We start from the raw sequence: 115,343 nt of genomic DNA, 5'->3' as shown, positions 1-115,343 counted from the left end.
GACCGCCCCGATCACGAGCGTGAACAACAATTCGCCGATTATAAAGACATTGGCGAACTTCAGCCCGCCCCGGATCCGCTTGTCCTTGTAATCGCCGATGCTTTCCTGCATATCCGCTCTGAAATGCTCCCGTTTTGCCGATCCCAGCCTGAGTTCCTTATAGCCTCCGGTAAGATCGTTGATATATCGGAAGAAGGTATTCTGAATGTTTCTCGTTTGCTCCCACAGCTTATTGGCCGACCTTCCTGCCACATAATATAAGCCTGCCGCAACGAGCATGACGGCAATGGAAATCAGCAGTCCGTAGACATTCAGAATTCCCAGATAGACCAGGCAGCACAGCAGCGTTATCGAATCCGTCAGTCCGGTAATGAGAGTAGCCGCGTGGTTGCTGATGGCTTCTGTATCATTATTTAACGTGGTTTGAATCTTTTCGCTCTCGAGCCGCTCGATTTTCTCATAGGGGGTATTCAAAATTTTGTCCAGCAGCTCGATCCTTTTATCAGCGATCAAATTATTCGTAAGCGTGATGAGCCTGGTCCGCACGAACTTCTGTCCCATCACGTAAATGACAATACCCAGTGCAAAATATAAAAACAGTCCGCTTCCGGATTGCCCCGTCCGGTTTAACGCTTCATTGACGATGAAGATGATCATCGCATTGCCGAAGCCGCTTGCGATGCTCAACAGGATGAGGGGGAAAAAATTCCTGTCCCTGCGTTCCGGAAAAACGGATACCAGCGTCAGGTATACGCAGAAAAGGATGATGGCGGACATGACCGCGCCAATCGCAATAATCAGACTCGCAGGCGCCCACACCTTGACGAAATCCCAGGAAAGCCCGGAAAATAATACGTCGGGAATTTGATATAGACAATACCCCGATACCAGGATAAATGCGAGCGAAGCCAGCGGAATCCCTATACGCCTGGCTGCATGCTTCTCCAGCCTTCTTTTTTTCTTGTAAATCCGGGCTGCGGACAGAACAATAAAATACAGTGTAACAACTATCAGCGGGAGCATCAGCAGGATGACGAAAAAAGCAAAGACGTCGAGGCTTTTATACATATCCTGCGCGTTGTCCGCCGGTTTCTTTCCTTGAAGGATGTCCATGATGCCTTGACCCATGACGCTTGTATAAGACGAGTTCAAGTTAGCCAGTACGGCAACGCCCAGACCCTCATGGGGACGAAATACAAGGAAGGAGGAAAAGTTCGGATTGCTTCCGTCATGGGAGATTTCACCTTCCCCGCTCTGGTATACCTCCCATCCCCCCGCATAGGACGAACCGTCCGAAGAGGGCGCAACAGAGCGGTTCGGCTCATGCGTTCTTAGAACCGTGTCCTGGTCGGCCTGTTCCAGCGTGGAGGTGCCCATCTGGATCCTCAGCCACTTTTCCATATCCTCCGCATTGGAGATGAAATATCCGGCCGGTGTATTGCCGCGGTACATCGGAGCATCATACTGGACAGGTCTCAAGAATCCCAGCTTGTAGCCCTCTGCCATGCCTTGCTGGGCGGCCTCCTGCCTGAACAGATACGTATGATCAAGCCCAAAAGGCTTCAGGATATGGCTGTCCGCATATTGTTCAAACGATTGGTCCGTCACTTCCTGAATGATCAGGCCCAAAATATCATAATTAATCGTCGCGTATTCAAACTGTTCCCCCGGATAGGACGCAAGAGGGCGATTCAGCAGCGTTCTCACCGTTTGTTCAAGCGCATCTTCATCGTCCGTCACGGGAATGTCCTTAATCGTCTCGAACGGGATTCCGCTGCTGTGGTGCAGCAGCTGTTCCAACGTGATATCGACCGCACTGTCGATGAGCTGCCCATCGTGCTCGCCCTTATACTTCATTTGGAACCAGGGCAAATATGTGCTGACCGGTTCATTCAAATCGATGACGCCTTCTCCGGCAAGCTGATAGGCAGCCAGAGCCGTAAACGCCTTGCTGTTTGATCCAATTTCGAACAAGGTTTGTTCGGTTACGGACTGCTTCGTCTCCCGATTGGAATAGCCGAAGCTTTTTTTATAAACAGGCTGATCGTCCTTGACGACGACGACCGACAAGCCGGGAATTTTCCCCTCTTTTTTTTGCTTCTGAATCCATGAGTCCAGCTGGCGTTCATAGCCGTCCGGCAATTCCGCTGCCGCGCTTTCATTCGCCGCGGCAGCGGCGGCGGGTCCGGCTATGGTTGGAACCAGCAGGAATACGACAAGGATCATCCATATGGATCTTGTTTGCATTTTCGGCATGGTCCTCTCCACTTCGAGAATCGGTTCGGCATGATTTCAATCGTTAAAAAGATGTTCGAGCTCGTCGCTCGAGAGGTCTGTCGTTTCAAAATCGGCAGGCGTAAATTCGCTGTGGTCCCTGCCGCTGCAATGATCGATGACCTCTCTCAACCGATCCATATAGGAGCGGGCAAATCGCTCTGCCGTCTCCGGTCTAAACTTGCTGCGGCTGTAGGTTATCGAAAGCTTCAGCCTGTTATTCACCGAATAAGCGACGATATCCAGCAGACAAGACATTTCATTGCGGCCGCTGCATTCTCTGCCGGCAGGCTCCTCCGCATATTCGAATATTCCGCTCGTAAATGAAGCGTTAAAATCGCCCAAATAATTAAACCGCACATTTTTCCCCGGACCGCCATCCAATTCGCCGGTTATATATTTCAAGACACCATGACAAAGTCCATTGTTCGGGATTCCCCGCATTTGATCCTTCAACAGCTTGATTTGCGATGACAGACCCGTATGCGGGACTGCCAGTCTGACCGGATATAAACTCGTAAACCAGCCTACCGTTCTCGATATGTCGATATGGTCCGCGATCTCCTCGCGGCCATGCCTCTCGATTTCAACCAACACGTCGCCGGTTTTCGTATAATCCCTCATCACCAGCGCCAACGCGATGAGCATCAATTCATCGCCTTTTGTCCTGTAGGCGTCATTTGCCTTGAACAGCAGCCGTTGTGTTTCATCCTCCGTCAACCGGTATTCTACCGTTTCGCAGCATTCCATGGCATCCGCACCCAGGTCAAAATCGCTCCACGTTTCCGTGCCGGTTTCATAAACCTGCTGATTCCAGAAAGGCAGGCTTCTTCTCGCAGGACCCCGGCCAAACTGCTCCAATTGCGTTGCCCAGTTCTGAACCGAACATGTTTTTGGCGGAAGTGCGGCAATCTTGTTATGCAGCAATTGTTCGTACACATGGCTCATATCCTCGAAGATAATTCTCCAGGATATCCCGTCGACAGCCAGATGATGAGCGCTCATGAGCAGCCTGGTATCCTGACCGCCAAGATGGAAAATGCAAGCCTTGATCAAAACTCCATTTTCAATGTCAAAGCTTGCTTTCAGCTTCTCCCCGATCCCCGAGATTTGAGCAGGCTGTTCGGAAACCGGACATTCCGACAAATCGATTATCCGGATTTCGCATTGTCCCAAGAGAAGGGAATCGTTATAGCTCAGCTCCCCCGTCCGGGAATCATAGTTGATTCTGAAGGCATCGTGATGGCGGATGATCGTATTCAGCGCCGTTTCCAGTTTATCGGGATACAGCTCGCCTTTAAACTTTAGCAGCACCGATTGTGTGTAATGGTTCATGTCCGGCAACCGCTGCGAGAAAAGCCATGATGTCGAAGGAAGCGGCTTGATCACGCCTTCGCAAGGGCTGTCTTCTCCGGCCGCCCCTCGCCCAATGTTTTCCACATATAATGCCATATCTGAGATTACGGGGTGAGCCAATATATCCTTTACTTTGATTCTGTACCCCCCGCTCCCCAGCCTCGAGGCGATCTGGATCGCTTTGATGGAATCCCCGCCCAAATAATAGAAATTATCCTTCAGGCTCGCATCTTCTGCATTCAGAACATGTCCGATGGTATCGACCAGCAACCGTTCCATCCCGTTTGCTGCTTCGCGGGCGGCCGGCTCGTTCCTTGCTGGTGCCGGCTCAGGTAAAGCAGCTTTATCGACCTTCCCGTTGATCGTCAAAGGGATGGCGTCTAACGCCATAAAATAGGCGGGAATCATATATTCCGGCAAATATTCTTTCAGGAAATTCGCCAGCCCCGGTGCGGGAATCTCTTCTTGCCCGGTGTAATAGGCGCAGAGATACCGGCCGCCGTTCCGGTCCTCGCGGTCCATGGCAACGGCTTCTTTTACGCCTGGATGATGGGTCATACCATGTTCGATCTCGCCCGGTTCGATGCGGTGTCCGCGTATTTTCACTTGACTGTCCGTTCTTCCCGCGTATTCGATCCTGCCTCCGTCCATAAATCTGGCCAAGTCGCCTGTTTTATACATCCGCTTTCCCTGAACGAAAGGATTATCGATAAATCTCTCTTTCGTCAGCTCCGGCCTGTTCAGGTAACCCCGTGCAACTCCGTCTCCGGAAATGTACAGCTCTCCGGTTTCACCGTCCGGCACCGGATTGAGCTCCGGATCCAATATATATATTTTCATATTTTGGGCCGGGATGCCGATCGGAACCGAGATTCCTTGATCCTTCCCGGCATCGAACCGGTGGATCATACATCCCACGACCGTCTCCGTCGGACCGTATTCGTTGTAGATCATGATATGACTGCCGAAACGGTCGAGAATGCTGCTTGCGAGGCTTGTCTTTAAATCTTCGCCTCCGACGATAAAGGTTCGGATCGAACCCGTCCCGGAGACGGTATCCTTTAATAGGGAGAGATGGGAGGGTGTCAGTTTTACAATGGTTGCTATAGCTTCCCGGACTATTTTATAGAGCACATACTCATTGTCATCGGCGGGATAAATGGCAATCTGGCCGCCTCCGATGAGCGGCGTGAATATCGAGGTGACCGTCAGATCGAAAGTCAAGGAAGAATAGAGTGCGAACACGTCAGTCTCTCCCGAAACCGCATATACCCGCTTTGCCCAACAGATATAATTCACCAGTCCCCGATGCTCGATCATCGCGCCTTTCGGCAATCCGGTGGAACCTGATGTGTATATGATATAGACCAGATCGGACGGCTCGCTAAGGTCCCCAAGATCGGAGGCCTCCCCTGTATACAGGCTTGCCGAATTCAGCTGAATGACTTCCCCTTCGAAACGGGAAAGGTTCGATGTATGAAGCATCTCATCATCGGTCAACAGGATGGAAGTCCCCGAATCCTGCAGCATATAATGAATCCGGTCTGGCGGCAAATCGGGATCGACAGGCAAATAAGCGCCTCCCGCTTTGAGAATTGCGAGAATTCCGATGATCGTTTCCATCGAGTGTTTCGTTGACAGCCCGACGATGACACCTCTTTTTACGCCTCTTCCCAGAAGAAATCTTGCCAATTGATTCGATTTTTCATTTAATCCCCGATAGGTTAAGGTTTGATTATTCAGACGGAGCGCGATCCGATCCGGCGTCTTTGCCGCCTGTTCCGCGAACAGCCGGTGAATCGTCTTCTCTTTCGGATAATCGAATTCGGTAGCGTTGAATTCGTATATCCGTCTATTCCAATCATCTTCAGCTACAAGGTTGAACCCGCTTAGCTTTCGGTCGGGAAACTGTACGACTTGATCGGCCAGATGGAGCAGACTATGGTATGTCTGCCGGATCCTTTCTTCCGTATAATCCTGCAGCTTATAGTCCATATCCAGCTGGAGTTCCCCCGAGCCGGACCATTCCCGGATGATCAGCTGGAACGAATACAGCTGTTCCCCGCTGTAAAATTCTTCATTTTCGATTGGAATGCCGTCAAGGTCGTTCATCAGTCGGGTGTTATAATAATTGACAGAGGAATGGAATAAAGGGCCGTAGCCCTTCTTGTTCAATTCCAAATCCTGCACCAGGAGATCGAACGGATACCTCTGGTGATAATAGCATTGCGTCAACTCGCGGTTCATGTCCCCGATTAATTGACTTGCCGGCACTTCCGCATCCATACGAAAGCGAAACGGCATCGTGCTCGTAAACATTCCCACGATGCTCTTCTCTTTTTTACCCGCCCGATTCAGCAGCGGCAGCCCAACAACGATGTCATCCTGCCGGGACAGCTTATGAAGATAGATGAGATACAAGGCGACGAAGAAGGTGTACAGCGAAATATTATGATCGGCGGCGAATTGTTTGATACGTTCGGTTTGCCCGCTTCGCAGCGAAAATGTTTTGCGGTTTCCTGCGCCCCATTCCAAACCGGCATTTTCTGCCGGCTCCGGCAGCGCCGAGAATTTGTCGTTCCAGAATTTCCTGTTTTTCAGCAGCCGCGCGCTCGCCAAATACGTTTGCTCCTGTTCGATGTAAGAGAGATAGGAATTTCCGTTTCGGCTGGCTGCCTCCTCGCCTTTTAAGAGCCTTGAATAAGTGCCGCAAATCTGTTCGGTCAGAAGATTCATCGACCACCCGTCCGCAACCAGATGATGCGCCTTGACGAAATAACCGTTGTCGCGATCTCCCAATTTCAATAAAGCGAAATAAAACAAGGCGTTATCGTAGATCGGCATGTGCGCCGACGCTTCCTGACGAACCCAGGCGGTAAATGGTTCTTCCGGATTCGGGTGTGCACTGAAATCGAAATAGTCGATAGGAAAACTTGAATCATCGCTTATATATTGCCGGACATCACCCTCCGACTCCGTAAGACGAAGCCGGATGCCCTCATTCGTTTTTACAAACGTGCGGATCGCTTCCTCCAGTAACGCGAAATCCGCCTTTCCTTTTATTCTTACTGTGCCGCCGATATTATGCATCGATTGGCCAGGGTTGATATTTTCCATGTACCATATTCTTTTTTGAGGATGTGTAAGATTAAAATATTCCGTACGATGCAAGATGTCTTTGCTTGTCAACTGCCGCACCTCCGAATCCTACAGGAATTTCACCTGCCGGCAGTAATCTACCATACGGCCGGCAAGCTGCTCGTTCATCTCTTTCCATACAAAACCCGTTCTTTCTAACAGCGCGGCCGTCTTGTCGCTCCTGACATGGAATAAAGTGTGATCGGCCGGACTGTCAAGCTCTCCCCAATCATCTCCAATGCTGTGCAACTGGATGTTATAGATAGGGGATGAATGCCCGCGGACCTGATTTTCATCATAGACGTAGTCCAGAAACCGTTCGATCGACGCCTGTTCCACGCCGAGTGCCAAACCTGGCATCGTCAGCAGCTCCGACATGCTGACAGGGCTCGGATTGTAAATATGATGGGTCTCATTCTTCAGCTCCATTCGGTCGAACAAGCTCACGATTGCCCGGCTTACGTCATCCACGCATGAAAAATCCGTATCCCTCTCCATTTCCGGAATCAACCCGATCGTGACATAGGATTGGATTAAGGAATATAAAGCGTTTTGTGCGATGTTTTCCTGGAACTTGCCGGACCTGGAGTCGAATACGATGTTGCCGACACGGAAAATAGTAACGTCGACTCCTTTTTGTCTTGCTTCCATCAATCTTTTCTCTGCTATGAGCTTCGTTTTCGAGTATGGACTCGTCATGGCTTGTCCGACATCGCAATCGAATTCGGTAAACAGGATGTCTTTCTGATGTTCAACCCTGCCGGAAGCGACGGCCATCGTCGAGATATGGTTAAAATCCTTGATCCGTCCCGTGAGCGAAAACTCGATTAAGTTATCCGTAGCCACAATGTTGGCCTCATATGATTCGTCGTATTTGCCGTAATGGCTGACATTGGCCGCGGAATGAATAATGCATGGAATGAGTCCGCAAAGATCCCGGTACCCGCTGTCATCCATTCCCAGATTCTTCTTCGTTAAATCACCGTTATATACGAAAATTCTCCGGTTCCATTCCTCATAAAAGTCCGGTCCGAAATAAAAGCCGAGCTTTTCTTTGATCCGTTTCTCGGCTTCCTCCCGGCTCCCGCTTCTTATGATAAGATGCATATTGCTGTTCGAGTGCCTTAATAATTCATAGAGCAAATAGATTCCCAGGTATCCCGTGCTTCCCGTCAACAAAATATCCTTGTATTCCACCCTGAGGGTAAGGCTCGTTTCGTTATATCCCCTGCTTCTCTCCTCGTATAGACGGCGTTTTGCTTCCCATTCATTGCCCGCATCCGCGGGCGAAAGATATCTTTCTCTCCGCGCCAGCAAGTACCGCTTCAATTCGTCCTTCGATAGGAAAGGGTCTTCTGTCTTGAGCTCGATATGCTGTGCCAGATCGGACGCCCGCGGATATTCAAACAGTTGACGGATGGATATCCGAAGGTCCTTCTGCAGTCTGGATACAACGTTGACGGCAGACAGCGAGCTGCCTCCCAGCTCGAAGAAATCGTCATAAAGGGTTATATTCTTTACGCCTGTAACTTCCTTATAGGCTTCAATAATGAGCTGTTCCTTATCTGTCATTGGCGTCCCGTCTTTTGCTGCCAGCTGCCCGTTACTGCCCCTGACCGCATCCCCGCCGACCCGGCCCGTCGTATCCCGATTGTCGGCTCCGCTTCCGGCTTGGCCGGCGCGAATGCTGTAATACTGGCGATCAAACGCATACGTGGGCAGCGGGACGCGGAATCTTCTCTCTCTTGCGTAATAGCTCTGCCAATCGATGTGAGCGCCATGAATATGCAGCCTACCGATTCCGCGAAGCAAGAATTCGTCGTCCGGCACATTATCATTGGAAGACTTTACCGTGTTCACGATCATATTCCGTGCTGCCGATTCTTCGTCAAGTTGCTGTCTGACGAATGCGCTTAATGTCTTGCCAGGCCCAACCTCGACAAAGATACTGTCCGCATCCGCCAATAATTGTCCCACACCCTCGGAAAATCGGATGGTGCCGCGCAAATGCTTCACCCAATACCGGGGGTCCGCCGCTTCCTGGGCGGTTATCCACTTTCCCGTGACATTTGAAATATAAGGAATCTGCGGCTCGCCAAAGACGGCTTCCCTGGCTTTCTCTTCAAAGGCGCTTAGAACCGGGTCCATCATTGATGAATGAAAGGCATGGGAAGTCTGCAGCCTCTTATGACGGAGACCCTCCCGGTCCAGTTCTGCTTCCAGATCATTCAATTCTTCATATGAACCCGAAACGACACACTGTGACGGACCGTTTAAAACGGCAATGGACAGACCGGGGCCAAGCAGCGGCAGCAGCCTGTCTGACGTCGCCATCACGCTCAACATGCCGCCCGCCGGCAGCCGCTGCATAAGGTCGGCGCGTGCCGAAACCAGTGCCAGGGCATGCTCGAGCGACAGCACTCCGGATAAACAAGCGGCCACATATTCGCCCAGACTATGTCCGATCATGCCGTCCGGGCGGATCCCCCAATTCATCAGCATCCTGGCCAGCGCATATTCAAAAATAAATATTGCAGGTTGAGTATAGGATGTTTGATGAATCCTCTCGTTAGTTCCCTCCCCGATAAGTGCCGGATACAAGATTTCCTTCATATCATATCCCCTTATCCTGGCCAGGATATGACAGCATTGGTCTACCTCTTCGCGAAATCCTTGTTCTTCTCTATACAGCTCCAATCCCATATTGATATATTGGGAGCCTTGTCCTGGGAACATGAAGATGACCGGCTTGACGGAGCCGGACACCTTCGCCGTCTGTACTTTGGCAGAATGCGCTGAAGACAGCTCCCGCTTGGCCTCGACTGCATCCGCCGCCGCCAGCACCCTGCGGTACTTCAGCTGTTTTCTGCCGATCAGAAGCGTATAGGCCGCATCGGCCAAATCAATGTCTTCGTTCTGGTCCAAATAATCGGCCAGCCTGCGGGTCTGTTCATCAAGGGACTTCATGGTTTGCGCGGAGAGGGACAGAAGCTGGACCCTTCTGCCGCTGTCCGGGCTGCCTCTGTCCGGAGCTTCTTCGAGCACCAGATGGGCATTGGTTCCGCCGATTCCGAACGAACTAACCCCGGCTCTTAAAGGAAAATCCGAATGCTTCCATTCAGCCGGATGGGTGTTGACATAGAACGGGCTTCGTTCAAAATCGATTTTGTCGTTCGGCTGTCCGAAATTAATGCTCGGCGGAATCAGCCGGTGCTTCAGGGAAAGCGCTGTCTTGATGAAACCGGCCACGCCCGCAGCATTATCGAGATGTCCGATGTTCGCTTTAACTGATCCGATGCCGCAGTAGCCCCGCTTGCCGGTATTAAATGCCAGCTTCAGGCCTTCGATTTCAATCGGATCGCCGAGTACGGTCCCGGTCCCGTGCGCCTCCACATAGGAGATGCTTTCCGGTTCGACTTCCGCCATGAGCAGAGCGGACCTGATCGCATCGGCCTGTCCCTCTATGCTCGGCGCGGTAAAGCTGACTTTATCGCGTCCGTCATTGTTGACCGCCGACCCCTTTACGACCGCGTAAATATAGTCTCCGCTCTCTATGGCATCCTGCAGCCTTTTCAGGACCACCATGCCCGCTCCGCTGCCATTCACCGTTCCTTTGGCATTGGCGTCGAACGGTCTGCAGTGTCCGTCGGGTGACAGAATCATGCCCTCCTGATACCAATAGCCTCGTTTCTCCGGCAGTGTGATGGATACGCCTCCGGCCAGAGCGATATCGCATTCGCCGCCCAGAAGACCCTGACAGGCTAGATGAATGGCAACCAATGAAGATGAACATGCCGTTTGAACCGTATAGCTTGGGCCCTTCAAATTCAGCTGATGCGATAATCTCGTGCTGAAAAATTGCGATCCGTTCAATAAGTTAGCTTCTCTCATAAAGTCGGGCGCTTGTTGAAACACATCGTTCATCCAATATAAGTTTGTTGACCCTCCGATATAGACGCCCGTTAATCCGTTCCCATGCTCCCCGCAGCAGCCGGCTTTCTCAAGCGCTTCCCAGGCACATTCATGCAGCACTTTAAGCTGGGGGTCCATCACTTCCGATTCCCGGGGGGAGTAGTGGAACAAGTGGGTGTCAAACCATTCCGAATCACGGATCACGCCCCCGGCTTTGACATAGCCGGGACTACGGAGCGTCTCCGGGTCGACGCCCGCTTCCTGCAGCTCCTCATTCGTGAAGAAAGAGATCGCTTCCGTTCCGTTCTTGATCGTATCCCAGAAGCTGCGGATATCGTTTCCGCCCGGAACCCGGCATGCCATTCCGACAACCGCGATCTCAAGCCCGTTTGTCGTATGGTTGTTCATAATTTCCCACCCTCTTTTTTTCTCTGCATTCTTTGCTTTAACCGGTTCTTCGATTCCTCCCTGACTTGATCCCGATCCGGGCCGCTTCCTTCCCGCACGCCTTCGTCTGCTGTCGTCCCCAAGCGCCTTGCTAATGCATGGATAGAGGAATAACGGAACAGTTCAACTACCGGCAGGTCGACGTTCAGCCGTTCCTTCAGGAGGACATGCGCCTCGATAATATTCAGGGAATTTCCGCCAAGCTCGAAGAAATGGTCGTGGACTCCAACCCGGTCCGTTCCGAGCACCTGCTTCCATATCTCCGCTATCGCCTGCTCAAGACCGCTTGAAGGCTCCGCATAAGCGGTTCCCGAAAGCATATAGGTTTCATCTTCTCTTTCCTGCAGGGCCTTGATATCGATTTTACCGCTGGTCGTTGCAGGCAGCTGCGCAAGCTGCACGAATCGCTCGGGAATCATATACCCGGACAAATGCAATCCCAGGTATTCCCTTAATTCCGTTGTGGTTACAGCGTCTTCCGCGACCACATACGCGCACAGGTAGGCTTCGCCGGACAGATTCATTTTTGCCGCGACAACCGCATCCTTAACGCTGCCATGATTCAGGAGATGATGGTTGATTTCGCCCGGCTCAATCCGGATTCCCTTGATTTTGACCTGATGGTCAAGTCTTCCCATATATTCGATGCCGCCGTCCGGAAGCCATCTGACCAAATCTCCCGTCTTGTACATGCTCGCGCCATCCAGGAACGGGTCGGGGACAAACCGTTCGCGGGTCAGGTCCGGTCTGTTCAAATACCCTCTTCCCACTCCAGCACCGGAGATGTACAGCTCTCCCGCCACCCCCAGCGGCACCGGGCGAAGGTCGCGGTCCAGAATATACGTTCTGTAATTATCTAAAGGCCGGCCGATCGGCAGGCTCGCACCTGCCTCGCTGCCGTCGCAGATATGGTAAGTCGTATAGATTGTTGCTTCGGTCGGCCCGTACAGATTCACGATCTGATCGGCATGGACGGCGCTTCGCACTTCGTCATACAGATTTCTGCTGAACACTTCACCCGCCAGCATGACGTAACGGAACCGGTGATTAACGATATCGCGTCTGTTGTTCAGAAGAACTTTCATATGGGCGGGTACGGCGCACAGAACGTTAATTTGATGCTTCGCCATGTAGCTCCAGAGACGTCCGGGCTCAGCAGCCGTTTCTTCGCCGGGGATATACAGCTGTCCGCCGGAAAGAAGCGGCAGCAGCATCTGCTGCACCGACACATCGAAGGTGAACTTGGCCAGAAACAGATGACGGCATTCCCGGTCGAACTTCAGCCGGCCGGTGAATCCCGCAAGCTGATTCGTCACGTTCTGGTGCTCGATCATGACGCCCTTCGGCTTCCCTGTCGTGCCGGATGTATAGATCACATAAGCCAGATCGCCGGGAAGATTGACGTTCTCCGGGCAGGATGCTTCTACCTGGCTTAAAGATTCGTCATCCAGCGCGATCTGATCAAGCTTCAAAAGCTCCTGAAGAGGGCGCTGCGTCACGATCAATGAACAACGGCTGTCCTCCAGCATATAGCGGATCCTGTTCACCGGGAAACCGGGATCAATCGGCAGATAAGCGCCCCCGGACTTCAGTACCCCCAGTACGCTTATGACCATTTCGGCAGATGGCTCCGCAATGATTCCGACAATGTCGTTTCGTTTCACTCCCTTGTTTCTTAGAACGCGGGCAAGCCGGTTAGCCTGCTCATCCAGTTCGGCATATGTCAGCTGCCTGTCCTTATACACGATAGCCGTCTCCGTTGGAGTGTCCCGCACCTGCCGCTCGATTAATTCATGTACCGTCTTTTCGTACGGGAATTCAGTCTGCGTATTGTTGAAGCCTTCAAGCAGGAGCCGCTCATCCTGGTCGGACAGGATGCGGATATCCTGCAATCGGACATCGCGGTTTTGAGCGATTTCCTCAAGCAAACGGATGAAATGGCCGGCTATCCTTGCAATTGTTTCTTCCGCAAACAGATCCGTGCGGTATTTAAATCTGAAATCAAGGGTGCTCCTCTTCTCAAGGGCCCGAATGGAAAGATCGATCTGGGCCGAACGCTCCTCAACCGGATATTCCCGGAAGGACAATCCGGCAGTATCCATGGCCGCGCGATCATCGCTTTCCTGCGCAAAAATCACATCGTATAAAGGATTTCTTCCCGTGTTCCTTGGAACTCCCAGTTTATCCACCAGCACTTCAAAGGGATATTGTTCATTCTCGAAGGCCTTCAGCGTATTCTCCTTGACTTCGCCCAGAAGAGCGTTGAACGTCTTTTTCCCGCATGGAAAGTTTCTCATGACAACCGTGTTCACGAACATGCCAACGATCCGTTCCAGACCCGGATGGGACCTCCCTGCCGTCGGCGAGCCGATTATAATGTCCTCTTGCCCGGTGTATTTGAACAACAGCGCGTTAACGGCAGACAACAGCAGCATATATAAGGTTGCCCCGCTCTCTGCGGCCACCGCTCTTAAGCTCGCGGTCAATTCTGCGTTAGCGAGGACGCTTACGCTGCCGCCCTCGAACCGCATGACAGGCTGCCGCGGATAATCCGTATTCAGTTGAAGCTCGGGAGCACCATCCTTGAACAGATTCAGCCAATACGCCTCTTGCCTTCTCCTGTCATCGGCCGCATTCTGCTCAGCCTGCCATACCGAATAGTCTTTGTATTGCAGCTCGAGCTCGCTCTGGCTCATCCCTGAGTACAGTTCGGAGAATTCCTGCATCAAGATATCCATCGACGCGCCGTCGAAGACAATGTGATGGATATCGGTCAGCAGCAGGTGCCTGTTGTCTCCAACCTTCATGAGCTTGACTCTGAACAACGGCTCCTTTTCCAGATCGAAGGGCTTCACAAAATCATTGACTGCACGCTGAAGCCCAATTTCTTCCGCTTCTTCGAAATCCAGCGTGAAGGTAATGTCGGGTCGGATCGTCTGCACAAGCTCGCCGTCCTTGAATATGAAGGAGGTTCGCAGCGATTCATGCCGGCGGATAAGACGTCCGAGCGTATCCTCCAGCTTCCGCCGGTTGAGATCGCCCTCGATCATATTCACAGAGGTCATATTATAGGCGAGCGAACTCCGATCCAGCTGCCACAAGATGAACAGACGCTTCTGCTGCGAAGGAACGGGATAAGTCCCGGTTGTTTCCACAGGCCGAATGGCCGGATATTGCCCCCCTTGCAAGCTCTCCGCGTGTTTGGTAAACGCTCTTATGTTGGGATGACGGAACAAGCCGCTTATTTGCAAGCTGGTTTCCAGCTCCCTGTTGATCTTCAGCACGATGGCAGCAGCTTTTAGCGAATGGCCTCCCAGTTCAAAGAAATCATCATGGATCCCAACTCTCGCCACACCCAGAACCTCTTCCCATATGCCTGCAAACAATCGTTCCATATTGCTTTCCGGTGCGGCATAAGGGGAGCTTGCGGCTGTATCCGGATCCGGTGCGGGCAGGGCTTTCCGATCGATTTTCCCATTGTTGTTGAGAGGCATTTTGCCGAGCTGCGTGAAATATGCGGGTATCATGAAATCGGGGAGCTTCTGGGCAACATAGCTTCTTAATTCTGCAACCGGCAGCTTCAGGCGGGAAACGAAATAGGCGCACAGCACATCCATGCCTGCAGAATCTTTCATAGACACTGCTATGGCCTCTTCCACGCCGGGATGCTGCAGAAGGCAATGTTCGACTTCGCCAAGCTCGACACGGAAGCCTCTGATCTTGGTCTGAAAGTCTTTGCGGCCGAGAAATTCAAGCGTGCCGTCCTGCATCCATCTTGCGAGGTCTCCGGTTTTATAAATCTTTTTACCCGGATAGAACGGACATTCCACGAACTTCTCGTTCGTCAGATTCGGCGCGTTATAATAGCCGAGGGACAGACCGTCTCCGCTGATGCACAACTCGCCGGCAACACCAATCGGCTGCAGGTTCGTATCCTCATCCACGATGTATATTTCGGTATTGGGCAGCGGTTTGCCGAGCGGAACAATTTCCAATTGCTCCATATTCAGGCGGTTAAACTTGAAGGAGGCCGCGATATCCGTACACTCGGTAGGACCATAGGTGTTGATGACATCGGAGCGGCATTCGGGTGATTGGAGCCATGGCTTCAGCTTCTTCAGATTAATAGGCTCGCCGCCCACGATCACATGCTTCAAAGGGCTTAATTTGCGGTATTCGTTGTTCTCGTTGTAATCGATCAAAGGGTAAAGGGCACTCGGCGAACAATTGATAACCGTAATCCGTTCACGGGCGATCACATCCGACATCTCGTTATAGTCGTACATCCCTGCGGTGAACAGGTGCAGCCGCCCGCCCACCAATAAAGGAGCGAACAAATTTTTATGCGCCGTATCGAAGCTGAGCGGTGCGATCAGCATCAGGTCGTCAGCATCGCTAAGCTTCAGTTCGCATATATACCAATTCAGCAAATTAACGAATGAACGCCGTTTCACCATTACCCCTTTGGGCACGCCTGTGGTTCCCGACGTGAACAGAACGTACATCATGCCCTCCGGGTCATACGTCAATCCCGGATTATCCATAGCCTCCGGCACGCTGCTCGCCAAGGCGCTCCCGATATCGACGATTTTCATCTCCGGATCAGAAATATTTACTTCAAGATTGCCGTTTACCAGAATAATGCCGGCCTGCGAATTGTTCAGCAGAGACCTGATCCGTTCCTCCGGCAAGCCCGGGTCAATCGGCAAATACGCTCCCCCGGTTTTTAAAATCCCCATCATTCCTACGGGCATCTCAAGCGATCGATCCACCATGATCCCGACAACGCTGCCTTCCCCGATCCCATGTCCAATCAATAGATGGGCGATTTGATTCGCTTTGGCGTTGAGTTCCCTGTAGGTCAGCTTTCGGTTCTGATAAACGACTGCTGTTTGATGCGGGCTTCTCTCCACCTGCTCTTCAAACCAGTCAACTACGGTTTTGTCCTTTGGATAAGGGGCAGCCGTTTCGTTAAACTCGTATAATAGACGGCTCCTCTCTTCATCCGGAATTCCGATCTCGGACAATAGGATGTCAGGGTTATCCAGAACGGTTCTGAAGAAGTGAGTGAAATGATTCGCAATACCGCGAATGGTCTCCTGCGTAATGCCGCCTGTCTTAAACGATACACGGCAATGAATGTGCTCTCCCGCCAAGTTGAACTGAAACGTCGTATCGGCGGCGGATTGACCGGCGGAAGCATTATTTTGAATATTTTCCAGTAAGACGACCGTTCGCGGCTTCGGCAGATCTCCGGCAGGCGTTTCCAGATGCAGAAGCTTTGCCAGCTTGGGGTAGGAAATTTTCTGGTGCTTGCCCGCATCCGAGATGGTTTGTTTTACCTCGAACAGAAGATCCTTGAACGTCATGCGGCTATCCATCACATTTCGTATAATCAAATGGTTATCCTGAAAAGCCGGCCCGGACTTCGTCCTGAACACCGGAATCCCGACAACAATATCTTTATTTCCCGAATGTATGGATAGCAAATATTGAATTCCGCACAGCAAAATGATGAAAACACCGTATTCCGACCCCTTGCTCACGGCCGTAATTCTCCGGGAAATTTCATCTGGAAGTTTAAACGTAAAGATCTCTGTATTCTGAATTTCCGCACGCACCATCTTGTGATCAACCGCAAAACTGCTCATGCTCAAATCGGGTGACAATTTGCCGAGCCAATAGATTTCTTCTTCCGTTAATCGATCTGTATCGTTATTATGTCTGCTGTCTGCGGGAATGTTTGGGGTATGCATTATAAACCTCCTGATCAGTACAATAGTTGTATTGATGGTTGGCTTGCACTCAATGCTCCGCTAATGTTTCGTTAATCAGATGCAGAATATCGAAATCGTTATCGTTAATGAAAAAATGTCCTCCGGGATAGCCGTAAAGGCCAAACTGCTCCTTCGTAAAATCCTTCCAGTGCATCATATCCTCATAAACGATATCGTCCCCCTTCCCGTATAATGCGGTTATATTGGCGTTTAGCCTGGACTTGTCCGGCATAAACGCATATTCTTCAATCAGCCTGAAGTCGGATCTTAATATCGGCAGAAAAATCTCCATTAGCTGTCGATTATGAAGAACCTCTTTGGGCGTGCCGTTTAATTCATCCAATTTTTTCTTGAATTCTTCCTCGGGCAGCTGGTGAAGATTATGGCTTCGTATTTTGTTTGGCGCTCTGACGCCGGAAACAAATACATGCCTGGGAGGATGAATCCCTTCACCCACCAGCTTCCTGCAGAGCTCATAAGCGATTAGTCCGCCCATGCTATGTCCAAAAAAGGAATACTTCGTTCCGCTGATATTTTTTTTTACATATTCAAACAGATCGCATAAGGCATCATCCATGTCTTTATAGCAAGTGTCCCGAAATCTTGTTCCTCTGCCGGCGTAGGGGATTGGCAGCAGCTCAATACCGGGAAGCAAATACTTGCGCCACGGATAGTAGATAGATTCAGACCCGCCCGCATAGGGGAAACAAAATAGAAGCATGTTATTCATGAGTGAATCCTTCCGGCAATATTTCTCTGTGGAACTATTAAATTTCAAATATTCTGAATCTTTTATATGCGATTTTCCATATGAATTCGTTTCCAACTGATAGAATTTCGGGTTTGCTTCTCAATACACTGCGGGCGCATATTGATTTTTGAAAATCATTTTATCATCCGCCCATTCAATTTTCAAATATGCACATTATTCCCTTTATTTCCTCCAAAACGTTAAATATCAGGGTCAATGTTCCCTATATTTTCTCAAATATGTTGAAATATAGGGATTAATCATGATAATTGACCTATTTCAATTCCAATAACTGATGTAATACAATTTATAATATACTAGTAATAATTGAAAGTGCAACATATTTTACTTATTCATGCCAATTATTACTGCTTGTTTTTTCTCCTATAACCTCTCTGTTTTACAAACACTTACAAGACTTTTCGTAACGTTTTTGCAAGACTCAAGTTATTAAGGAGGGCAACAATAATGAACGACGCAGCAAGCCGTTTGGAAGGAACAGAGCATCATGAATTGGAAAAGTATCGTTTTTCGCCTGAAATACGCAGCCATATACGCGAGCTGCAGCAGCAGAATAATTGGTACAATTACTTCGCCATAGGACTGGACTGGCTGATCATCTCGGCGGTTATCGCCCTATTTTATTTAAAACCGACGATTTGGATGTATCTCATCAGCATCACAATCATAGGAAGCCGTATGCGTGGTCTGGATATTATGATGCATGAATCCAGTCACAATATGCTGTTTAAAAACCACAAATTAAACAAATGGATCGCATGCTTATTTGCAGCTTATCCCATCATGATTTCCTATCGAGCCTACATTAAGGGTCATATGACCCATCACAAATACTTGTGGAGCGATATTGACCCCGATAAAATCCGGTATAAATTGGTTGGATTGGATAATCCTCCGAAGAGCAGGATGGAATTTTTTCTCCGTCATTGTCTGAGACCCTTGACCTTGGTTCATGTTCCCCGCTATTTAAGCGGCATGATCAAAGTAACGATGTATTCCAAAGAGGAAACGCGTTTCGACAACATTGTGCGGGCTGTATATTGGGCATTGATCATATTCTGCTCCATCTTTTTCGGGTTTTGGCTGGAGCTTATACTTTTTTGGGTCATTCCTTTTATGACGACGCTGCAAATTCTGAAATATTGGGCTGAGATGGCCGAACACGCTGGCCTGGAAAACGATAAGGAAATGTTTGCGACAAGGAACTCCTTTGGAAATTGGTTTGAACGGGCGCTTCTTCATCCTCACCGCAATTCATATCATTTAGTTCATCATCTTTTCCCTGCCATACCCCATTACAATATCAAGAAGGCGCATCTTGTTCTGATGGAAGATTCCGAATACCAGAAGGCACATCATTGCACCGGTTTTTTCCTGTCGCTTGCCCCGGGCTTTTCTTCCGTTATTGACGATATTCAAGGCCGCATTCCCTTTTGGAATAAGTTAAAAGGCAGATAATGGGGAAGCGTAACCCACCATACTGTATTTGGATTCTTATTCCTTCCAATTCGTACAACAAGGCTGCCGGGTTTCGCTGGCAGCCTTGTTGTACGACAGCAGAGGACTCAATTCAATCAAGGTACCTGGCTGCAGCTATGCTATAGTATTTGTAATGCTGCACCCAAACTGCTCGATACTGGAGAGATCTCTGATGGAATTGAAACCCGGAAAACCCGTTGGACTATTACACGTAAATAAGGAAAATCCCAAATTTTCAGCTTCCCGGTACTCCCCCTCCACCGATCTCATTCCTTTCATTGAGCATTACTGGATTGTCCGCTGGGATCTTCGGGGGCAGGAACCGCATCTTCAAGAAACCCTGCCTCATCCTTCCGTTCATCTTGTGTTTGAAAGAGACAATTCGCGAATTGTGGGCGTTTTTAAAGGGAGATTTTCAGTGCTTCTCCAAGAGCAAGGAGCGGTCTTCGGCGTCAAATTCCTGCCTGGAGCTTATTATCCCTTTCTGAACAATTCCGTTTCAACCCTGACGGACCGCATGGTGCCTTTCCAGGAAATCTATGGAATGAGCAGCCAGGCGCTGGAGCAGCGGCTTTTTTCCCAGGAGACCGCAGAGCAGATGATTCCTCTTGCAGAATCATTTATTCGGGAACGGCTCCCTGAACGGGACACCAATGTCGATCTCATTAATACCATCGTTCAAACGATCATCTCCGATAGAAGCATCATCAAAGTAGATGATATTGTGCGCCGGTTTCCTGTTAGCAAAAGGCAGTTTCAGCTCTTATTCCGTCAGTATGTGGGGGTCAGCCCCAAATGGATCATTCAACGCTACCGGCTTCACGAAGCGGTCGAGAAAATGGACGATGGCAAGATTCCCGACTGGTCAAGGCTTGCTTTGGAGCTCGGCTACTACGATCAGGCTCATTTCATTCATGATTTCAAATCTATCGTAGGAACATCCCCGGAAATCTACACGAGATGGTTAAATGAACCAAAGCCGGACTAAGACTGTTAAAGCGGGTGTTTATAGAGTTCGATCACATTGCCTTCCGGATCGCGTAAATGGGCAACCCTTGCATTCCATGCCTGCCGGTCATGAGGTTCATTAAGGAGCTCCACCCCTTTTTCTTTCAAACGGGCGCACACCTCGTCCACATCATCCACGGCAAATGCGAGTAAAAATTTCGACTGTGATTCTGTGCCGGTTGGAAGATGGTTTTCATCGAGCACGTCAACGATATTTTGACGGGAAAAGATTTCGATTTTGGTTTCGCCGGTATTAAACGATGCGAACTGCATCTCCTCTGCGGAAAAACCCATTGGAATCTCCATGACATCTTTGTAAAAGGCTACATTTTCGTGAAAATCGTTTACCAGCAGTCTGACTTGGGATAATTTCATTGTTCCACTACCTTTCTGTATATATTTTGGCTAACCCGGGAGTAAATAGGTTTCCTATGCCCAATTTAACAAAATCAAGGAACACGGTATTGTAAAAACGCGATAAAAATATTGTAAGGGAGCAGAGTAAGGGAACATGATGGGGATGCAGGCTTGCTGATAGACTATGATCAGCCGTATATACAAAGAAGAAATGAGTGTGGGTAGGCGAGCAGAAACTAAAGTGTTCCATGCACTGAATTATTTTGGAAATAATGAATGAATCGTATCTTCAACTTCCTGTAACAACCCTTTATATCCATCCCCATCGAGGTTTCCTATGCTGCCAAAAAATAAATGTCCCACAGGTTCAATACCAACGAAGTCCAAGATGCCAATATCAGACGTAATTTTCAATCCGGCGGTCATCCCAATCGTATCGTAAATTTCCAGGGGAGTAGCATGTGTGTTGATAATAAATCCCTTCTTGCCTGTCAGCATCTTAACGATACCTTGTTCACCAACACTATAGGCAAAGCCGTAAGAGAACACGCGGTCAATATAACCTTTAAGGATCGCGGGAAGTCCCGTCCACCAAATAGGATAAATAAATGTAATAACTTCCGCTTGCGTGATAAATTCTTGTTCCGTTTTAATATCCTGCGGTGTTTGCCCGGCTCTCATCGCAATTGAATCTTCTGATTTTAGCACAGGCTGGAAATGGAGTGCATACAGATCACGCACAATAACCTCATGGCCGTTTTTTATTAATGCAGCGGCTGCGGTTTCCAATATCGCGTGGTTAAAGCTTTCAGTTTTTGGATGGGCAAAGACTAAAAGATGCTTCATTTTAAGGTCTCCTTGTCATTTTGAAATGTTTTCGACGAGACAGTCTACGATTTTGCCGCAGGTCAAGTTGGCGATGGCGCCAGTAATGGCGCTGCCCGAACCGGCACTATAAGGACTGCCGCATTCGCTGCTTATTTGAGTCATGGCATGTTCATTCCTCCTTTGATCCGAAAGCTTGCTGCTGGGAACGTTTAGGAGGCCATTCTGATTCAATTATATCGTATGGCGTATGAAGCCGTTTCTTATCGATTGCTATTATGACTAAAAAATCAAACAACTGTGATCTCAAACCACCCTTTTGATGCCGGGGATCCTGCGGATGAGCGATGCTGCCGTGTAGGAGAGAATGACGGCGGCACAGCCGACCAATACAAATTTTACGATCGGATGCCAATCCAAGGAACGAAGTGCAAAGGACACATAGGTCACAAACAGCGCATGAATGATATAAACGAGAAAAGCGTTGGAGGAAAGCCATCCGGTAGACATAGCTGCCTCGCTGTTCCATCGTTTGCGGAACCATACCAGCAGCACATAGGAGATCCCCAAACCAAGCAGCGGATCGATTATTGCATAAAAGGCCGCTTGCCAGCTCATTCCCCCCATGAATTGGGATATGTCGCCCTCCAATGCCCCTCCGAACGCCATCCCTGCAGGAAACAAGACGATCAGCAAAATGACGATCCCCCTCCACTTCCGGGCGGCGTCTTCGGTTAGCTGCTGCAGCCAATTCCCGCGACTGGCCGCAATGCCCGCCATGAACAAGCCGATATAGGCCGGAAAATATGCCAATTGCAAATGCATTACCTCGGTTCCAACGGGGTATGCCAAGCGCACGATAAAATTTGCAGCCATGACGATTACAAGATAACCTGCTATAAGCCGCGGTGTCAGTGAGGGAGGTTTACGGAGAGGCTTGCCTGCGGTTATCTTACGAAAACCGGAATAGATGACGAAGAACAGCAGCAGCGCAACCAAATACCACAGCGGCCCTACTTCAAATTCAATCAAACCTCGAAGCGGATGAGGGGTGATCTCCTCTTTCATATATATGCCCAATGAACCTTTATGCCCGTTCGCAACATATCCGAGGAGCGGAGCAATAACCAGCATATAGAACATCAGCGGAATTCCGAACCGGAACAGGCGTGCCTTAAGGAATCTGCCTCCCCCTTGGCGGTCATAGGAAGCGGGGGTCACAAAACCGGAAATAAAAAAGAACAGCCCCATAAAAAACGATTGGTTGACAGCCGTAAATATCGTAAGCAGTGTATTCACCACAACATTGTCCTGATGCTCGTAATAAAACCAGCCTCCCGAACCGCCATAAGTAATTGCCGTATGGTGGAGTACGACCAGCACCGTCAAAAAAACTTTCAAGCGGTCCAGATAAATCAACCTCTTCTCCATTTTTGCATCCCCTTTCGTTCTCATGCACCAACAATAACACGGGAGTCATAGTAAGCTCACCGAAAGAAAGAGGAGAAACCGCGCAAATCGAGCTTCGGTACCGGGAGGCATTGCTTTCGGTCTCATTGCGGACGATTGCGGTGCCGCGGAGCTGCCGGTATAGTATAATAAAATCATTCATTCACTAGGAAAGTAGTTTGGGGGGATCGATTGTGACCCATATTTTGTTGGTTGACGACCACCGGACCTTCTTGGCTGGAACTGCCATCATTCTCGAAAAAAACGGCTTTCGCGTGACGACCGCATCAAGCGGTGCATTTGCGGTGGATCTCATGGAACAATCTGTTTTTGATCTGTTCGTATTTGACCTGAAGCTGCCGGAGATGAACGGTTTCGAATTAACCGAAGCAGCTCTGCAGCGCCATCCGGAAGCGATAATCGTCATATTGACCGGTGAAGACATCTCGGAGCATTACGACAGGCTGATCGAGATTGGGGTAACCGGCATTCTGGAGAAATCTCTTGGCGAGAGGGAATTTATCGCCAGTCTTCAATTAGCTATCCAGCAATTAACGGTTCTGCCTGTCCATCTCGCCAGGCAGCTGAGAACCAAAGAAAGACGCCTCTCCGACCCAGGCGTGGATTCCGGGGGAGCGAACCGGACATTATCGGACAAAGAATTGGCCGTCTTGAAGCTGATTGCACAGGGACATAAAAATAAAGACATTGCGGACCGGCTTTTCATGAGCCAGCGAAATGTCGAATATCTGATCTCGCATCTGTTCGGAAAATTGGGTGTGACCTCCCGGCAGGAGGCCGTCATGAAGGGCATCAAGCTGAAATGGCTGAACATGGACTTGTAGCCTGTTTGCCGCTGCCAATAACGGTTCACCGCATCAGACCGGCACAGAACAATGGACCTTGACCCCTTGACCGGGCTCAGACTGCACCGACACTTCCCCTCCTACCATATGGATCCGCTCCGCAATGCCCCTTAATCCAAACCGGTTCATGGAAGAAAAATCGATGCCGGTCTCCATGCCTTTGCCGTCATCCTCATACCGTATATATACATCGCTTTCCTCCTGCCCGATCTCCATTATGACTCTGGACGCTTCCGAATGCTTGACCGCATTGTTAATCAGTTCCTGCACGACTCTGTAGACCGCCGTGGTTTGCTCGTCGCTGAGAGAAGCGGTTAACGGCAATGCATGGAATTCCAGATGAAAATCAACCCGCAGCCGGGTTTTCTCCACCAGCCTGGAAACCGCGTGCAGCACGCCATGATCGGACAAAAACGACGGCATTAGTTCCCGGCATGTTTCACGGATCATGAACTCGGCATTATCGAGACCCAGACGTATCTGCTCATTGTCCTCGTTCAGCCATTGTCCGGCGGGCATTCGATCAAAGGTACGGCGGATATGAAGCAATTCCTGCAGCACTTCGTCATGAAGGTCGGAGGCCAGACGCTTCCGCTCCTTCTCCGCTATTTGCATAAACAGCTTGGATAACCATGGCGACCGATCCGCTTGCCGCTGCTCCATTTCCCTTAGCCGGCTCTCAAGCAATTGAAAATATTCATAAAAGATCGATACGTATTTGGACATGAGCAATAAAGCGAACCTATCCCGTTCATCTACCAGGATCGGACCGCCATCTGACGAGCAAACGGCCAAATAAAGCCTTATCCCGTCAGTTCCGCCCGCCGATCCCAAAACCATCGCAGGAGTGACAATCGCTTCGCCAGCGGACATCCGGTTCCCTGTTGACCTCAGCATCCCGCCAATATCCTCTTCCCAGGAGGAAGGAGCAGCCTTTCCCTCGAATTGGACAAAATCTTTCGCTTCATCGTACTTCACCAGCATAAACGCATGCGGCTGGAAATATCGCTGCCCTTCCCGGATGACGCTTTGCTCCAAATCGGCGATCCGGTAAGTCCGAAGCAGTACAGACAACAGTTGATCCAGCCGCTGCCGGGTATCAACTTCCTGCTCCAGGGAGGTGTTTTTCGCTCGGAGCTCGCCGGCGATGGCTCTATTATCCTTAAGCGTCTGGATGAACCGGCGGAAAAACAGTATCCCAAACACGGTCAACAGCGCCAGCAGAGCCCAAGGGAATGTATCCTCCAGGCATTGCTCCCAATACACCAGGCGGTATCCGAGATTGCGCCCGGCAATATCCTCCAGCAAATCTTTTCCCGGATCAGGCAGCAGGACCAGCGCAAACAAGACGAATCCGGATGCAATTAACCTTAGCTCCGCCTGATTCGCCTTGCTTCGCAGAAGGGTCAAAAATTGTGAAATGCAAAGGGCCATGTTCAGGAAAACAAAACCCAGGAACAGCCGGTTCAGGACAATGTGCATAGAATCGCCGACAGGCAGCAGCGAGGCTGCCGCAATGACGGCCCAAAGAAGTCCTCCCGCCCAGAGCAGCAGGCGGACGACGGGTCTATTTGAGGTTCCCAGCAGATAAGAGACAAAAGCGAAGGACAAGAACGCAACTCCGCTTTTGATGGCCAGCGAGTTGTATGGAATTTCCGGGAAAGGCCCGAACAACAACACTTTATCATCCCATTCCGCAAACAGCTGAAGCGACGTCAAGAACGAGATGAGCCCAAGATAAAGATAGCCGCGCTCCTGATTGAGAACGGCGAACATCGCCCAGAAGATGAACGCTACGAAAACAAACAACAGGACGAATATGGCATCGTCCAGATGGTGGCGAAACTCGTTGAACACCTTCGCCCCGCCGTCGAGCGGCTTCAACAGTGTATAGTTGATCAGACCGTTCATCCCGAAGAGGAGGAGCGCCGCTCCTGATATCTTAGCCATCGTTTTCAGCATCGTCGCGTCTGTTCTCCTTATGCCGATCCATATTCTCTATCCGTTTACTGCCCATAATCGTCTGCTGTGAATCCGGAGCCTGCTAGTTTGTTCCAGATTATTCCTGCATATAAACCCTTCAGACGATGGATATGGAGAAAAGTTGCGGGTTATTCCAAAATCCCGAACGCAGCGGCAGCACAACGCCACTTCCAGTTGGCCCGTACAATCCCCCCTGCTCACTTCTGCATTGCGTTTTTAACGGCATGCCGAATTGCTTCTTGGCTTTCCCAGCCGTTCCGGATTTAAGATGAATGCATGTTGTTATCTCATTTCATTAAATCAAAAAAGCCGCGGTATCCGCGGCTCGTTTTTGCAGTCCTATTATTGTCTTCCTCTGTTGCCAGGCATCGCCATGAATGTTGTCTTTCGTACCATCCGACTTTCGTTTCATGCACCTATTGGTTTTATGCTTGATCGATCAGTGCGAACAAGTCGTTGAAGATCTCGGCCATGCCAGGATGCGTGTAGATCCGGTCCCTCAAATACGTATAAGGTTGATTGCTGTCCATCGCCAAGGCAACCAGGTTGATCAATTCTCCCGCTTCCACACAGAACAGCGTGCATCCCAAAATTTGGCCGTTGGCCGCATTGACAACGGCTTTGACCATGCCGTCCGTGTTTTTCAATATTCTGGCCCGAGTCGAAGCCCCTGCCGCAAGTTTGGCCACCTTGATCTGGTAGCCTGCTTTCCGCGCTTCTTCTTCCGATAATCCTACCTGCGCGAATACCGGTGTAATAAAGACGGATTGCGGGATGTTCTTGCGATCCTGCCGCGAGCGGGATCCGTCGCCGAATAATTGATTCCTGATGATGCGGTAATCATCGAGCGAAATGTAAGTGAACTGCGGTCCGCCATTGACGTCCCCAATCGCCCAAATATGAGGCACATTGGTACGAAGCGTATCGTCGACTGCGATAAACCCTTTGTCCGTAACAGCCACGCCGGCGCGATCAAGCGCAAGCGTATCCGTATTCGGTTTTCGGCCGGTAGCAATTAGCACGGCGTCGACCTCTGCTTGTTCGATCTGTCCCTCGCCGTTGATCAGCGTAATGACCGTCGCACCGTCGTTGTCCTTTATGTTCTTTACGCGGGTCGAGAGGCGGAAACGAATGCCTTTTGCTTCCAGGACATGTTTGATCTCTTCGCGAACATCAGGGTCTGCCCGCTTCAAGAACTCCGCTCCTCTCTCGAAAACCGTGACCTCGGCACCGAAATTGGCGTACATAGAGGCGAACTCCAGGCCAATATATCCGCTGCCGATAATGGCCAACCTCCGCGGGAACTTATTAAGGCCAAGCAAGGTTGTGCTGTTATAAACGCGCTTGCTGGCGTCCGCTCCTTCGATTGCCGGCATGAACGGTTGCGCGCCGGTATTGACGAAAATATGCTTCGCCGTGATCGTGACGGGTTCCATTCCTTGGATTTCAACCAATACCTCGTGTGGCGAAAGGAATGATGCATGTCCGGTAATCAATTGGATACGAGGGTGATTCTCGATATTTTCCTGATTTTTGCTGCGCAGGAACGCAACCATTTCTTCTTTGGTCCGCCATGCTTCCTCAAAAGCGCTCTGTTGCCCGGCGAAATCGGCGTAACCGCGAGCGGCGGCATTTTCCGCAGAATGAACCAGCGATTTGGTCGGAATACAGCCGATATTAATGCAGGTTCCCCCATACATAGCCGCGGATTGCTCGACCACCGTTACGCTCCAGCCTTGCTTTGCCAGAAAAGGCGCCAGCGTCTTGCCGCCCTTCCCAAACCCGATGATTAACGCGTCTGTTTGTTGATCTATTATAACGAACACCTCCAGATTTGCTACGTGTATACTATACAAAAGAAAGTTCTAAAAAACAACTAAGTTCTTATATGAAACTTAATCGGGCTATGTTATACTTTCTGATATCAAGGAAGGCGGGATCAACCGGATGAAAAAAGTCTATGATTTAGAGTGCAATATTGCCGAAACGCTGAATATGATCGGCGACCGTTGGACGCTGCTGATTATCCATGAAATCATGATCGGAACGCGTACATTCAATGACATGAAGCATGCCCTTAATGGGCTTTCCACAAGTATTCTTTCGGAGCGGCTCCGCATGCTGGAAGAAGATGGACTTATTATTTCCCGCCTTTACTCTGCGCATCCCCCGCGCTACGAATATGGTTTGACGCCAAGCGGACAAGCGCTGGACAACGTCATGAACGCCATCATCCTGTGGGGTAAAGATCATTTGGAAACCTGCTATAAGCGGATTATTCACCGCTCCTGCGGCGAGGAGATCAACATTTCCTATTACTGCCCGCATTGTGAACGCAATGTAACGGACATAGAAGTCACACCCGTCGAACACATGCCAGTCAGCAGCGTAAGCGACGATAATTTGCCAAGCGATCTTGGACATTAGACAAGAAGAAACAGCGGTCGCCTTCCCCGGGGCGGCCATTTTTCATTGAAATTTTAGAAAGAAGTGTAAAATTTGGCCTCACCTTTTCTGATATTTTTGAGGAAGAAATCAACTTTGCCGCCAGAGGACGGTGACAGCCGTGCCGTTCCTTCCTATGATTCGATATTCTCGCGCCTTGTGTTCACTCAGGCAACAGCTTGTGATAACCGCAAGCCTTGGACCCGGAAGAGACGTTCTGTCCGTGCGCGGCTGCGGCTGCATCATCAATAAACGCATCATTTTACCATAAAAGGTCATCCTCCTACCCTACTTTTTCCTCCTGCCAGCTTCTACAATGAGAATAAGTCCGTACATGATTCATTGAATTGAATAAGAAGTGGAGGAATGCGAGGATGGAATTATCGTTGAGTATGTGGAGTGTCCACCGGACGGTGAGAGAACAAGGCTGGACCGTGATGGACTTCTTATCCTTCTGTTCCGGGGAAGGTATCAGGCGCGTGGAGCTGTTAAATGTGTTTTGGCAGGACATAGAGCAGGAGCTCCCGCAGGTATTGGACTATATCCGGGACAATGGAATTACGGTGGTGAGCTACGCCGTAGCCAACGACTTCGTGAATGAATCACCTGTGGAACGTTCAGCCGCATTAAAACAAATAACGGAGGCTTTTCCAACGGCCCAAGCACTTGGCACCTCGATGATTCGAGTATTCTCCGGCAATCTCAGCGGAAACATCAATTATGAGACGGCGCTGGATTGGATTGTGGATGGGTTGTCTGAGGCCGCCGGGCAGGCAGAGCTTGCAGGGATGGTGCTTGGTCTCGAAAATCACGGCAAGCTGGCCGGCAGCGGTGAGCAGGTTCAGAACATCATCGATCGTATCGGATCCCCCGCTCTTCGTTCCACCTTCGATACCGGCAATTTCCTTCTGGTCGGCGAGCATCCTTCGCAAGCGCTTGAAGTGCTTCTGCCTCTAATTGCCCATGTTCATATAAAGGATTTCTACCCGGATACAAACGGGCGGTACACGTCTCTTGGCGGCCAAGCCTACGAAGGAATTGCGCTGGGTAAAGGCGAGGTTGAGGTCGAGAAAATTGTGAACCGCATGCGCGAGCATGGGTATCAGGGGGCCTTTGTCCTTGAATATGAAGGCTTGGGCAGTGAAGTGCAAGGAATCCTTGATAGCTTCGCATATTTCAACTCTATCAAATAATCATAAGGGAGAATGGCAAAATGAAACGCGAATTCCATGCCGACATCATCATTATCGGAGGGGGAACCGGAGGCACCGCGGCTGCGCTGGCTGCGGCAAAATCGGGGAAAACCGTTATCATGACGGAAGAAACCTTGTGGATCGGCGGTCAATTGACGAGTCAGGCCGTGCCTCCCGACGAGCACCGGTGGATTGAATCATTTGGCTGTACGCGAAGTTATCGGCAGTTCCGTGACGGTATCCGTCAATATTACCGGCAGTTCTTCCCCCTCACAGCCGAGGCTAGAGCGATCTCCCATCTGAATCCTGGCAGCGGCATCGTCAGCCGCATTTCCCATGAACCGCGGGCGGCCGTTGCTGTCCTGCATGGCATGCTGGCCCCGTATATCCACAGCGGTCAGCTGCAGATTCTGTATCGTCATGTGCTTGTGGAAGCAGAGACAACGGAAGACCAGATCCGTTCGGTTACCGTGAAGTGCCTGGATACCGGCGATCAGCTGGTTTTGCTCGCTCCCATCTATGCGGATGCGACGGAATGCGGAGATTTGCTGCCCCTGGCCGGAATAGAGTATGTGACCGGAGCGGAATCCGTTGCGCAGACCGGTGAGCCCCATGCGGTGGAAGGGCCGCCGCAACCCATGAATATGCAGGGCTTCACCAGCTGTTTTGCGGTGGATTACCGGGATGGCGAAGATTATACCATTGCCAAGCCTGAGCTTTATGAGTTTTGGCGGGATTACAAGCCCGATTTCTGGCCGGATCGGCTGCTGAGTCTGAGCGGAATAAAACCTTCCACTCTGGAGCCCATCCAATACGGGCTATTTGCGGATACCGATAAATTTCCCCTGTTTCTATACCGTCAAATAGCGGATCACCGGCATTTTCGTGCAGGAACGTATCCAGGCTCGATATCGCTGGTGAACTGGCCGCAAAACGACTATTGGTTGGGGCCGATAATTGATGTCAGCGAAGAAGAGCGGGCCCGGCATTTGTATCAAGCCAAGCAGCTCAGCCTCTCTCTGCTCTATTGGCTGCAGACGGCTGCACCGCGGCCGGACGGCAAAGCGGGATATCCCGGACTTCGGCTGCGGCCTGATGTGGTCGGTACGGCAGATGGCTTGGCGATGTATCCCTATATTCGTGAATCCCGGCGAATACAGGCTCAATTCACCGTTCTTGAGCAGCATGTGGCCGCTGCATGCCGCCCGGGTGGCCAGGCCGAAAAGTTCCACGATTCAATCGGCATCGGCAGCTACCGCATTGATCTGCATCCGAGTACAGGCGGTCAGTCCTATATTGATATATCCTCTCTCCCCTTCCAGATTCCGCTTGGCAGCCTGATACCCAAACGGGTGAGCAATGTCTTGGCGGCAGGTAAAAACATTGGCGTAACCCATATTACCAATGGCTGCTACCGGCTGCATCCGGTGGAGTGGAATATCGGAGAAGCGGCAGGATATTGCGCCAGTTACTGCCTGGATCATAATGTCAATCCAACTGACATACGCAGCAGCGGGAAAGAGCTTGCGAGCTTTCAAAACAGGCTGATTCAGGAAGGCATCGAGCTGGAATGGCCATCCATCCACGCGGTCTGACTACTATAAGAATGAGGTGCTGATGATGAGCAATCCTATAAAAATTGGCGTGATAGGTGCCGGGACCATCTCGGAGATGCATTTGCGCTCCTATCATAATCACGCCGAAGCTGCACTCCATGCCATCTGCGACCTGCAGATCGGGCGCGCCCAGGCCAAAGCCGGGAAGTACAATATCCCCAACGTTTATTCCGACTATAAGGAACTACTGGCTAATCCCGAGATTGATGCCGTCAACATCTGCACCTGGAATAACTCCCACGCGGAGATCAGCATCGCCGCCCTGCAGGCAGGCAAGCATGTATTGGTGGAGAAGCCGCTCTGCAGGAACGTGCGGGAAGCCCTTGCCGTTCAGCAAGCGGTTCACGCTTCCGGCAAGATTCTTCAGGTCGGATTCGTCCGCAGATACGCGTCTAATACACGTATCGTCAAAGCCTTCATGGATGGCGGCGACATCGGACCCATCTATTACGCCAAAGCATCCTGTATCCGGAAATTGGGCAACCCCGGAGGGTGGTTCTCCGACCTGGAACGTTCCGGAGGCGGTCCTTTGATCGACGTTGGCGTTCATGTGATCGATTTATGCTGGTACCTCATGGGCCGGCCCAAGGTGCGGTCAATCAGCGGCAATACGTACAAGAAGCTGGGCAACCGCTCGAATGTCCAGAATCTGAAATCCTACAAAGCCGCGGATTACGACGCGGAGCACAATTCGGTGGAGGATATGGCCAATGCGCTTATCCGCTTTGATAACGGGGCATCTCTCCTGGTTGATGTCAGCTTCACGCTTCATGCCAAGGAGGATGAGCTGACGGTCAAGCTTTACGGGGAACAGGGCGGCGTAGAGCTTGAGCCGGAGCTCACGTTCATTACAGAGAAGCATGATACGATTTTGAACAGCACCCCTCAGATCGATAGCTTGTCCTTTGACTTCGCAGCGGGCTTTCAGGATGAGATGAATTATTTCATTGAGGTCTGCCAAGGCAAAAAACCGACCTTAAGCCCCGTAGAGGACGGTGTGGAGATGATGAAGATCTTATGCGGCATTTATGAATCAAGCGAGTTGGGCCAAGAAATTTATTTCTCCTAGAACTTATGGATCGTATAAGGCCATAGAAAGAAGCATAAATAAGAAGAAGCGGCGTCCTTAAGCGGCGCGGCAAGTTTCTTCACTCAAAAATATCAGAAAAGTATCGGCCAAATTTTTATACTTTCTGTTATTTTTAAAAAAAAAGATGACTTCTGAATCATTCATCAGAAGTCATCTTTTTTCTCATCTTATCGTTATCTAACGGTTGATATACCCTGCGTGCTGGAGCATTCTCATCAGTACAACAGCGGCTTCGGCCCTTGTTGCTGAACCCTTGGGCACGAAGCCCGCAGCAGAGCGTCCTTCCATAATTCCCATATCGGTAACAGCAGCAACCGCCGATTCAGACCACGCTGCGATGGCTTCTCGATCCTGGTAGCGCTGCAGGGTCTCGAGCAGATTTCCTGATTCTTGTTCCACTCCTGTCATTTGCAAAGCCCGCAGCAGCAGGACGCTTAATTGTTCGCGTGTTATCGGCTCATTGGGCCGGAACTCTTTGTCGTTGATGCCCTCTACAAGTCCCCTTGCGGCAGCGGTCCCTACTGCTCCTGCGTACCAGGCATCCCGGTTTACATCGCCGAATGTCATTTGCTCCTCCCCATCTCTCCAGCCTAACGCGCGGACCAATAGTGTGGTGAATTGGGCACGCGTGATCGGCTCATTCGGCGTAAAATGAAGATCATCTGTCCCCTCGATGATTCGTTTGGAAGCCAGCAGACTTACCTGCTTGCTTGCCCAGTGGCCGCTCATATCATCAAATGTCTTCTCTGAGCTAGCCACAGAGAACAGACCCAGCTCGGATAATATCAACCGCACATCGGAATTCCCATCCTCTTCCTGCTCGACCAAAGCAGGAATGAATAGGCTTTTCCCTTCTGCCGGGTCATGCGATAACGCTGACGTAAGATAAGGATCGGCTTGCCCGGATAAATGAAAGGTAAATCCGGCTTTGGCGCCATCCAGGCTGGTGACATGCTGCTCTACGCCGCCTTGCTCCCATACCAGGCCGATATCAATGCTGTAGCCAAGCTTAGATGCCCCCTCCAGCCTGAGCCGGCGGTTGATTTTCTCCTCCTGATCATCGGGCAGCTTGCCGATTCTTATTTGGAGCATCTCTGCAGGTTTGGCTGCATCCAGACCTGCCTGCAGTCCAGCCAGCGGCACTTCGAAGCGGCCGAGCGGAGAGCTGATGACCATTCTGCCTTTTGGCAGAGCCGCCAATGCTTTATCTAATCCGCTTACCGGAAGATTAATCAAGAGCACATCCTCCACCTCTTGAATGGAGTAATCCAATATCTGGTCGGAGGCGTTCAACTGCTGCAGCTGTTCGATTTCCTTCAGCAAAAGCTCCAGATTGACATCCACATTCGTCAGGAATTGCCCGTTTGATGCCGCTTCATATGTTGCCGACAAGCGTTCAGCCGAGGCTGCAGCCTTATCGGGTACGACTGGCGTGTCTGGTGTATCTGGTGTATTTGGCGTTTCCGGTATCTCTGGCGTTTCCGGTGTTTCTGGAGTCTCTGGTGTTTCCGGTGTTTCTGGTGTTTCCGGCACTGAACCATCGCCGCCCGGTGGCGAGTCCGTTCGAATGATCTCCAAGGTTTTGGTATTGGTTTTCAGCTCATCCACGTACACATCGATCGTTATCCCGTTGATCCCTACTGACAGCGGAATAGTGGCTGTGAAGGCACCGTTCTCCTCTACCGATGCGGATTGCCCGTTTAGTTTAACTGACGCTTCACCCGGACCCAGCACATCGACATGACCTTCAATTTCCAATTGGCTGCTGCCGGTTTCCCGCCCTTCATCATCCTGCAATCCGCTCAGAACGGCGGCCCGCACCCGATCCCCTTCATCATAGGCATTAGCCACGAGTTGCCTGTTTGTTCGAATACCTGACGGGTCGAGTGTCGTAATGACGAATCCGCCAGACGGGATCACACTATTATTCATCTCCGGAACTCCCCAGCTCCAATTGATCGCCTGGTTCCGGTTAACCACCCGGGTTACCTCCCCGGAGTCGTTAACCACGACCTCAACACCGAATTGGTTCGTTCCCGTGGAGTATCCGAATGCTTCTGTCAGCACATTGATATTTCCTTCGATCCGGTTGACATCATAATAATTGCCTTCCAGGAACGATTCAGGGCTGTCAGGCAGACTCATCCCCAATTGATAATCCTTGACATATTCTTCATCCCTGAGCGCAGCCGAAACCATCGGCCAGTTAACCTGAGAGGCGTCGAATAGCATTAATCCATTCGTATTCTTAAGTCCCGCCTGGAATACCTCCCGCTGCATAGCCGGAATTTGCACATTAGTCAAAGCGATTCCTGCATACAGCGGAATTTCACCGTTAGTCGCTATATTGCCCAATGTAATGTATTTCTCGATTTCCTGACTTGTCGTTTGATAGGCGCCGATCATCAGGAAATCCAGGTACTCGATATAGGCCGTTTGATAATATTCCGGTGTATAAAGCGATTCATTGCCAATCCCCAGCCTGGGATCAAACCTAAAGTTGGTGCTGCCCCAGTTGACGCCGTTCAGATAATAGGTTTCGTACCAGGATCCCACATAGGAGGAGACCTGAATGGTTCTCCCTGTTGAGCTTTCATAGGATTCTGTCAGGTCCTTCACTTCCTTGAAGAAGCTCTTGATTGTGCCGGAGCGAAACTCCCACCAATCCTGAATCAACGGTCCGTCCACCCGAACGTTTCCTGCAAATCCATAGACATCTGTTGGCCAATTCGCAAGCTGCTTGCCTCTGCTCTGCAGGAAGCTCTCGAATTTCGCCCGGGTCTCTTCGCTGAAGTCAGCTCCTTCATTATCATACCGGCTGCGGTCATGGACGACGCCGTCCACCTGATAATTTTTTATAATTTCTTCAAAGGTTTTGAGCTCGTATTCCCTTACCTCATCGTTGGCAGGATTGACAAAAGCCACCAACCCCTGCTTGGCACTCTCGCGGAGCCGCTTGATCTCTCCATTGTTCTCGGCGTAGTGAACCCGTTCCTCCCAACCCAGATGCTCATCCAGAACGGCGAATTCGTTATGGGCAATAGATCCTTCGGCGAATACATTCACGGCAGCATGGATTTTTAATCCCAGCTCGTGTCCATAGGTGATGAACTCCTGCAGCAAATCCAGATCCGGATTGGAGCCGGCTTTCTCCGGAGCTGTGATTTCACTGACGTATGGGCGTCCTGTCAAGTCATTTTTCTTATATGAGGCATAACCCTCAACGCCCTTAACATCAAAGACAACGGAGGTGGTGCCATTATCCTTCGCTTTTTTCAGAAATTCATAAACCTGCTCACTGGATTGCAGCTTTCTCGCGTTCGAAGCCTGATCCACCCACAGGATAACCTCTTTCTCCGATGTGAAATCCGGTCTGCTGAAGACAACCAGGTGGCGTAAATCCTGCTCGATCCCGTTCTTTTCTACTTTCACATCAATATAGTTCGTGCCTGGAGTCAGAATATGAGTATAAGAGAAGCTTCCGTCCATCTCGAAGGGGACTTGTGTTTCATTAACCGATAATACAGTAGCCTCTGGATCGTCAATGTTAAGTATTTCTCCCGATATTATCGTTTGATTGTCGACTACCGTATACATCGGGTTGTTAGTCAGTGTCAGGCGGGCGATCAAGCCATTGCCGTTCATCACATCTCTGACAGGCACCACCTCGCCGTTCTTGCGCAGTTTGATGATATCTCCCACCTTGAAGTTAGTGGCCAAATAACGCTTGATATCATTACTGGTATAACTGTTATCCTGCGCCATCAGCACATAGCCGTCTTCCGGGATGAGCAATTCAGTCGGACCTGTCCACACAGGCGCGCCGCCGTTGACGGATGGGTTGACCACCTGCAGCACCCTGCTGCCCGCATCCACCTGAACCGCAACATTGTATTGAGGCACAGTAATGGCTTCGCCATAATCCCGAGTGAATAACGATATGACATTGCTGATTCCTGTTACATCGGTATCGATATAATCGAGCTTCTTGCGCGGACCTTCGATGGAGATGGTGATATCGGCCGGCGCCGCCTCCACCTCGATATAATCGCCGCTCTGCTGCGAATTATCGTAGGTAACAGCCAGCGAGATCAGGGCAAGCTCCGCTTCCGCTACCATTAGCTTGATTGCCAATGTATTGGCACCTGGGGCAAGGAACACGTTTAAACGAAAGCTGCCGCCTGCTGTAACCACCGTTTCCCTATCATTAATGGTCAGCTTCATATCCAGCTCCTCCGTATAATTGGACACATACCCGCTAACCTCGAAAACGGGTGCCGTCACAGTCGTACCTGATGGCGTCGTTAGATGGAGTTCAGGTTCCAACCCCGGATCCGTGCCCGGATCGGGCTCTTGCCCCGGATCCGCGTCAGGATCGGGCTCTTGCCCGGGGTCCGTGCCCAGGTCAGGCTCCTGCCCGGGGTCCGCATCCGGATCGGGCTCTTGCCCCGGATCCGCGTCAGGATCGGGCTCTTGCCCGGGGTCCGTGCCCGGATCGGGCTCTTGCCCGGGGTCCGTGCCCGGATCAGGCTCTTGCCCCGGATTCGTGCCCGGATCAGGCTCCTGCCCGGGCTCCGTATCCGGATCGGGCTCCTGCCCGGGATCTGTATCAGGATCAGGCTCCTGCCCGGGGTCCGTATCCGGATCAGGCTCTTGCCCCGGATCCGCGTCAGGATCGGGCTCTTGCCCGGGGTCCGTGCCCGGATCAGGCACTTGCCCCGGATCCGCGTCAGGATCAGGCTCCTGCCCGGGGTCCGTATCCGGATCAGGCTCTTGCCCCGGATCCGCGTCAGGATCGGGCTCTTGCCCGGGATCCGCGTCCGGATCAGGCACTTGCCCTGGATCCGCATCCTGCACCGGAACTTCCCCGGATTCCGAGTCCTGCACAGGCGCTTGCCCCGGATCCTGCTCCAGGCCAGGCTCTTGCTCCTGGTCTGTCATCTCTTGAACCGACTCAACAGTTGGCTCTTCGGCTGCTGATGCAGGTACAACAACAGGTGCCAAGAAGGTAGCAAATATAGAGAGAATAAGGACAATCGGCAATCTTCTCAAGATCCTCATGTTCAAATGGTTTTCCACCCTTCTCATCAATCTTGCTCTGGCGATCCTTTCAGAAAAAAGCAGCTGCGCTTTTTGCAACTGCTTGATTCCAAAATCGTATTATTTCGTCGACTGGTACCATTCATTGGCGCTACTAACCATATCAGCGCCTCCCTCAGCGCGCCACTGAGCCAGGAATTGATCATAGCTGTCCAGAGGCTCCGAGCCGGCAATAAATTTCAGTACATTATCGTCCAGCAGCTTGTTCAGCTTCAGTGTGTTTTTGGATATCGCTTCGATAGGCGGAGCCAGGGACATAGGATCGACAACGACAATTCCTTCCGAGTTCTTCTGAAAATCTTCATAGTAGGCCTGGAGCACGGGGTCTTTGCGTACACGCGCCTGCCAATAAACAGGATAATTCTCTTCATCTACCCCGGTCATGAATGCGCTGGCATTGTTCAGATCATCGTTGAATTTAGGCAATATTGGATAATATTTTCCATCCTTGACCTCGTGATGGACGCCTTCGATACCGATCGCCATTCCCTTGAAGGTTTCCGGCTCAAGCTTGGCGTTCAACAGCTCCATAGCATCCTCTTTATGTTTGGAGGCTTTGGGAATGGCAATGAACCAGGTGGTATTGGCGACCGCTCCTATAGACGCTTTTCCCTCCTTGTTCTTTAAGTACGGGATGACGGATACAGTCGCATCAGGGAAATTCTTGCTGAGCGCATTAATCGTATTGCCTGCATTCCACCAGGCCAGTTTGTAGACGGCGGCCTGACCGCCGGAAAATTTCTCAATGGCTTTCGCCGCTGTATTAAGAGGCATTTCTGTATCCACTAAACCCTCACTGTACAATTTGTTCATATAAGCGAGAAATTCCTTCATCTCCGGCTGCTCGGCTTTGTGGACAATTTTATCGTCCACTACCTTCCAGTCCGTGAGCACGCCGAAGGCTGCGGCGATATCCCCATAGATCGAATCTTTGCTGCCTGTAAGCGGAATGATCTTTTTCTTCTCCTTGATCGTCTTGAGTACCGTGTACAGTTCATCCGTATTGGAAGGGATTTCGAGGCCAAGCTCATCGAGCCAATCCTGCCTGATAACCAGCTCCTCCCCGATACTGACGCCTGCTCCCGCCTCCGGCAGCGCATAGATCTTGCCGTCAATCGTTGCGCTCCCCCATGATTCGGGCTTGATGGCCTGATTAATATAATTACCATGTTCTTTAAGCAGCTCGTCAATCGGTTCAAGAGCTCCGGCTGTAGCCAGATTATAGAACTGGGCAGCATTCAGCTTCATGAGGTCGAAGCTTTCATTGCCGGCCACCAGCAGATTCAGCTTCTCATCCGCATTCTCAGCAGGCAGCATTTCATATTCAATGTCATATCCCGTTTTTTCCTTGATGTATTGGCCGGTGTACTCTTTGTTTGGATCGAATAAGCTGTACTGCATAATCATGCGAAGACCCGGTTTCGTTCCTTCCTGCTGACTATTAGTGTCCCCTTCGTTATTCCCTGCGGCGGGAGTTGCAGCGGGGTCTGAATTCGGAGAACCGCTGCAGCCGGCGACTGCTAAACTTAATCCGAGAATAAGGGCAAGGCGTGCTGATTTCTTCATCATGCTTGAACCTCCTTGAATGATAGACTCTTAAGTAATTAACGAATAACTTCTTCAATATCGTCATCCCTGACTTCAACAGGCAAGCCAAGCTGCAATAGGAGCGGCATCACCATCCTTAAGCTAATCAGAATCAACCCTTGACTGAGCCTACCAGAACGCCTTTTACAAAATATTTTTGCAGGAAGGGGTAGACGAGCAGGATCGGAATCGTGGCCAACAGGATCGAAGACGCCTGGATGGATTGGGGAGTGGTATTCAATGCCGCATCCACATTATCCTTAAGGAATTCTCCTCCCGAGGACACGAACAGCTCCTTCAAATACAGCTGCAGCGGCTTCAACGCAGGATTTGAGATGTAGATCATAGAGGTGAAATAATCGTTCCAGAAGGCGACGGCAAAGAATAAGGCAATCGTGGCAAGCACCGGCATCGACAGGGGAAGGATAATGGACGTTAATATCCGGATGTTTCCCGCTCCGTCCAGCTTGGCCGATTCCTCCAGCGATTCGGGCAGTCCTTCGAAATAGTTTTTGATAATCAGCATGTTGAAGACATTCACCATTGCGGGCAGGAACAATACCGGGAACGTATTGACCAGATTCAGATTATTCATAAGCAGATAAGTGGGAATCAGCCCGCCGCTGAAGAGCATCGTGAAAATGAACATCAGCAGCAGCCATTTTCTGCCCCTTAGCCGGAGCTTGGATAACGGATACGCTGTGATTGTCGTCAAAAGCAAGCTGAGTATCGTTCCCGTTACCGTCAAGAGGACCGAAATCTTCAAGGAATTAAGAAACATCTCATCCTGCAGGACATAGCCGTAAGTGCCATACTGAAAGCCTACCGGCAGCAAGCCTACCCTCCCCGAAATCACAGCCTCTTCGCTGCTGAAGGATTTGGCGATCAGATTGACGAAGGGAAGCAGCGTCGTGATTCCCATCAGGACAAAAAAGATATAATTGAAGATGGCATAAGCCTTTTCCGCTAAAGAGCTTTTAATCTCCCCGTTTTGGGCCGCTGCTCTTCCTTGTTTGACTGCCGAACGGCTGTTCATGCGCTTTCCTCCTCTTGTTTACCAGATTCCACGCTGCAGATATTTTCTGCTTAAGGCATTGCCCGTGATGACGAGCGTAAATGAAATCACAGCTTCGAACATGCCGACCGCCGTTGTGAAGCTGTAATCCTGATTGCCCAGACCCATCCGGTACACATAAGAGCCGATAACATCCGAAACCTTGTACACAACTGGATTGTACATAACCAGAATCTGCTCGGTGCCTGCCTCCAGAATATTGCCAAGGCGTAAAATAAACATCAGGATGATAATGGGCGCGATCCCCGGCAGGGTGATATGCCACAGCTGCTTCAGCCGCCCTGCTCCATCGATTTTGGAAGCCTCGTAGAGCATGGGATCAATGTTGGAAAAAGCCGCCAGGTAGACAATAGTGCTCCATCCCGTCTCCTTCCACCCCGCTGAAGCGACCAGTACGCTGCGGAAATAGCTGTTGTCGAGAAAGAAAGAGATGGGCTCCAGATTCATGGCGGCCAAAAGCTTGTTTACAATTCCTCCGTTCGTCGACAAGAGGTCGATGAACAGTCCGCCGACAATAACCCATGACAAGAAGTGAGGCAGATAGATGACGGTCTGTACCGTTCGTTTGAAGAGGACATGACGCATCTCATTGAGCATCAGTGCGACAATGATGGGAAGAGGAAACAAAATGCCGATTTTCAGCAGGCTGATGATCACTGTATTTTTGAATACAAGGGCAAAATCAGGCGAGGTAAACAATTTCTCAAAATGCTTGGCTCCTACCCAGGGACTGTCAGCAAAGCCGGTGAAAATATTGAAATCCTTGAAGGCAATAATAATCCCGTACATTGGCGTATACTTGAACAGCAGAATAAACAAAATGCCAGGGACCAGCAATAAGTACAGATCCCATTCCCGCCATATATCCGACCACAGCCGCATCCAATAGCTCCGGCGGGGATGGGTTGGCGTCAGCTTATCTGTCGCAGGCTTCATATTAATCCCCCTTTTAAGTGGTGTTGTACTTCAAATTGTAGACTCCGATCACCACAATGAGTAGGCGAGTGTCATTACTATTTCTGGTAATCTGATGTTTAGTTTCTCGAAATTTTCGGGCTGGCGCCGGCATCGAAAAAAAACCTGAACCCCTCTGTCGAAGAGGATTCAGGTTTGTGTCCGGGGTTTAAGGTTTACATTCGCCGGGGTTTACGCCCCAGTATTTGCGGAACACTTTGGTAAAATAACTGACGTCGCGATAGCCAACCAGGCGGGCCGCGTCATATACCTTTAATCCTTCCAGCAAAATGGCCTTGGCCCGCTCCATCTTGCGCTCCAGCACATAGGCGGAGAAGGCAACCCCCATCTCCTGCTTGAACAGCCGGCTTAGATAAGATGAATTGACATACAGCCGATCTGCAACGGTATGCAGCGTTATTTCCTGGTCGATTTCCTGATCCAGTATCGTCAGAATCTCTCTTACCATTTGATTGCTGGTCGTCCTCCGTTGATTATGCCTGAATGTGGTGATATGCCTCACAATGCGCGCTAACCATGACCAGGTCTGCACTTGTGTTTGAAGCAGCTTCAGATTTTGAAAATAGATGAAGTCATCCCCGACCACATTTCTGACCATCCAGCCTTGCTTCTGAATGATCCGGACAAACAAGCTGCTCAGATACAGCACCGCTTCATGTACTTCATCTGCCGATTCGAATTGTTTAGCCCCTTCCTCCCACAAACCGGCCAATGCTTCCATCGCTTTGTGCTCATCAGCGGTTTCCAGGGCGATTTCCAATGTCTTCTCCAGGCTTTGATGAGCCAACTGAGTATGCGGGCTGCGCTCAGGCACCTCCCGATACGGGATCGCAATATCAGGTCCGTACACCATCCGCTCCTGGAGTGCTCTGCATGCTTGCGCATACAGCAGCTCCATCTCCTCCAGGCTTCCTGCGGAGGAGCAGATGCCGGCGCTTGCTGTAAGCTTGAGCACAGCCTTCGTCTGGGATAACAGCTTGACGACCGCCGAATTAAAGAAAAGCATCGCTTCATTGGGAGACTGAGCGGCTTTCGCGATGAACACGAGCAGCAGATGATGATCGCCGTCCGTACTGACCCAGCAGGATGGATGGGATAATAACTCGTTTGCCATGCATTGCATCGTAAATTGCAGCAGCGGCCTGTCTTGAGGAGTGAACCGCGGGTTGCCATCGTCGGGGATCGGATCAAGATCGACAACGGCTACGGCGATCCGGTCGTCTTCCTTCAGTTCAATGTAGAAATCTTTGCTTTGCTTTAATGCTTCCAGGGGGGTAAGCTTTCCATTGACCCAGTTTTGAAAAAAGTTATTTTGCAGGATAGGCAGATGATCCTTCCACTTCTGCTCCAGCGCCGCCTTGCTCTGCCACTGCTCCCACTCTTCCTGGAGCTGCTTCCTGGCTTCGAGAACTGCCTCCAATATCTCGTCTTCGCCTGCCGGCTTCAGCAAATACCGGGAAACCCCATGCTCCATCGCATCCTGTGCGAAGGCGAAATTATCATGTCCGCTCAATATAATCATCTTCATAAAGGACTTCGTTTCCTGCTGCTCCTGCAGCCTGCGGACCAGGGTCAATCCATCCATCTCAGGCATCTGCACATCGATAATCATGATATCCGGTTTATTGCGCTTCACCAGCTGCAGCGCCTCCAGCCCGTTCGATGCCAGTCCTATCAGGTCAATCCCATGTTCCTCCCATCGTATATTATGGGCCAGCGCATTGCGCAAGCGCGGTTCATCCTCCACAATCATCAAATTCATATGGGTTCTTCTCCTTCCGTTTATTTGTGGCAGCAGTGTCTAAGCAAGAAGTTCTACCTGCAGCGGTCCAGGGGGATCGAGAGGGTGACAGTTGTCCCTTCTCCCTGAATACTTTGGATCGTCATTGCCGACTGCTTGCCATAATAGAGCTGCATTCTGGTATACACATTACGCAGGCCGAACAGATCCTTCACGTTTCCCTCATCCTGAGACAAGGAGGGAAAGCTGCGCAGCCCCATCCTCTTCAATTCGTTCTGAATGTAGTGAAGCCGCTTGCCCTCTATGCCGGAACCATTATCTTGGATGCTGATGTTTAAGAACGGTTTGTCATCCACCCAGCTGCTGATGCTGAGCAGCCCTCCGCCGGATCTTCCCTCCATGCCGTGCAGTATGGCGTTCTCCACCAGCGGCTGAAGCATCAGCTTCAGAATCAGTGCGGCTTTGCACTCTTCCGCAATATGGTACTCCACCGTGAAATTGTCCAGAAAACGCAGCTGCTGGATCCGGATGTAATAATGGAGATGGACCAGGCTTTCCTCGATAGTGAACACTTCTTTGCCCTTATTCAAGCTCAGACGGAAGAACCTGGACAGGTTCATGACCATCTCGCTTATTTCCTCCGCATCGTAATTTTTGGCCATCCAATAGATGGAATCCAGCGTGTTATATAAAAAATGCGGGTTGATCTGAGATTGCAGAAATTTGAGCTCTGTGGTGGTTAACCGTAGCTGCTGCTCGTAATGATCTTCGATGAGATGCTTCTGGTAAATCGTCATCTGATTAAACGAATCGATCAGAAATCCGAATTCATCCTTCCGTTTGTTCTCCAGACTGATATCCAGCTTGCCGTTGCCGAGCTGCTTCATTCCGCGTGCCAGCCTGTGTACGGGGGAGGCGATGCCGCTGTACACTACCCACGATATACCAACAGCCAGAAGGATACTGATTACTATAATCGTATAGGTAAACATACGCAGCTGGTCGGTCTCCTCATACAATTCTTTCTTGGGCTGGACCAGGGTAAGCTGCCAGAGTGAATACTCAGAATCAATCGTAACGGCCATTTCGTTGTCCAAAATATGCTGTTCCTTCATGTTCTCTGAACTGCTGGTACCCGCTACCACCTCGCCCCTCTCATTCTGCAAATCAATCCGGGTGCTTGCCGTCGGGAGCAGCGTCTTGATGGCGCTCAGCAGCTTGTTCTTGTTAAAGGTCACAATCAAGAGATTGGATTTGCGGTCCGAATTATACAAGTCCATGGAACGGACAAGAAATAGACTATCGGCATTCAACAAGCTGCCAAGCGTCATCCCCTCCGCAACATGCGCATCTGCCAGCATATAGCGCAGTCCCGTCCCGTTGCTCCGGGAAGCCTCCACCAGCCATTCCTGCTGAGGCTCCGATAATATCCGGCGGCCTCCGAAATTAGTAGAGATGAGCATATGGGAAGCCTGATGATAGATCGAAATTTCTGAGACAAATCGATTGACGGAAATCAAATTGGATAGCTGCTTGAGAATAAGCGAGAAGTCGAGGATCGATTCCGGCGACAGATTGGAGTCATTCTTGTTCAACAGTTCAATTAGGCTGGGATCGGCAGCAATAACGCTGGATATCTCCTCTACATTTTGCAAGGCGAGATCAATATAATCCATCGTGGAGGACAATGCGACCTGCGTTCGCTCAACCGCTTGTTCGTAGAGAATCTCCCGAGATTTCTCGATGGCAAACAAACTGACTACAACCAGCGGAAGCAGGATAAGAAGAAAATAGCCGGTAAGACGGGTCTGTATATTTCTGGAGTAACGTTCTGCGATCCAGCGCAGCATTTTATTCATCCCATTCCCTGCCCCTTTCGCCATCCCTTTGTTTCCTGTACCATTCATTCACCTCTTTGGTTATCTCGTCCCCTCCCTGCTGCTTCCACTGCTCCACAAATGAGTCAAACGCTTCCAGGGGCTGAATCCCCATAATGATTTTGATTAATCCCTCCTGCAGATCGCCCAGCTGTTTGTTATATTGGCTCATGGCCGGTGTGGGGATGCCGTAAAATTCATTTTTTATGAGATTCTGTTCAATCGTCTGCAGATTGTCATACAGATGAAAATCGCCAAGCGAGTCCAGCCTTTCCTTGAATAATTCAGGATCCGGCACGTCCACTAATGATTGATAGATCCCTCTGTACAGATGCTTGTCATGCATGGCAAAATCCGTTACCATCCGCCCGTTCTCCATCGTCCAGATCTGATTCTCAAATCCCAGCTTCAGGTTCTTGTAGTCGCCTGCTATAAAATCAAGCATCCTGATAACCAGCTCCGGATGTTTCGTCCCCACAGGAATGACGTTGTAACCGCGTATATTATCCTGATTTTTTATTCCCTTCTCTCCATGGATACCTGTAGGATAATCCAGGGCAATCCACTCCGCATCCGGATCTTTTTTCATATTGGCGGCAATCGGACCGCGGGTGTCGTACCAGGTCGCCGAGAACAGCCCAACCTTGCCATTCTCTACCTTCTCATACAAGTTGTTATGCAGATTTAAGGGAAATTCGCGATCAAGCAGCCCCTCTTGGTACAAACGGGCGAGAAAGGCAAGCGCTTTCCGGGTCTCCGGCATAATGCTGCCATTCACGAGCTGGCCATCCCTCTCGAACCAGGAGTCCAGCTGCGTGCCGAATGCCCCGAAGAAAGGGGCAGACCGGCTCATGTCGGTCATCAGGGTCAGTCCCACTGTATCTGCTTTGCCGTTGCCATCGGGATCATCCCTGGTGAAAGCTCTAATAACGTTGTAATATTCCTCCAGTGTGACAGGCGGCTTCATCCCCACCCGATCGAGCCAATCCTTGCGGGCGTACATAATCTCATTGCCAATGACCTCGTTCAAGCTGGGGATGGCATAGATTTTCCCGTTGTATCGCACTCTGTCCCATACCTCATCCTTAATTTTCTTCTTGAGATTGGGTCCGTATTGATCAATCAGCCCATCGAGGGGGATAAAGCTTCCTTGCTTGGCATAATGATTAAACCAGACAGGATCGTAGGTATGGAGCAAATCCGGCAAATTGCCTGACGACATAATGACATCCAGCTTCTCCTCATAGACTTCCGGAGGAGGTGTGGTTACCTTGATATCCAAATCATTCTTGGTCTCGATATAGCTCAAATATGGATTGTCGTTCTCATCCATTCCATCGGGAAAGGTCATGCCGAGGCTGCTAATGACAATGGATATAGCAGATTCGTCTTGAGCAGCAGGCTTATTCTTTCCTGTCTGGCCAGATAATTCACAGCCGGTGCACATATAACACACAGCGGCTGCGAGCATTGAAGACAATAAGATTTTCCACTGGACGGTCCTGATCCCGCATCTCCTTAACTTTGTTGCAGAGGCACTTGCTCGAGTCTTATCTTCCAGCATCGTTCTTCACTCCTTCCAATTAATAGGATACAGACAGTGGTTCTGAATTAGGGTCAACGGCAGCATCTTTCCAAACGATAATTCGACGAAAGGAAAATATCCCCTTCTTTCGTTCATAAATGCCTGTCCTTCTTGTCTTTTCATGGCAGATATACTGACACAAGAGTGGCCCATGTTACAGCTTTGAAGCTGCCGTTATCCATCCGGTCCCTGATAACCAAAACAAAAAAACTCAAGCGGTATTCCGCTTGAGTTCACATTCATTTATAGCGTGCTGTTATTACTTATATACCAGATATCTCATAAAAAAGAAGCTGCAGGCTGAAGACAGAAGCATGGACAATCCCTTCGATGTATTGTCGATAATCCACAAGGGAATAGCATAATGCCCCAGCATTCGGGCAGATATCACAAATACGAGATTGCTGATGACCAGGCTTACAGCAGCCTGGGCGAAAAATTTTATTTTTTCCTTCGTTGAGTATGAGGCTTCATTCTTGAAGGTTATTCGTGAATTCCAGTAATAACTGTTCAGAACGGCCAGTCCATAAGCAAAGGTATTGATGAGCGTGAGCTCCAGCACCGTGTGTCCATGCCATATCCACAGCAGCAGATTTAATGCAAGCAAGTCGAGTGCCCCGTTGCAAACCCCGATAATACCAAACCTGGTAAATTGATTGACGGCCTCCTGCGCCTTGGAAAGTGTCATTTGAAACTTCCTTACATCTCGAATTTTCAGCATCTTTTATAAACAAGCCGAATAATGGATGGGAAGCGCCTTATCCCGTCTCTAGGCGGAGGGCTCCCTATCCTTATCCTATACGAGATCCCGGCTATGTGTAAAGGCGAATCACGCTCTTCACTCTGCCCCGCCTTCCTCCCGCTTGATTGGAATCGCCTGTATTGCTATTGGTTAATCAATTACTGTTATGCAAGGGATGATTGCTCTCCTGCAAGGCCATTATTGTCGTGGTCAACCCTTCCTGGAACGGTGTCGCGGTGATAGGCCCGATTAACCGTTTGAATTTGTCTCCGCTCAGCGTCAGCGGCTCTTCGGTTAAATAAAGCATCTCCACGACTTCTTTCATGACGGGCACGCCAATTCCCAGCAGCGATAAACCTAATTTTTTCAGAGGAATGACCGGTTTAACACGGCCGCTTGCCGCCTGCGCAATCCGTACGATCTCTCGTCCCGATATGAGCCCGGCTCCCGGTATATTCCAGTTCTGCCCGTAAGCAAAATCTTTGTCTGCCAGCTCGGCAACCATGGCGGCCGCATCCGGCAAGTAGATGAATTCGCGTGGAACACACATGTTGCCGACGAAAAAAGCCATTTTACCGGCAGCGATGGCATCCAGGGTTGAACCCAGATACGAGGCTTCGTTAGCTGTTGGTCCATAATAATCAGGCAGGCGGACAATCATGACCTTGGACCTGCTCCACCGCTTGCTGAACAGCATCCGTTCATAGTCCAGGCGGGCTTTTCCTTTTTTCGTATGCGGCTGCTTGGGATGCTCTTCTGTCACAAGATCCATCTTTTTTCTCCCATAAGGATAGATTCCGTCAATCGCGACCACTTTAATCGCAAGCCTCTCTGCCGCCTCCATCACCGATTCGCCCAGCGGAATCAGCTTGCTTGCCATCTCGTGATAAGGAACGTTCGCGCAATGGAACAATACGCCCGCGCCGTCTGCTTGAGCTGCAATATCGTCAGGGCGCATTGCGTCCCCTACGGCAAGCGTCAAATGCGCGGGCTTGCCAAGCATATTGGCAAACCGTTCCAATTTCTCGCGTGAACGCCCAAAGGCAATCGTTCGTATCCCCCGTTTGACCAGCTCCTCCGTTATCGCTGCTCCCGTCCCGCCCGTTGCGCCAATTACTATTGCTTTTTCCATTATAATTTCCTCTTTTCTATGGTTTAGTTATTGGTCAATCACTAACTTGAATTCATCATATCATTCAGTTATTGATTGGTCAATCACTAAAATAGAGTTTTTTTTTGCTAAAGATTTCGTCCATTAGAATCGTTGATGTGAATACTTTCTTTACCCCTATCTCATCCGTTTTATTGTATAATAGCAGTGATATTGATTATCATTATTATTCATCCTCCATCCCCTCTTCAGGAGTTGATAGGCTATTATGATTTTGGAAGACCATCTTTTACTTTGGAACCATGCAGCGTTGAAAATAATGGAGGTGAAGCGTGCCGAGCTGCCGATTGGCGGGCAGCTGTACGCATCTCGGCTCCCGGTGAGCACTTTGTTTTACACGATACAAGGCCGTGCCCGGCTGCTGCTGAACGGGGAGGAGCAGCTTGTGGAGAATGGATATGTTTGCCACGCCGGCAAAGACACAGTTCTGGCTGTTACGGATATCGCCGAACATTTGGAATATTATATGATTCAGTATAAAGCCGCTCTTCCGCTGCCATGCAGTCAGGATCTGCTTCAGCTGCTGGACCGCACGGAACCGTTTGATATCCAATATGGTTTTGCGGCCATTCATGCGGCCCCTCTGCTCGCTGCCTTGTCCCGCATGGAGCAGGAATGGAACCAGCCTGGAGCGATGGCGAAGCTGCGGGTGAAATCGTTATTTTATCAGTTCGTTTGCGAGCTGTTGGAGCAATTGCAGCAGCATGATGGACTGGAGCAGGCTTCACCCGATTTGGTGCTGCAGGCAGCAAGATACATGGATAATAACTATGCCCAGCCGATCACAGCAGACACACTTGCGGCGCTCTTGAATTGCAGCTCCCGGACGATCCAGCGGCTGTTCAAAAAGCGGCTGGCGCTTGGGCCGATCGACTATCTGCTGCAGGTGCGCATGGACAAGGCCAAGGAACTGCTCCTGGATACGAATGCAGGGCTCAAGGATATCGCCGAAGCAGTCGGTTATGTGGACAGCTACTATTTCAGCCGGTTATTTAAACGTTCTACGGGCGTTTCACCTAGCACGTATCGGGATTGGATGCTGCAGTCCAGAGAAGATGAACCGGATAAAAATGCAGTGATCAAGCTTCAGCCGGCGGCAGACCGCAATGAAAAGAAGGCATGGACAGATGCGCTGGATACTGCGATCCGCCGCTCATTGCGTACGGTCATTCATCTTAAAGGCGAGCTTGCGCTTCAGCGACAGCCTGAGAAAATTGCCGTGCTGGATCCCCAGTTTATGGACCATATGCTGGCATTGGGAGAACATCCGGCCGGAAGTGTCATGGTGAGCGGGGATTCAAGCAGCTTTCCCGAGTATCTGATCGGCAAGCAGCACGCGCTCCGGACCTTGGGGACGAAGGATGAACCCGATATGGAAGCACTTCGTGCTTTGGCCCCCGATCTGATCATTTGCACCGAGTTCCAGAGGAATATTTATGCAAGCCTTGCGCAAATAGCGCCGACCATCATGTTTGAGCGGAACCGCGACTGGAGAGAAACCTTGCGAATCATCGGGCGTATTACGGGCAAGGAACTGGAGGCGGAGCAGGTTCTGGAGCAGTACAAACATAAAGTCGGCAGGCTGAAATCGGTTCTGGCAGCGAAGCTGCATGGACAGTCGGTAACCGTAATTCGTCCGCGGGATAACAATATAAGGCTGCATACAAGCGCTCACCGTACGGCGGCGATTTTATACAGCGATCTGGGGCTGCATCCGCCGAAGCAAGCCGTACAGCGCAAACGGACCAGCTCAATGATTTCGTTGGAGGGGCTGCCGGAGCTGGACGCCGACCATTATTTTGTGTTGACCGACAACAAATTTCAAACATGGGCGGATGAGATTCAGAATACGACTACCTGGAAAAGTCTGCGGGCCGTGCAGCAGCATCACGTTTATCACGCCAAAGTGAGCATGTGGATTGCCTATTACGGCCCTATTGCGATGAATCGGGTGGTGGACCAGGTGGCGGAAGTGTTCCTCAATGCAAAACAGCCTGTTTTGTCGTAAAGCGCAAGCTATAACAGGCGATACGTCAATTCGCTTCTTATACAAACACTGTTGAATCCGGATCCGCCGATCCTCAACAGTGTTTTTTTGTAATAGAAGAAAGGTTAACTCTTCCTCATACTTTGTTAATATTTCACGGGTCTAAGGAACTTGCCGCGCTGTCGGAGTACGGCGACAACCGCAACTTCTCATGTCGCCATAATCCATTGCGGTTGTCGCAAGCATCCATTGCTGAGGACAGCCTGAGTCGTTATAGTGTTGTAAGTGATGTTGAATATCATTATCAATTAGAAATCGGAGGGGCTTGTTGTATGTATCGAAAAATCAATTTTGTATGGACCATTAGCTTGTTAGCAGCTTTGGTTATGTTGCTGGGGGCGTGCTCGAGCAGTACCAATCAAGGCGGCAATAATACTGGAGAAGCAGCGGCGAATCAAACGCAGGCCAATACTGACGGGGCTGGAAACACCAACGCCCCAGCGGAGCCCGCGCCGGAAGCGCCGGTGACCATTCAGGGTCTGCGGGGCGAGATCACACTCGATAAGGTACCGGAGAAAATCGTCGTGCTGGACGTCCAGTATGCGGATCAAATGCTGGCACTGGGCAAGCAGCCGCTTGGCAGTGTAGTGGCCGAAACCGACAATGCGCTCCCTGAATATTTGGGCGAAAAGATGAACAATGTCACGTTAGTCGGAACATATGTGGAACCCAATCTGGAAGCAATCATCGGACTTCAGCCGGATCTCATTATCGCCACGGAGTTCCATGACAAGATCTATGACGATTTGCAGAAAGTCGCACCGACGCTTGTGCTGGAGCGCAATGAGGATTGGCGGACCGTACTGTTGAAATTCGGGCAAATTTTGCATCAGCCGGAAGAGGCGCAGAAGCTGGTTGATGATTACAAACAGAAAGTGAGCGACCTGAAGACCGTATTGGCCGACAAATTGAAAGACCAAACGGTCGCTCTGATCCGGCCCAGGGATAAAATGATTCGTCTCCATACGACATCGCATCGAACCGCACAAATTTTATACGATGACCTGGGTCTGACTCCTCCCAAAATGGCAGTCAACAGCACAGATACAAGCACGATGATTTCGATTGAAGTCCTGCCGGAGCTTGCTGCCGATCACATGTTTCTGCTTCAGGACGACACGAACACGGAACTGACGGCTGAATTTCAAAACACCTCAATCTGGAAAAGTCTGAGCGCAGTGACGGCAAGCCGCGTCTATGTGGAGAATACGGCACAGTGGATCGGTTATTATGGCCCTATTGCCATCAACCTGGTTGTCGATCAGATTGCTGATGCGCTTAACTAAGTCCGTTTGAGCCTGGAATCCAAAGGGGGGAATGAACATGCAGTCCCGGCTCATGCAGGAGGAATGGAAATACTTGAGCGGACATTTTGGCATGTGTGAGCATGCCTCGACCCGTCATAGGAATTCGGTGAGAGTGTTGGACCTGCTCGATGAAGCGAGATGCTCCGATTATCTGGATCAATTGACCGTGCAGCTGCAGTCTCCCTCGCGGATGATTACAGCTTCTCAGTTTATGAAAAGATATGCCTTCTTAACCGCCGCTCCGCTGCTGTACGCCATGTCCGCGTACAACAGGGGGCTGGATGTATCGGCCGGGAACTGCTTGCTCGAATCGACCCCTGGCCTCTCCTGGCTGGAGCTTGTCAGTCTTGCCGACGTCAATGCGGCGATGCCCGAAGCAAGCGAACGGCATGCTTGGCGCGATACGGTAATTCAAAGTTATTTCGCCGGTAATCTGGGCAAACTCATTCAGATCATGTCTGGCGTGGCCAAGGTGCCCAAACCGATTTTATGGGAGAATGCCGCGGTTCGTGTGTTTTCGCTCTACGAGAAACGAATCCGCGCAAGCGGGGATCAGCAGGAGCAAGCCCGCGGCCGGGCAGACTTTCAATACCTGATTCATCAGGCTCCTGGCGCCCTGTTCGGGGAGAAACAAAATCCGCTGAGCCTCTTTTATGGCAACCCGGTTTCCTCGACTGTCACTGATACGCCTATGCGTGTCCGCAAAACCTGCTGCTTTTACTATGAGGTCTCCAGTGTCGAGGAATACTGCTCTAACTGTCCGAAGGTGAAAAACTAACGGATGCAAGTAGTTGTTCATCGCTTAACAGCATATGCATTATAAAATCAGCGCCGCCCGGTTCACCGGGCGGCGCTTTGCTTGTCGGTCAGCCGTGCTTCCCTGCTATAACTGCGGAGTTGGTCTGATTGCATCTGGCCTCCCCCTCCCCATTCCTCTTGGCAATAGTCCCCCGGTTATTTTCCAACATTTACAAACCCTTCTTCTGGCGATTACCAACAGTTAATAAAAGTATTTTATAGTAGACAAGTGTAAGAAAAAAGTAAATATCTGGAGGGTTTGAATTGAGAAAAATGCATGTTCTTGCTTTTCCGTTGCTGCTGTCCGCGTTATTGCTTAGCGCCTGCGGCGCCAACAACGGTACCGCCGGCAATAATGGCGGCGACTCCGCAGTGCCTGCGGCGACGAGCGAAGAGACTTCTGCCCCTGCCGATACGACTGAAGCAAGCAAGTCAGCCGAAGGCTATGTTCCCGAAACGCTGACCGTTCAATTCGTTCCTTCGCAGAACGCCGATACGCTGGAGGCGAAGGCGAAACCGCTGGAGAAGCTGCTGGGCGACAAATTGGGCATCCCGGTAAAAGTGAGTGTTTCCACCAACTACAACACGATTATTGAGGCCATGGCTTCCAAGCAGGTAGACGTGGGATTCCTCCCCCCTACCGCTTACGTCATCGCCAAAGACAAAGGGGCGGCCAATATTATTTTGCAGGCGCAGCGTTTCGGCGTTGACGACAACACCGGCGCTCCGACGGCTGAACTGGTTGATTTCTACAAATCGATGATTATCGTCAAGGCGGATTCTGATATCAAAGAAGTAAAGGATCTGAAGGGCAAACGTATCGCCTATCAGGATGTCACTTCGTCGGCCGGTTATGTGTGGCCGGCAGGCAAGCTGATGGATAACGGCATCGATCCGCTGAGCGACGTAACGCCGGTTACGGTGAAAGGCCATGACCAGGGCGTAATTGCTTTGCTGAACGGGGATGTCGACGCTGCCGCTATTTTTCAGGATGCGCGCAATACCGTGTTGAAGGACTATCCGGATGTATTCAAGGATACCCGCGTCCTGGCTTTCACCGAGCCGATACCGAACGACACCGTAACGGTCCGCTCCGATATGAACGCGGACTGGACGGCGAAAATTCAGCAGGCGTTCATCGATATCGGCACCGATCCGGAAGGCCACAACATTATTAAGGAGATCTATACACACGAAGGCTATGTCAAATCCGACGACAGCGTATTCGAGATTGTCCGCCAATATGGTGAAAAAGTGAAAACCGAGTAAGCTCTCGCGCCTCTTTCGGCAAGCCGGTTCTGCACCCGGCTGGACAAGCCAGTACGTTCGCTTACAGCGCGCGTGCTGGCTTGTCCCATTGTTACGACTCTCTAACGAAAAGGAAGGAACTTAAGCATGATAGAGCTGCGCAACGTGTACAAGACATATCCGAACGCAACAAAGGGACTAAACGGCATCAATCTGACCTTCGGCAAAGGCGAGTTCGTCGCGGTTGTCGGGCTGTCCGGGGCAGGCAAATCCACCCTTCTCCGCTCGATCAACCGGCTGCACGATATTTCCGGAGGCGACATCCTGATCGACGGCAGTTCGATCACGCAGTCGAGCGGCAAGCAGCTGCGGATGATCCGCCGCGATATCGGCATGATATTCCAGAGCTTTAATCTGGTCAAGCGCTCGACCGTACTCCGCAACGTGCTGGCCGGCCGGGTTGGCTACCATTCCACGCTGCGGACCATTCTTGGCCGCTTCCCGGAGCATGACGTCAACCTGGCCTTCAAGGCGCTGGAGAGAGTCAATATTGTGGAGAAGGCCTATTCCCGGGCGGACGAGCTGTCAGGGGGACAGCAGCAGCGCGTTGCAATTGCCCGTGTCCTTGCGCAGGAAGCGAAAATTATTTTGGCCGATGAGCCTGTTGCCTCCCTCGACCCGCTGACGACGAAGCAGGTCATGGACGATTTGAAAAAAATCAATCAGGAGCTTGGCATTACGACGATCGTCAACCTTCACTTTATCGATCTGGCCCGGGAATACGCGACGCGGATTGTCGGGCTCCGGGCAGGCGAAGTCGTCTTCGACGGACCCGTATCGGAAGCGACGGATGAAAGGTTCGCCGCAATTTACGGCAGGCCGGTTATGACGGACGAGCTGATCGGGGAGCTTGTCGTATGAGCCTGCAGGCGAATGTGAAGGCAAGCGCACAACCCCGCGCAGAGCGTCCGAAGCCGCCCCGAAGATACAAGCATTACTTGACGGCGGCAGTCGTGCTGGCGGCGTTGTGGGGAAGCGCCGCGAGGACAGAAGCGACGATTGGCGAGCTTGTCAAAGGCCTGCCGAATATGCTGGATCTGCTTCGCGAAATGTTTCCGCCGAGATGGTCGTATTTCGATAATATTGTGGCTGCCATGCTGGAGACGATACGCATGGCGGTTATCGGCACGACGATCGGCGCCATTCTGGCCGTTCCTGTCGCCCTGCTGTGCGCAAGCAATATCGCCGGAACCGGGTGGCTCTTCTATCCGATCCGCTTCCTGCATAATCTGGTCCGCACCATCCCGGACTTGCTGCTTGCGGCGATCTTCGTTGCCATTTTCGGCATCGGTCCCGCGCCGGGCATCCTGGCTCTCGCCGTTTTCTCGCTGGGCCTGATCGCCAAGCTGACCTATGAGGCGCTCGAAGGAATCGACCGCGGACCGCTGGAAGCGATGACCGCCGTTGGCGCTAACCGCTCGCAGCGTATCATGTACAGCGTCGTACCGCAGATTCAGGCGCATTTTGTCTCGTTTACGCTGTATACCTTCGAGATTAACGTTCGGGCTGCTGCGGTACTTGGGCTCGTCGGTGCCGGAGGGATCGGCCATTTCTACGATGTAACGCTCGGCTTCCTGGAATATGACAAGACTTGCGTTATTATTCTTTTCACATTGGCTGTCGTGCTGCTGATCGATTATGCGAGCACCAAGCTGAGGGAGAAGCTGCTATGACGACGAAAACAGAAGCACAACGACTACGCAAACCGCGACGCAGCCGATATCGCTGGCTTATCTATGCGGCGCTTGCGGCCGTCTATATATGGGCTTTCGCCGATATTCCGTTCACGGGAATCAAGGAGACGGCCTGGCAGATTACGAAGTCGATCACGACCGGCATATTCTCGCCGGACTGGGACTTCGTCTATTTGCCCGATGGCGAGGATCTGCTGCGCGGTCTGCTGGATACGCTCGCGATATCCGTCCTGGGCACTTTTATCTCCACCGTGATCTGCATCCCGTTCGCATTCTGGGCGGCTGCCAATATGAGCCAATACAAGACAGTGTCCGGCACGGGGAAAATCATTCTCAGCTTCATCCGGACCTTTCCCGAGATTGTCATGGCGATCCTGTTCATCAAGGCGGTCGGGCCCGGCTCCTTCGCAGGCGCTCTGGCGCTTGGCTTGCATTCGGTCGGGATGCTGGGCAAGCTGTTCGCCGACGAGATCGAGAGTATCGACCGCGGTCCGGTGGAAGCACTGATTGCTACGGGCGCAAATCGGCTCCAATTATTATGGTTCGCGGTCATTCCGCAGGTACTTCCGGGCTTCCTGTCCTATACGCTGTACCGGTTCGAGATCAATTTGCGCTCCGCCACGATACTGGGGGTCATTGGTGCCGGCGGCATCGGCACGCCGCTTATCTTTGCACTCAGTACGCGCAACTGGGACCGCGTCGGCATCATTCTGCTTGGTATCGTAATCATGATCACGATCATCGATTATCTCTCGGGGGCAATCCGGAAGAGACTAGTTTAAGAGAAGAAACCGTTCGTTCCGCCTGCTGCGAAACGGACGGTTTCTTTAGCTCGGCGTCTAATGGGATGCTCTTTGATGTACCTCGTGGCGTGCTCCCACTGCGCCGCTCAGGCATCTCATCTTACTCGCCTTTAAGGAGGCAGTATTTCCGCGCGCTGCGCGCTACCTTACTACGACGGTAATCGCCTCGCTTGTTGTCTCGCCTGCGGCGTTGACAAGCTCGCTGCGGTACGTATACGTTCCCGCCTTACGCCCGTCAATCGCTGTCACGGCATGCTGTGCGTTCGGCGTGTGCTCCTCCAGCTGCTGCGAATCGACAAGTCTGTCATTTTCATACAGCCGGTACCCGGTCGCATTCGTTCCCCACCACAGATTCATCGTTACGTTATAATTGCCGTCGCCGTCCCAATTGTCTTGCGACAGCACCGGCTTGCCGGGGGACGCATCCGCCACGGTCACGACCAGCGTATCGCTCATCGTCGTTCCGTAGGCATTGCCAAGCTCCGCTGTATAACGGTAAGTCCCGTTCGCCTTGCCGGCAATATCGGTATTCACGGTTTGCGCTGCTGGTGTCCTGTCCGTCAGATTCTGCGTGCTGATCAGCTCGCCGTTCTCGTACAGCTTGAATGAGGTGCCGTTATTCCCCCACCATACATTCATCGTTACCGTATAGCTGCCATCCCGGAGGCCCGTATCATAACCGTTGTTGCTCGACAGCACCGGCTTGCCTGGAACGCCTATCGCCAAAGGCTTGCCTGTAATCTGGAAGGGATGGCTGGCAGCCGAGACGTTTCCTGCGGCATCCACAACGCTGTAGCTTACCGAGTGAGTGCCCACTCCCAGCTCCGATGCCTGTACCGTCTCCCCGCTCGCAATCTCTGCGCCATCCAGCAGCAGCTGCTCTGAGATTATTCCGGAGAGCCCGTCGGATGAAACCAATTCAAAGGTCAAAACAGCTGTTTCAAGCACATCACCTACAGCCTGCCCCGACTGGGTCAGTTCAGCGGCAGGAAGCGTCTTATCCACGTTCACCTGTATGAATTTCGCCTCTTCCGCGTTGCCGGCCGCATCCGTAGAGAAATAGCCGATCGTATGCCGCGCTTCCTCTGTGATGGTGAACGGCCCCGCATAGGCGGTGTATGCACCGCCGTCAATGGCATATTGCGTCGTTATGGTTCCGGCCGTGTCATCTGCAGCGGTTAACGCAACTTCCACATCCTGATTCACCCATCCTTCGGCGTTAGGAGCCGTGGAAAGCGCAGCCGACGTTGTCGGCGCCTCCGTATCCGACTGCACCGCTGAGAAGTCGCCGAGTCCTCTTGGCTTCAACTGGTAGAGCCCTCTGAAAATAGCCGAGACGCCGGTTACATTCACCACAGCTCCTTCCTGATACGGAAAATCGGCAAGCGCAACTCCCGTCCGCACATCGATGCGCACATGATTGCTGACTCCGCCGTTCACCGCGTCGAATTCAAAAGAACCCGCAGGCGTTGCGCTGATGATATTGCGGATCGTCACATCCTGCAGCTGAAGCAGCTGCCCTTGATTGGCATCGCTCACCGCTTCCGCCATGACCGGGCCAGGCAGCGGTGCCGTACCCGTCTTCTCGATTGCAATCAAATCCGCAAGCTCAAGCTCGGTATTATAAACGGCAAGAGGCGCCGTAATCTTCACAACATCGCCCAAATGATAGCCGCTGGCGCTTTGGAACACATAGATGCCGCCGGTCTCATCCTGAAGATAGAAGGCTTGTCCGCCAAAAGCACCCGGCTCGGTCGTGATCACTCCCTCCACCGTAACGGTCGATCCTTCCGCCTTCGTACGGGCTTCTGCTATGGTGACCGCTGCCGGAATCGGTCCTTCCTCCTCCGGCAGCGGCTCCGCAGGCACATTTGCCAGTGTCACGGTCTGCGTGAGCAGGTTCGTGCCGTTCTGTCTGAGGCGGAGGTTCGCCGTTCCGTTCGTACCCGGCTTGATCCGGACCGTCAGGTCCTTGAAAGCATGCCCCCTGCTGTCAGAGGTTAAGCTGAAAGCGGCGCTGTAGCCATAAGCTGCCGGCCATGTGCCGTCTTCATTCCGGACGAGAGCTACCTGCGCTCCGCCGGTCAAATAAATGCCCGCGCCGAAGCCCGATACCGTGGTATTGGCAGGCAGATTATCTGCGGCTACGCGAATTTGAAAATCGGCCGCGTTCGGCAGCTGCGCCTGGTGGACGAAGCTGTACGCGGCATTCGCGCTGCTAGCAGGTCCGCCGTAGGAACCCGGCTTGAAGGTCGAACGGTCATGCCATTTATACCCGGCCGCCGGGGCGGACCAAGGCTCCGGCTGCGGCTCCGTAGATGCTGCGGGAGACTCGGTTGGCAGCAGCGCCGTTGGCTGGTCTAGCTGCAGGCCGCTTACTTGCTCCAGGCTCGTATAGCTCTCCTTCTCGGACAGCCAATTGATCAAATTCACAAGCAGCAGGCCGTCATCCTGCTCCTTGAAGCCGTCGTATGTCGTTTTCCTTGCGCCCGTCTCCTCGCGCAGATATTTCGGAGTGGCGTCCTCGACCGGCGACGAATCGCCGATAAATGCAGCTTTGCCGGCACCGGCCTTGGAGACGGCAACATAAGGCCCTTCTTCAATCCCTCCGCCGTTATAGACCCCTTGGTCGACTGCGCTTCCCCAGGACTCGTTCGTTTCGGGAACGTAGACGATCCCTTTGGCTTTGGACGGATCAATGATGGCGAGTGTCGAGCCGGCATGCATGGCCACGCCCGACACGCCTTCCGTAATGCCGAATGCCTGCCCGGACTGGACGATCTGACTCGCCGTTATATCGCCAAGCGCATTGTATCGGAACCGGACGCCGAAATTGTCCGCCAGCCAATCGGAGCTGGCGATATTTTGCATGGCGGCCGAGCTTCTTTCTTCCGCGGTCATCCCCTTGGCCGGATCTTCCCAGGCACCGCGCCGGTATCCGTTTATTGCCTCCGAGCCGTCCCAGCGGTTCTTGTTGCGGTCCGCGTTATAATGGTCACCGATAAAGAAGATGCTTCCGCCTTCCTGGATATACTGCTCCATGGCGTCCTGCTCGCTCGTCTTGAACGGAATGTTCGGCTCCGCGATAACGAACACGTCGTAATCCTTCAATTCATTATAAGTAAAAGCGGCAGACTTGCGCAGTTCCTTTACATAGTAGCCGTCGTTTGCCAGCGCTTGGCCAAAATCCGAAAAGCCCCCGTCAATCACCCAGTCCGCCGCTCCCGCCGTTTGGGCGTGCGTGTTGTCGAAAAGAACCTTTTTGCCTGCATTCTCGTTGACGATCTTCGCTTCAATGAAAGGCGCCGGGTCGCCCGGACCCTCGGCATAGGCCGGCTGGAGCCCGCCTGTGAATCCCGCAAACAACGGCAGTACCAGAGCCGTCAGCAAGGCGGCCTTTACCCATCTTCCATTTCTCCACGCAAGATTTCCCATTAAAGTCCCTCCTCATATGAAATCTAGTATTTCGCCCATATTCTACCATATACATAAGAACGCCGGTGATAGGGTTTTGTAAATATCTTGAGCGTCTTTCAGAAAATGAAAGGGACAGCGGACACGTACTGGAAAGGGAATCCGGCATACAAATGAAGCCAGCCGGCATGAAATATGGAGCCAAAAAATAAAAAAAACCGCGATTTACGCGGATCCATAACAAAAACAGATTATTGTCCCCCGACATCAGAAGCTAATGTGGGAACGATTGATTTTCATAGATGACATCCTATGTAAAATCACCGGCAGACACATGCCGCCAAGGAGGCTGAAATAAGCCTCCTCAAGCGAAAGGTCCCGGGACTGACAGGCTTTAATAACGGGATCGGCCTGGAATTCTTGCCCATGACATCCTGGGAACGGCCAACCTGCTCAAGGGTAAATGCCAATGATACGGCGAACCGGATAATGAGAAGCTCCAAAGAAATCGGAAAAGACATGTTTCTCTCTTCAGAGCGGCCAGTCAGACTCAAATAGCATTCACACCATTGGCAATATCGTTCTGTACGCTGTCCTGGAAATCAGGGTCGTTCGTATTCGTGGCACTGAGCGCATTGTTCGAGTTGGCAAGGCTGCCTGTTAAAAATGAACCGGCTCCGGCATATGTTTTTGACGTGCTGGATGGAGACGATTGGATACAATCGCCGAACTGGACGATGGAACTCGATCCGACGCTGACAATTTTGGCAAAACCGACAATAGCGGGCATTACAAGATCACTCCTTCTTCAACTGTGTTTTTACATCGTATGCGGCATTTGCCTATAGGTTCCGGCCCTCTGTGCAAAGGTATATATCCGGCAAGCCGCCATACCAGCCGGTTTATAGCCAGCATAAAAAGCAAGCTCCCATTCATAAACTTACTCCGAGGAGCTTGAATGCAAGGAGGTCTCCCTTTTACATGCCCGAAAAGATAAATCTGCAAAAATTCGTAGATGAGCTGCCCGTTCCCTATACGTTATCCCCCAGGAAGCAAAGCAGCAATCATTCCTATTACGAAGTGATTATGAAGGAGTTTTCCCAGAAGCTGCACAGGGATCTTCCGCCAACCCGTCTATGGGGGTACGAAGGAACATTTCCTGGTCCTACGTTCGATGTGATGAAGAATGAGACTGTATTGGTCAAATGGATCAATGACCTGCCGGGCAAGCACTTTCTTCCCGTTGATACCACGATTCACGGTTCCGAATCAACGCTTCCGGAAGGAAGAAGCGTTGTACATTTACATGGAGGAAGAACGCCAGCCCATAGCGATGGTTACCCCGAGGCATGGTTCACGAGAAATTTCGAACAAACGGGACCTCTATTTGAGCGGGAGGTGTATATCTATCCAAATATTGAGCGGGCCACAGCTTTATGGTATCACGACCACACAATAGGAATTACAAGATTGAATGTCTATGCGGGACTCGTGGGTTATTATCTCATTCGCGACAAGCACGAGCAATCGCTTAATCTTCCTCAAGGAAAATATGAAATTCCACTTATCATTGTGGACCGATCGTTCAATCCCGACGGATCGCTTTACTATCCCGCCAGGCCGGATCAGGATGATGCAGGTCTCCCATCTCCTTCTCTAGTCCCTCCATTTGATGCGGATACGATACTGGTAAACGGAAAAGTCTACCCCTATTTGAACGTTGAGCCTCGAAAATACCGGTTTCGGATTTTGAACGCATCCAATAGTCGAATCCTTACATTAAAATTGGACAGCGACCAGCCTTTTTTTCAACTTGGCACGGATAGCGGCCTGCTTGAGACAATGATCGTCATCCATGAATTTATCCTTTTGAGCGCCGAGCGTATGGACGTGATCATCGATTTTTCCCATTGCTGCGGCCAATCCATCATTCTCAAAAATGTTACCAGCAATGCCTCAGCCGAAACCACGGAGGTTATGCAATTCAGAGTCACCCAACCGTTAACTAGCGCAGATACCAGTTCTCTTCCATTCTACATGGGAGAATTTATAAGACTATCAAGAAGTATGGCCAAGAGAACAAGAGATTTGGTGCTTATCCGAATTCAGGACCAGTATGGAAGATCCTTGAATTTATTGGACGGTAAAATGTGGATAGATCGCATATCCGAAAAAATTGAAGTGAATACTGTCGAAATATGGAGGTTCATTAATATCATTAATGATGATCCTCACCCGATCCATCTTCATTTGGTTGACTTTCAAATCCTTGACCGTCAGCCTTTTGATGTCGCTCATTTTGAAGAAACAGGAAACCTGATATTCCCGGGACCTCCGGATCCTCCTGAACCTTATGAAACAGGATTGAAAGATACCGTTCGAGCTCCTTATGGCTATATTACTTCCATAATAGCCCGTTTTGGACCTTTTACCGGGCGTTATGTGTGGCATTGCCATATGCTGGAGCATGAGGATTATGAAATGATGCGGCCCATGGAGATTATTGAAACACTGGACTAAAGACAAAAACAGGAGACTCATTTCCATTACATCCATTCGTCATCCTGCATCGCCACCCGGATGACAAGGACATCTATCCATTGCGGGAGTCTTCTCCACTGCTCTTCTGTGCGCATACTCCAATCAAAAACAACCTTCGCCGTCCTGAGGACAGCGAAGGTTGTTTGAATTGCTGACTTATTAAATAAAATGTAAATATTGCAGCATCCGCTTCAGTATGACGGCGCTCTGCGCCCGGGTTGCTTCCGCCTGAGGATCGAATGCCGCACCGGTCGTCCCTTGGACAATCCCTGTCCCGGAGAGCTGTGCAATCGCATCCGCCGCCCAGTCCGAAATGTCTGCGGCGTCGGCAAACGGCTCCAGTGCGCCGGCATTCGTCTGCGGCGTTTGCCCGGCGAACGCCAACGCTCTTGCGATCATCACGGACATCTGCTCACGGGTGATACTGGCGTTGGGCCGGAAAGTCCCGTCCTCAAAGCCGTCGATCAAGCCGGCTTGCAGCGCAGTTTCTGCTGCTCCGGCATACCAGTCCTCCGCCTTCACGTCCGTGAACGGGTCTTCTCCACTGGCCTCGGGCAGCCCGAGTGCACGCGCGAGCAGCGCTGCGAATTCGGCGCGGGACACCTTGGCGTTCGGAGCGAATCCGCCGTCCGGCTGTCCTTCGACGATCCGCTTGTTCGCCAGCAGCTCGATCTCCTCCTGCGCCCAATGCCCCTGCACATCAGGGAACGATTCGTCCGACTGAATGACCGTATACAAGCCGTCCACAGGGGAATGAATGATTACCGTCGGCGGTTCGCCCCTCGAGAATACGGAAGGCGCAAAATGCAGACCGCCCTTCGCATCGATCCGTACCGCTGTCGTCTTATCCGGATCGGCTGTCGCGGGCAGCCTGATCGTCCGCTCGGCATAGATGCCGCTCCAGCCAGTAATGGCCTGGCCGTCCGCTTCCAGCCCATAAGAAATCGGATGCACAAGCAGCGAAGTCGCGCCTGCCTTGTCGATCACTTGCTTCATGGCAGCGCTCGACGCATCGGACACTTCTGCTAACGCAGCTGTCAGGATCGCCCCTTCGGGCAGTTCGCCAATAGCGCTTAGCGGAATACGCAGACTGTTCCCGTTCACGGTTATCAGCAGCTGCGCTTCCGGTTGGCTGTTTAGCACGCTTAGAAGCAGCGCTGCCGGCAAGCTTATCTTGACCGCCGGACCGAGCCCGTCGGCCTTAAGCTCTGTTTCCGCTTGATCGGCGAAGGCTCCGGCCAATTGCTCAGCTGTCGGGAAGAGCCGGATCACGGTCTGGCCGTCGGCGGATGCCTCCTTCGTGAATCGCACCGCCGTACTTACGCCGTCCAGCATAATGGTTGCCGTCGGTTCGGTTGCGGGACCCGATGGGCCGGTATAAACCGGTCCGCCGGGTGTATCGTCCCCATCATCTTCATCCGGATCGGGTGACGATGTATCGATGGCGGTGACGGCAATTTCGCTCACCGCTTCATTGCCTGCCTTGTCCCTGGCATAGACGGTATAAGTGCCGTTCGCCGAGACGATGAACTGCTGCGCGGCCAGAATATCGGTACCGGCTTCAGCTGCAAAATCGGCGCTGCTATGGCTTCCCGGCATCCAGTTCAGCTCTGTCAGCGTGTTGCCCGCCGACACTCCATATACGCTCGCCGTCACCGTTACACCTGCCGATGAACTGCCGCCTTCTCCAGCGGCCAGGGCAATAACAGGCGGAACGGACACGATATGCAGCCCCTTCATATCCGGTGCCTGATACGCCAGCGAAGCTGCCCCGCCGCCATTGGCACGCGTTATGCTTGCGCCGTTCGGAAGCTCCATCTGCGGGGAAATGGCAATGCCATCCTCATCCGCATATCCTCCGGGAACGTCATATTCGAAGGTCAGCTCGGTCAATGGCGTGCCGCGTTCCCCTGTATAAAAGGCATAAACCGTCTCGGTACCGCTGCCGCTACCGATTGCGAGCGGAATGGCTGGCGAACCCGTCACGGTCACTTCATACCCAAAGACCACCGTAAAGCGCAGGATGTCATGGGTGCCATACAGACCGTCCGCTGGCGCTGTCAGCACAAGTCCCACCCAAGCGGCTTCAAAATGCGCCAGGGCGTTATTCAACGCGGCGGCTGCCGCATCCAGCTGATCCTGGGTTTGATTCCCGGCATCGTCAGCGATACCCTGCGCCACCACGTTGATTGCGTCTTGCAGCGCGGCGCGGGCTGCGCTGGACGCTTCACCGACATCCGTGCCTTCCGGATGCTCGGTCAACGCCTGATCCGCTGCCGCTATGACCGCCTCCAATGCTGCGGCATCGCCAGCCAGGATAATGGCATCCCCGAATGCATCGATCGCCGCATTCAACGCGGCGGCTGCCGCATCCAGCTGATCCTGGGTTTGATTCCCGGCATCGTCAGCGATACCCTGCGCCACGTTGATTGCGTCTTGCAGCGCGGCGCGGGCTGCGCTGGACACTTCACCGACGTCCGTGCCTTCGGGATGATCGGTCAACGCCTGATCCGCTAACGCGATTGCCGCTTCCAATGCTGTGGCATCGGCCGGAGGCGGAATGATCGCGTCGGTGAACACATCGATCGCCGCATTCAACAAGGCTGCGGGAGGTTCCAAATCGGTGGATACGGTTGTGCCCGTGATCCCGTCGACGAAAAGTCTGGCATCAGCGAGCGCATCCTTCAAGCCGTCATGAATGAGCGTTGGCACCTGCCCTTCATTTGTGCCTGGCATATGGTCTGATAACAGCTGTTTCGCCGCGTCCATCGCTGCAAACAACACGGTCCCGTCCACAAATGTATACCCCTTGCTCCTTGCATAATTTTGCACAGCGGATCTCGCGGAACCAAAAATTTTCAGATCTGCCGCAATGGTCTGATTGTTGTTGAACGCGAGGTTATCGATAACTGTTGATTCATTCAGCAGCGTTACGCTGGTCAGAAGATTATAACGGAAAGCATAACCTCCTATACTCGTCACGCCGTCCGGAATAACCACGCTTGTAAGCTGGTTGCCTCTAAATGCAAAATCGCTGATGCTCGTTAAGCTGTCCGGGATATTCACGCGGGTAATGAGATTGTTCGAGAAAACCTCCTGGCCAACACTCGTCACACTGTCCGGAATGTCGACGCTTGTCAGCAGATTATCCTTGAAGGCTCTTTCGCCGATACTCGTCACGCCGTCCGGGATGTCAATGCTGGTAAGGAAATTAAAGCCGAATGCATCATTGCCAATGATCTTCAGACTGTCCGGAAAGACGACGCTCGTAAGATCGATGATATAAAATGCAGTGTCCCCAATCGCGGTGACCGGTACTCCTCCTAAGGTATCGGGAATTATGATATCCACAGCAGCTCCTCTCGGGAAATCAGTAATCGTTGCGCCATCGCCGTCAATGGTGTACGAATAATCGCTCTCCTCGGCCGCATTTGCATAGTGCACCTGCGATAATGAGGCCCAGAACATAACCAAAGCGAGCAGCATGCTTAAAGCTGATTTCCTCATTTTTTGCCTCCTTTCCTTCCATGGATAATTGATGTACGAATTGTCTGGCACGATCAGGAGATGGAGCTCCCGAAGCTGCGCGCGGCAGCTTGTGTTCCATGTTCCAAACACAGGTGAATGGTTGCCGACGCGGAAGCCAGACGACCGCCATTTGTAATTGTAGCAAAGGCCAATAAAAGAATAATGAAAGATCATCTCCCAAACTGCCGCGCAACATCAAGAATCCGCAGGTTTGCAAGGAGCTTAAAAAAATTTTTGGAATAAAACGAAGGCAGCTCCAGGCTTATTTGCCCGGAGCTGTCTTTAATACGAATGGCTCAACATATGGTCGTCAAACCGTTTCCTTCACTGCAAGGTCAGGGCCGGCTTCTTCGTATCCGGATATCGCTTTGGTTTCAAGATACTCTTCCAGCCCATATACGCCAAATTCCCTGCCGATTCCGGATTGTTTGAAACCGCCGAATGGTGCATTCATGTCACCCATGACCCCGTTAATCATGACCATTCCAGACTCGATTTGAGAGGCGATTTGACTAGCTTTTTTCAGATTGGTCGAACTGATATAGGCTGCCAGTCCATATATAGTGTCATTGGCAATCTCTACAGCCTCTTCCTCCGTTTTATAGGTAAGAATGGATAAGACCGGACCGAATATCTCTTCCTTCGCAATGGTCATATTACGGGTAACCTTGGCAAAGATGGTTGGTTTGACAAAATATCCATGCTCCAGTCCTTCAGGATGTCCTTCTCCTCCGGCCACTAATTCGGCGCCTTCCTCAATGCCGAGTCTGATATAGCGTTGAACATTGTCATATTGCTTTTGGGTGACTACCGGGCCGATAGCCGTATCCGCCTCCCGGGGATCGCCTACCTTGAATGAATGGAGAGCAGCCTTGGCCATCGCTTTAACTTCTTCAAGACGATGCTCGGGTACAATGAGCCGTGTCCCGGCCATGCAGGTTTGACCATTGTTCCCAAAACAGAGCATGAGCGCCAGCGGGACGGCATGGTTCAAATCGGCATCATCAAGCATAATATTCGGTGATTTTCCACCCAATTCCAGCGTGACTCTTTTCATTGTATCTACGGCACCCCTGGCAATAATTTTACCGACTTGAGTAGATCCTGTGAAGGAAATCATTGCAATATCGGGATGCCGGGTAATTTCAGCTCCGACCACCGCTCCGGTCCCGGTTACGATATTGATTACTCCTGCCGGAATATTGGCTTCATGCAAGCATTCGGTTATCAGCTGCGTCTGGATCGCGCTTAGCTCGCTGGGCTTGATTACTGCCGTACAACCTGCTGCGATAGCAGCTGCCAGCTTGGAGGTAATATAGGTGTAATTGGCATTCCAGGGCGTAATCATGCCGACCACGCCAAGCGGTTCGAGGACAACTTTCGCTTTTCCGATTTGTTTGGTGAATTCAAATTCCTCCAGCGTTTCCTTGGTGCGAAGAAAATTTTTCGCCGAGATATCGGTAAAGGAAGGGGCTCCCATGGCAGTACTTCCGTATTCTTCAATAAAGGCCTGATTCAATTCCTCTGTTCTGGCCAGTACGGCATCATGCAGTCTTTGCAGCATTTGGGCGCGTTCTTCCACCGGTGTATTTTTGAAGGTTTTAAACGCTTTTTTGGCAGCGGCAATGGCATCCCGGGTATCCTGCTCATTAGCAAGCGTTACCTTGCCTATGACTTCTTTGGTCGAAGGATTAATAAGGTCCTGTATTTCGGTTCCATGCGGCTTCACGAACTGTCCATTGATATATAGTTGATCGATTATTTTCATTTTGAATGCCTCCATATTTTTATTTTTGTGACAAGGGTTATCTGACTGAGCTGCTCTGCCATATAGGAGAGGCATCACCTCCCTTCCTATATTTATATAATAATCAAACGTTCAGTTATATTTCAATAAAATAAATCCTTCGTCAAGCTCTGACAGCATCCCAGCTCATCCGGATAATTTGTTGAAGACCTTTGGCCAGCGCTGTAACAGGAAAGTAACAGTAAGACAAAATAAAAGCTATTTGTAATGGTTTCAAATCTTCTTTGCTTTGCCCTTCCTCAACATATCGAAACAAAGGAATAAACATCGACGAAGTGTCCTCCAGATCTAATTTATCCAACAATGGCGAGGTCAAGAACTGCTCCAGGAACATAAAATACTCTCTGTTATCTAACCTGTTTCATTCAGAAATTCAATCGCGGCCTGAAAGATTGCATCGTTTTTAATATCGTCCTTGTGTCTCATAGCTGTATAATAAACGAACGTTCGAGTATTGTCAATCTAAAAACGTATGGTCGAACGTTCCCCTGGCAGCTGTCTATTACTAGAAATAATTATTGCCATCAACGGGAATAACTAAAGAATAGTAAAGGAGGCTAAACAGCAATGGAATACACTGGGGGAGGGCTTTCACCACAGCAGAATGATGTTAAGGAACAGTTCATCAGCATCTCCGAAAATCTATCCCAATTAATTGCCTCATTGAATCAAGAGGACATTGACATTCTGAATGATCTTAGACATCTTTCTAAAAGATTCTCGGATTCGGGAAAGATGGCATCCGCGTATTACTTAAGCTGCCTGCTGGCTCCTTATACAAATAAGTTTAACGAAATTTTCGAAGCCGTCCGCAAGCTCAGCTCCAAACGGCAAGGGGCTCTTATTGTCATCCAAAGGGAAGATCCGCTTGACGAATGGATTACCCCGGGAGTGCCTATCCATGCCGAATTTTCAGGTTCGCTTCTGGATTCCATTTTCCCGGTGGGCAGCCCCCTGCATGATGGAGCTGTATTGATCCGTTACGATATTATTGTATCGGCTGCCAACATCCTCCCGCTCACCAAAAAAACATATAAAAAAAAGTTAGGGACACGCCATCGCGCTGCAATCGGATTGTCAGAGCGGACGGACGCATTAATCGTCGTGGTATCCGAGGAAACGGGAAGAGAATCATTTTCCTATAAAGGTGCTCTTTACCCCTTTCAGCTCCCGGAATCAAAATAAGCTTAAATCCCTGTCAGGCGGAGGGTTTTACATATGGATATTGCCAATAGCGACTTTTCTCTTCTGCGGACTGAATTAATAAAAAAGCTGACCCGGATTGAGGAAATACTGAAAAATGTTATTTTCACCTTTGAGCAGGATCGTGTTCAACTTCTAAGCGATATTGATGATATCTCCAAAAGATTTTCCGAATCGGTATCGGTTGCGTCCACCTATTTTTTGAACAGCATTCTGTCTGAATACACAAATCACTATAAGGAAATATCCTTTGCCATGCATCATTTGAGTTCCAAACGGCAAGGAGCGCTTATCGTCATTCAAAGAGAAGACCTTATTGCTCCTCTAATAAGTCAAGGCACACCCATATTCGCAAAGATCTCCACTCCGCTGCTGGAGTCCATTTTCCTTCCGGAGAGCCCTTTGCATGCTGGTGCGGTGTTGATTCAGGGCGATATGATTATATCCGCTGCCAATGTTCTTCCCCTTACGGATCAAATTTTCTGGGATCGGTCATTCAATGCCCGTGAGCTTGCCGCGATCGGACTATCGGAACGCTCCGATGCGTTAATTTTGCTCGTTTTCGACAACGGGTTAACGTCCTTTTGTTTAGATGGACATCTATACCCATTCTCGACGACATAGTAACTTGTTCACCATACAGAAACAGGCTATTCTTCATTTGGGGATATTTGTGCGGTCCGGCGCGAATAATAGGGGATGGCATCTAAACCTTGAGAAGATGAAGATACAACGAATATGGTCTGGAAGGGGCAAATAAAAGGTATGGCACATGTACATCTGGCGGTTGTCTACTACAGCTCTACGGGTACGAACTATCAACTCGCGCAGTGGGCTGCAGAAGGAGGGAAGCTTGCGGGGGCAGACGTCAAGCTTTTCAAGGTACCGGAATTTGCGCCCCAATCAGAGATTGACGCTAACCCGGATTGGAAAGCGCATGTCGAAGCGACCAAGGATGTCCCCACTGTATCTCCGGATGATATCGTGGCAGCAGATGCCATAATTTTCAGCACCCCCACACGTTTCGGAAATATTGCGGCACAGATGAAACAATTTTTGGACTCCACAGGCGGCATTTGGTTTCAAGGAAAAATAGTCAACAAGGTAGTAAGCGCGATGACCTCCGCACAAAACCCGCATGGCGGTCAGGAAGCTACCATACTCGCTCTGTATACGACAATGTATCATTGGGGAGCCATCGTCGTAGCGCCTGGTTATACGAATCAATCCCTGTTTGATGCAGGAGGTAATCCCTATGGTACAAGTGTGACGGTCGACCAGCAAGGAAAAATTGTCGAAGATGCCAAAGCCGCTGTCATTCATCAAGCCAAACGGGTCGTGACGATCGCTTCGGCGCTAAAGAAAGGATTCCAGGCCTAACATCCCATAACCGTTTGTTATCCGATGTGTATAAATAGGTTTAAACTAATTTCTTCCAATTATGCATGAAGGTCAGAAGAGTGCCATCGGATTCATTCGTTTGAACAAAAAAAATGACCAGCTCCTATAATCGGAACTGGTCATCATTGTGAAGAAGCGCTTGATCCTCAAGGACTTTCTTGCAGCCTGATTTGGTTCTGCATATGTGAGCAAATGACCAGGAACATTACCCTTGCTTCTGTTTATGCTTTGGATTTTCACAAATGACCATAACCTCGCCATCGCGGCGAATAACTCTGCATTTTTCACAAATAGGCTTAACCGAGGGTCTGACTTTCATTGTAGTTACCTCCCAACTTCAACCATTCGCAATTGTCCGGGAGAACCCGGCATCCTCATGCTTTCCAATCGGCATTGCGTTTTATGCACCTGCGAGATAATGGTTCAGTTTTCCCCGTAATTCCTCGAGAGCAATAAGAGCTGCCGCATCGTGCAGAATGTCATCCGGTCTGTTTCCCTTACCAAGCAGATGACCCGCAAACGTTATGCCGGCAAAATCAAAAATATATTGGAATTGCTGGATTAACGGCAGTCCTTTCAAATGAGGTTCATCGTCCCCAATTGCGATAACAAAGGCCTTTTTGGTGGATAAAGCAGATCTGAAACCCGCTCTGTTCTCCAGCAGCGATTGGGACCAGCGGTCAACAAATGTTTTCATGACTCCTGACATTCCATACCAGTAGACAGGAGTCGCAAACACAATAATGTCCTGTTTCAAAACCTGTTCCATTAACATAAGGTAATCATCGTCCGGAAACGATTCCCTCTCGGAATGACGATAATCGTTAATCGGTTGGATGTTATAGTCGGACAAATATAATTTAACCGCATCCAAACCTTCTACCAGCTGACTTGCCAATCTGTCGGTATTTCCGCTTTTGCGAGAGCTTCCGAGAAGAACAGCAATTCCCATTGATCGTTATCCTCCTGCATCTAAAATAGCCTTACTAGGCCTTATGGCATTGGCGAACATCCTCTTGTTCTGTCATTTTATCACCCTTTCTTCTCGATTTACAAATGATTCGATCTGTTCTTTATGTTGATCGTCGTGTAAAACAAATTCCTGAATAAGGAATGCAAGAGAATAGTTCAAGTGCGCATGATATAAATCATCGGGCATCTCCAATAGCTGGGCGACAAGATGTTCTCTGGTTCGAATGACTTCATCGATCAAGGCCGATTGTGTGATTCCCGATTTGGCATACTGGGATGCTTTTTGATTATAGGTCTCAATATCTGGAAATGTGATGTTTGTCCCTTTTCTCACGGCGGGAAGAATCTGCGAGATTATATGGTAATCCCAATTCAGAATATGCGAAACAATTTCGCTAACCGACCATTTTCCTTCCGAAATCGGTTTTGTCCATAAATCGTCATCCAATTTGTTTAATCCAGCAATCCAGGAAGTAAAAGCTTTAAAGCTTAATATATCATGATGTTCAGGAATAAAAACCGCCCCCATTCTTGTTTCACATAGCTTTGCATCTCAAAGGCGACCGATTAAGATGGCTGCGCGGTCGGTCTGATGACAATTTCATTCACTCCGGTATCGGCCGGTTCATTAATCGCAAAGGCAATCGCTCTTGCTATACTGTCGGGAGAAATCGCAATGTCGCTCATTTGGCTCACCATGGCTTTAATTTCTGGGCTGCTGATCGCATGGGTCAGCTCCGTATCCGTAAAACCGGGAGAGACAATCGTGGTGCGGATATTGGATGCCGGCGATTCTTCCTGGCGCAGCCCTTCCGTAATGGCTCTGACCGCAAATTTTGTGCTGCTGTACACAGCAGAGGTTGGGGATACATGATAACCGGCAACGGATGAAATGTTGATGATATGGCCTGATTTTTGTTCCCTCATAGCTGGCAGAACGGCGGCAATCCCGTATAAAACGCCTTTGATATTGACATCGATCATTTGGTCCCATTCGTGGACCTTTAATTCATTCAACTGAGAAAGAGGCATAATTCCGGCATTATTGACAAGCACATCGATGCGTCCATATTGCTTTAATGCAAATCGGGCCAGTTCCTGCATGTCTTCCGAAGAAGCCACATTGGTTGCTAAATATACAGCCTCTCCGCCATTTTTTTCAATATCGCTTACGATCTTCTGCAAACGCTCCTCTCTTCTCGCTGCCAATACGATCTTTGCACCGTATTTAGCCAATAACTCCGCCGCAGCTTGTCCGATCCCGCTGGATGCTCCCGTTATAATGATGACCTTTGACTTTACGTTTTCCATTAGCTGTCTCTCCTCGTACCTGTTTTGTGATTACATACATACTATACAATTCATAATATGACGACTGTATGTCATATTATCCGAATAGCAAAAAAGGCTGTGAGTAGTTAGCATGGATGGGAGTGAAAAATTTTATGCATAAGCATGAGAGGCCCGCCCTATTAGCGGCAAGGAGCCTTGGAAGGAACGGCAAAGAAGGATGCACAAGCCATGTTGACTTGTACATCCTTCCTCTGTAAGCGTAACGCCATGGATAAGTTGTCTGCTGTCCATCGAAGGGCATCAGACCGGATTTTGGGATGAGTCCACCGCTTCCCGTCAATGGTCCACGGGGAAGTCTGTCGAGAGTGCGAGATCTCTCTGCGCTTCCAGAGCCGCGAGCCGTTCGGTAAGCGCCTTGTGAATCGCATTGTAAGAGTCGCTGCCGAGCACGATCCGCTCCGGAGCCGGATTCTGATCGACGCTGTCGATCATGATCTTGGCCATCTTGGCAGGATCGCCAATCGGAAGATCCGTGGAGCCCTCAATGAATCGCCGGGTCATGCTGGCAGGGCTTGCGTCATAGGCATCGATTTTCGTACCGATCCTGGCGCTGCCGTATCTGAACTCCGTGCGCGCACCGCCAGGCTCGACGATGGTGACACCGATATTGAAGGGTGCAACATCCTTCATCGTTGATTCGATGAAGCCTTCGATTCCCCACTTGCTTGCGTGATACAGGGACGCGCCTGGATTGGTCGCCTGGCCGCCATAGGTAGAGAGCTGGATAATGCGGCCCCCGCCTTGCGCGCGCAAATATGGAAGTGCGGCGCGGACCACCTGGATCGAGCCGATCAGGTTGGTGTTCAGATGGTGGAGGATTTCCTCATCCGTTAGCTCCTCAGCCGCGCCGAAGAGTCCATAACCGGCATTGTTGACCACAACGTCGATCTTGCCGAGTTCGGCGAATGCCTGGTTCACAGCCTGATGGATAGCTGGCGTATCGGTTACATCGAGATGGGCGAGCCACAGGAGGTCGCCGTATTTGGCTTTGAGATCGTTCATGACATCCATCCTGCGGACGGTGCCGGCGACACGGTCGCCGCGGGCAAGAAGCTGCTCGGTCATGTGGCGGCCGAAGCCGCTAGTTACGCCGGTAATCAGCCAGGTCCGTTGTGTCATTGGTTCATTCCTTCTCTCTTTGGGTTCAGCCATTATAATAACTAACTGGTTAGTAATAATATAAACTGATCTAACCATTTAGTCAATAGTACGACCCGATTTACCAGAAAGAATCCACTATATGGTACTCCCCGTCCGCAATGCCGTCAGAGTTCAGCGCGTGCTCAAACAGGCTGCCCGGTAAAAACAGGCAGCCTGTTTGCACGATTGTATTAAGGTCCATCCTTCGCATGATTGATTCCTTAAGATGATTAATCCTTGACCGAGCCCTGCATCAAACCTGCGATGAATTGGCGGCTGAAGAGGGAGAAAACGATGATCAACGGCACCGTCGCCATCAGTGTGGCGGCCATTACCATGGAATAATCGGTACTGTACACGCCGTTCATGGAGGCGATGAGCATCTGGATCGTAAATTTGTCCTGAACCGATATGACGACAAGCGGCCACAGATAGTCGTTCCACGATCCCAGAAACGTAATGATCCCCAAGGTGGCAAGCGCCGGCCGGAGGATTGGCAGCGCCACGCGCCAATACAAGTCAAATGTCCGGCATCCGTCGATCCGTCCTGCGTTGATCAGCTCATCGTGGATGACGGAATGCGTATACTGCCTCATCCAGAAGATGCCGAACGCATTAGCCACACCCGGAATAATGAGCGCCTTCAATTCGTTGATCCAGCCCAGCTTCTGCATGATGATGAACTGCGGGATAAGGCCGAGCTGCTGCGGGATCATCATTGTCATAAGCAGAAACAGGAACAGGATGCCCTTCCCGGGGAATTCGAATTTCGCGAAAACAAAGCCCGCCATGGAGCAGAAGAACAAGACAAGCAGCGTATGGGAAACCGCTACAATCAGGCTGTTGGCGAACGACTGGAAGAAACCGACGTTATCCAGCACTTTCTGAATATTTACCAGGAGCTGATCGCTTGGCAGCAGTCTCGGCGGGAACCGGAACATATCAGACGTTGTTGCCGTGGACATGACAATCAGCCAATAGAACGGAAACAGCGACAGAATGGCACCCAGGAACATGCCTGTGTAGATGCCGATCAGACCAAAGCTGAATCTCCTTCCCGTCTTGGCGGACATCATGGTTTTCGGCAGAGTGGTTGCAGCCGGAGCTTTTGCATCCATCACATGCTCTCTCCCCTCGAAATGAATTTCCAGTTCAGGAAGGAGAAGATGCCGATCAGGAGGAACAGCACCCATGCGATTGCCGACGAGTAGCCGAACAACTGGTTGCCGAACGCCTGGTTATACAGATACAGCACCAGCGTCAGCCCTCCCTTCGTCGCTCCGCCGGTATTGCCGACCAGAATCGCCGGCTCGGTGAACAGCTGCATGCCGCCGATGGTCGACAGGATGACGGTGAACAGGATGATCGGCTTCAGGAGCGGCAGCGTTATCCGGAAAAACTGCTGTGTGCGGCTTGCGCCGTCGATTGTTGCCGCTTCGTACAGATCGTTTGGCACCGCCTGCAGACCGGCCAGATAGATGATTGCGTTATAGCCCGTCCAGCGCCAGATGACCATCAGGGCAATCGCGACTTTCACCCAGAATGTATCGTTGATCCAATCGATTTTCGGAATCCCCATGATGCCGAGCAGTCCATTGATCAGGCCGAATTGCGTGCCGAAAAAAGAACCAAAGATAATCGCAACGGCAACGATAGACGTAATATTCGGCAGGAAAAATACGGCGCGGAAGAAGTCTTTAAACCGCATGAAAGCCGCATTGAGCAGGAATGCGGACACCAGCGCAAGGAACAGCTGCGGCAGCGTAGAAAGAAACCAGATGACAAACGTATTCCCGACCGACTTCCAGAAGTCGGGATCGTCGGACAGCAGATTTTTGAAATTCCGAAAGCCCACATACTCCATCGTGCCAAGCCCGTCCCATGCATGGAACGAGAGATAAAGCGAGAACAGGATCGGGAACAGGCCGAATATGAGAAATAGAATAAAGAACGGTGAAATCATCAGATAGGAAGCCAAATATGATCTGAATCCTTTCACGTCCCCACCTCCTTAACCCTACTATCTTTTTCAGGGATTCCCCCAAAAGCGGCTGCTATGGAAGAACAAGCAGGAGCTTACCGCCGCTTTCGGGGGAATGGATAACCTTATTTGTTCTTGAGCTTTGTCTTGGCTTTCTCGACGAGCGCCCAGAATTCTTTCTCGGGATCCTCGGACTTGCCGACCGTGACCGCCTGCATCCCGTCGTTGATGATATCTTCCACCGTTTGATAATTCGGTCCTTTACGCTGCACCTTCACATCTTTCGAGACTTCTGCAAACAATACGCCAAGCTTCTGCCCGCCCCAGAAATCGAAGCCCTGCTCGGTAAACGTCTTATCGCCGTAGACCGAAGGCGTTGAAGGGAAGTTTCCGGAGATTTTGGCCACTTCCAGCTGCTGCTCAGGGGAAAGCATCCATTTTATGGCCTCGTAAGCTTGCTCGGCATATTTACTCTGCTTGGGAATGAGCAGGAACGAGCCTCCCATGTTGCCGGTTCCTTCCGGAATTTTCGCGGCACGCCAGTTGCCTTTCGTATCGGGCGCTCGCGTCTCGACATGTCCGCGTCCCCAAGCCGCCGAAATATAGGTGGCGATTTTCCCCGAATTAAGCGCTGCGGAATATTCCTGCAGGGCGTTCTTCTGGTCATAAGTGCCGGCAATGCCCATATCGCGGGCTTTGATGTAATACTCCAGTGCCTTCTTGATCTGCGGATTTTGATCGATAATCATATTGTCGTCTTTATCAAAATACAGCTCATCGCCCTGATCGCGGATCGCGCCGTACAGCTCATACGGGTTGGACAGCATGTCTACGCCCGTCTTTTCCTTCAGCGTTCTTCCCGCCTCAAGGAATTCATCCCAGTTCGTGATCTTCGCGGAGACATCTTCCGGAGCGGAAGGCAGTCCCGCTTTTTCGAACAGATCCGCCCGATAGTACAGTACCATAGGACCGATGTCCGTAGGCAAGCCGAGCTGCTTGTCACCGACGATCGACTGGTTCCATTTCCACTCGAGGTATTCATCCTTCAGATCGGATGCGCCGAACTCGTTCAAGTCATAGAACTTGTCGGGATATTTCAGAAACTGGTCCAGCTGCGAGATATCGATCATTGCGATATCCGGGCCTCCCGAGTCGGCGGACATTGCGGTCAGAAGCTTCTTGTGCGCGTCTTCCCATTTGTAAATCTGCGGGACGATTTCAATATCCGGATGCAGCTTGTTGAATTCCGGAATGATTTTCTCAAAGGATGCCCCCTGCCAAAACCACATCTGCAGCTTGACCTTCTTGCTGCTGTCGCCTCCTGTGCTGCCCGATGAAGCGTCTGTTCCATTGTTGACGCTGTCACCGCTTCCTCCGCAAGCGCTGAGTACCAGCATCAGCGGTAGTACAATCAACAAGAGTGTTTTGAAATACCTTGTTCCCTTCATCACTAATTCTCCCTTCTTCTGGTAGGACCGCCTAAAGTAAGCCCTTACATATAGTGTACGGTCAGCCCCATTCCGGGGATAGATGAGTAATCTTCGTTTTCTGGTACTAATGTTGGGAAAGTGATGCACACAGACGGTAATCGTTCGGCGACATGCCCTCCGCCATTTTAAAAATGCGGCTGAAATACGCAGGGTCCCGGTATCCCGCCTGTTCGCATACCTCGTATATTTTAAGATTGCTTTCGCGGAGAAGCCGTTTCGCCTGCATCAGGCGGTGATGAGTCAAATACTGGGAATAGGTCATGCCAGTCTCCTGATGAAATAGATTGCTTAAGTAATTGGCATTGACCTGATGCGTCTGGGCGAAATCGGCAAGCTGCGCGCTGCCTGCATATTCCTTGTGAATATAGGCAATCAAGCTTCGGACAATGGGAGCCAGCCGTTCACTTGCCCCGCGCCTCGACAGCTCGGTAAATCCCAGGTTAACCACGCAGCGGACATACATCATGCCGATATCTCCGATGTCGCAGCTGTGACCGCCATATCCTGTCTTGATCGGAATGCGCAGCTTTTCCTGAATCCACAGCACCGTCTCGTTCACCAGCTCCTCCCATAACGCCCGGTCGAATCGGGCCGTGAACAGTACAATGGTAATCAAACGTTCCTCAAGGCAGACCACCGGCACGCCCAGCTTGCCGAACGCTTCGTATGCGCTGTTCCTGATGAAATACCGGACGGACGGTTCGCCCAGCGATTGAAGATCCCTGGTCGAGAAGGAAACGAGCGATATCTGCTCAAAGGGTGGAATCAGGTTCTCGTCGAATTTGGGCAGAGGCAGGTCATGAAGCAGGTCGTGGATGCGCTTCTCGAGCAGCGCACTGCTGCGGATCGTATCCACCTGATGGACATGATAGCGCTCGCGGTATTTCGCATACGCAGCATCGAACACGTCCAGCAGCTTCTGCTTGGACAGCGGCTTGAGCAAATACCCCGCAACCTGATGCTCCATCGCCTTCAGGGCGTAGTCGAATTCCGCATGACCGGTTAATATATACAATTGAGAATTCGGGAACCGGTCCTTCACCCTCCCTGCCAGCTCCAGTCCGTCCATCCTTGGCATGCGGATGTCGGTAATGATCAGCTGCACTTCATGCTGATCCAGCAGCTTCAGCGCTTCCTCCCCATCGCCTGCTTCCAGGACGTTGTCCACGCCTGCGAGCTGCGACAGCATCCTGCACACGGGTATCCGCACATTCGGTTCATCGTCAACAACCAATATCGTAAACACGGCCATCTCTCCCGCTGTAAAGGTATATTTTATCCATCTAATTGCTGCTGCCCGTTCCGCTGCCAATCTCCTCCATGACCGATTCCCACATAAGATCCGGGTCTGCTCCTTCAGTCTCCACTCGCTGCAGCGCATCGCGGATGAGCCGGTCCGTAATGGTCATATCCGCATCCTCAAACCCGCCCTTATAACGCAGTGCGGTATAGGAATAGATCTGGCCGGTCGGCGCGTTGTTAAAAAAAGGATCGTGAATCCCGATGAACTCGGAGGATGCATAGGATTCCGGGGTTGATGGAAAGTTCCCGTTCTGGATAAAATTATCGAGCTGCCGTGGCGGGGCAGTCAGCCACCGGGCAAGTTCATACGCCTCTTGCGGGTAACGGCTTGCGGCGGGCACGGCTATGAATGTCCCGTCCCAGTTGGATGGTTCGCCGGGAGGCCGCGCCAAATCCCATTTGCCGGCAGTCGCAGGCGCATTCTTCTTCATCAGTCCATGCACCCAGGATGGTCCCAGAACGGCGGCGAACCGTCCATTCACCGCTCCGCTTGCCCAGGCTTGCGTCTGGGATTGCAGCCCCGCGCTCAAACCGAGCGTATGGAACCGGATCGTCCGGTCCCACGCTTCCTTGAACCGGGCAACGGATTCATTTCCGGATTTATCTGAATGCGGCTGTACGTATTGATTCAAATAGGAAAGATAAATATTGGTCAAATTGTCGAACAGCGGGATGCCCGACTTCTCTTTGAGCGCGATCCCAAGCCGCTCCAGATCGTCCCAGCTGCCAAGCATGGCTGTAATTTCCGTGCGGCCTGCGGGCAAGCCTGCGGCTGCAAACAAATCAAAGCGGTAGGCAAGAGCGACAGGACCGATGTCGGCCGGAAGCGCAAACAAAAAGCTGCCGTCATCACTCTCCGCCTGCCTCCACTTCCAATCCAGGTAGTGGACATGCTCATCGCCGTACTCATATAAGTTATGGAAATATGCGGGGAAATTCTTCATTTGATTAATTTGCGACGAATCCAGAAGGACGAGATCGGGCGAATCGGACCGGGTTGCGAAGGCGATCATCAGGTTCGGTTGAATGTCGTCGTATTGGGAAGTGACAATCTCCACATCGATCCCCTGATGACTGTCCTTATAGGCTTGAATCAGTGACTCCAGGCCGCTGCCCTGCCAAAGCCATATGCGGATTGTGGTCTTGTCCGGATGCGCTTTGATGGTCGGCAGGGATGTTTGCGGCATACAGGAACACACGACGATCATGAACGCCGTCATCAGAAAAGGCAGAATGAACCCATGTCTGCTCAACGGCCGTCACCTCCAAGCAAATCGCTCCACACCGATGCCGGCTTTGCCTTGTCAAGGGGGAGCGACAGAATGACTCCAAGCCCGCCAAGCGGACTGGCAAAAAGCCTTAAACCGTAAGGCTCCCCGAAGAAGGATTGAAGCTGGCTGTGCAGATTGGAAAGGCCGATGCCGCCCTCTTTTCCCTCGGGCATCTGATTCTGACGAACCCGTATTTCCAGCCTCTTCATGGCATCCGCATCCAATCCCGTACCGTTGTCTTCCACCGCACAAAGCAATCGGTCGCCTTTTCGGCAAATGCAGACGCGAATGCGCCAGTCGCCCTGCTCCTTCTGTTCGAGCCCGTGCCTGATCGCATTCTCGACAAGCGGCTGGAGCATGAGGCGGAGCACCCGCTGCTCCTCGAGTCCTTCTTCGACCTCCACGCTCACCTGCAGGACCCTCCCATAACGGGAACGCTGCAGGAACAGGTACCGCTCCAGCTGATCCAGATCATCCCTGAGCATGACCATATCCGACGTGGGATGAATGCTGTAACGAAGCAAATCGCTTAAGGCAAGCGTCATCTCCTGAGCTTCCTCGGCGCGTCCGTCCTCGATAGTCCAATAGATCAAATTCAGCGAATTATACAGAAAATGCGGACGGAACTGCGCTTTTAGCGCGACGAGCTGAGCCCGCTGCACGCTGATTTGCTGTTCCGACAACCGTTCGATCAGCGTCTTCAGCTGGTTGACCATCTGGTTGTAATTGGCATATAAAAGCGATATCTCCCTGCTGGTAAACCGCATCTTCACCGGATGGACCGCCTGCCTGCCGATTCTGTTCATCCCGAGCGCGAGGTAGCGGATAGGCTTGGTGAGCGTCCATGTGAAATAAGCGACCAGAATAAGGGCGACAGCCGTGCCTGCGGCGATGGTCAGCAGGGCGTGAATCCAGATTTGCGAGGTGTCGCTGTACACCGCTTCTTTCCGGAAATAAGCAATCGTTGTCCAGCCCGTATAGGCGGATTTTGCGTAGGTTACATACATCTGCTCGCCTTCTTCCCGGGTAGTCCAATCGAAGAACAGCGGTCCTCCGTCGGCGAATTTGGCGAACAGACCGGTATCGGCAGCCGTACCTATTTCGCTCGATTGCGTAGAATAGACGATGTTTCCGAGCGGATCCATCACCTGTACCTTACGCTCGATCGGTTGAACGGTCTGCCCGATCATCCGGTTCAATTTATCGACAGGAAAAACGAGGAATTCGTCGCCGATGATATGAAGATCTTTCGTATACTTGATTTTGCGCGCCCCGATGATGGCCGGGATTTCACCGTCCCTCCATGCGGGACCGTACACCCACAGCATTTTACCGTCCATGCGGGCCATCTTGCTGTACCATGTTACAGAAGATGCTTCGTCATATTCGCGCCAGAACAGCTGCAGCGAATCCGTTGAGGAGTATCCATGACCGCTTCTGTCAAACAGATGAATCAGCATGCCATTTGCAATATGCCGCGTTTTCTGGCCAATGTACCTGCTGAATTCGATCGGATCTTCCGCAACGCGCTTCTCGCTTCCTTCTTCGTTCAATGTTTGCTGGACACGGTCGTCAAACACGACAAGCTGCGATAACTGATCATACTGAGCCAGCAGCACATCGATTTTATCCGAGAGCTGCTCGACTGATTGCTGGGTGTAATCCGCCATCCGGTTAAGCATCACCTGGGAGGTCAGGCGGTAATTCAGAATATTCGTGAGAGCGATTACAAGAACGGAAATGAGGAAAATCCCGGCAAGCAGCTGCACGAATATTGGCAAAGGACGGCGAAGCATCGCGGATCACATTCCCTTCCGTTACAAATTCCGACACAAATGAAATTTCTGTGAGTCTCCATACTCAGGCACGATAACCCTCCTTTCAAAAATAAAGTTAACATAAAAAGATTCCACCTTTCCATAATAAATCCTTTTCTGATGTTATTTAACTGTCCTTTCGCTTATTGCAGCTGTCCACTCTCCACCCGGGGCGGCGATTTGAATCCACGAGCCGCACCGCAGCTGCACCGACAATGCAGGCAGCTTGACAGGGAACAGGTAAAGTATTATTGTTAAATAGCTAATAGTTAAACAATTAACTATTGAGCGGCAAGCGGGACAATGCGAGTCCGCTTCACGGCAAATTGGAAAATCCGCTTGGTGCGACAGGCTGCGGGGAGGTTATATGAACGGGAAATGGGATCCATTTGAACAGCCGATTATGTCGGTTGATGTTTTTTTGACTCTCTATAAGACCAATCACTATCTGGTCAAACAGCTGGAGGAGCAGCTGGGGAGCTTCGAGCTGACGCTCGGCCGATGGTGCTTGCTGGTGGCGCTGAAGTCTGGAGGAAGAGCGATGCTCCCTTCCGAATTAAGCGACGATCTTGCTGTTACACGGGCCAATATAAGTAATTTATTAAATGCGCTGGAGCAAGCGGGCCGGATCAAAAGAGAATTCGACCCCTCCAACAGGAGACGAATTTTTGTCAGTTTAACATCCGAGGGTCATGATGTGATATCGCAGGTATGGCCTGTTTATGAGCAGACGATCACCCGGAATGTTGGCAGCAAGCTCACCATAGAAGAACAGAAGCAGTTAAAAGGGCTGCTGAAAAAGTTGTTTTAGACGCAGCTCGCACTGCCCGCCGAATTTGAGCGGAATCCCCTTTTGATTTGGACAAGAAGTTATGGCTCAAGCGGTGCGTGAAAAATTTAAAACTGAAGGAGAATCTTATGAATATACTCGAAGACAAGGTTGTTATTATCACAGGTGGCGGCGCGGGTATCGGACTTGCAGCGGCAAAGCTGTTTGCTGCAAATGGAGCAAAGGTGCTCATCACCGGGCGGCGAAAAGCTGCTTTGGAAGAAATATCGGCCGGCAACCCGGACATTAAGGGTTTTGCGGCGGATGCAAGCGATCCGGATTCGGCTGCCCGGACGGTCGAAGCTGCCATCGAACATTGGGGGCGCCTCGATGTCATCGTCAACAATGCAGGTGGCGGCAACCTCCAGCCGCTCATCCAAGCAAATGCAAAGTCGATCTCTGATATTTTCAACGTCAATGTCGCCGGCCCAACACTGCTTGCTGCCGCCGCCATCCCGTACCTGGAAAAAACGAAAGGCACAATTATCAATTTGTCGAGTACCTATGGAAGCAAGGCGGCTGCCGGGCTGTCGCTTTATGCCGCGAGCAAGGCAGCTTTGGAGCATTTGACCCGCTGCTGGGCGCTTGAGCTCGCCCCGAAGGGCATTCGCGTGAATGCTGTTGCGTCCGGTCCGGTCGAGACGGATTTCCTCCGCGAGCGGATGGGACTTTCCGATGAGCAAATCAAAGCCGTCAAGGAGCAGGAGCGCCAGGCTATCCCGCTCGGCCGCCGTGGCGAGCCGGATGATGTAGCACGCTGGATTGTGAATTTGGCCGCTCCGGAGGCAGGCTGGATCACGGGACAAATCATCGCGGTTGACGGCGGTCTTGTGATTGCCTGACCTCTCCCCTATGCTGTTCCCCCACTTTCTCATACCTTCCAGTACCGTATAAGCAATTGGTGTATTGTCTATTCATAAACCAAAGAGGAGCTGCCTTAAGGGCTAGCTCCTCTGCTATTGCGATTTATTTAAAAGAATGATTTACCTTCATCCTTCGGGGTATTAATAATTCCCGTCAAACCTTCGCCAGATATTCATCGAGCTGATCGAAAGTATTGCCGAAGCCTTCCTTCATGGACTCGAACATGCCTGCAAAGAAGCTTCGTTCTTCCTCGGTTGCATGGATCGGACCGCCGCGCAGGGTAATGGTGGTTTTGCCGTCATTTTCAGCAAGGGTCAGAACATTGCGTATTTTCAGCGGGAACTGATCACTGAAATCTGGCCGGACAATATTGCCCTCCTCATCCGAAAAACAGTTGTCCCAAACGATCTTCTCCAGTGCCTCAATTTCATGATAAATAAATTTGGCCCACATTAGGTAACCATCCGGGGATTGCATACTGTAATGGAAAAAACCGCCCGGACGGAAATCCAGTTCAGCGTAACCCCAGTTGAATCCCTTCGGTCCCCACCAGTGCTTCAGATGCTCAGCCTCGGACCATACTTTGAACATAAGCTCGCGAGGCGCATTAAAGACACGTGTGATTACCAGTTCGTTATCTTCCATTTTCGCTGTCATGTTCTTTGCTGCATGGCTTTCAGTCATTTCAAATTCCACCATTCAAGATTAATCAAAGCAGCAGTAATTCCTGTTTACAATATACCCTAAATGGAATATTCCTGTAAAGGAATATATTTGGTAAATAGCTGCCATATTGATAGGAAGAATGCTTCAGCGCGAGGCTCCGGATGCTCTAAAGTTTGTATCTCCGGATACTTTCCTGTATATTCCTAGTTGTCAGCAAACTTTCTCAAAGGATGGTGTCCAATTATGATTAATCTACTATCTCCTGAGTTTTTATCAAATCCGTATCCTGTTTATGAGATGTTCAGAAAAAATCAACCCGTCGCGTATATGGAATCGCTTCAGTTATGGTCCGTGTTTACCTATGATCACGTCAAAACGGTACTGACCGACCATGCCCATTTCTCCTCGGGAGCGAATGGCCAAGCCAAGGCCGCAGAACCATCTGAACAAAAGCAAGAAGGATTCAGCTTGATTACTACGGACCCTCCAAGGCATACCGACCTGCGTTCTTTAGTAAATCGCGCATTTACTCCAAAAGCCGTCGCCGCTCTCGAGCCAAGAATTGAAGAAATTGCGAATGAGCTGCTGGATAAAAACGCCAATACTGGCGAACTCGATCTGATCAGAGACTTTGCTTATCCGCTTCCCGTTATTGTGATTGCTGAATTGCTGGGAGTGCCTGCCGCAGACCGTGATCGTTTCAAGGAATGGTCGGACGAAATCGTGGCGGGCGCCGATGCCATAATCGGCGGCGGCCAAGCAGGATCCCGTCAGGCACATATGGAGATGAACGACTATTTCAAAGACATCATCGCGCAGCGCCGGGTCCAGCCTCAAAATGATCTGGTCAGCACATTGCTGGCAGCAGAAGAAGGAAACTCTCATCTGTCGGAATCGGACATCCTGTCTTTTTGCCGCTTGCTGCTGGTAGCCGGTAATGAGACGACCACCAATCTCATTGGCAATGCCGTTCTTGCTTTTCTGGAGCATCCGGCTGAGTGGGACAAGCTTGTATCCCGGCCGGAAATGCTGCCCAATGCCATTGAAGAAGTGCTCCGCTTTCGTTCTCCTGTGCAGGCCATGTTTCGAACCGCCAAACAGGATGTGCAGATCGGGGACCAAACGATTCCGCAAGGAACCCGCGTTGTGGCATGGATCGGCTCTGCCAACCGGGATGAAGCAAAGTTTGACGAACCTGCCCGTTTTGATATATCCAGGGAATCCAACGCGCATTTGGCCTTCGGCCAAGGCATCCACTTTTGTCTCGGAGCGCCGCTCGCCCGTTTGGAGGCCAAAGTCGCACTGACAGCGGTGAGGAACCGACTGCCGGAGCTTGCCCGGCAAAACACGGAGCCGCTGGAGCCGGCACGCGGATTTATCGTACATGGCGTAAAGAGCCTGCCGCTTCGTTTCGCCACACAAAGCTAGTATGCGTGCGGCTATGTAAAGTATGCTCAGGTCATCTTTCAAATGATTGTAAATGATTAACTATATTAAATAGCTGCACTCAAACCAGGAACGGCTCGCTTCGCATCATTTTGCGATTGAGCCGTTCTGACATTTGGGACCTATATATTAATCCATAAATACTATATTCAAGTTTTCTGAACATGTAGTATCGATCGTATTTCAGTTATTCATCCGAGTCCTTAACGGCTCCGAACTCCGTTTTACATGATAATTTTCGTAAACGCAAAGAGTTATAAGCTGCCTGCATATTCGGCTTATTCGTCTTAGTCAGCACAATTCCGCGGATTAAATCTCTCAACGGGAGCAGGAGCTCCATATCCAAAGAGGCCAGTTCCTCTGGTTTAAGTCCAATATCGACGTTATATTGCATACTGAATGAATGCACGTTTGATTTCAGCTATTCTCTAACCATTGGTTAATTTGATACTCCTCAAATCGCATGCTGCCCCTCCTCGTAATCTCATATCAGAATGGAATGACCTCTTTGTGCAATTCCGTTATCCGGTAAGCGCAGCGGCTGCCGCCTGATAAAAGATACTCAACCCGTTCAATCAGCACATGGTCTCCCAGCACGGATTGAAAGAGTTCCAGCTCGTTACGGCAAAAACCATTGCATACAGCGGCGGCCTCCAGAATCGGGCAGTGCTTCTGCACAAATAAAAAACTGCCATCCTCCAGCTCTTGAACCTCGGCAAAATATCCCTCGTTCATGCGGATCGTGAACAGCTTTTGAAGCTTGTCCCGCAGGCCGGCTGCACCGGACATAAGCTCTTGGTATTGAATCTTTTTTGTATGATTTTGGGATTCCAGCACCTTCCGGATTCCCTCGTCCCCGAATGACATTCTTATGGCGCCAAGCAAGCCGACCGATAACTGCTGGTATCCATTTGGAAACCAGAGATTGGCTTGGGATGTCAGCTTCCATATCTTGGCCGGCCTGCCCATAGGGCGAGCCTCTTCTTCATATTCAACAACCTGCTGGTTCTGCAGCTCATATAAATGCTGACGCACTGCCATCCCCGTCAATGTCAGCCTGGACGCTAATGTAATGGCATCCATAGGCCCGTGCTGTTTCAGCAATGTTACAATCGCTCTTCGAGTGGATGTTACGGATGACTGATCTTTCTTACTCATAATGGAACTGCCTCCAATGACTTGATTTCCGAACGATATCTGCATGCTCCACATTGTAAAGAAAAATCTTGACAAAGTAAATGACTCAGGATAAATTTGGTTTGTAAATTAAAACTTTATAAAGTATGTATAATTAAAAGTGAATAGGGACAGAGGAACAAATACTGCTGCCATGCTTGTGCTTAGATATAAAAACTGCATCCATTCAAGGAGGACCTGCCCATGAGCAGATATTCAGAATCAGACGCCCCACCCGTCCACCCTTCCGTTCAACCTTTATTTCTTCCGTTCACGCTTGGCAAATTGAATCTGCGGAATCGAATCGTCATGTCGCCAATGACGAGAGCGTTCTCGCCAAACGGGATACCCGGACCTGATGTGGCCCGTTATTACCGGCGCCGTGCGGAGAATGGCGTGGGACTGATCATAACGGAAGGTACGGTTATTAACCATCCTTCGGCAGCGGATAATCCGAATGTTCCCCATTTCTACGGTCCTGCGCTTGCAGGTTGGTCCGCCGTCGTTGAGCAAGTACATGAAGCAGGCGGCCTGATCTTCCCCCAGCTATGGCATGTTGGCATGACCCGGTCGGTCTTGGAATCGGCGGATCCGGAATCACTCCCAATCGGGCCGTCCGGTCTCGATCTGAACGGCAGCCCGGTAACCACGCCTATGACCGAAACGGATATCCGCTTCGTTATTGATGCATATGCCAATGCCGCTGCAGACGCAAAGAGACTGGGGTTCGACGGTATAGAGATCCATGGCGGGCACGGCTATTTGATCGATCAATTTTTCTGGAAACACACCAATCGGAGATCGGACCGGTATGGCGGTGAAGACTACGAGGGGCGTACCCGCTTCGCTGCCGAGGTGATTGCTTCCGTCAGGAAAGCCGTTGGACCCGATTTCCCCATCATGCTTCGCATATCGCAATGGAAAATTTCATCGTTTACGGCCAGGCTGGCGGACACACCGGAGCAATTGGCTGCGTTCCTGGAGCCGCTGACAGCCGCTGGCGTTGATGCCTACCATTGCTCGACACGCCGGTTCTGGGAGCCGGAATTTGCGGGCTCCAGCCTGAACCTGGCCGGCTGGGTCCGGGCTATCACGGGAAAACCCGTGATCACCGTTGGATCAGTTGGCCTTGAAGAAGAATTCATGAGTTCATTAATGCCGGGAAAGGTGACCGGGACAACCGGTATTGAAGACTTGATCGAAAGGTTGAGCCATAATGAATTTGATCTGGTGGCGGTTGGACGATCGTTGTTGGCGGATCCGGAATGGGCCATGAAAGTTCGGGGTGGACGGTGGGAAGAATTGAACCCTTTCACCTCGGATGCGCTAAAAACCCTGATATAATGCCTGAGAGTCCGGCATGAGGATAGAGACTGTCGCTCTGCCCATTTACGTCAGAGCAAAAAATGGCTGTCTCAAAAGGTCAATTGATGACCTTTGAGACAGCCTGTTCGCCGCGGCTGATTCATTTGGTATATTCTCCAGCTCCACTCGATTCGCTGTACAGCAGGTCTGCTACAGTCTTCAATCACCTGGTTCATCAACCTGGGAGAGCTGCCAAAGGTTCAGCTATCTCCCCTTGCCGTTTGGGTCAAAGAAGGCTGTAAGCTCCTCCGCAATTCGTTGTGCATCAAGTTTTTTTGTATGGCCGAGTCCCTTTTTACTCAGCAGCTGCGCATTGGGAAGTACGTTCGCCAGCGCCTGGGCGCCATGACGCAATGATGCCGGGCTTTCCGTGCCTTCGAGCACGAGCGTTGGCATCGTGACCGCACTCCACAGGCTAACAGGCAGCGGCTTGCCGTCCATATATCCATCCAGCAAGGCCGCATCGTAAGGGAGCGTATGGGCAACGGCCATGAGTCTGGACCAAACGCCTGGCATAATGCGCATCAAGCTGATAACGAATGAAGGGGCGCCCATGCCCTGGGTCATGAAGTACTTGATGGTCTCAGCCCGGCGATTGGCGGCTATAAGCCCGGAAACATGTTTGAGGAAATTTTCGGGCGGCTTGCGGTCCGCTGCATCGACCACAAATGGAGGTTCATGCAGGGCCATCTTTGTGATATTCAACCCCTTTGCCGCTGCCTGCAGGGCAAGAACCGCTCCGGACGACAACCCCCAAACATTTGCCGATCCGCCGGCTTCTTCTATCATGGCCTGTAGATCCTCAATCTCGCGTTCTATGGCATATGGCTGGGTGTCTCCGCTGTCGCCGCGGCCGCGCCGGTCGTAATTGTAGACCGTGAAGTGCTCTGACAACAGACCAGCCAGCTGCACCTGTCCCGGAAATTTGCGGTAACTGAACGCCCCTGCTACCAATACGAGTGACGGCCCTTGTCCAACCTTGTCATAAGCGATTCTGGTGCTGTCTCTTGAAATTGCTGTGTTCATCATGTATCTCCTTTGCTGCTGCTGCAGATTATTTAATGTGAGTTTCTTCAAACCACGGACAGATCCTTGAACTGCCGCCTTTAACGTGACCCGGGAATGCTTCACTGACCGACGAGATTGCATGTGCTTCATTCAGTACTTCAGTTTATCCTATCCCGTTTCAGGTGCAGACGGCAGCACGCCGAATTGATTACATGTGTTCAATTGTTCTGCCCTGTTCAAATCAGTTAACGAAACCCCGGCCTCTATTAAGGCGACGACTATATATCGGCAAAATCGACACATTCGAAAAATATTTTTTTATTATGAATCAACCAGTGATTCCGTCCTGGAAGATGACAACATGAAAAGCACCCCTGTGCCGGATACCATGAAATCTGAAACTTCATGGTATCCGGACGGAGTGCCCTTTTTGCAGTTAATTAATGATATTAATATTCCAATGAACTTTTACCGTTAATTTTTCATCCATTGAAAGTGAAAGCTTCCTTCTTGATCAAGCCGCTCGAATGTATGAGCCCCAAAATAATCCCTTTGCGCCTGCAGCAAATTAGCCGGTAGTCTCTCTGTGCGGTAGCTGTCGTAATATGCCAGAGCGGAAGCAAAAGCAGGAACCGGGATTCCCCTGGTTACGGCAATTGAGATGACTTTTCTCCAGGCTTCCTGGTAGTTATCCACGATTCCGCCGAAGTATTCGTCCAGAAGGAGGTTTTTCAGAGCCGGGTCGCGGTCATAAGCATCCTTGATATTTTGTAGAAATCTTGCACGGATTATACATCCGCCGCGGAATATCATCGCAATGCTGCCATAGTTCAAATCCCAGTTGTATGCGTCGGAAGCAGCCCTCATTTGCGCAAAGCCCTGCGCATACGATGCGATTTTGCTTGTATACAAAGCTTTGCGGACGGCTTCGATGAATTCACCGGGATCGCCGTCATAGCTTGATGCCGCAGGGCCATTCAGCCGCTTGCTTGCTGCCGTGCGTTCTTCTTTCATCGCGGAGATAAAGCGGGCAAATACGGATTCGGTAATAATGGACAAAGGAACGCCCAAATCCAATGCGCTTTGACTTGTCCATTTTCCGGTTCCTTTTTGTCCTGCCGAATCGAGGATGACGTCCACCATCGGTTTGCCTGTATCCGGATCTGTTTTCGCGAAAATATCGGCCGTGATTTCGATCAAATAGCTGTCCAGCTCGCCATTGTTCCATTCGGTGAAAATGTCATGCAGCTGGCTTGTATTCAAGTTCAATACATCCTTAAGCAGATGATACGCTTCGCCAATCAATTGCATGTCGCCGTATTCGATGCCGTTGTGCACCATTTTGACATAGTGGCCTGCGCCGTCTGCTCCGATATAGGTGGAGCAAGGATCGCCGTTCACTTTGGCCGAAATGGCGGTCAGGATAGGCTCTACCAGCTCATAGGCGTCTCTTTGCCCGCCTGGCATTATCGCAGGGCCGTTCAGCGCACCCTCTTCCCCGCCCGAGACTCCAGCGCCGATAAAGCGGAAGCCTTGTGCCTGCAGCTCTTTATTTCTTCTTTGCGTGTCAGGGAAAAAGGCGTTTCCGCCGTCGATCAGAATATCGCCTTGATCCAGGTAAGGCACGAGCTGATTAATCGTATCGTCTGTCGGTTGTCCCGCTTTGACCATGATTAATATTTTACGCGGCGTCTCAAGCGACTGCACGAATTCCTCGATGCTGTAGGTGCCTACAAGATTCTTTCCTTGCGCTTCCGCCACAAGTTCATTTGTTTTCTCGGCTGAACGATTATATAGAGAAACCGAGAATCCTTTGCTTTCGATATTCAAGGCCAGGTTTTTACCCATGACGGCCAATCCAACCACGCCAATTTGCTGTTTGCTCATTGTTATTCCCTCCTTGTTATTCCTGTCCTGCTGCAGATAAACGTTTCACGAGCTCCGCTTTTTGCGCTTCAAATCCAGGCTTGCCCAGCAGTGCAAACATATTGATCTTGTATGCTTCCACGCCAGGCTGGTCAAACGGGTTCACCCCGAGCAGCAGGCCGCTGATGCCGCATGCCTTCTCAAAGAAGTACACCATTTCGCCGTACGTGTATTCATTCAGCTCATCCAGCTCAACAATTAGATTGGGCACGCCTCCGTCAACATGGGCAAGGCGGGTGCCTTGGGCGGCCTTCTTGTTCACTTCGTCCATCGTCATGCCCGCGACAAAATTCAATCCGTCCAGATTGCCCGAATCCTCCTGAATGGTCAGCTCAACCCGGGGTTTCCTTACCGAGAGGACTGTCTCAATGAGATCACGCCGGCCTTCCTGGACATATTGTCCCATGGAATGCAGATCGGTTGTGAAATCGACGGATGCGGGATAAAGCCCCTTCTGGTCTTTGCCTTCGCTTTCGCCGAACAGCTGCTTCCACCACTCCGAAACAAAATGCAGGGACGGTTCAAAATTAGCCAGCAGCTCGATGGATTTTCCTTTGCGGTAAAGAGCATTGCGGACGGCCGCATATTGATAGCTCTCATTGGCGGCAAGATCGGCATTATTGTATTTCTTTGCTGCGGCTGCGGCTCCCGCCATCATTTGATCGATATCGAGCCCGGCAGCAGCAATGGGCAGAAGTCCAACGGCTGTAAGCACGGAATAGCGTCCGCCTACATCGTCGGGAATGACAAAAGTTTCATAGCCTTCTTCATCGGCCAGTTTTTTTAATGCGCCCTTGGAGGAATCGGTTGTGGCAAAGATACGCTTCTGCGCTTCGCTTTTGCCATATTTCTTCTCCATATAATCCCGCAGAATACGGAATGCGATTGCCGGCTCCGTCGTCGTTCCCGACTTGGAAATGACATTCAGGGATATGTCCTTGCCCTCCAGCAGCTCCAATAAATGGGTGATGTATGTCGAACTGATATTTTGTCCGGCAAAATAGACTTGGGTATTCCCGTCCATTTGATTATGAAACGTATGGGACAACGCTTCGATCGCGGATCTTGCGCCCAGATAGGAACCGCCAATGCCAATGACGATCAAGGCGTCGGAATGGCTGCGAATACGCTCGGCAGCCTGTTTGATTCTTGCAAATTCTTCCTGATCATATTGAAGCGGCAGATTCACCCAGCCCAGATAATCGGATCCGGGTCCTTTCTTCTCATGAAGCATATGATGAGCCGCGTTCACAAACTCGCTGAAGTAATCCACTTCATGCTGTCCGATAAACGATAATGCATTGGAATAATCAAATGAAACAGCCACAGGGAACATCTCCTTTGATTTCGAAATTATCTTGAGCGCATCTTAAAGCGTTGTTTTCTTCCAATCAGCTGCGAATTTCTCCATTCCTTGATCCGTCAGAGGATGCTTGGAGATTTGCTCGATAACCGCGAAGGGAATCGTTGCAATATGTGCGCCTGCCATGGCTACGCGGGTCACGTGATCCGGATGGCGGACAGATGCCGCTATGATTTGCGCATCCAGCTTGTGCGTGCGGAACAGTTCAGCGATTTTTACGATCAATTGAACGCCGTCTTCCGAAATATCGTCCAGGCGGCCAAGAAACGGTGATACATAGGTAGCGCCAGCGCGGGCAGCCAAGAGTGCCTGATTCACCGTGAAAATCAACGTCACATTTGTTTTGACGCCTTTTTTGGTCAGATAACGGCAGGCTTCCAAACCGGCCAGCGTCATCGGCAGCTTGATGGTGATGTTTTTGTCGTTATTGTTGATTTTGATCAGTTCATTCGCTTGCGCGATCATTTCCTCGGCTGTTAGCGCGTCAGGCGTTACTTCGGCAGAAACGGATTCAACCTCGGGCACTAACTGCAGGATTTCCGCAATCCTGTCCTCGAATTTAACGCCTTCCTTGGCTACAAGAGAAGGGTTCGTTGTAACGCCTGATAATACGCCGATTTTATACGCTTTTTTGATGTCTTCCACATTTGCAGTATCGATAAAAAATTTCATAGTTGATTACCTCCGTTTTTTAGTTGCTGATTTATTGAATTTCATAACATGCGGCTGTGCTGCCGCTTCTTCTTGATCATTATTAGTTCGTTTTATTCAGTAATTCTTTCGTCAAGCGAACCACATTAGCCGTAGAGAAACCAAAGTATTCCATAACTGCTGAGCCTGCACCTGAAGCGCCGAACGTATCGATAGACAATACGCTGCCAGCGGGTCCCGTATAACGCTCCCAGCCGAGTGAAATGCCTGCTTCGATGGCCAGCCGCTTCTTGACGGAAGCAGGAAGCACGCTCTCTTTGTAGGCATCGGATTGACGATCGAACAGTTCTCTGCTCGGCATAGCGACTACGCGTACTGAAATATTGTCCCGCTCCAGCTCCGCTTTGGCGCTTACGGCAAGAGAAACCTCGGATCCGGTTCCGATCAGGATGACGTCCGGCTGACCGCCTGTTTCCGTCAGGACATAGGCTCCCTTCGCTACCTTGTCAACATTGGCTTTGGTTTCTTCATATACGGGCAGATTCTGTCTACTCAGCACCAGAGCTACCGGGCCTTCATTTTGCTGCAGGGCATAGGCCCATGCGCTTGCCGTTTCGTTGGCGTCGCTTGGCCGGATGACCGTAAGTCCGGGAATGGTGCGAAGTGCAGCCAGGTGCTCGACGGGCTCATGAGTAGGTCCATCTTCCCCGACGGCAATGGAATCATGGGTAAACACATAAGTCACGGGCAGCTTTTGCAGCGCAGCCAAGCGAATGGACGGGCGCAAATAGTCGCTGAATACGAAGAAGGTGCTGACGAAAGGTTTAATGCCTCCATGCAGGGCCATCCCATTGCCGGCTGCGCCCATCGCATGCTCGCGGACACCAAAGTAAATGTTGCGTCCCGAATAGGATTGAACGGCGAATGTTTGCTCTCCGCCGATATCCGTCATCGTCGAATGCGACAGATCCGCGCTGCCTCCAAAAATTGAAGGAACAGTTTTCACATAGTGATTGATCGCTTCTCCGCTCGCGATACGGGTTGAAACGGTTTTGGAGGCGTCGAAGGTAAGAATATTTGCCGCATCAAGCAGTACGGAGCCGTCGATCGCTTGCTCCAGCTCCTTGCCCTGCTGAGGATACTGCGCTTTATAAGAAGCGAATAATTGGTCCCATTCTGCTTCTTTGGCCGCGCCTTTATGCTTAAGCTGGTCGAAATGAGCTTTGACTTCCGCCGGAACGGTGAACTCTTCTTCATACTGCCAGCCATAAGCTGCCTTGGTTGCCTTGGCTTCATCTTTGCCCAGCGGATTGCCGTGCGCTTTGTTCGTTCCGGCTACCTTGCTGCCGTAACCGATAATTGTCCGGATTTCGATAATGGTTGGCTGCGAATCGTTTTGCTTGGCCGCCGCGATTGCTTCGGCAATTCGCGAAACGTCGTTGCCATCCTCGACCCTCAGATATTCCCAATGAGCCGATTCAGCTCTTTTTTGGATGTTTTCCCCGAAGGAAAGGTTCAGCGCTCCGTCCAATGAGATGTCGTTGGAATCATACAAGACGATTAATTTGCCCAGCTTCATATGTCCTGCCATGGACATCGCCTCATAGGAGATCCCTTCCATCAAACAGCCGTCACCGACGAGCGCATACGTATAATGATCCACAACCGGAAAGCCGTTCTGATTGAATTTCGAGGCCAGATGAGCTTCGGCCATCGCCATCCCGACTGCCATGGCAATCCCTTGTCCCAGAGGACCTGTCGTGGCATCTACGCCATCCGTGTGCCCAAATTCGGGATGTCCCGGCGTTTTGCTGTTCAGCTTGCGGAATTGTTTCAAATCATCAAGCGTTACCTGATAGCCGGACAAATGCAGAAGGCTGTACAGCAAGGCTGAACCGTGGCCCGCAGAAAGAACGAAACGGTCGCGGTTAAACCACTTCGCATGGCCGGGATTGTGATTGAGCAGTCTGGACCAAAGCGTATATGCCATCGGCGCAGCTCCCATTGGCAGACCTGGATGACCGGAGTTGGCGCTGTTAATGGCGTCGATTGACAAGGTACGGATCGTATCGATTGCTAGCTGATCAATTGTTTTTGTGATAGACATATTGTTCTCCCTCTTTTAATTCGATTTCTTGTTCAGGTTTGGCATCAAACCACCAATGAAAGCCATCCTCCGCCAGCAGCGCGTTGGACTCGGCAGGTCCGTAAGTACCCGCTGCATACAGATGAAGCGGAACCAGATTCTCCTCGAATGCTTCGAGAACCGGTTGAACCCATTTCCAGGACAATTCGACTTCGTCCCAATGCGCGAAGAACGTGGGGTCTCCGTGCAGAGCGTCGAAAATCAAGTTTTCGTAAGCCTCGGGAACATCGTCCCTGCTCGTATGAAAATCTATATTAATGGGTGTAAACTCCCCTTTATGGTGGGGATCCCTTGTATTTAATTGAAGCGTAATGCCTTCGTTCGGACTAATTTCAAATACGAGAAGATTAGGCACTTTGCTATCCTCGTCGGCCTGGGAGGACTTCAGCGGTTCTTTGAACTCAATGACGATCCGCGTTGATTTTTCCTTCATTCTTTTGCCTGTCCGGATGTAGAAAGGAACCCCCCGCCAAAAGAAATCATCGATTTGCAGTCTGGCGGCAATAAACGTATCGTTCATGGATGAATCCGCAATTCCCGGTTCAGAAGTATAACCGATGACCGGTTTCCCTTGAATGGTTCCCGCTTTGTATTGTGCGCGGATGATGTTGGCGGCCACATTCTGTTTTTCAATGGGCTCGAGGTCTTCCATCACTTTTTTCTTCTTGAAGCGAACTCTTTCGGAGCTGCTATTGTTCGGGAGGTGAATCGTCAGCATCATAAGCAATTGCAGCATATGGTTTTGGAACATGTCTCTTACTGCGCCAACATGATCGTAATAACCCGCTCTTTCTTCAACGCCGACTGTTTCGTTTGCGGTAATCTGCACATTGGCAATGTAACGGTTGGTCCAAAGCGCATGGATGACCGGATTGGACTGCTGCAGAATCTCAAGCTTCTGCACCATCGGCTTGCCGAGATAATGATCGATCCGGAAAATCTCTTCCTCCGTAAAATCTTTGCTCAGCTTCTGATTTAAATCCCGGGCGGATTGCAAATCATGACCGAAAGGCTTCTCGATCACCAGACGCTTCCAGCCATCCGCGGAACCAAGCCCGCTCTCCCCGATGTTCGCTGCAATCGTTTCAAAAAATTCAGGGCCAACCGATAAGTAAAACAGGCGATTCGGCGAAATGTGCAGCTCTTCTTCCCGCTGTTCGACCAGCTGCAGGAGCTTCTGGTAATCCTCTTTACGGCCAATATCCAAAACGCTGTAACGAAACGCGCTGAGAAATTTTTGCATCGATGCGGAATCGTCCGGTTCGCGTCTGGAAAACATACGAAGAGACTGCTCGACATTTGCCTGAAAGGATTCATCAGTCCATTCTCTTCTTCCAAGGCCAATCAAGGAGAAGGATTCAGGCAGCTTCTGATCGACGAATAAATTATACAAGGCAGGGTAAATTTTTCTTTTGGCTAAATCCCCTGTCGCTCCAAACAAAACAAAGGTTGTTGGATCCATTTTTCATTCTCCTTCCATCAGAGCTTTCCGCCGAAGGACGATCGTCAGTTGTTTTATGCTTGATCGTCCGGCATTGGGGCAGCATGACTGCTTTCCAATCCGCAAGCTCTGGTTTCTTTTTCGTATTTCCACTATAATACGATTATCATCTATACGTGTAATTAATATATTTGACAGGAGCTATAGACCACGTCTATGACCAATAATTACGAATTGTACAAAGTTTTTTATTGGGCTGCGAAGACAGGCAGTTTGACCCAGGCTGCCAAGGCCTTATATCTTACCCAACCGAGCGTCAGCCACGCCATCAAACAGCTGGAAGACAGCTTCGGCATTACGCTGTTTTACCGGAATTCCAAAGGCGTTGCGCTGACGCAAGAAGGCGCCATTCTGTATTCCTATATTGAGCAGTCCCAGATTTTGATTTCGCTGGCTGAAGAAAAAATGGCCGCGCTTAAAAATCTGGACAGCGGCGAGCTGCGGATCGGCGGAAGCGATTCGCTGTTCAAGCATTATTTGCTTCCCTACCTGGAGGATTTTCATCAGAAGCATCCCGGCATCCGGCTTCACCTGAACCATGGAACGACGCCGGAAATCATCGCTTTCTTAAAAGAAGGCAGAATTGATTTGGGCGTCGTTCGGATGCCTATCGGCGATTCCCAGCTTGAGGTGCGGGAAAGTATCCAGCTGCAGGATTGCTTTGTAGCGGGGGCCCGTTATGCCGAGCTAAAGGATGTGGTTCTATCGCTGGATATGCTGCTCCAGTACCCCGTCATCCTATTCTCGCGCAACAGCCGGGCGCGAATGGCCATTACGGAATTATTTCAAAGCTACGGTTATACTCTCAAGCCTGAGATCGAGGTCGGAAGCGTGGATCTTCTCATCGAGTTTGCGCGGAAGGGTCTTGGAATCTCTTATGTGACCAGGGAATTTGTATCGAAGGAGCTGGAAGAGGGTTCCCTCTTCGAGATTCAGCTGGACGTGCGGCTGCCGCCTTCTCATGTGGGGCTGATGATTATGCGCAATATGCCGCTTTCCAGCACAGCAAGCAGGTTTATTGAGCTGGTTCGATAGCGTCTCATATAATCGTTGAGGATCATGCTTCAATTGCAGAATAAGCTGTGCCTGAATGAATCTATAACACGCTCAAAACCGCCAAACCCTTGATAATCAAGGGTTTGGCGGTTTTTTCAGTTGGAGGCGAGAAATAATAACTGCCCCTGTGGTCTCTGCTTAAAGCTTGTCTGGTTAATGTGATTCTTTATTACACAATAGTGACAACTTAACCGCGCAATATCATATAATAGAAGCAAATGCATCACGAGAACGGGGGATCGGGCAATGGGAAGCAAAACACGGAAAGTGGCGGTTGTCGGCGTTGGATTTGTTGGGGCGAGCTGTGCATATTCGATGGTTAATCAGTCGATCTGTGACGAAATTCTGCTGATCGACAGGACGGCTGAACGTGCTTACGCGCAGGCGCTCGACCTGTCGCATTGTATGGATTTCACACATACACGGACGAAAGTTTACGCCGGCGGTTATGAGGATTGCGGCGATGCCGACATCGTTGTTCTATGTGCGGGGGCAAGTCCGATTCCGGGCGGCACCCGGCTTGCTCTCTTGGACAGTTCTTATGAGATTTATAAAACGATTATTCCCCTTATCATGAAGAGCGGCTTCAACGGTATTTTCGTCGTGGCCGCGAACCCGGTCGATATCGTCACCTACATGGTGTGGAAGCTATCAGGTTTGTCTCGCGGCCAAGTGATCGGAACCGGCACTTCAATCGACTCTTCCCGTCTGAAGACGCTGCTGTGCGAGTTTTTGCCCGTCGACCCGCGGAGCGTGCAGGGGTATGTGCTCGGTGAGCACGGAGACTCCCAGTTCCCAGCCTGGTCGCATGTAACGATTGGCGGCAAGCCGATATTGGACATTCTGGCCCAGCATCCCCACCGGTTCGGACATATCAAGCTCGACGAAATTGCTGCGAAAACACGCAACGCCGGATGGGAAATTATGCAGCGGAAGGGATCGACGCATTACGGAATTGCAAATGCGATCGCACATATCGTCCGCTCTATTTTGAATGACGATTACAAGATAACGGCAGTCTCCGCGATTTTGGAGGGGGAATATGGGGTTAACGGACTATGCGCGGGCGTTCCGGCCATATTGACACGGCGCGGCATAGCCGAGCTGGTCGAATTGAATCTGACGGAGAAAGAACAGGAACAGTTCGCCTATTCCTGCTCCGTCCTCCGTGCTGCAGCCGCTCCGCTGGATCTGAAGTAAAAGAACTCTTGATATATAGTAATATCCAGCTTAAGAGGAGCAAGCCCCTCCTCATTTCTCCGCCGCGTGTTGCTTCGGTTATCCCGGAGCATCATCACGTTTACTCCATCCCGCTAACTTTCCGTTAACGACCGCAGGCGCCTGAGGGACGGAAATAAATACATCCATAAGCCAGCGACGGCTATAGTTCCTATACCGCCGATGAAAGCAGCCGGAACAGCTCCAACAAATCCGGCCAGTGTACCCGACTCGAACTCGCCTAATTGATTCGAAGTCCCGATAAACAGCGAATTCACTGCGTTCACCCGGCCCCGCATCTCATCCGGTGTTTGCAGCTGCACGAGTGAAGACCTGATCACGACGCTGACCACATCCGAAGCTCCGACGAAGAACAAGGCAACCAGCGATATAAGCAGGCTCGTCGAAACGGCGAAGAGCATGGTGGCCAGTCCGAATACGGCGAGAGCACCGAACAACATGGGTCCAAAGTTCTTTTTAAGCGGATAATAGGAGAAGATGACGGACATTAATAATGCGCCAATTGCCGGTGCAGTTCGCATTAATCCTAATCCCCAAGCACCTGTATGTAGAATATCCTGCGCAAATATCGGCAGAAGCGCCGTAGCTCCGCCAAGCAGAACGGCAAAAAGATCAAGCGAGATCGTTCCCAGAATTACGGGATGCCGAAAGATGAACTCCAGGCCCAGGAAGACAGAGCGCATGGAGACGGGTTCCGACTTTCGGATGCTTGGCTCCATACGGATCAGGAAGGTGAGGATTCCGGCGACCAGCAGCGCTATGGTAGATGTACTGTATACAAAAGCAGGACCTAATGAATAAAGCACTCCCCCAAGAGACGGACCCAAAATTTGAGACGTTTGCCCGACCGAGGTAGTCCAGGCGACGGCTTGCTGGAGCATGGCTTTTGGAACAAGCTGCGGCAGCAGCGCTGATGACGAAGGGCCTTCGAAGGCACGGCATGCACCGATAATCGCCGCCGCCACCAGGATTTGCTCACGGCCAAGCCACCCGGCAAAATTTCCGATTAGCAGAAGAGCGGCGATCCCGCCTTCGATGATCTGACATAAAAAAACAATTCTTCGCCGGTCAAAACGGTCTGCGACATGACCAACAACGAAAGTAAGCAGCACCATGGGCAAGAACTGGGCCAGCCCTACAAGTCCAAGGCTGAAAGCGTCATGAGTTAGCTCATACATCTGCCATCCGATCGCCACGGAGAGCATCTGGAAGGCGGTTGAAGATAAAATTCGCGAGACCCAGAAGTTTGTGAATGAAGGCTGCTTGTGAATAGAATCGCTGGATTGAAATAAAATACGGCTCACACCCCTTTCGAGGACCAGCCATAAGAATGAAGTTAGAGGTTGGTCCAGCCCGCTTATTGTGAAAACAGAATACATTATACTATTAACACGGCATCAGTTGAATAGTTCATACAAAAATAAGCTGACGATTGTTGACCAGTTCATCGTCTGCTGCGTGAACCGGAACGATAAATGTGCAAAATATAAACAGCGGCAGCCATGGACTTGGAATAAAGTCCCGGACTGCCGCTGTTTAGTTCGCCAAAATATATTTATTCAAGAAGTCGTTGCGGAATTTCCCCTGCGGGTCGTAACGAAGGAGCAGCTGTTGAAAGTCGGGCAGCTTCTCGTACAGGGGCTGCAGCCGTTCGGGCGGCATGGTAAACAGCTTGGCCCAGTGCGGGCGGGCTTGGAAGGGAGCCAGCTGCTTTTCGATGATCGGCAGCACCTGCTGAACGGCCTCCCAATCGGATTTCCACGTAAAGTGGATCGCTACCGACTCCTGCTTATAACAAGGGCTCATCCACAAATGGTCTTCCGCAATCGTGCGAACCTCGGAAATATAAAGAAGCGGCGCTATGTACTCCCGTATCTGGTTAATTGCACATAATGCCTGATAGGCCTCATGGCGCGGCACGAAGTACTCGCTTTGCAGCTCCTCTCCGGCGCTTGGGGTGAAATCCATGCGAAAATGCGGCAGCCTTTCGTACCACGGTCCCGGAATGCCCATCTGTTCGCTGCAATTTTCCGATGCATAGCCCGGCACCGGGTGCCGCCGTGCGGTTGCAGGTGTCGCGCCGAAAAAATCAGGCTCTCCTTGATCGGAGACTTGATCTGTCAGGATGCGCTTCAGCCAGACCTGATTGAATGATGCATTCTTCCAATCCGAAAACAGACTGACACTGTAGCCGCACGAGAAAATATCGTCAAAGTGCTCTTGAAGCTGCTCCAGAGGCAGGTTGTCGTAAACATGCTGACTCATCTGAAATGTCGGGAGCACATCCAATGTAAGGCTTGTAACGACGCCTAAACCCCCAAGTCCAACGACCGCTCCGTCAATGATCCCGTCTTGTTGATCACGGGAGATTACGGCCACCTCTCCGTCCGCTTTGACGATCTCCAGGGCATGAACCGCTGTAGCAAGATTGCCGTTCCGATCACCGGAACCATGCGTAGCCGTTGCACACGCGCCTGCAACCGTAATATGGGGCAGCGATGCCAAATTGTGCAGCGCATAGCCGTTGCCGTGAAGATATTGGCACAGTTCTCCATAGCGGATTCCGGCTTGGACCGTTACCGTATTGCGCGTTTGATCTAATGCTGTCACCCGGTCAAGCTTCTGAAGCGAGACAAAGCTATTAGTAGAATCGGCAATACCATTAAAAGAGTGGCGCGTGCCAAGCACCTTGATTTGACTGCTGCGAGCCACCAATTCCTGCACTTGCTCCACGTTTTCGGGAACATGGAGTTCAGACGCGCTATACCTGTAGTTGCCTGCCCAGTTACGATCATTTTCCATATGTGCATGCTCCTTCCCGTACTGTATCGAATATACCCGTTGTGAAAAAAACTTTTATCATCATGCTAATCATACCTCAATTTGGGGTCAAACGAATACGACAATTCTTTTCAGGGGTGCTTATATTTTTTCTTCCTGCTTTGGCACGATCCGCCCGACCATCCGAATAACTCCGCCGATAAATCCTTTATCCTTATCAGTCCCATGGATTTCTTCACCGTCTCTCTTATTCTGAAGCAGACAACCAGCGGCTGCTGCACCAGCTTCGGCGTCATGAACAATTTTACGAATTTTCAATAACCAAAAATTTCCTCGTACCAGCAATTAGGTAACATAATATTAATTATGTTACCTTTTTAATTATTAGTTTACATAACTATAATTATGTTATCTATTAATTTCTTTCAGGCATGTTTTCTACTGAATATACTTTTTCTCCATTATACCGGCGAAGCAGTCCATGCTGCGTGTCCCGGTTTCTGGTTATCCCGATTGCTTCCAAATCCTTCACCTGGCCAAAAGTTTTCCATCATAACGCAAAAAAACCGCGTGAACTGGTGAAAGCTCCCTGCGGTTTCGGGACAAATTTAAATACTGTGTATCTTCATGTTCCATGACCAGCTGCATGCCTTTTATTGCTTTTTATTCAGATAGAAATAAAAAGCGACGCCATTCTGCGTATTGGCGGCTCCGTATTCCACTCCGTGAAGCTCCAGAATGTTTTTCGAGATGGCCAGTCCCAGCCCTGTGCCTCCCATGGAACGCTGGCGGGAAGTGTCTCCGCGGTAGAAACGGTCCCATACCTTATCCAGCTGCTCCGGCGGAATTCGCGCGCCAACGTTTTCCACGCTGACAGCGACCCGATCCGCCTCTTCAATGGCGGTCACGTTGATGGCTTGACCTGCAGGCGTATACAGGATCGCGTTTGTTATAAAATTGGTCATGACCTGCTCAATGCGCAGCTGGCTGGCCACAACTTTGACAGGAGACAACTGAAGGTGCAGCCGCAGCATTTTCTCGTCCATTTCCGCCCTGAACTGCTCGCAAACCGCTTCGATCACACTGTCGATATCAAACTCGTCCATCTTCAATTGATACGTGCCCGACTCATATTTGGCCAGCTCAAGCATCCCGACGATGAGCGCATCCATTTTGTCCACTTCTTTCTCCATCGCTGCGAAATAGTGATCCTTTTTGTGGGCGGCCACGCCGTCCTTCAGAATGGAGATGCAGCTCTTCATCACGCTGAGAGGTGTCTTGAGCTCATGCGATACACCGGATATAAATTCCTTGCGCGTGTTCTCCAGCCGCTTCTCCTTCTCAATGTCATCCTGTAGCTGCTTGATGTAAGAATGCAGCGTTTGCGAAAGCGAGTTTATATTTCTGGACAGATCGCCGATCTCATCCTTCGAGTTAATCGGGATCACTGCCGTGAAGTCAAGGCTGGCAAGCTTCTTCGTCATCTGGTTGACCCGCAGCAGAGGTCTTGCAATCGTTATGGAGTAGTAAAAGGAAGCAAGCAGAACCAGCAGCGCTACAAACGCGATAATGTACATATAGTAGCTCTGGACCATCTGCACAGCTTCATCGACCGGCTGGAGAGATGCCATCGCGTAGAGATAGGCGGTATTCCCGTCGGAGCCGCGCATCGGCTGAACGATCAGCTTGTATTTCGCGTTGCTCTGCTCGAAGTCCAGTGTTTGAGGACCCGCATCCCCGGGAGCGTATTTCAAGAGCAGCTCCGTCTGGAAGACGTTGATCTGATCGAGGAACAATGCATTCGTATAGAGCAGACTATTCGTATCCTCCAGCATCTGGAATCGTGTCTTCACGACTTTGCCCTGCATGTAAGTGAACGGATCGTACAGCTCCGCCTTGCTGCCATTAAAGTCCGATTCGTGGTTCAATTTCTCCGCCAGGCTCTCGTCCATTTTTTTCAATTTCTCCGCTACGAGGTCGGTCATTATCCTTTTCAAGCGCGCGTTTTCGAACGTTTCGATTTTGATCCCGCTTCCGTTATTCTCTGTCCGGATGGCTGCCGGAATTAGCGTGCTCCCTTTCACGATGCCGTAGATCCAGAAAGGCGTTTGATCCGCAAGGAAGTCTTTGAAACCCTCCCCTTCGTCCGCGCTCACCAAGTGATACAGCGGCACCTTATAGGTCACGGTTTGGCCGCTCAGGCTCTCGCCGGTCAATTCCATGTCGAACGCGTCGGTTTGGATCAGCTCCCCATTGTGGTCCAGAACCGCCAGCCATGCGCCGTGATCCCGGTAAAAGTCCTGCGCGAGCGATTGCGCGAGCCTGGCGTCTCCCTCGCCGGATTCATACTGCGTCTTATAGCTTTGCAGGCTTGCCTGGATGTCTTTCACTTTCTGATTGACATAATAATCCTTGAAAAATACCGTTTGCCCAATGTATATAGACGCCAAAATAAGCGTACACAACAGGATGGTCAGCAGAAACAGCTTCAGTACGATACGGCTTGTCATACGCTTGCCCCGAACCGGTAGCCGGTTCTGACAATGGTTGTAATCAGCTTCGCTTTATCGCCCAGCTTGATTCTTAAATTGCGGATATGGGTATTTATCGTACGATCGTCGCCGGCGTATTCGTACCCCCAGATTTTGGTGATCATCTGCTCCCTGGTCATCACAATGCCCTGGTTCTGCATCAGGCTGCTCAAAATCTCGAATTCCGTATGCGTGAGGTTTATGGAGACTCCATCGCTTTCCACCGTCCGCGATGGAAAATGGATGCGGATGCCGTGACGGATCAACGAATCGCTTGTGCCAGGCGATTGGCTTTGCCGCGAGCGGCTGTCGAGCAGCCGTTTTGCTCTGGCCAGCAGAACCGGCGGACTATACGGCTTCGTGACGTAATCGTCGGCGCCAAGCTCGAAGCCCAGCAGCGTGTCGTCTTCGTCCACGCGTGCGGTTAGCATGATAATCGGAACATCGGAGGTCTTCCGTATGCGGCGGCAAACTGACCATCCATCAAGTCTTGGAAGCATGATGTCCAGTATGATGAGGTCCACTTTCCTGTCTTGAATCAGCTGCAAGGCTTGTTCGCCGTCCACAGCCTCCAGCACCTCATACCCTTCATTCAGAAAATAATCTTTCACGATTTCCCTCAGGATGGGTTCATCCTCCACAACTAAAATCGTCCTGACGTCCATGCGAAGCCCCCAAGTCGTGTCCTTTGTTTACCGTTCCATCATATCAAACTTCGATTTGAAAAGGGAGCCGGCGTGTTTAGCTAGTAGCGGACCTGAGTGCCTTCGGCTAGAGGATCGCTGCTTTCCACAATGACCTTTTCACTGCCAATTAAGCTGTCGACAACCGCGGTTCTCATCTCGTTGGCGGCAGATATGGTGACGGTCATCTTTCTTGCAAAGTTGACATTGCCAAGCGGTCCTTTTTTATTATCGATAACGAACACATAGGCGCCGTCTCTGTCTTTATGGACCGCCTGGCTTGAAATGATAAGCGCGTTCCCGTCCCCCTTGGCCGTGAGATTGAGTTCAACCCTGTCACCCTCGCGGATAGCCTCATCATGCAGACTGACGAGCAGACGAATCGTCTCCGGGTCCGATTCGCCTGGCTGAGGGGCATCGCTCTCTCCGATTTCCACTATGTTCCCCTGAACGGAACGGCCGCTCTTGCCTGAAATCATGACCTCCAAAGGCTCGGCTGTATCCAGCGTTGCGGCAATATTAACAGGCACCCGCATCTCGAACTGCAGTCCCTTATCCGAGTTAACAAGGCGAATATCACCTTCTCCCGTGCCTGAAGGCAGGCCTTCTACCGCATGAACAGTTCTTACAATGCCATCGAACGGAGCTATCAGCTTTTGTTGATCTGCAAGCTGGCCCTCCAGTGCCTGAATACGCCTTTCCTGAGCGGCAATATCCAGCCGCGCGCTTTCCAATGCTATTCGGGCGTCGCTTTGTGCCCCCGAATCCGCATTGGCAGCAGCTTCGATATAGTCGCGCTGCAGGCTTTGCACAGGGAGCTTCAGCTTTTTCAGCGCGTCCCGCTCCGCCTCGATCTGCTGCTCCGTCTCGCTGTTTTCATACATGACGAGTGCCTGTCCTTTCTGGACGGCATCACCCTCCTTGACCAGCACCTGTTTGACTTTCCCGCCCGCCGGGTTCGATAGATCCAGCTCCGACACAAACTTCACGGCGGCGCTTCCCTTAAACTCCTGATTCAGAAGACCGGTTTCGGGCTGCTCCACCGTAACTTTAGGCAGCGTCAAGGCAAACAACGTATTGCTGAATAATGTGAGGACGATCAGCAAGCCAAAAAACAACCCGGCGAGCAGGCGGATTTTTCGCTTTCGGCTTTTAGAATCGTCGGATCTGAAGTCTGCTTCCATTTCATCACTCCTGATACTTGATTACCCCTTGATTCCCGAATGCTGAATGCCCTCGACAAAATAAGTTTCGGCGTACAGGAACAGCAGGATCATCGGGCACATGTACAGGACCGAAGCGGCAAAAACCACATCTGTTTCCTGTTCACTGATCTGAAGCAGATAGAGCGACAGCGGCTGCTTGAACTCATCCTCCAGAAAGATGAGCGGCTGTTCGACCATATTCCAATAGTCGACGAACAGCAGGACGCTCAGCGCAGCCAAGCCCGGTTTGACCAAGGGAAGGATGATCCGGACGAAAATGGCGGCATGTCCCGCACCGTCCATCTTGGCAGCTTCCATATAGGCATTCGGAATTTGAGCCATAAATTGACGGATCATAAATACGCCAAAGGCGCCGAAAATGCCAGGCAGAATAATCGCCGCCGTTGTGTTGAATAATCCCAATCGGTCGATGATGATGTAATTGGGAACCAGTGTAACCTGAAACGGCATGAGCATCGTCATCAGATAGACCATGAACAGCGCATCCCGTCCTCTGAAACGGAGCTTGGCAAAGGCATAAGCGGCCAGAGAAGCGATCAGTGTCTGTCCGGCGACGATCGGCGTGACGAGTCCTACCGAGTTCCAGAACATCTGCAGAAACCGCGGCGTTGTAATCAGCAGTTTTTTATACTGGGCGAAGGTCACCCAGTCTGGTATCAGCTTCAGATTGATAAAGGCATCCTTGTCCCCTGCTGCGGCATCGGTCATCGTACCGATCAAGCCGTAATTAGCAGCGAACTCGTTTTGGGTCATGAGCGAGTTTGCGGCTGTGAGGACAATTGGAATGAGCAGGAGTGCCGCCACTGCAGCGAGTAAAGTAAACAGCACCGCCCTGGGAAGCACACGAATGTTCCGCATAAGCTCCCCCCATTACTCCAGATTTTGCTGAAACCGGCGTTCGACCGATATCAGGCCCGATACCAGAGCAATAATGCAGCCGACCATCAGCGTAGCGGCCGCCGTCAGCTTCTGAATATCCAGCGAGACAAACATATTGTTCATATAATGCTGCATCATATAAATGCGATCGTACGGATAATTTCCGGCAAGCATGTAGGTTTCCCGGAATACCTTGAACGAATTGATAATCGAAATAAGAATGACGAAAAACATGGTCGGTATCAAGTAAACGAGCGTAATGCCGAATAGCTGGCGAATCCCGCCTGCTCCCTCGATCCGGGCCGTTTCGTAATAGCTCTGGGGGATCGACTGCAGACCGGCAAGGAAGAGAATCATATTGTAGCCGATATTTTTCCAGATATACATCAGCACCAGTACGGCCATGGACCAGTTCGAGTTCATCCAATCGATCCGCGGCAGTCCCATGAAGTGCAGCCAGCTGTTCAAGGTGCCGTTCCAATCGACGAATATTTGCCAAACCATGACGATGGAAGCGACCGGAACGACAAGGGGCAGAACAACCGCCGTCTGCAGCCCGTTTCTAAGCCACATCCGTTGATTCAGCATGAGTGCCAGAGCGAGCGACAGCGCGATCAGAATGGGAACGCTGATCCCCGTGAAAAGCAGCGTATTGGCTGCCGCCTGGCGGAAGGAGCTGCTGTACAGCAGCTCCCTGTAATTGGCTAACCCGGCGAAGGAACCGCCTTGCAGCTTGTCGGTGAAGGAGTAATAGATGCCCATGGCAAAGGGTATCGCATAGAATAGCGAGAAGCCGAGCAGACTTGGCGCAAGAAACAGCAAGGCTGCGGGCCCGTCCTTCTTCAGCCATCCGGGAAACCGGAACCGCAGCTTATTCATTGAGGTAAGTCGTCGCTTTGTTTTGCATAATGTCCGCAACGGCCTCGGCCGACTTCTGCCCGCTGAAGAAGGCCGGCGATTCGTCCCATATGAGGATCTCGATCTCGGCGGGGAGCGTCGATTTCCGGTTGCTCGCTGTGGTTATAAAGTCAGTCACAGTCTGAAGCTCCTCCTGCTTGGCCTTGCCGTCCTGCACAAACTTAGCCTCTTGTGCTGTAAATACGGTCTTGGATACCGGAAACGAACTGTACACGGAAAGACCCCCGTCCTGCCCCTTGTCCAAATTGCCCGCTTCCCCGGACATCATAAATTTGAGGAAGTCCCACGCTTCCGGCTTAACGGTGGAATTCGCATTAATGGCGATGTTGGCAACCGGGGAAAAGAATCCGCCGTCCTTCAGCCCTTCGCCCTTGGGCGCCTGATATAGGACTGGTTTTTCAAACCTGGTTTCTGAAGCCCTAACCATATAATCTGCAAAGGAATAAATATCCGTTTGCATGAAATAGACATGCTCGTAGTTGCTAAAATCGAAGGTTACGACCTTATCCTTTTCCAGCTGTTTTATTTGATTCAGCAGGTTGATAAACATGTCTGAATCAAAATGGGCTTTCCGGTTGACCCGATCCACAAATTGGGAATACGACGCAGTCACCAGCGCATACAGAAAATTGCTATCTCGCTTCTCGGTATAAGCGTATTTGTACCTGCCTGTCATGGGCAGCTTTTTCGCGGTGGCGGCGAACTGCTCCCAGTTCCAGCTGCTGTCGTCAATAGTCACACCCGTGCTTTTTAGCGCGTTCTCATCCGCCATCAGGGCGGACACGTAGAAGGACAGGGGCATGGCATACACGCTGCCGTCGCTTTCCTTCACACCATCAAGGATGTTCTGAAAGTAATCCTCTTTTTTAAAGGATGGATCGCCATTCATCATGTCACTCAGATTGGCCAAGAGTTGTTTTCCGATGAAACCTTCAATCGGCAAATCATCCGTGATGATCATATCGGCCCCTTTGCCGCTGAGGAAATTGGCGCTCGTCTTGGTCCTGAATTTCTCCACCAGCGTACCGGAGGGGTCAAAGTCCTTGGTTACATACTTCAAATCGACCGTAATGTTCGGATGCTGTTTCTCATAAGCCTTCTTCGCGTCATCATAATACTGATCGTAACTGTACATAGAAAAAACGATGGTGCTTTTTTTATCGGGATCGGGGGCGGGGGTTGGGGAAGGTTTGGATGTTGAAGCTGTGCTCTCCGGTTTACTGCTGTCCGGTTGTGTTGATTGATCCGCGTTTGCGCCGCCTGATGGCGAGCCAGGTGTCGTATTGCCCCCGCTGCAGGCTGTAATGGATAACATCAGCGCGATGCAAAGGAATAGTATGCTTTTTTTCAATTCTCTTCATCCTTCCATTTGTCTTGACTGTAAGGCTAGTTTAGTAAAGTCAGGTCAAGAAAGGATGAAGCGCAGATCAAGATGAAATAAAGATTGCAAAACAAGGCTACCCAGCAGCGATTGCTGAATAGCCTTGCTCAATTCTGATTTTTTGCATAAGACTGTGACCATGTTGACAGTGACAGCCTCTAAGTATTCAACAGCTCCTATATTTAAAACAGCTTTACCGCAAAGGCTTTAATGCGCCGCTCCATGCAACCACTTGATCAAGCATGGAATTAACATTGTTCACATGTAAATCAGCCGGTTTAAACACGCTGTAATTTTCAAAATCTGTAAATAAGGACAATGTTGGATGTACACGAACATGCGCAACGCTCAGCTCTGACAAGATTCCACGTAAATGCTCGGCAGCACGGGCTCCGCCTGTTGAACCATAGCTTACGATGCCGGCTGCCTTATTGTACCAGGCCTCCCGGGCTGAATCGAGCGCGTTTTTCAAGACTGCCGACACGCTATGATTATATTCTGCCGTGACGAAGACGAATCCATCCAGGCTATTCAGCTTCTCTGACCAGGCCCTTACCTGCTCTTCGCCATCTTCAGCTCCAAAAAACGGCAATTTAAAGTCTGCTATATCTACGATTGCATAGTTTGCATCACCCCGTTTGTCAGCAATTCCTTTCACCCATTCTCCTACCTGTGGACTCACGCGTCCTTGACGGGAGCTTCCCAAAATAATTCCAATATTTAATTTAGACATTGTTATTACCTCCTGATTAATATTTGCTGAGTATTGCTTTGAGCTTCATTTCCCGTCGATATGGGGCGAGTCCTGCCGCTTTGGGGAGAACACCGCACCCACAGAATATTCGAGTTATTTCGTAATTATGAGTAAACATGCGCCAATTTCTTCCTTATCCTTTTGCCCGATAGATGGGAGCCCCAGCCGGCGAGGAAGTTGCGCCTCCATCGACAACGACTTCAGTACCCTGGATATAGGAGGAATCATCCGAGGCGAGGAACAAGACGGCCTTGGCGACTTCATCCGGATCGGCCAGGCGATTAAGCGGAATGGAGGGCGATAGCGCATTCTCCAGGTTGGACATGCCTTCAGGCGTCGATTGTCCCCAGATTGGCGTACGGGTTGCTCCCGGAACAATCGTATTCACCCGGATACCATGAGGCGACAGCTCGGTAGCCAGCACTCTAACCATGCTTCTGACCGCACCTTTGCTCGCTGCATACGCCGAATACCCGGAAGCGCCCAATGACGCCAGCACCGAGCCGTTCAAAATGACCGACGCCCCAGACTTCAGATGCGGCAGGGCCGCTTGTACGGTAAAGAATACTCCAGTAACATTGACCTTGATAATTTCCTCAAATACAGACAGCTCGGTCCCGCCCAGAGGTGTATGTCCGGCAATGCCCGCATTCGCAAAAACTACATCCAGTTTACCGAATTTGTCCACCGCTGCAGCCACCGCTTTTTCCATGCTTGCCGGATCACCCGCATCCATCTGGACGGCAAAGGCATTGACACCAAGTTCTTCGGCCGCGGCGGATAACTTGGCCTGATTCCGGCCTGTAATAACTACTTTCGCCCCTTCCGCTGCAAATAATTTTGCAGTTGCCAGACCGATACCGCTGTTTCCTCCTGTGATCAATGCAACTTTCCCATTCAATCTTTCCATTTCGATTCCTCCAGTATTTAGTTTCTATTGTGTTGATTTTGTTTTTATCAAGTAACTTACTCCATCGAGAACGATCATTCTCCATGGGGCAAAAAAAATAAATTTTGCTCGGAAGCGAATTTCTCACGTACACAACAATAACGATGTTTCAAATTTCCTGGTCCAAATTCAGCCGGCTATATTCTGCTCATTTAAGATCTCTCCTTTAAATCAATTTAATGTACCAACTATCGTTTTATATTGATTAGCGACTTTATTTCCCATCAATATAAGACAGACCGTTCATTTTTTTATTATAAGCACAGCATTGGGATTAGTCAACTCTAGAATGGAGAAATCATTTTTACCGAATTGGAAGGATGTTGTCCTTGCACCTATTTTGAGCAAAAAAAAGCAGCTGATCCTGCAGATGCAGGCTCAGCTGCTATACAAACTACTCTTCATAGTCAAATGCAATATTGTTATTTTATGATCCGGGTCAAGCCGTCAACGTTACCCCCGTCATCTCCTCGCTGACCTGCCATAGCCTCTCCGCCAGGCCGGGATCGATCGCCCAGGGCAGTACGCCCGTCATCACCTGGCCCAGCCCTTGCAGAGCATCTTCCGATACAATCCCGGCAATATCGGCATCCATACAGAATACGCCGCCTTTTCCCTCCAGCTGATCACTTGTTGCGCACCAGACGCTCGTCGCTGCTCCCTGTTCGGTGGTCTTTAAATTTCCTCCTGCTGCTCCCTTCTCCTCGTCCGACATATGCCGCACCAAATCGGTCAGAATTCTGCCGGGATGGACGGAAAAGGCGCGGATGCCGTACGCCGCACCGCGCCTGTCCAGCGCGACGGCAAACAATGCGTTGGCGGATTTGGACTGGCCGTAAGCCCTCCACTTGTCGTACTCCCGCCGCTCGAAGTTTATATCGTCAAAATCAACGCCTCCGAAGCGGATTCCAGTTGATGAGAGCGAGATAACCCGCGCGCTTCCAGCCCGCTTCAATGCAGGCCACAGCCTCGCCGTAAGCTGGAAGTGTCCCAGATGATTGGTGGCGAATTGGGACTCGTAGCCGCGTGCGTCGCGTACCAGCGGGGCAGCCATTATTCCGGCATTATTGATGAGGATATTCAGCGGCTGTCCCGAGTCCAGAAAGCGCTGCGTAAAGGCATCGATGGAAGCGGGATCGAAAAGATCCAGCTCCTCCAGCTCCACATGCGAGATACCCGCAACCGCAGCGCGGGCTTTCTCCAGCGTACGCGCAGGCACAATCACCGTTGCGCCTGCTTCGGCCAGAACGCGGGTGGTTTCAAGGCCGACACCGGAATATCCGCCGGTGACGATGGCGATCTTGCCCGCCAAATCGCGTCCGCCCAGCGCTTCCCGTGCTGTTGTTTGCGGACCGAGGCCGGATGGGATTGGAGCCTGGGGCGTGATTGTATAGCTGTTACCTGTTTGCATATTAATCTCCTCCTGGTTTTAAACGCTTCAACAGGTCCTATATTAGGCGGTCCGGATTGTCATTTATTATTCCCGAAGCAGCATGCATTTCAGCCATCAGCGAGCTCAATTTGGGGCTTCAGCCCAAGCCTCCTCATTGCTTATTGACAATCGCGCCAAGCCTTTTCCTGTTCCATCGCATCATATCGGATGGAGTTCACTCCATGTCAAGTGATTTTCATCCAGCCTTATATGGAAATGTCACGGTGAAATGCTCTTTTTCCCATATAGACGGACGACGAAATCATGAAACTGGCGTGCCGCCTGTGACAGATAGCGCTGTTCAAGCCAGGTCAAATGGAGGGTCCATTGGCATACAGGCTCTGTGATGTCCAGCAAATGAAGCGAAGAATACTCTTTTCTTGCCGCCGCCGGCAGAAAAGCGATTCCCAAACCCGCTCGGACCAAGCCGTCTATCGCCGCTGGCTCGTCTCCTTCGCACACAATATTTGGGACAAAACCTGCTTTCCGGCAGCATTCATCGGTTATATCGCGGAAGCTGTATCCGGTTTTCAGACTGACGAAAGATTCGTGGGCCACCTCGTGAAGGCTTATGCTTCGCCGGCCTGCAAGATGATGTGAAGCCGGTACAGCCAGCAGAATGTCTTCCGTAAACAAAGGCAAACAGCGGACCTCCGGCTGCTCAAAGGGCTGATAAGAGAAACAAAAGTCGATTTCACCGCTGAGAAGCCGGGTTTTCGATTCCTCTGTAGGAACCTGGATTACGCGAAAGCTGACATCGGGATGCTTGGAAAGAAAAGCGCCCAACAGCTTGGAGAAACGGTTTAAAGTTGTCACCGCCAGAGATACGCGCCCATGCTCCAGCCCCGACATATCCGCGAGCTCGCGCCGTCCTTCCTCCAGAGCTTTCAGAGCCGTCTCCGCTTTGATGAGAAAAGCTCTTCCATAGGCATTGAGCCGGATCTGCCGTCCCAAGCGGTCAAATAAGGGCACTCCCAAATCGTTCTCCAAGCGTGCAATTGTCATGCTTAGGGCCGGTTGGGCAATTTGAAGCTCGCGTGCGGCCTTCGTCATATGCTCCAGCTGCGCTACTTTTTGAAAATATTGGAGCTGCAATAAATCCAACGGAATTTCCACCTCAATCCATAACTATAAAGTGATTAATTTATAATTAAATATATATTTCTATTTATGAGTAATCAATCTTACAATAACAGTGTGCCGGTTGGGTTGAAAGAGGCTCCATAAGATGGTCACATAAAAGGAGGCAATATATAATGACATCGGCTGCGAGCACAGTGGCTGCCCCAATAGGGTCTGATCATCAGCGAGTAATGAAACGGGTCACATGGGTCGTTGCACTCGGCGTTTTGCTTAACCCGCTGAACTCATCCATGATCTCCGTAGCGCTTCTGAATATCGGCTCCAGCTTCGGGGTCGGTATAACGACCGTAACCTGGCTGATTTCGAGTTTCTACCTTGCGGCGACGGTAGGCCAGCCCTTGATGGGCAAGCTTGCGGATCTGTTTGGTCCCCGCCGCGTTTTCAGCACCGGAATGGCGCTGGTTATCATCAGCAGTCTTCTCTCTGCCTGGGCGCCGTCTTTCGGTTGGCTGCTCGCACTTAGAATCCTGCAGGCTTTCGGAAGCACATGCGCATTTCCTGCCGGTCTGTCGATCATTCGCTCCGTTTCCCGAACGGCAGACCGTGATGACGGTAAAAGCTCAACTGCGGCACTCGGGCTAATCTCCATTACCGCCAACGTCATGGCGGCATTTGGGCCTACTTTGGGCGGCCTTCTGGTTGCTCATGCGGGATGGCAATCCATCTTCTGGATCAATGTACCGGTTGCGGTTCTGGTGCTTATCCTGGTATTCAAGTGGATCCCTGCGGACATGCAGAATCAGCCTCCGGAAGCGCGGAAAGGCGTTCTGCACATGATCGATCTTCCGGGAATCGTCTTGTTCAGCGGCATGTTCGCAAGCCTGATGTTCTTCCTGGTCACGCTTGGAAAAGGTACCCAATGGTGGCTGCTGATCGTCGTTCCGGTTGCCGGAACTCTGCTGATCCTGCGGGAGCTGCGTACGGATAAGCCGTTTCTGGATGTCAGGATGCTGGCTTCGAATATCCGGCTTACTTCCGTATTTGCCCAGTATGCCGGTCTGAATATCGTGTTCTATTCGCTCTTCTTTGGCTTGCCGTTATGGCTGGGCCAAGTTAGAGGCTACGATCCGCAGACCGCCGGATTACTGATGCTTCCTTTCGCAGGTATCGGCGTATTGACGACCCCGCTCGCGGTCCGGATGATTCGCCGTGCAAGCTACCGGCAGCCTGTCATCATCGGCAGTATCGTGCTTGTAGCGGGTACCCTCCTGCTCCTTGTGCTTGGGCCTCATACTTCTGTTCCGATCATTCTGCTGGTCGCTGCAGTCATCGGCATCTCAAATGGAATGAACAATATGGGGCTTTCAACAGCCTTGTACAGCCATACGAAACCGGCAGAAACCGGCGTTGCATCCGGCTTGTTCCAGACGTTCCGTTCCGTGGGCAGCATCTTTTCCACCAGTTTGCTGGGGCTTATATTCGGCGGCTCGGTGACGACTTCAGGTTTACACATCATTGCTGTGGTGACGGCAGTGATCAGTGCCGGGCTCCTCGCGGTCGGTTGTTCCCGAAGGCTAACTTGACGCCCGATACAGAAGGAACGATTTCAAATTTTAAGAAAGCTTCACTTTCGGAAAAACAGCAAAAAACGGCTCTATTCGCATGGTTGGCGAAAGATCCGTTAATGCTGCCCTGAAGTTTCACTGTAAAAGCTCAAGCGCAGGAGCTTTGCGATAGGAGCGAATAACTGAAGGAAAAGCTGGAGATTTTATAGGTGAATATCGATATCAAGACACTTAGGCGGCACTGCAAGCCCGCTGCCTATACGGCAAAAGCCTGTTGAGAGTTCTCAACAGGCTCTGCGCAATGATGCGGTTATCATGGCTATGTTCATGCAATCGTTAAGGCCGCGATCACTCAGATCGTGAATTTCACACCGGTCATCTCTTCGCTGAGCCGCCACAGCCGCTCTGCCAAGCCGGGATCGATCGCCCATTGTACGACACCAGGCCCCATCGGTGCGTCAGCAGGGACAACTACGGAGATATCGGTATCCTCGCAGTAAACGCCGCCCATGCCATCCAGCTGCGTATTCGCTGCACACCATACACTTGTCGCCGCTCCCTGCTCCGTGGTCTTGAATACGTACAGGGGCTCAGCAGGAGGATTGCCTTCCTCGTCAAGCCCACCTGAGGCGCTCAGCTCCTCTTCCGACATATAACGCACCAATCCGCTCATGACTGCGCCAGGGTGAACGGCAAAGGCGCGGACGCCATGCTCCCGGCCCCGCCTGTCCAATGCGATTGCAAACAACGAGTTGGCAGATTTGGACTGTCCGTAGGCCTGGTATTTGTCATATGCCCTGCGTTCGAAGTTGGGATCGTCAAAATCTACGCTTCCGTAGCGAATTCCAACGGAAGAAAGCGAGACGACCCGCGCGCTTCCCGACTTGACCAAAGCCGGCCAGAGCCGC

At 51.0% G+C, this 115,343-nt stretch carries 83 protein-coding genes (2 of these 83 running past the window's edge); 25 read left to right on the top strand and 58 right to left on the bottom strand.

The genetic code is table 11. The features are described 5' to 3' along the window. The 5 genes in view from AC0YNV_RS07865 to AC0YNV_RS07845 are tightly spaced (at most 49 nt apart) and all read right to left on the bottom strand, a layout consistent with a single transcriptional unit that may run on beyond the window. Window positions 1-2,256, bottom strand: partial view of a cyclic peptide export ABC transporter gene (locus AC0YNV_RS07865; RefSeq protein WP_475767206.1) — the 5' portion only. 903 nt of this gene lie to the left of the window's left edge; the window shows 2,256 of its 3,159 coding nt (coding positions 1-2,256); the start codon lies at window positions 2,254-2,256; its stop codon lies off the left edge, out of view. Window positions 2,257-2,292: 36 nt separating this feature from the next. Continuing rightward, window positions 2,293-6,828: an amino acid adenylation domain-containing protein gene (locus AC0YNV_RS07860; RefSeq protein ID WP_475767205.1), complete on the bottom strand. Its 4,536-nt coding sequence runs from the start codon at window positions 6,826-6,828 to the stop codon at window positions 2,293-2,295. Between the two features lie 9 nt (window positions 6,829-6,837). Further along, entirely contained in the window at window positions 6,838-11,088 is a 4,251-nt protein-coding gene (locus AC0YNV_RS07855) for a beta-ketoacyl synthase N-terminal-like domain-containing protein (RefSeq protein ID WP_475767203.1), read from the bottom strand. Then, window positions 11,085-16,883 carry an amino acid adenylation domain-containing protein gene (locus AC0YNV_RS07850; protein ID WP_475767201.1) on the bottom strand — a complete coding sequence of 1,933 codons (5,799 nt, stop codon included), beginning with the start codon at window positions 16,881-16,883 and terminating at the stop codon, window positions 11,085-11,087. Before AC0YNV_RS07850 ends, AC0YNV_RS07855 begins: the two co-directional genes overlap by 4 nt. A 49-nt stretch (window positions 16,884-16,932) precedes the next feature. After that, window positions 16,933-17,634, bottom strand: coding sequence for a thioesterase II family protein (locus AC0YNV_RS07845; RefSeq protein WP_475767200.1), 702 nt, complete (start codon window positions 17,632-17,634; stop codon window positions 16,933-16,935). A gap of 489 nt (window positions 17,635-18,123) precedes the next feature. Between AC0YNV_RS07845 and AC0YNV_RS07840 the strand changes: the two genes are divergently transcribed. Both AC0YNV_RS07840 and AC0YNV_RS07835 read left to right on the top strand, forming a co-directional pair. Next, on the top strand, window positions 18,124-19,134 hold the full coding sequence (locus AC0YNV_RS07840; RefSeq protein WP_475767199.1) for a fatty acid desaturase family protein: 1,011 nt from the start codon (window positions 18,124-18,126) through the stop codon (window positions 19,132-19,134). A 154-nt stretch (window positions 19,135-19,288) separates the two neighbouring features. Then, complete coding sequence (locus tag AC0YNV_RS07835; RefSeq protein ID WP_475767352.1) at window positions 19,289-20,143, top strand: DUF6597 domain-containing transcriptional factor; 855 nt, start codon at window positions 19,289-19,291, stop codon at window positions 20,141-20,143. A 5-nt stretch (window positions 20,144-20,148) separates the two neighbouring features. Here the strand turns inward: AC0YNV_RS07835 and AC0YNV_RS07830 are convergent, their stop codons facing one another. The 4 genes from AC0YNV_RS07830 to AC0YNV_RS07815 all read right to left on the bottom strand — a co-directional run bounded on the left by AC0YNV_RS07830 (window position 20,149) and on the right by AC0YNV_RS07815 (window position 22,776). Next, on the bottom strand, window positions 20,149-20,538 hold the full coding sequence (locus AC0YNV_RS07830) for a VOC family protein (RefSeq protein ID WP_475767197.1): 390 nt from the start codon (window positions 20,536-20,538) through the stop codon (window positions 20,149-20,151). Between the two features lie 240 nt (window positions 20,539-20,778). Continuing rightward, the gene (locus AC0YNV_RS07825) at window positions 20,779-21,366 is read right to left on the bottom strand and encodes an NAD(P)H-dependent oxidoreductase (RefSeq protein ID WP_475767195.1); all 588 of its coding nucleotides are present in this window, start codon (window positions 21,364-21,366) and stop codon (window positions 20,779-20,781) included. Between the two features lie 15 nt (window positions 21,367-21,381). Continuing rightward, window positions 21,382-21,510 (bottom strand): hypothetical protein, encoded by a 129-nt coding sequence (locus AC0YNV_RS07820; protein WP_475767193.1) that lies wholly within the window; start codon window positions 21,508-21,510, stop codon window positions 21,382-21,384. Between the two features lie 141 nt (window positions 21,511-21,651). Beyond that, on the bottom strand, window positions 21,652-22,776 hold the full coding sequence (locus tag AC0YNV_RS07815) for an acyltransferase family protein (RefSeq protein WP_475767191.1): 1,125 nt from the start codon (window positions 22,774-22,776) through the stop codon (window positions 21,652-21,654). Window positions 22,777-22,988: 212 nt separating this feature from the next. Between AC0YNV_RS07815 and AC0YNV_RS07810 the strand changes: the two genes are divergently transcribed. Next, window positions 22,989-23,639: a response regulator transcription factor gene (locus tag AC0YNV_RS07810; RefSeq protein ID WP_475767189.1), complete on the top strand. Its 651-nt coding sequence runs from the start codon at window positions 22,989-22,991 to the stop codon at window positions 23,637-23,639. Between the two features lie 33 nt (window positions 23,640-23,672). Here the strand turns inward: AC0YNV_RS07810 and AC0YNV_RS07805 are convergent, their stop codons facing one another. Together AC0YNV_RS07805 and AC0YNV_RS07800 are read right to left on the bottom strand one after the other, a co-directional pair. Further along, window positions 23,673-25,622 (bottom strand): sensor histidine kinase, encoded by a 1,950-nt coding sequence (locus AC0YNV_RS07805; RefSeq protein WP_475767188.1) that lies wholly within the window; start codon window positions 25,620-25,622, stop codon window positions 23,673-23,675. Between the two features lie 446 nt (window positions 25,623-26,068). Further along, window positions 26,069-27,469 (bottom strand): FAD-dependent oxidoreductase, encoded by a 1,401-nt coding sequence (locus AC0YNV_RS07800; protein ID WP_475767186.1) that lies wholly within the window; start codon window positions 27,467-27,469, stop codon window positions 26,069-26,071. A gap of 121 nt (window positions 27,470-27,590) precedes the next feature. On the opposite strand from AC0YNV_RS07800, the gene AC0YNV_RS07795 reads away from it, so the two are divergent. The 4 genes from AC0YNV_RS07795 (at window position 27,591) to AC0YNV_RS07780 (ending at window position 31,966) form a co-directional block, all read left to right on the top strand. Continuing rightward, window positions 27,591-28,070 (top strand): winged helix-turn-helix transcriptional regulator, encoded by a 480-nt coding sequence (locus AC0YNV_RS07795; protein ID WP_475767184.1) that lies wholly within the window; start codon window positions 27,591-27,593, stop codon window positions 28,068-28,070. Between the two features lie 392 nt (window positions 28,071-28,462). Beyond that, window positions 28,463-29,281 carry a sugar phosphate isomerase/epimerase family protein gene (locus AC0YNV_RS07790; RefSeq protein WP_475767182.1) on the top strand — a complete coding sequence of 273 codons (819 nt, stop codon included), beginning with the start codon at window positions 28,463-28,465 and terminating at the stop codon, window positions 29,279-29,281. 20 nt (window positions 29,282-29,301) lie between these two features. After that, window positions 29,302-30,876 carry an FAD-dependent oxidoreductase gene (locus AC0YNV_RS07785; protein ID WP_475767180.1) on the top strand — a complete coding sequence of 525 codons (1,575 nt, stop codon included), beginning with the start codon at window positions 29,302-29,304 and terminating at the stop codon, window positions 30,874-30,876. Window positions 30,877-30,898: 22 nt separating this feature from the next. Beyond that, window positions 30,899-31,966: a Gfo/Idh/MocA family protein gene (locus AC0YNV_RS07780; protein WP_475767178.1), complete on the top strand. Its 1,068-nt coding sequence runs from the start codon at window positions 30,899-30,901 to the stop codon at window positions 31,964-31,966. 198 nt (window positions 31,967-32,164) lie between these two features. Here AC0YNV_RS07780 and AC0YNV_RS07775 read toward each other — a convergent pair whose 3' ends face one another. The 9 genes from AC0YNV_RS07775 to AC0YNV_RS07735 form a co-directional block, all read right to left on the bottom strand. Next, entirely contained in the window at window positions 32,165-37,048 is a 4,884-nt protein-coding gene (locus AC0YNV_RS07775; protein ID WP_475767350.1) for an S-layer homology domain-containing protein, read from the bottom strand. Window positions 37,049-37,147: 99 nt separating this feature from the next. Then, window positions 37,148-38,656, bottom strand: coding sequence for an extracellular solute-binding protein (locus AC0YNV_RS07770; protein ID WP_475767177.1), 1,509 nt, complete (start codon window positions 38,654-38,656; stop codon window positions 37,148-37,150). A 130-nt stretch (window positions 38,657-38,786) separates the two neighbouring features. After that, window positions 38,787-39,710 carry a carbohydrate ABC transporter permease gene (locus AC0YNV_RS07765; protein WP_475767175.1) on the bottom strand — a complete coding sequence of 308 codons (924 nt, stop codon included), beginning with the start codon at window positions 39,708-39,710 and terminating at the stop codon, window positions 38,787-38,789. An 18-nt stretch (window positions 39,711-39,728) separates the two neighbouring features. Next, window positions 39,729-40,685, bottom strand: a complete 957-nt coding sequence (locus AC0YNV_RS07760) for an ABC transporter permease (RefSeq protein WP_475767173.1) — start codon at window positions 40,683-40,685, stop codon at window positions 39,729-39,731. 187 nt (window positions 40,686-40,872) lie between these two features. Further along, window positions 40,873-42,486 (bottom strand): response regulator, encoded by a 1,614-nt coding sequence (locus AC0YNV_RS07755; protein ID WP_475767171.1) that lies wholly within the window; start codon window positions 42,484-42,486, stop codon window positions 40,873-40,875. Between the two features lie 53 nt (window positions 42,487-42,539). Continuing rightward, window positions 42,540-44,324, bottom strand: a complete 1,785-nt coding sequence (locus tag AC0YNV_RS07750; RefSeq protein ID WP_475767169.1) for a cache domain-containing sensor histidine kinase — start codon at window positions 44,322-44,324, stop codon at window positions 42,540-42,542. Next, window positions 44,317-45,813, bottom strand: coding sequence for an extracellular solute-binding protein (locus AC0YNV_RS07745; RefSeq protein ID WP_475767348.1), 1,497 nt, complete (start codon window positions 45,811-45,813; stop codon window positions 44,317-44,319). Before AC0YNV_RS07745 ends, AC0YNV_RS07750 begins: the two co-directional genes overlap by 8 nt. A 373-nt stretch (window positions 45,814-46,186) precedes the next feature. Next, on the bottom strand, window positions 46,187-46,615 hold the full coding sequence (locus tag AC0YNV_RS07740) for a GtrA family protein (RefSeq protein ID WP_475767167.1): 429 nt from the start codon (window positions 46,613-46,615) through the stop codon (window positions 46,187-46,189). Between the two features lie 208 nt (window positions 46,616-46,823). Next, a complete protein-coding gene (locus tag AC0YNV_RS07735; RefSeq protein ID WP_475767166.1) occupies window positions 46,824-47,801 on the bottom strand; it encodes an SDR family NAD(P)-dependent oxidoreductase in 978 nt (325 codons plus the stop codon). A 247-nt stretch (window positions 47,802-48,048) separates the two neighbouring features. Here AC0YNV_RS07735 and AC0YNV_RS07730 point away from each other — a divergent pair, with 247 nt between their 5' ends. The 7 genes from AC0YNV_RS07730 (at window position 48,049) to phnE (AC0YNV_RS07700) (ending at window position 55,776) form a co-directional block, all read left to right on the top strand. Next, the gene (locus tag AC0YNV_RS07730; protein ID WP_475767165.1) at window positions 48,049-49,848 is read left to right on the top strand and encodes an ABC transporter substrate-binding protein; all 1,800 of its coding nucleotides are present in this window, start codon (window positions 48,049-48,051) and stop codon (window positions 49,846-49,848) included. 311 nt (window positions 49,849-50,159) lie between these two features. After that, window positions 50,160-51,173, top strand: coding sequence for an ABC transporter substrate-binding protein (locus AC0YNV_RS07725; protein WP_475767163.1), 1,014 nt, complete (start codon window positions 50,160-50,162; stop codon window positions 51,171-51,173). A gap of 37 nt (window positions 51,174-51,210) precedes the next feature. After that, window positions 51,211-51,972, top strand: coding sequence for an IucA/IucC family C-terminal-domain containing protein (locus tag AC0YNV_RS07720; RefSeq protein WP_475767162.1), 762 nt, complete (start codon window positions 51,211-51,213; stop codon window positions 51,970-51,972). Window positions 51,973-52,265: 293 nt separating this feature from the next. Then, window positions 52,266-53,261, top strand: a complete 996-nt coding sequence (locus tag AC0YNV_RS07715; RefSeq protein WP_475767346.1) for a phosphate/phosphite/phosphonate ABC transporter substrate-binding protein — start codon at window positions 52,266-52,268, stop codon at window positions 53,259-53,261. Between the two features lie 126 nt (window positions 53,262-53,387). Further along, window positions 53,388-54,161 carry a phosphonate ABC transporter ATP-binding protein gene (gene phnC / locus AC0YNV_RS07710; protein ID WP_475767160.1) on the top strand — a complete coding sequence of 258 codons (774 nt, stop codon included), beginning with the start codon at window positions 53,388-53,390 and terminating at the stop codon, window positions 54,159-54,161. Beyond that, window positions 54,158-54,973, top strand: coding sequence for a phosphonate ABC transporter, permease protein PhnE (gene phnE / locus AC0YNV_RS07705; protein WP_475767159.1), 816 nt, complete (start codon window positions 54,158-54,160; stop codon window positions 54,971-54,973). Before phnC ends, phnE (AC0YNV_RS07705) begins: the two co-directional genes overlap by 4 nt. Then, window positions 54,970-55,776, top strand: a complete 807-nt coding sequence (gene phnE, locus AC0YNV_RS07700; protein ID WP_475767157.1) for a phosphonate ABC transporter, permease protein PhnE — start codon at window positions 54,970-54,972, stop codon at window positions 55,774-55,776. The genes phnE (AC0YNV_RS07705) and phnE (AC0YNV_RS07700) overlap by 4 nt, the downstream gene beginning before the upstream one ends. A gap of 162 nt (window positions 55,777-55,938) precedes the next feature. Here phnE (AC0YNV_RS07700) and AC0YNV_RS07695 read toward each other — a convergent pair whose 3' ends face one another. Together AC0YNV_RS07695 and AC0YNV_RS07690 are read right to left on the bottom strand one after the other, a co-directional pair. Then, window positions 55,939-59,232, bottom strand: a complete 3,294-nt coding sequence (locus AC0YNV_RS07695; RefSeq protein ID WP_475767155.1) for an OmpL47-type beta-barrel domain-containing protein — start codon at window positions 59,230-59,232, stop codon at window positions 55,939-55,941. A gap of 529 nt (window positions 59,233-59,761) precedes the next feature. Continuing rightward, window positions 59,762-60,001, bottom strand: a complete 240-nt coding sequence (locus tag AC0YNV_RS07690) for a spore germination protein (protein ID WP_210040072.1) — start codon at window positions 59,999-60,001, stop codon at window positions 59,762-59,764. Between the two features lie 191 nt (window positions 60,002-60,192). Between AC0YNV_RS07690 and AC0YNV_RS07685 the strand changes: the two genes are divergently transcribed. Then, window positions 60,193-61,731: a multicopper oxidase family protein gene (locus tag AC0YNV_RS07685; protein WP_475767154.1), complete on the top strand. Its 1,539-nt coding sequence runs from the start codon at window positions 60,193-60,195 to the stop codon at window positions 61,729-61,731. A 180-nt stretch (window positions 61,732-61,911) separates the two neighbouring features. Here the strand turns inward: AC0YNV_RS07685 and AC0YNV_RS07680 are convergent, their stop codons facing one another. From AC0YNV_RS07680 to AC0YNV_RS07670, 3 genes are all read right to left on the bottom strand, one after another. Then, complete coding sequence (locus AC0YNV_RS07680) at window positions 61,912-65,259, bottom strand: S-layer homology domain-containing protein (protein WP_475767152.1); 3,348 nt, start codon at window positions 65,257-65,259, stop codon at window positions 61,912-61,914. Between the two features lie 331 nt (window positions 65,260-65,590). Next, a complete protein-coding gene (locus AC0YNV_RS07675) occupies window positions 65,591-67,048 on the bottom strand; it encodes an aldehyde dehydrogenase family protein (RefSeq protein ID WP_475767150.1) in 1,458 nt (485 codons plus the stop codon). Between the two features lie 142 nt (window positions 67,049-67,190). Next, the gene (locus AC0YNV_RS07670; protein ID WP_475767148.1) at window positions 67,191-67,355 is read right to left on the bottom strand and encodes a hypothetical protein; all 165 of its coding nucleotides are present in this window, start codon (window positions 67,353-67,355) and stop codon (window positions 67,191-67,193) included. Window positions 67,356-67,654: 299 nt separating this feature from the next. On the opposite strand from AC0YNV_RS07670, the gene cdaS reads away from it, so the two are divergent. From cdaS to wrbA, 3 genes are all read left to right on the top strand, one after another. Beyond that, the gene (cdaS, locus tag AC0YNV_RS07665; protein WP_210040076.1) at window positions 67,655-68,272 is read left to right on the top strand and encodes a sporulation-specific diadenylate cyclase CdaS; all 618 of its coding nucleotides are present in this window, start codon (window positions 67,655-67,657) and stop codon (window positions 68,270-68,272) included. 33 nt (window positions 68,273-68,305) lie between these two features. Then, complete coding sequence (locus AC0YNV_RS07660; protein WP_210040077.1) at window positions 68,306-68,914, top strand: diadenylate cyclase; 609 nt, start codon at window positions 68,306-68,308, stop codon at window positions 68,912-68,914. 141 nt (window positions 68,915-69,055) lie between these two features. Further along, entirely contained in the window at window positions 69,056-69,670 is a 615-nt protein-coding gene (gene wrbA, locus AC0YNV_RS07655) for an NAD(P)H:quinone oxidoreductase (RefSeq protein ID WP_210040078.1), read from the top strand. Window positions 69,671-69,896: 226 nt separating this feature from the next. Here wrbA and rpmJ read toward each other — a convergent pair whose 3' ends face one another. The 11 genes from rpmJ to AC0YNV_RS07600 all read right to left on the bottom strand — a co-directional run bounded on the left by rpmJ (window position 69,897) and on the right by AC0YNV_RS07600 (window position 80,996). Continuing rightward, window positions 69,897-70,010 carry a 50S ribosomal protein L36 gene (rpmJ, locus tag AC0YNV_RS07650; protein WP_210040079.1) on the bottom strand — a complete coding sequence of 38 codons (114 nt, stop codon included), beginning with the start codon at window positions 70,008-70,010 and terminating at the stop codon, window positions 69,897-69,899. Between the two features lie 81 nt (window positions 70,011-70,091). Next, window positions 70,092-70,643: a flavodoxin family protein gene (locus tag AC0YNV_RS07645; RefSeq protein WP_475767145.1), complete on the bottom strand. Its 552-nt coding sequence runs from the start codon at window positions 70,641-70,643 to the stop codon at window positions 70,092-70,094. A gap of 72 nt (window positions 70,644-70,715) precedes the next feature. Beyond that, window positions 70,716-71,192 carry a DinB family protein gene (locus AC0YNV_RS07640; protein WP_475767144.1) on the bottom strand — a complete coding sequence of 159 codons (477 nt, stop codon included), beginning with the start codon at window positions 71,190-71,192 and terminating at the stop codon, window positions 70,716-70,718. 38 nt (window positions 71,193-71,230) lie between these two features. After that, window positions 71,231-71,974 carry an SDR family oxidoreductase gene (locus tag AC0YNV_RS07635; protein WP_475767142.1) on the bottom strand — a complete coding sequence of 248 codons (744 nt, stop codon included), beginning with the start codon at window positions 71,972-71,974 and terminating at the stop codon, window positions 71,231-71,233. A gap of 318 nt (window positions 71,975-72,292) precedes the next feature. Continuing rightward, window positions 72,293-73,135, bottom strand: a complete 843-nt coding sequence (locus tag AC0YNV_RS07630) for an SDR family oxidoreductase (RefSeq protein WP_475767141.1) — start codon at window positions 73,133-73,135, stop codon at window positions 72,293-72,295. 251 nt (window positions 73,136-73,386) lie between these two features. Next, on the bottom strand, window positions 73,387-74,232 hold the full coding sequence (locus AC0YNV_RS07625; protein ID WP_475767344.1) for a carbohydrate ABC transporter permease: 846 nt from the start codon (window positions 74,230-74,232) through the stop codon (window positions 73,387-73,389). 41 nt (window positions 74,233-74,273) lie between these two features. Beyond that, window positions 74,274-75,119, bottom strand: coding sequence for a carbohydrate ABC transporter permease (locus AC0YNV_RS07620; RefSeq protein WP_475767342.1), 846 nt, complete (start codon window positions 75,117-75,119; stop codon window positions 74,274-74,276). Window positions 75,120-75,262: 143 nt separating this feature from the next. Further along, a complete protein-coding gene (locus AC0YNV_RS07615) occupies window positions 75,263-76,585 on the bottom strand; it encodes an ABC transporter substrate-binding protein (protein ID WP_475767140.1) in 1,323 nt (440 codons plus the stop codon). A 106-nt stretch (window positions 76,586-76,691) separates the two neighbouring features. Continuing rightward, entirely contained in the window at window positions 76,692-77,873 is a 1,182-nt protein-coding gene (locus tag AC0YNV_RS07610; RefSeq protein ID WP_475767138.1) for a response regulator, read from the bottom strand. A 37-nt stretch (window positions 77,874-77,910) separates the two neighbouring features. Then, window positions 77,911-79,182 carry an ABC transporter substrate-binding protein gene (locus tag AC0YNV_RS07605; RefSeq protein WP_475767136.1) on the bottom strand — a complete coding sequence of 424 codons (1,272 nt, stop codon included), beginning with the start codon at window positions 79,180-79,182 and terminating at the stop codon, window positions 77,911-77,913. Then, window positions 79,179-80,996: a cache domain-containing sensor histidine kinase gene (locus AC0YNV_RS07600; RefSeq protein WP_475767134.1), complete on the bottom strand. Its 1,818-nt coding sequence runs from the start codon at window positions 80,994-80,996 to the stop codon at window positions 79,179-79,181. Before AC0YNV_RS07600 ends, AC0YNV_RS07605 begins: the two co-directional genes overlap by 4 nt. 388 nt (window positions 80,997-81,384) lie before the next feature. Between AC0YNV_RS07600 and AC0YNV_RS07595 the strand changes: the two genes are divergently transcribed. Together AC0YNV_RS07595 and AC0YNV_RS07590 are read left to right on the top strand one after the other, a co-directional pair. Further along, window positions 81,385-81,828, top strand: coding sequence for a MarR family winged helix-turn-helix transcriptional regulator (locus tag AC0YNV_RS07595; RefSeq protein WP_475767133.1), 444 nt, complete (start codon window positions 81,385-81,387; stop codon window positions 81,826-81,828). Between the two features lie 107 nt (window positions 81,829-81,935). Further along, the gene (locus tag AC0YNV_RS07590) at window positions 81,936-82,688 is read left to right on the top strand and encodes an SDR family NAD(P)-dependent oxidoreductase (RefSeq protein WP_475767131.1); all 753 of its coding nucleotides are present in this window, start codon (window positions 81,936-81,938) and stop codon (window positions 82,686-82,688) included. Window positions 82,689-82,863: 175 nt separating this feature from the next. Here AC0YNV_RS07590 and AC0YNV_RS07585 read toward each other — a convergent pair whose 3' ends face one another. Further along, window positions 82,864-83,394: an SRPBCC domain-containing protein gene (locus AC0YNV_RS07585; RefSeq protein WP_475767129.1), complete on the bottom strand. Its 531-nt coding sequence runs from the start codon at window positions 83,392-83,394 to the stop codon at window positions 82,864-82,866. 225 nt (window positions 83,395-83,619) lie between these two features. Here AC0YNV_RS07585 and AC0YNV_RS07580 point away from each other — a divergent pair, with 225 nt between their 5' ends. Beyond that, window positions 83,620-84,804 carry a cytochrome P450 gene (locus tag AC0YNV_RS07580; RefSeq protein ID WP_475767127.1) on the top strand — a complete coding sequence of 395 codons (1,185 nt, stop codon included), beginning with the start codon at window positions 83,620-83,622 and terminating at the stop codon, window positions 84,802-84,804. Window positions 84,805-85,311: 507 nt separating this feature from the next. On the opposite strand, the gene AC0YNV_RS07575 is transcribed toward AC0YNV_RS07580, so the two are convergent. Then, window positions 85,312-85,980 carry a helix-turn-helix transcriptional regulator gene (locus tag AC0YNV_RS07575; RefSeq protein WP_475767125.1) on the bottom strand — a complete coding sequence of 223 codons (669 nt, stop codon included), beginning with the start codon at window positions 85,978-85,980 and terminating at the stop codon, window positions 85,312-85,314. Window positions 85,981-86,202: 222 nt separating this feature from the next. Between AC0YNV_RS07575 and AC0YNV_RS07570 the strand changes: the two genes are divergently transcribed. Beyond that, the gene (locus AC0YNV_RS07570) at window positions 86,203-87,342 is read left to right on the top strand and encodes an NADH:flavin oxidoreductase (RefSeq protein ID WP_475767124.1); all 1,140 of its coding nucleotides are present in this window, start codon (window positions 86,203-86,205) and stop codon (window positions 87,340-87,342) included. A 225-nt stretch (window positions 87,343-87,567) separates the two neighbouring features. On the opposite strand, the gene AC0YNV_RS07565 is transcribed toward AC0YNV_RS07570, so the two are convergent. The 6 genes from AC0YNV_RS07565 to zwf all read right to left on the bottom strand — a co-directional run bounded on the left by AC0YNV_RS07565 (window position 87,568) and on the right by zwf (window position 95,919). After that, on the bottom strand, window positions 87,568-88,389 hold the full coding sequence (locus tag AC0YNV_RS07565; RefSeq protein ID WP_475767340.1) for an alpha/beta fold hydrolase: 822 nt from the start codon (window positions 88,387-88,389) through the stop codon (window positions 87,568-87,570). A gap of 456 nt (window positions 88,390-88,845) precedes the next feature. Then, entirely contained in the window at window positions 88,846-90,258 is a 1,413-nt protein-coding gene (gene gndA / locus AC0YNV_RS07560) for an NADP-dependent phosphogluconate dehydrogenase (protein ID WP_475767122.1), read from the bottom strand. 16 nt (window positions 90,259-90,274) lie between these two features. After that, on the bottom strand, window positions 90,275-91,624 hold the full coding sequence (locus tag AC0YNV_RS07555) for a glucose-6-phosphate isomerase (protein WP_475767121.1): 1,350 nt from the start codon (window positions 91,622-91,624) through the stop codon (window positions 90,275-90,277). Between the two features lie 42 nt (window positions 91,625-91,666). Then, on the bottom strand, window positions 91,667-92,332 hold the full coding sequence (fsa, locus tag AC0YNV_RS07550) for a fructose-6-phosphate aldolase (protein ID WP_210040097.1): 666 nt from the start codon (window positions 92,330-92,332) through the stop codon (window positions 91,667-91,669). A gap of 82 nt (window positions 92,333-92,414) precedes the next feature. Further along, on the bottom strand, window positions 92,415-94,412 hold the full coding sequence (tkt, locus tag AC0YNV_RS07545) for a transketolase (RefSeq protein WP_475767338.1): 1,998 nt from the start codon (window positions 94,410-94,412) through the stop codon (window positions 92,415-92,417). Then, complete coding sequence (gene zwf / locus AC0YNV_RS07540) at window positions 94,396-95,919, bottom strand: glucose-6-phosphate dehydrogenase (RefSeq protein WP_475767119.1); 1,524 nt, start codon at window positions 95,917-95,919, stop codon at window positions 94,396-94,398. The genes tkt and zwf overlap by 17 nt, the downstream gene beginning before the upstream one ends. A 195-nt stretch (window positions 95,920-96,114) precedes the next feature. On the opposite strand from zwf, the gene AC0YNV_RS07535 reads away from it, so the two are divergent. Next, window positions 96,115-96,993, top strand: coding sequence for a LysR family transcriptional regulator (locus tag AC0YNV_RS07535; RefSeq protein ID WP_475767118.1), 879 nt, complete (start codon window positions 96,115-96,117; stop codon window positions 96,991-96,993). A gap of 267 nt (window positions 96,994-97,260) precedes the next feature. Beyond that, a complete protein-coding gene (locus tag AC0YNV_RS07530) occupies window positions 97,261-98,214 on the top strand; it encodes an L-lactate dehydrogenase (protein WP_475767116.1) in 954 nt (317 codons plus the stop codon). Window positions 98,215-98,327: 113 nt separating this feature from the next. On the opposite strand, the gene AC0YNV_RS07525 is transcribed toward AC0YNV_RS07530, so the two are convergent. The 13 genes from AC0YNV_RS07525 to AC0YNV_RS07465 form a co-directional block, all read right to left on the bottom strand. Further along, window positions 98,328-99,557, bottom strand: coding sequence for an MFS transporter (locus AC0YNV_RS07525; RefSeq protein WP_210040101.1), 1,230 nt, complete (start codon window positions 99,555-99,557; stop codon window positions 98,328-98,330). 232 nt (window positions 99,558-99,789) lie between these two features. Further along, window positions 99,790-101,055 (bottom strand): FAD-binding protein, encoded by a 1,266-nt coding sequence (locus AC0YNV_RS07520; RefSeq protein WP_475767115.1) that lies wholly within the window; start codon window positions 101,053-101,055, stop codon window positions 99,790-99,792. Window positions 101,056-101,175: 120 nt separating this feature from the next. Next, window positions 101,176-101,352 carry a hypothetical protein gene (locus tag AC0YNV_RS07515; RefSeq protein WP_475767113.1) on the bottom strand — a complete coding sequence of 59 codons (177 nt, stop codon included), beginning with the start codon at window positions 101,350-101,352 and terminating at the stop codon, window positions 101,176-101,178. Between the two features lie 335 nt (window positions 101,353-101,687). Beyond that, window positions 101,688-103,544: a sensor histidine kinase gene (locus AC0YNV_RS07510; RefSeq protein ID WP_475767111.1), complete on the bottom strand. Its 1,857-nt coding sequence runs from the start codon at window positions 103,542-103,544 to the stop codon at window positions 101,688-101,690. Further along, window positions 103,541-104,230, bottom strand: coding sequence for a response regulator transcription factor (locus tag AC0YNV_RS07505; protein WP_475767110.1), 690 nt, complete (start codon window positions 104,228-104,230; stop codon window positions 103,541-103,543). The genes AC0YNV_RS07510 and AC0YNV_RS07505 overlap by 4 nt, the downstream gene beginning before the upstream one ends. 80 nt (window positions 104,231-104,310) lie before the next feature. Then, window positions 104,311-105,432: an efflux RND transporter periplasmic adaptor subunit gene (locus AC0YNV_RS07500; RefSeq protein WP_475767108.1), complete on the bottom strand. Its 1,122-nt coding sequence runs from the start codon at window positions 105,430-105,432 to the stop codon at window positions 104,311-104,313. 21 nt (window positions 105,433-105,453) lie between these two features. Next, window positions 105,454-106,332 carry a carbohydrate ABC transporter permease gene (locus tag AC0YNV_RS07495; protein ID WP_475767107.1) on the bottom strand — a complete coding sequence of 293 codons (879 nt, stop codon included), beginning with the start codon at window positions 106,330-106,332 and terminating at the stop codon, window positions 105,454-105,456. A gap of 12 nt (window positions 106,333-106,344) precedes the next feature. Then, window positions 106,345-107,232: a carbohydrate ABC transporter permease gene (locus AC0YNV_RS07490; protein WP_475767105.1), complete on the bottom strand. Its 888-nt coding sequence runs from the start codon at window positions 107,230-107,232 to the stop codon at window positions 106,345-106,347. After that, window positions 107,225-108,622: an ABC transporter substrate-binding protein gene (locus AC0YNV_RS07485; protein ID WP_475767103.1), complete on the bottom strand. Its 1,398-nt coding sequence runs from the start codon at window positions 108,620-108,622 to the stop codon at window positions 107,225-107,227. Before AC0YNV_RS07485 ends, AC0YNV_RS07490 begins: the two co-directional genes overlap by 8 nt. Window positions 108,623-108,845: 223 nt before the next feature. Next, complete coding sequence (locus AC0YNV_RS07480; RefSeq protein WP_475767101.1) at window positions 108,846-109,385, bottom strand: NADPH-dependent FMN reductase; 540 nt, start codon at window positions 109,383-109,385, stop codon at window positions 108,846-108,848. A gap of 154 nt (window positions 109,386-109,539) precedes the next feature. After that, window positions 109,540-110,316 carry an SDR family NAD(P)-dependent oxidoreductase gene (locus AC0YNV_RS07475; RefSeq protein WP_475767099.1) on the bottom strand — a complete coding sequence of 259 codons (777 nt, stop codon included), beginning with the start codon at window positions 110,314-110,316 and terminating at the stop codon, window positions 109,540-109,542. A 478-nt stretch (window positions 110,317-110,794) separates the two neighbouring features. Then, the gene (locus AC0YNV_RS07470) at window positions 110,795-111,766 is read right to left on the bottom strand and encodes an oxidoreductase (protein WP_475767097.1); all 972 of its coding nucleotides are present in this window, start codon (window positions 111,764-111,766) and stop codon (window positions 110,795-110,797) included. A 240-nt stretch (window positions 111,767-112,006) separates the two neighbouring features. Beyond that, a complete protein-coding gene (locus tag AC0YNV_RS07465) occupies window positions 112,007-112,891 on the bottom strand; it encodes a LysR family transcriptional regulator (protein ID WP_475767096.1) in 885 nt (294 codons plus the stop codon). Window positions 112,892-113,043: 152 nt separating this feature from the next. Between AC0YNV_RS07465 and AC0YNV_RS07460 the strand changes: the two genes are divergently transcribed. Further along, entirely contained in the window at window positions 113,044-114,453 is a 1,410-nt protein-coding gene (locus AC0YNV_RS07460; protein WP_475767094.1) for an MFS transporter, read from the top strand. 334 nt (window positions 114,454-114,787) lie between these two features. On the opposite strand, the gene AC0YNV_RS07455 is transcribed toward AC0YNV_RS07460, so the two are convergent. Next, window positions 114,788-115,343, bottom strand: the 3' portion of a protein-coding gene (locus AC0YNV_RS07455) for an oxidoreductase (protein WP_475767092.1). Its footprint extends 440 nt past the window's final position; the window shows 556 of its 996 coding nt (coding positions 441-996); its start codon lies beyond the right edge, outside the window; its stop codon occupies window positions 114,788-114,790.

It is taken from the genome of Paenibacillus sp. JT31N11 (genome assembly GCF_056269285.1).
The sequence above is the reverse complement of the archived record's forward strand: the minus strand, read 5'-3'. Positions and strand labels throughout refer to the sequence as shown.

What these genes read in the sequence shown, in the direction of transcription:
- AC0YNV_RS07855 (WP_475767203.1), bottom strand. Translation starts at nt 11,088, where the DNA reads ATGAACAACCATACGACAAACGGGCTTGAGATCGCGGTTGTCGGAATG.
- AC0YNV_RS07850 (WP_475767201.1), bottom strand. Translation starts at nt 16,883, where the DNA reads ATGCATACCCCAAACATTCCCGCAGACAGCAGACATAATAACGATACA.
- AC0YNV_RS07845 (WP_475767200.1), bottom strand. Translation starts at nt 17,634, where the DNA reads ATGAATAACATGCTTCTATTTTGTTTCCCCTATGCGGGCGGGTCTGAA.
- AC0YNV_RS07840 (WP_475767199.1), top strand. Translation starts at nt 18,124, where the DNA reads ATGAACGACGCAGCAAGCCGTTTGGAAGGAACAGAGCATCATGAATTG.
- AC0YNV_RS07835 (WP_475767352.1), top strand. Translation starts at nt 19,289, where the DNA reads ATGCTGCACCCAAACTGCTCGATACTGGAGAGATCTCTGATGGAATTG.
- AC0YNV_RS07830 (WP_475767197.1), bottom strand. Translation starts at nt 20,538, where the DNA reads ATGAAATTATCCCAAGTCAGACTGCTGGTAAACGATTTTCACGAAAAT.
- AC0YNV_RS07825 (WP_475767195.1), bottom strand. Translation starts at nt 21,366, where the DNA reads ATGAAGCATCTTTTAGTCTTTGCCCATCCAAAAACTGAAAGCTTTAAC.
- AC0YNV_RS07820 (WP_475767193.1), bottom strand. Translation starts at nt 21,510, where the DNA reads ATGACTCAAATAAGCAGCGAATGCGGCAGTCCTTATAGTGCCGGTTCG.
- AC0YNV_RS07815 (WP_475767191.1), bottom strand. Translation starts at nt 22,776, where the DNA reads ATGGAGAAGAGGTTGATTTATCTGGACCGCTTGAAAGTTTTTTTGACG.
- AC0YNV_RS07805 (WP_475767188.1), bottom strand. Translation starts at nt 25,622, where the DNA reads ATGCTGAAAACGATGGCTAAGATATCAGGAGCGGCGCTCCTCCTCTTC.
- AC0YNV_RS07795 (WP_475767184.1), top strand. Translation starts at nt 27,591, where the DNA reads ATGAAAAAAGTCTATGATTTAGAGTGCAATATTGCCGAAACGCTGAAT.
- AC0YNV_RS07790 (WP_475767182.1), top strand. Translation starts at nt 28,463, where the DNA reads ATGGAATTATCGTTGAGTATGTGGAGTGTCCACCGGACGGTGAGAGAA.
- AC0YNV_RS07785 (WP_475767180.1), top strand. Translation starts at nt 29,302, where the DNA reads ATGAAACGCGAATTCCATGCCGACATCATCATTATCGGAGGGGGAACC.
- AC0YNV_RS07780 (WP_475767178.1), top strand. Translation starts at nt 30,899, where the DNA reads ATGATGAGCAATCCTATAAAAATTGGCGTGATAGGTGCCGGGACCATC.
- AC0YNV_RS07775 (WP_475767350.1), bottom strand. Translation starts at nt 37,048, where the DNA reads ATGAGGATCTTGAGAAGATTGCCGATTGTCCTTATTCTCTCTATATTT.
- AC0YNV_RS07770 (WP_475767177.1), bottom strand. Translation starts at nt 38,656, where the DNA reads ATGATGAAGAAATCAGCACGCCTTGCCCTTATTCTCGGATTAAGTTTA.
- AC0YNV_RS07765 (WP_475767175.1), bottom strand. Translation starts at nt 39,710, where the DNA reads ATGAACAGCCGTTCGGCAGTCAAACAAGGAAGAGCAGCGGCCCAAAAC.
- AC0YNV_RS07760 (WP_475767173.1), bottom strand. Translation starts at nt 40,685, where the DNA reads ATGAAGCCTGCGACAGATAAGCTGACGCCAACCCATCCCCGCCGGAGC.
- AC0YNV_RS07755 (WP_475767171.1), bottom strand. Translation starts at nt 42,486, where the DNA reads ATGAATTTGATGATTGTGGAGGATGAACCGCGCTTGCGCAATGCGCTG.
- AC0YNV_RS07750 (WP_475767169.1), bottom strand. Translation starts at nt 44,324, where the DNA reads ATGAATAAAATGCTGCGCTGGATCGCAGAACGTTACTCCAGAAATATA.
- AC0YNV_RS07745 (WP_475767348.1), bottom strand. Translation starts at nt 45,813, where the DNA reads ATGCTCGCAGCCGCTGTGTGTTATATGTGCACCGGCTGTGAATTATCT.
- AC0YNV_RS07740 (WP_475767167.1), bottom strand. Translation starts at nt 46,615, where the DNA reads ATGACACTTTCCAAGGCGCAGGAGGCCGTCAATCAATTTACCAGGTTT.
- AC0YNV_RS07735 (WP_475767166.1), bottom strand. Translation starts at nt 47,801, where the DNA reads ATGGAAAAAGCAATAGTAATTGGCGCAACGGGCGGGACGGGAGCAGCG.
- AC0YNV_RS07730 (WP_475767165.1), top strand. Translation starts at nt 48,049, where the DNA reads ATGATTTTGGAAGACCATCTTTTACTTTGGAACCATGCAGCGTTGAAA.
- AC0YNV_RS07725 (WP_475767163.1), top strand. Translation starts at nt 50,160, where the DNA reads ATGTATCGAAAAATCAATTTTGTATGGACCATTAGCTTGTTAGCAGCT.
- AC0YNV_RS07720 (WP_475767162.1), top strand. Translation starts at nt 51,211, where the DNA reads ATGCAGTCCCGGCTCATGCAGGAGGAATGGAAATACTTGAGCGGACAT.
- AC0YNV_RS07715 (WP_475767346.1), top strand. Translation starts at nt 52,266, where the DNA reads ATGCATGTTCTTGCTTTTCCGTTGCTGCTGTCCGCGTTATTGCTTAGC.
- phnC (WP_475767160.1), top strand. Translation starts at nt 53,388, where the DNA reads ATGATAGAGCTGCGCAACGTGTACAAGACATATCCGAACGCAACAAAG.
- phnE (WP_475767159.1), top strand. Translation starts at nt 54,158, where the DNA reads ATGAGCCTGCAGGCGAATGTGAAGGCAAGCGCACAACCCCGCGCAGAG.
- phnE (WP_475767157.1), top strand. Translation starts at nt 54,970, where the DNA reads ATGACGACGAAAACAGAAGCACAACGACTACGCAAACCGCGACGCAGC.
- AC0YNV_RS07695 (WP_475767155.1), bottom strand. Translation starts at nt 59,232, where the DNA reads ATGGGAAATCTTGCGTGGAGAAATGGAAGATGGGTAAAGGCCGCCTTG.
- AC0YNV_RS07690 (WP_210040072.1), bottom strand. Translation starts at nt 60,001, where the DNA reads ATGCCCGCTATTGTCGGTTTTGCCAAAATTGTCAGCGTCGGATCGAGT.
- AC0YNV_RS07685 (WP_475767154.1), top strand. Translation starts at nt 60,193, where the DNA reads ATGCCCGAAAAGATAAATCTGCAAAAATTCGTAGATGAGCTGCCCGTT.
- AC0YNV_RS07680 (WP_475767152.1), bottom strand. Translation starts at nt 65,259, where the DNA reads ATGAGGAAATCAGCTTTAAGCATGCTGCTCGCTTTGGTTATGTTCTGG.
- AC0YNV_RS07675 (WP_475767150.1), bottom strand. Translation starts at nt 67,048, where the DNA reads ATGAAAATAATCGATCAACTATATATCAATGGACAGTTCGTGAAGCCG.
- AC0YNV_RS07670 (WP_475767148.1), bottom strand. Translation starts at nt 67,355, where the DNA reads ATGTTTATTCCTTTGTTTCGATATGTTGAGGAAGGGCAAAGCAAAGAA.
- cdaS (WP_210040076.1), top strand. Translation starts at nt 67,655, where the DNA reads ATGGAATACACTGGGGGAGGGCTTTCACCACAGCAGAATGATGTTAAG.
- AC0YNV_RS07660 (WP_210040077.1), top strand. Translation starts at nt 68,306, where the DNA reads ATGGATATTGCCAATAGCGACTTTTCTCTTCTGCGGACTGAATTAATA.
- wrbA (WP_210040078.1), top strand. Translation starts at nt 69,056, where the DNA reads ATGGCACATGTACATCTGGCGGTTGTCTACTACAGCTCTACGGGTACG.
- rpmJ (WP_210040079.1), bottom strand. Translation starts at nt 70,010, where the DNA reads ATGAAAGTCAGACCCTCGGTTAAGCCTATTTGTGAAAAATGCAGAGTT.
- AC0YNV_RS07645 (WP_475767145.1), bottom strand. Translation starts at nt 70,643, where the DNA reads ATGGGAATTGCTGTTCTTCTCGGAAGCTCTCGCAAAAGCGGAAATACC.
- AC0YNV_RS07640 (WP_475767144.1), bottom strand. Translation starts at nt 71,192, where the DNA reads ATGGGGGCGGTTTTTATTCCTGAACATCATGATATATTAAGCTTTAAA.
- AC0YNV_RS07635 (WP_475767142.1), bottom strand. Translation starts at nt 71,974, where the DNA reads ATGGAAAACGTAAAGTCAAAGGTCATCATTATAACGGGAGCATCCAGC.
- AC0YNV_RS07630 (WP_475767141.1), bottom strand. Translation starts at nt 73,135, where the DNA reads ATGACACAACGGACCTGGCTGATTACCGGCGTAACTAGCGGCTTCGGC.
- AC0YNV_RS07625 (WP_475767344.1), bottom strand. Translation starts at nt 74,232, where the DNA reads ATGATGTCCGCCAAGACGGGAAGGAGATTCAGCTTTGGTCTGATCGGC.
- AC0YNV_RS07620 (WP_475767342.1), bottom strand. Translation starts at nt 75,119, where the DNA reads ATGATTTCACCGTTCTTTATTCTATTTCTCATATTCGGCCTGTTCCCG.
- AC0YNV_RS07615 (WP_475767140.1), bottom strand. Translation starts at nt 76,585, where the DNA reads ATGAAGGGAACAAGGTATTTCAAAACACTCTTGTTGATTGTACTACCG.
- AC0YNV_RS07600 (WP_475767134.1), bottom strand. Translation starts at nt 80,996, where the DNA reads ATGCTTCGCCGTCCTTTGCCAATATTCGTGCAGCTGCTTGCCGGGATT.
- AC0YNV_RS07595 (WP_475767133.1), top strand. Translation starts at nt 81,385, where the DNA reads ATGAACGGGAAATGGGATCCATTTGAACAGCCGATTATGTCGGTTGAT.
- AC0YNV_RS07590 (WP_475767131.1), top strand. Translation starts at nt 81,936, where the DNA reads ATGAATATACTCGAAGACAAGGTTGTTATTATCACAGGTGGCGGCGCG.
- AC0YNV_RS07585 (WP_475767129.1), bottom strand. Translation starts at nt 83,394, where the DNA reads ATGACTGAAAGCCATGCAGCAAAGAACATGACAGCGAAAATGGAAGAT.
- AC0YNV_RS07580 (WP_475767127.1), top strand. Translation starts at nt 83,620, where the DNA reads ATGATTAATCTACTATCTCCTGAGTTTTTATCAAATCCGTATCCTGTT.
- AC0YNV_RS07575 (WP_475767125.1), bottom strand. Translation starts at nt 85,980, where the DNA reads ATGAGTAAGAAAGATCAGTCATCCGTAACATCCACTCGAAGAGCGATT.
- AC0YNV_RS07570 (WP_475767124.1), top strand. Translation starts at nt 86,203, where the DNA reads ATGAGCAGATATTCAGAATCAGACGCCCCACCCGTCCACCCTTCCGTT.
- AC0YNV_RS07565 (WP_475767340.1), bottom strand. Translation starts at nt 88,389, where the DNA reads ATGAACACAGCAATTTCAAGAGACAGCACCAGAATCGCTTATGACAAG.
- gndA (WP_475767122.1), bottom strand. Translation starts at nt 90,258, where the DNA reads ATGAGCAAACAGCAAATTGGCGTGGTTGGATTGGCCGTCATGGGTAAA.
- fsa (WP_210040097.1), bottom strand. Translation starts at nt 92,332, where the DNA reads ATGAAATTTTTTATCGATACTGCAAATGTGGAAGACATCAAAAAAGCG.
- zwf (WP_475767119.1), bottom strand. Translation starts at nt 95,919, where the DNA reads ATGGATCCAACAACCTTTGTTTTGTTTGGAGCGACAGGGGATTTAGCC.
- AC0YNV_RS07535 (WP_475767118.1), top strand. Translation starts at nt 96,115, where the DNA reads ATGACCAATAATTACGAATTGTACAAAGTTTTTTATTGGGCTGCGAAG.
- AC0YNV_RS07530 (WP_475767116.1), top strand. Translation starts at nt 97,261, where the DNA reads ATGGGAAGCAAAACACGGAAAGTGGCGGTTGTCGGCGTTGGATTTGTT.
- AC0YNV_RS07520 (WP_475767115.1), bottom strand. Translation starts at nt 101,055, where the DNA reads ATGGAAAATGATCGTAACTGGGCAGGCAACTACAGGTATAGCGCGTCT.
- AC0YNV_RS07510 (WP_475767111.1), bottom strand. Translation starts at nt 103,544, where the DNA reads ATGACAAGCCGTATCGTACTGAAGCTGTTTCTGCTGACCATCCTGTTG.
- AC0YNV_RS07505 (WP_475767110.1), bottom strand. Translation starts at nt 104,230, where the DNA reads ATGGACGTCAGGACGATTTTAGTTGTGGAGGATGAACCCATCCTGAGG.
- AC0YNV_RS07500 (WP_475767108.1), bottom strand. Translation starts at nt 105,432, where the DNA reads ATGGAAGCAGACTTCAGATCCGACGATTCTAAAAGCCGAAAGCGAAAA.
- AC0YNV_RS07495 (WP_475767107.1), bottom strand. Translation starts at nt 106,332, where the DNA reads ATGCGGAACATTCGTGTGCTTCCCAGGGCGGTGCTGTTTACTTTACTC.
- AC0YNV_RS07490 (WP_475767105.1), bottom strand. Translation starts at nt 107,232, where the DNA reads ATGAATAAGCTGCGGTTCCGGTTTCCCGGATGGCTGAAGAAGGACGGG.
- AC0YNV_RS07480 (WP_475767101.1), bottom strand. Translation starts at nt 109,385, where the DNA reads ATGTCTAAATTAAATATTGGAATTATTTTGGGAAGCTCCCGTCAAGGA.
- AC0YNV_RS07475 (WP_475767099.1), bottom strand. Translation starts at nt 110,316, where the DNA reads ATGGAAAGATTGAATGGGAAAGTTGCATTGATCACAGGAGGAAACAGC.
- AC0YNV_RS07470 (WP_475767097.1), bottom strand. Translation starts at nt 111,766, where the DNA reads ATGCAAACAGGTAACAGCTATACAATCACGCCCCAGGCTCCAATCCCA.
- AC0YNV_RS07460 (WP_475767094.1), top strand. Translation starts at nt 113,044, where the DNA reads ATGACATCGGCTGCGAGCACAGTGGCTGCCCCAATAGGGTCTGATCAT.